The sequence below is a fragment of the Streptomyces sp. NPDC086766 genome (genome assembly GCF_044746005.1).
Classification (GTDB): Bacteria; Actinomycetota; Actinomycetes; order Streptomycetales; family Streptomycetaceae; genus Streptomyces.
In genome coordinates this window covers 1-113,596 of sequence record NZ_JBIVBI010000010.1, presented here as the reverse complement: position 1 = coordinate 113,596, position 113,596 = coordinate 1, and the positions used below count along the sequence as shown (strand labels likewise).

Annotated in this window: 82 protein-coding genes and 4 pseudogenes; 60 read left to right on the top strand and 26 right to left on the bottom strand. The window is 71.1% G+C overall.

Annotated features, from left to right (window positions below; translation table 11 throughout):
- The 22 genes and pseudogenes from ACIPM1_RS19860 to ACIPM1_RS19755 form a co-directional block, all read left to right on the top strand.
- Positions 1 to 675, top strand: a pseudogene (locus ACIPM1_RS19860) (OmpL47-type beta-barrel domain-containing protein); the annotation flags it as partial.
- A 413-nt stretch (positions 676 to 1,088) separates the two neighbouring features.
- Complete coding sequence (locus ACIPM1_RS19855; RefSeq protein ID WP_402436349.1) at positions 1,089 to 2,270, top strand: ROK family protein; 1,182 nt, start codon at positions 1,089 to 1,091, stop codon at positions 2,268 to 2,270.
- Positions 2,271 to 2,359: 89 nt separating this feature from the next.
- Entirely contained in the window at positions 2,360 to 3,616 is a 1,257-nt protein-coding gene (locus tag ACIPM1_RS19850; protein ID WP_402436346.1) for a Gfo/Idh/MocA family protein, read from the top strand.
- Between the two features lie 696 nt (positions 3,617 to 4,312).
- Positions 4,313 to 5,824 carry a sugar ABC transporter ATP-binding protein gene (locus ACIPM1_RS19845; RefSeq protein ID WP_402436343.1) on the top strand — a complete coding sequence of 504 codons (1,512 nt, stop codon included), beginning with the start codon at positions 4,313 to 4,315 and terminating at the stop codon, positions 5,822 to 5,824.
- Positions 5,821 to 6,885, top strand: coding sequence for an ABC transporter permease (locus tag ACIPM1_RS19840; protein ID WP_402436340.1), 1,065 nt, complete (start codon positions 5,821 to 5,823; stop codon positions 6,883 to 6,885). The genes ACIPM1_RS19845 and ACIPM1_RS19840 overlap by 4 nt, the downstream gene beginning before the upstream one ends.
- A gap of 132 nt (positions 6,886 to 7,017) precedes the next feature.
- Positions 7,018 to 8,082: a substrate-binding domain-containing protein gene (locus tag ACIPM1_RS19835; protein ID WP_402436337.1), complete on the top strand. Its 1,065-nt coding sequence runs from the start codon at positions 7,018 to 7,020 to the stop codon at positions 8,080 to 8,082.
- 41 nt (positions 8,083 to 8,123) lie between these two features.
- Complete coding sequence (locus ACIPM1_RS19830) at positions 8,124 to 8,927, top strand: ThuA domain-containing protein (protein WP_402436334.1); 804 nt, start codon at positions 8,124 to 8,126, stop codon at positions 8,925 to 8,927.
- A 178-nt stretch (positions 8,928 to 9,105) separates the two neighbouring features.
- The gene (locus ACIPM1_RS19825) at positions 9,106 to 10,272 is read left to right on the top strand and encodes an inositol-3-phosphate synthase (protein WP_402436331.1); all 1,167 of its coding nucleotides are present in this window, start codon (positions 9,106 to 9,108) and stop codon (positions 10,270 to 10,272) included.
- On the top strand, positions 10,272 to 11,282 hold the full coding sequence (locus ACIPM1_RS19820) for an SCO3242 family prenyltransferase (protein WP_402436672.1): 1,011 nt from the start codon (positions 10,272 to 10,274) through the stop codon (positions 11,280 to 11,282). Before ACIPM1_RS19825 ends, ACIPM1_RS19820 begins: the two co-directional genes overlap by 1 nt.
- Positions 11,279 to 12,178, top strand: a complete 900-nt coding sequence (locus tag ACIPM1_RS19815; protein WP_402436328.1) for a sugar phosphate isomerase/epimerase family protein — start codon at positions 11,279 to 11,281, stop codon at positions 12,176 to 12,178. The genes ACIPM1_RS19820 and ACIPM1_RS19815 overlap by 4 nt, the downstream gene beginning before the upstream one ends.
- On the top strand, positions 12,175 to 12,867 hold the full coding sequence (locus ACIPM1_RS19810; protein WP_402436325.1) for an EboA domain-containing protein: 693 nt from the start codon (positions 12,175 to 12,177) through the stop codon (positions 12,865 to 12,867). Before ACIPM1_RS19815 ends, ACIPM1_RS19810 begins: the two co-directional genes overlap by 4 nt.
- The gene (locus ACIPM1_RS19805; RefSeq protein ID WP_402436322.1) at positions 12,867 to 13,733 is read left to right on the top strand and encodes a TatD family hydrolase; all 867 of its coding nucleotides are present in this window, start codon (positions 12,867 to 12,869) and stop codon (positions 13,731 to 13,733) included. Before ACIPM1_RS19810 ends, ACIPM1_RS19805 begins: the two co-directional genes overlap by 1 nt.
- A gap of 2 nt (positions 13,734 to 13,735) precedes the next feature.
- Positions 13,736 to 14,938, top strand: coding sequence for a metabolite traffic protein EboE (gene eboE, locus ACIPM1_RS19800; protein ID WP_402436319.1), 1,203 nt, complete (start codon positions 13,736 to 13,738; stop codon positions 14,936 to 14,938).
- A gap of 59 nt (positions 14,939 to 14,997) precedes the next feature.
- Positions 14,998 to 16,332: an alkaline phosphatase family protein gene (locus ACIPM1_RS19795; RefSeq protein WP_402436669.1), complete on the top strand. Its 1,335-nt coding sequence runs from the start codon at positions 14,998 to 15,000 to the stop codon at positions 16,330 to 16,332.
- Positions 16,333 to 16,381: 49 nt separating this feature from the next.
- Entirely contained in the window at positions 16,382 to 17,389 is a 1,008-nt protein-coding gene (locus ACIPM1_RS19790; RefSeq protein WP_402436316.1) for a sugar phosphate isomerase/epimerase family protein, read from the top strand.
- Between the two features lie 254 nt (positions 17,390 to 17,643).
- Positions 17,644 to 18,216 carry a hypothetical protein gene (locus ACIPM1_RS19785; RefSeq protein ID WP_402436312.1) on the top strand — a complete coding sequence of 191 codons (573 nt, stop codon included), beginning with the start codon at positions 17,644 to 17,646 and terminating at the stop codon, positions 18,214 to 18,216.
- Positions 18,213 to 18,869 (top strand): DUF5987 family protein, encoded by a 657-nt coding sequence (locus ACIPM1_RS19780; RefSeq protein ID WP_402436309.1) that lies wholly within the window; start codon positions 18,213 to 18,215, stop codon positions 18,867 to 18,869. Before ACIPM1_RS19785 ends, ACIPM1_RS19780 begins: the two co-directional genes overlap by 4 nt.
- On the top strand, positions 18,866 to 20,512 hold the full coding sequence (locus tag ACIPM1_RS19775) for a GMC family oxidoreductase N-terminal domain-containing protein (RefSeq protein WP_402436306.1): 1,647 nt from the start codon (positions 18,866 to 18,868) through the stop codon (positions 20,510 to 20,512). The genes ACIPM1_RS19780 and ACIPM1_RS19775 overlap by 4 nt, the downstream gene beginning before the upstream one ends.
- Complete coding sequence (locus tag ACIPM1_RS19770; protein WP_402436303.1) at positions 20,509 to 21,483, top strand: hypothetical protein; 975 nt, start codon at positions 20,509 to 20,511, stop codon at positions 21,481 to 21,483. Before ACIPM1_RS19775 ends, ACIPM1_RS19770 begins: the two co-directional genes overlap by 4 nt.
- A 116-nt stretch (positions 21,484 to 21,599) precedes the next feature.
- Positions 21,600 to 22,781, top strand: a complete 1,182-nt coding sequence (locus ACIPM1_RS19765; RefSeq protein ID WP_402436300.1) for a trypsin-like peptidase domain-containing protein — start codon at positions 21,600 to 21,602, stop codon at positions 22,779 to 22,781.
- Between the two features lie 105 nt (positions 22,782 to 22,886).
- Positions 22,887 to 23,072 carry a hypothetical protein gene (locus ACIPM1_RS19760; protein ID WP_392192733.1) on the top strand — a complete coding sequence of 62 codons (186 nt, stop codon included), beginning with the start codon at positions 22,887 to 22,889 and terminating at the stop codon, positions 23,070 to 23,072.
- A gap of 37 nt (positions 23,073 to 23,109) precedes the next feature.
- A complete protein-coding gene (locus ACIPM1_RS19755) occupies positions 23,110 to 25,056 on the top strand; it encodes an HEXXH motif domain-containing protein (RefSeq protein ID WP_402436296.1) in 1,947 nt (648 codons plus the stop codon).
- A gap of 58 nt (positions 25,057 to 25,114) precedes the next feature.
- Here the strand turns inward: ACIPM1_RS19755 and fxsT are convergent, their stop codons facing one another.
- The 4 genes from fxsT to ACIPM1_RS19735 all read right to left on the bottom strand — a co-directional run bounded on the left by fxsT (position 25,115) and on the right by ACIPM1_RS19735 (position 31,486).
- Entirely contained in the window at positions 25,115 to 29,077 is a 3,963-nt protein-coding gene (fxsT, locus tag ACIPM1_RS19750; protein WP_402436293.1) for an FxSxx-COOH system tetratricopeptide repeat protein, read from the bottom strand.
- A gap of 8 nt (positions 29,078 to 29,085) precedes the next feature.
- Positions 29,086 to 29,289: a hypothetical protein gene (locus tag ACIPM1_RS19745; protein ID WP_402436290.1), complete on the bottom strand. Its 204-nt coding sequence runs from the start codon at positions 29,287 to 29,289 to the stop codon at positions 29,086 to 29,088.
- Between the two features lie 271 nt (positions 29,290 to 29,560).
- Positions 29,561 to 31,006, bottom strand: a complete 1,446-nt coding sequence (locus tag ACIPM1_RS19740) for a hypothetical protein (protein ID WP_402436287.1) — start codon at positions 31,004 to 31,006, stop codon at positions 29,561 to 29,563.
- 171 nt (positions 31,007 to 31,177) lie between these two features.
- Positions 31,178 to 31,486: a trypco2 family protein gene (locus tag ACIPM1_RS19735; RefSeq protein WP_402436284.1), complete on the bottom strand. Its 309-nt coding sequence runs from the start codon at positions 31,484 to 31,486 to the stop codon at positions 31,178 to 31,180.
- 209 nt (positions 31,487 to 31,695) lie between these two features.
- Here ACIPM1_RS19735 and ACIPM1_RS19730 point away from each other — a divergent pair, with 209 nt between their 5' ends.
- A complete protein-coding gene (locus tag ACIPM1_RS19730; protein ID WP_402436281.1) occupies positions 31,696 to 34,815 on the top strand; it encodes a SpoIIE family protein phosphatase in 3,120 nt (1,039 codons plus the stop codon).
- Positions 34,816 to 34,904: 89 nt separating this feature from the next.
- On the opposite strand, the gene ACIPM1_RS19725 is transcribed toward ACIPM1_RS19730, so the two are convergent.
- From ACIPM1_RS19725 to ACIPM1_RS19715, 3 genes are all read right to left on the bottom strand, one after another.
- On the bottom strand, positions 34,905 to 36,404 hold the full coding sequence (locus ACIPM1_RS19725; protein WP_402436278.1) for a serine/threonine-protein kinase: 1,500 nt from the start codon (positions 36,402 to 36,404) through the stop codon (positions 34,905 to 34,907).
- A gap of 645 nt (positions 36,405 to 37,049) precedes the next feature.
- Complete coding sequence (gene hutH / locus ACIPM1_RS19720) at positions 37,050 to 38,846, bottom strand: histidine ammonia-lyase (protein ID WP_402436275.1); 1,797 nt, start codon at positions 38,844 to 38,846, stop codon at positions 37,050 to 37,052.
- A gap of 1,057 nt (positions 38,847 to 39,903) precedes the next feature.
- Positions 39,904 to 40,848, bottom strand: a complete 945-nt coding sequence (locus ACIPM1_RS19715; protein WP_402436272.1) for a hypothetical protein — start codon at positions 40,846 to 40,848, stop codon at positions 39,904 to 39,906.
- A 528-nt stretch (positions 40,849 to 41,376) separates the two neighbouring features.
- On the opposite strand from ACIPM1_RS19715, the gene ACIPM1_RS19710 reads away from it, so the two are divergent.
- Both ACIPM1_RS19710 and ACIPM1_RS19705 read left to right on the top strand, forming a co-directional pair.
- On the top strand, positions 41,377 to 41,970 hold the full coding sequence (locus tag ACIPM1_RS19710; protein WP_402436269.1) for a GNAT family N-acetyltransferase: 594 nt from the start codon (positions 41,377 to 41,379) through the stop codon (positions 41,968 to 41,970).
- Between the two features lie 35 nt (positions 41,971 to 42,005).
- Positions 42,006 to 42,518 (top strand): transposase family protein, encoded by a 513-nt coding sequence (locus ACIPM1_RS19705; protein ID WP_402436266.1) that lies wholly within the window; start codon positions 42,006 to 42,008, stop codon positions 42,516 to 42,518.
- A gap of 468 nt (positions 42,519 to 42,986) precedes the next feature.
- Here ACIPM1_RS19705 and ACIPM1_RS19700 read toward each other — a convergent pair whose 3' ends face one another.
- On the bottom strand, positions 42,987 to 44,816 hold the full coding sequence (locus tag ACIPM1_RS19700; RefSeq protein ID WP_402436263.1) for a coagulation factor 5/8 type domain-containing protein: 1,830 nt from the start codon (positions 44,814 to 44,816) through the stop codon (positions 42,987 to 42,989).
- A gap of 506 nt (positions 44,817 to 45,322) precedes the next feature.
- Between ACIPM1_RS19700 and ACIPM1_RS19695 the strand changes: the two genes are divergently transcribed.
- The 4 genes from ACIPM1_RS19695 to ACIPM1_RS19680 all read left to right on the top strand — a co-directional run bounded on the left by ACIPM1_RS19695 (position 45,323) and on the right by ACIPM1_RS19680 (position 49,959).
- Positions 45,323 to 46,639: an ABC transporter substrate-binding protein gene (locus tag ACIPM1_RS19695; RefSeq protein ID WP_402436260.1), complete on the top strand. Its 1,317-nt coding sequence runs from the start codon at positions 45,323 to 45,325 to the stop codon at positions 46,637 to 46,639.
- A gap of 14 nt (positions 46,640 to 46,653) precedes the next feature.
- Positions 46,654 to 47,649: a carbohydrate ABC transporter permease gene (locus tag ACIPM1_RS19690; RefSeq protein WP_402436257.1), complete on the top strand. Its 996-nt coding sequence runs from the start codon at positions 46,654 to 46,656 to the stop codon at positions 47,647 to 47,649.
- Between the two features lie 76 nt (positions 47,650 to 47,725).
- Positions 47,726 to 48,565: a carbohydrate ABC transporter permease gene (locus tag ACIPM1_RS19685; protein WP_402436666.1), complete on the top strand. Its 840-nt coding sequence runs from the start codon at positions 47,726 to 47,728 to the stop codon at positions 48,563 to 48,565.
- A 29-nt stretch (positions 48,566 to 48,594) separates the two neighbouring features.
- Complete coding sequence (locus ACIPM1_RS19680) at positions 48,595 to 49,959, top strand: GH1 family beta-glucosidase (RefSeq protein WP_402436254.1); 1,365 nt, start codon at positions 48,595 to 48,597, stop codon at positions 49,957 to 49,959.
- A 91-nt stretch (positions 49,960 to 50,050) separates the two neighbouring features.
- On the opposite strand, the gene ACIPM1_RS19675 is transcribed toward ACIPM1_RS19680, so the two are convergent.
- On the bottom strand, positions 50,051 to 50,617 hold the full coding sequence (locus ACIPM1_RS19675; RefSeq protein WP_402436250.1) for a hypothetical protein: 567 nt from the start codon (positions 50,615 to 50,617) through the stop codon (positions 50,051 to 50,053).
- A 3-nt stretch (positions 50,618 to 50,620) separates the two neighbouring features.
- Entirely contained in the window at positions 50,621 to 52,240 is a 1,620-nt protein-coding gene (ctaD, locus tag ACIPM1_RS19670; protein ID WP_402436663.1) for a cytochrome c oxidase subunit I, read from the bottom strand.
- 582 nt (positions 52,241 to 52,822) lie between these two features.
- Here ctaD and ACIPM1_RS19665 point away from each other — a divergent pair.
- From ACIPM1_RS19665 to pglX, 5 genes are all read left to right on the top strand, one after another.
- Positions 52,823 to 54,709, top strand: coding sequence for a DNA/RNA helicase domain-containing protein (locus ACIPM1_RS19665; protein WP_402436247.1), 1,887 nt, complete (start codon positions 52,823 to 52,825; stop codon positions 54,707 to 54,709).
- 882 nt (positions 54,710 to 55,591) lie between these two features.
- Positions 55,592 to 56,047 (top strand): hypothetical protein, encoded by a 456-nt coding sequence (locus ACIPM1_RS19660; protein WP_402436245.1) that lies wholly within the window; start codon positions 55,592 to 55,594, stop codon positions 56,045 to 56,047.
- A gap of 66 nt (positions 56,048 to 56,113) precedes the next feature.
- A complete protein-coding gene (locus tag ACIPM1_RS19655) occupies positions 56,114 to 56,701 on the top strand; it encodes a hypothetical protein (RefSeq protein ID WP_402436242.1) in 588 nt (195 codons plus the stop codon).
- Positions 56,702 to 56,928: 227 nt separating this feature from the next.
- Positions 56,929 to 61,602, top strand: a complete 4,674-nt coding sequence (pglW, locus tag ACIPM1_RS19650; RefSeq protein ID WP_402436239.1) for a BREX system serine/threonine kinase PglW — start codon at positions 56,929 to 56,931, stop codon at positions 61,600 to 61,602.
- Positions 61,599 to 65,225, top strand: a complete 3,627-nt coding sequence (pglX, locus tag ACIPM1_RS19645) for a BREX-2 system adenine-specific DNA-methyltransferase PglX (RefSeq protein ID WP_402436236.1) — start codon at positions 61,599 to 61,601, stop codon at positions 65,223 to 65,225. Before pglW ends, pglX begins: the two co-directional genes overlap by 4 nt.
- Here the strand turns inward: pglX and ACIPM1_RS19640 are convergent.
- On the bottom strand, positions 65,152 to 65,700 hold the full coding sequence (locus ACIPM1_RS19640) for an ATP-binding protein (protein ID WP_402436233.1): 549 nt from the start codon (positions 65,698 to 65,700) through the stop codon (positions 65,152 to 65,154). The genes pglX and ACIPM1_RS19640 overlap by 74 nt on opposite strands.
- A 192-nt stretch (positions 65,701 to 65,892) precedes the next feature.
- On the opposite strand from ACIPM1_RS19640, the gene ACIPM1_RS19635 reads away from it, so the two are divergent.
- From ACIPM1_RS19635 to pglZ, 9 genes and pseudogenes are all read left to right on the top strand, one after another.
- Positions 65,893 to 66,723 (top strand): helix-turn-helix domain-containing protein, encoded by an 831-nt coding sequence (locus tag ACIPM1_RS19635; protein WP_402436230.1) that lies wholly within the window; start codon positions 65,893 to 65,895, stop codon positions 66,721 to 66,723.
- Positions 66,720 to 66,923, top strand: coding sequence for a DUF397 domain-containing protein (locus ACIPM1_RS19630; protein WP_402436227.1), 204 nt, complete (start codon positions 66,720 to 66,722; stop codon positions 66,921 to 66,923). The genes ACIPM1_RS19635 and ACIPM1_RS19630 overlap by 4 nt, the downstream gene beginning before the upstream one ends.
- Before the next feature lie 308 nt (positions 66,924 to 67,231).
- The gene (locus tag ACIPM1_RS19625; protein WP_402436224.1) at positions 67,232 to 68,107 is read left to right on the top strand and encodes a hypothetical protein; all 876 of its coding nucleotides are present in this window, start codon (positions 67,232 to 67,234) and stop codon (positions 68,105 to 68,107) included.
- A 74-nt stretch (positions 68,108 to 68,181) separates the two neighbouring features.
- Positions 68,182 to 68,406: pseudogene (locus ACIPM1_RS19620) on the top strand (class I SAM-dependent methyltransferase); the annotation flags it as partial.
- Between the two features lie 395 nt (positions 68,407 to 68,801).
- Entirely contained in the window at positions 68,802 to 69,326 is a 525-nt protein-coding gene (locus ACIPM1_RS19615) for a hypothetical protein (RefSeq protein ID WP_402436221.1), read from the top strand.
- Between the two features lie 120 nt (positions 69,327 to 69,446).
- Positions 69,447 to 69,905 carry a hypothetical protein gene (locus ACIPM1_RS19610; RefSeq protein ID WP_402436218.1) on the top strand — a complete coding sequence of 153 codons (459 nt, stop codon included), beginning with the start codon at positions 69,447 to 69,449 and terminating at the stop codon, positions 69,903 to 69,905.
- Between the two features lie 106 nt (positions 69,906 to 70,011).
- On the top strand, positions 70,012 to 70,779 hold the full coding sequence (locus ACIPM1_RS19605; RefSeq protein WP_402436215.1) for a hypothetical protein: 768 nt from the start codon (positions 70,012 to 70,014) through the stop codon (positions 70,777 to 70,779).
- A gap of 465 nt (positions 70,780 to 71,244) precedes the next feature.
- Positions 71,245 to 75,135: a phage resistance protein gene (locus tag ACIPM1_RS19600; protein ID WP_402436212.1), complete on the top strand. Its 3,891-nt coding sequence runs from the start codon at positions 71,245 to 71,247 to the stop codon at positions 75,133 to 75,135.
- A complete protein-coding gene (gene pglZ / locus ACIPM1_RS19595; RefSeq protein WP_402436209.1) occupies positions 75,132 to 78,053 on the top strand; it encodes a BREX-2 system phosphatase PglZ in 2,922 nt (973 codons plus the stop codon). The genes ACIPM1_RS19600 and pglZ overlap by 4 nt, the downstream gene beginning before the upstream one ends.
- A 253-nt stretch (positions 78,054 to 78,306) precedes the next feature.
- Here the strand turns inward: pglZ and ACIPM1_RS19590 are convergent, their stop codons facing one another.
- Positions 78,307 to 78,522, bottom strand: a complete 216-nt coding sequence (locus ACIPM1_RS19590; protein ID WP_402436206.1) for a hypothetical protein — start codon at positions 78,520 to 78,522, stop codon at positions 78,307 to 78,309.
- Positions 78,523 to 78,768: 246 nt separating this feature from the next.
- Here ACIPM1_RS19590 and ACIPM1_RS19585 point away from each other — a divergent pair, with 246 nt between their 5' ends.
- A complete protein-coding gene (locus ACIPM1_RS19585; protein ID WP_402436203.1) occupies positions 78,769 to 78,903 on the top strand; it encodes a hypothetical protein in 135 nt (44 codons plus the stop codon).
- Positions 78,904 to 78,952: 49 nt separating this feature from the next.
- On the opposite strand, the gene ACIPM1_RS19580 is transcribed toward ACIPM1_RS19585, so the two are convergent.
- The 3 genes from ACIPM1_RS19580 to ACIPM1_RS19570 form a co-directional block, all read right to left on the bottom strand.
- Positions 78,953 to 79,168, bottom strand: a complete 216-nt coding sequence (locus tag ACIPM1_RS19580) for a hypothetical protein (protein ID WP_402436200.1) — start codon at positions 79,166 to 79,168, stop codon at positions 78,953 to 78,955.
- Between the two features lie 392 nt (positions 79,169 to 79,560).
- Entirely contained in the window at positions 79,561 to 80,223 is a 663-nt protein-coding gene (locus tag ACIPM1_RS19575) for a hypothetical protein (protein WP_402436197.1), read from the bottom strand.
- A gap of 49 nt (positions 80,224 to 80,272) precedes the next feature.
- Positions 80,273 to 82,387, bottom strand: a complete 2,115-nt coding sequence (locus ACIPM1_RS19570) for a reverse transcriptase domain-containing protein (protein ID WP_402436194.1) — start codon at positions 82,385 to 82,387, stop codon at positions 80,273 to 80,275.
- A gap of 406 nt (positions 82,388 to 82,793) precedes the next feature.
- Here ACIPM1_RS19570 and brxD point away from each other — a divergent pair, with 406 nt between their 5' ends.
- Both brxD and ACIPM1_RS19560 read left to right on the top strand, forming a co-directional pair.
- Entirely contained in the window at positions 82,794 to 84,143 is a 1,350-nt protein-coding gene (gene brxD / locus ACIPM1_RS19565) for a BREX system ATP-binding protein BrxD (protein WP_402436191.1), read from the top strand.
- A complete protein-coding gene (locus ACIPM1_RS19560; RefSeq protein WP_402436188.1) occupies positions 84,143 to 86,350 on the top strand; it encodes a DEAD/DEAH box helicase in 2,208 nt (735 codons plus the stop codon). The genes brxD and ACIPM1_RS19560 overlap by 1 nt, the downstream gene beginning before the upstream one ends.
- Positions 86,351 to 86,419: 69 nt before the next feature.
- Here the strand turns inward: ACIPM1_RS19560 and ACIPM1_RS19555 are convergent, their stop codons facing one another.
- Positions 86,420 to 86,974, bottom strand: coding sequence for a hypothetical protein (locus tag ACIPM1_RS19555; RefSeq protein WP_402436185.1), 555 nt, complete (start codon positions 86,972 to 86,974; stop codon positions 86,420 to 86,422).
- Between the two features lie 575 nt (positions 86,975 to 87,549).
- Between ACIPM1_RS19555 and ACIPM1_RS19550 the strand changes: the two genes are divergently transcribed.
- Genes ACIPM1_RS19550 through ACIPM1_RS19540 form a run of 3 tightly spaced genes read left to right on the top strand, consistent with a single transcriptional unit; the run spans position 87,550 to position 92,188 of the window.
- On the top strand, positions 87,550 to 89,328 hold the full coding sequence (locus ACIPM1_RS19550) for a hypothetical protein (RefSeq protein WP_402436182.1): 1,779 nt from the start codon (positions 87,550 to 87,552) through the stop codon (positions 89,326 to 89,328).
- On the top strand, positions 89,328 to 90,131 hold the full coding sequence (locus tag ACIPM1_RS19545; protein ID WP_402436180.1) for a hypothetical protein: 804 nt from the start codon (positions 89,328 to 89,330) through the stop codon (positions 90,129 to 90,131). The genes ACIPM1_RS19550 and ACIPM1_RS19545 overlap by 1 nt, the downstream gene beginning before the upstream one ends.
- Positions 90,128 to 92,188 (top strand): Hsp70 family protein, encoded by a 2,061-nt coding sequence (locus tag ACIPM1_RS19540; protein WP_402436177.1) that lies wholly within the window; start codon positions 90,128 to 90,130, stop codon positions 92,186 to 92,188. Before ACIPM1_RS19545 ends, ACIPM1_RS19540 begins: the two co-directional genes overlap by 4 nt.
- 300 nt (positions 92,189 to 92,488) lie before the next feature.
- Here ACIPM1_RS19540 and ACIPM1_RS19535 read toward each other — a convergent pair whose 3' ends face one another.
- Positions 92,489 to 93,304 carry a CDP-alcohol phosphatidyltransferase family protein gene (locus ACIPM1_RS19535; protein WP_402436174.1) on the bottom strand — a complete coding sequence of 272 codons (816 nt, stop codon included), beginning with the start codon at positions 93,302 to 93,304 and terminating at the stop codon, positions 92,489 to 92,491.
- Positions 93,305 to 93,412: 108 nt separating this feature from the next.
- Between ACIPM1_RS19535 and ACIPM1_RS19530 the strand changes: the two genes are divergently transcribed.
- The 5 genes and pseudogenes from ACIPM1_RS19530 to ACIPM1_RS19510 all read left to right on the top strand — a co-directional run.
- On the top strand, positions 93,413 to 94,390 hold the full coding sequence (locus tag ACIPM1_RS19530) for a zinc-binding alcohol dehydrogenase (RefSeq protein ID WP_402436171.1): 978 nt from the start codon (positions 93,413 to 93,415) through the stop codon (positions 94,388 to 94,390).
- Between the two features lie 321 nt (positions 94,391 to 94,711).
- The gene (locus ACIPM1_RS19525; protein ID WP_356192650.1) at positions 94,712 to 95,110 is read left to right on the top strand and encodes a 6-carboxytetrahydropterin synthase; all 399 of its coding nucleotides are present in this window, start codon (positions 94,712 to 94,714) and stop codon (positions 95,108 to 95,110) included.
- Entirely contained in the window at positions 95,107 to 96,306 is a 1,200-nt protein-coding gene (locus tag ACIPM1_RS19520; RefSeq protein ID WP_402436168.1) for a glycosyltransferase family 4 protein, read from the top strand. Before ACIPM1_RS19525 ends, ACIPM1_RS19520 begins: the two co-directional genes overlap by 4 nt.
- A 278-nt stretch (positions 96,307 to 96,584) precedes the next feature.
- Complete coding sequence (locus ACIPM1_RS19515) at positions 96,585 to 97,553, top strand: SAM-dependent methyltransferase (protein WP_402436660.1); 969 nt, start codon at positions 96,585 to 96,587, stop codon at positions 97,551 to 97,553.
- A pseudogene (locus ACIPM1_RS19510) lies at positions 97,553 to 98,506 on the top strand (lysylphosphatidylglycerol synthase transmembrane domain-containing protein); the annotation flags it as partial. The gene ACIPM1_RS19515 and the pseudogene ACIPM1_RS19510, both read left to right, overlap by 1 nt.
- Before the next feature lie 365 nt (positions 98,507 to 98,871).
- Here the strand turns inward: ACIPM1_RS19510 and ACIPM1_RS19505 are convergent.
- Positions 98,872 to 99,714 (bottom strand): creatininase family protein, encoded by an 843-nt coding sequence (locus ACIPM1_RS19505; RefSeq protein ID WP_402436164.1) that lies wholly within the window; start codon positions 99,712 to 99,714, stop codon positions 98,872 to 98,874.
- 38 nt (positions 99,715 to 99,752) lie between these two features.
- Here ACIPM1_RS19505 and ribA point away from each other — a divergent pair, with 38 nt between their 5' ends.
- Positions 99,753 to 100,412, top strand: coding sequence for a GTP cyclohydrolase II (gene ribA / locus ACIPM1_RS19500; protein ID WP_402436161.1), 660 nt, complete (start codon positions 99,753 to 99,755; stop codon positions 100,410 to 100,412).
- Positions 100,413 to 100,518: 106 nt separating this feature from the next.
- Here the strand turns inward: ribA and ACIPM1_RS19495 are convergent, their stop codons facing one another.
- The 3 genes from ACIPM1_RS19495 to ACIPM1_RS19485 form a co-directional block, all read right to left on the bottom strand.
- Positions 100,519 to 101,748: a serine hydrolase domain-containing protein gene (locus ACIPM1_RS19495; RefSeq protein WP_402436158.1), complete on the bottom strand. Its 1,230-nt coding sequence runs from the start codon at positions 101,746 to 101,748 to the stop codon at positions 100,519 to 100,521.
- Between the two features lie 66 nt (positions 101,749 to 101,814).
- Complete coding sequence (locus ACIPM1_RS19490; protein ID WP_402436155.1) at positions 101,815 to 103,266, bottom strand: MFS transporter; 1,452 nt, start codon at positions 103,264 to 103,266, stop codon at positions 101,815 to 101,817.
- A complete protein-coding gene (locus ACIPM1_RS19485; protein WP_402436152.1) occupies positions 103,263 to 103,844 on the bottom strand; it encodes a TetR/AcrR family transcriptional regulator in 582 nt (193 codons plus the stop codon). Before ACIPM1_RS19485 ends, ACIPM1_RS19490 begins: the two co-directional genes overlap by 4 nt.
- 75 nt (positions 103,845 to 103,919) lie before the next feature.
- Between ACIPM1_RS19485 and ACIPM1_RS19480 the strand changes: the two genes are divergently transcribed.
- Positions 103,920 to 104,393 carry a PPOX class F420-dependent oxidoreductase gene (locus ACIPM1_RS19480; RefSeq protein ID WP_402436149.1) on the top strand — a complete coding sequence of 158 codons (474 nt, stop codon included), beginning with the start codon at positions 103,920 to 103,922 and terminating at the stop codon, positions 104,391 to 104,393.
- Positions 104,394 to 104,412: 19 nt separating this feature from the next.
- On the opposite strand, the gene ACIPM1_RS19475 is transcribed toward ACIPM1_RS19480, so the two are convergent.
- Positions 104,413 to 105,354 (bottom strand): NAD(P)-dependent oxidoreductase, encoded by a 942-nt coding sequence (locus tag ACIPM1_RS19475; protein ID WP_402436146.1) that lies wholly within the window; start codon positions 105,352 to 105,354, stop codon positions 104,413 to 104,415.
- 104 nt (positions 105,355 to 105,458) lie between these two features.
- On the opposite strand from ACIPM1_RS19475, the gene ACIPM1_RS19470 reads away from it, so the two are divergent.
- Together ACIPM1_RS19470 and ACIPM1_RS19465 are read left to right on the top strand one after the other, a co-directional pair.
- On the top strand, positions 105,459 to 106,064 hold the full coding sequence (locus tag ACIPM1_RS19470) for a TetR/AcrR family transcriptional regulator (RefSeq protein WP_402436143.1): 606 nt from the start codon (positions 105,459 to 105,461) through the stop codon (positions 106,062 to 106,064).
- 59 nt (positions 106,065 to 106,123) lie between these two features.
- Positions 106,124 to 106,534 (top strand): VOC family protein, encoded by a 411-nt coding sequence (locus ACIPM1_RS19465; protein ID WP_402436140.1) that lies wholly within the window; start codon positions 106,124 to 106,126, stop codon positions 106,532 to 106,534.
- Positions 106,535 to 106,677: 143 nt separating this feature from the next.
- On the opposite strand, the gene ACIPM1_RS19460 is transcribed toward ACIPM1_RS19465, so the two are convergent.
- Together ACIPM1_RS19460 and ACIPM1_RS19455 are read right to left on the bottom strand one after the other, a co-directional pair.
- Entirely contained in the window at positions 106,678 to 108,036 is a 1,359-nt protein-coding gene (locus tag ACIPM1_RS19460) for an MFS transporter (RefSeq protein WP_402436137.1), read from the bottom strand.
- Positions 108,037 to 108,261: 225 nt separating this feature from the next.
- Positions 108,262 to 108,927, bottom strand: coding sequence for a TetR/AcrR family transcriptional regulator (locus ACIPM1_RS19455; protein ID WP_356192614.1), 666 nt, complete (start codon positions 108,925 to 108,927; stop codon positions 108,262 to 108,264).
- 143 nt (positions 108,928 to 109,070) lie between these two features.
- Between ACIPM1_RS19455 and ACIPM1_RS19450 the strand changes: the two genes are divergently transcribed.
- Complete coding sequence (locus tag ACIPM1_RS19450; RefSeq protein WP_402436133.1) at positions 109,071 to 109,949, top strand: shikimate dehydrogenase; 879 nt, start codon at positions 109,071 to 109,073, stop codon at positions 109,947 to 109,949.
- Positions 109,950 to 109,999: 50 nt separating this feature from the next.
- Positions 110,000 to 111,829, top strand: a complete 1,830-nt coding sequence (locus ACIPM1_RS19445; RefSeq protein WP_402436130.1) for a TIM barrel protein — start codon at positions 110,000 to 110,002, stop codon at positions 111,827 to 111,829.
- A 69-nt stretch (positions 111,830 to 111,898) separates the two neighbouring features.
- On the opposite strand, the gene gnd is transcribed toward ACIPM1_RS19445, so the two are convergent.
- Both gnd and ACIPM1_RS19435 read right to left on the bottom strand, forming a co-directional pair.
- The gene (gene gnd, locus ACIPM1_RS19440) at positions 111,899 to 112,783 is read right to left on the bottom strand and encodes a phosphogluconate dehydrogenase (NAD(+)-dependent, decarboxylating) (protein ID WP_402436127.1); all 885 of its coding nucleotides are present in this window, start codon (positions 112,781 to 112,783) and stop codon (positions 111,899 to 111,901) included.
- 6 nt (positions 112,784 to 112,789) lie between these two features.
- Positions 112,790 to 113,596, bottom strand: a pseudogene (locus tag ACIPM1_RS19435) (glucose-6-phosphate isomerase); the annotation flags it as partial.

Below are 113,596 nucleotides of genomic sequence, written 5' to 3'. Positions count from 1 at the left end.
GCTTTTGCGGCTTATTCGGCGCCGGTGCAGGTGAGCGGTGTGGGTGATCACACGGTGTCGTACCGGGCGACGGACAAGGCGGGCAACACGTCGGCGGTGAAGTCGGTGTCGTTCGCGGTGGTGGCGGCTCCGCCGCAGGACACGACCGCGCCGGACACGTCGGCCTCCGTCTCGGGTACGAAGGACGCGTCCGGGAACTACGTCGGCAGTGCGACGGTGACGGTGACTGCCTCCGACTCCGGTTCGGGCGTGGCCACCATCGAGTACTCGCTCGACGGCGGCCCCTATCTGACGTACTCCACGCCGGTGGCCGTGAACAGAGCGGGGAGCCACACCTTCCTGTACCGGGCCACCGACAAGGCCGGCAACACGTCCACCGCGAAGTCGCTGTCCCTCACCGTCGTCGACAGTGAACCGCCGACCAACTGCCCTGAGCAGGACGACCGTTCCACGGTGTTCCTCGGCTCGGTCAACACCGGCGTCCCCGACCGCGTGACGACGAACGGCTGCACGATCAACGAGCTGATCGAGGACCACCGTGCCTGGAGCAGTCACGGCGCGTTCGTCTCCCACGTCGAGAAGGTCGTCGCGGCCCTCCGGCGCGAGGGCGTCGTCGACCAGCGGGAGGCGGGCCAGATCAAGAAGGCCGCCGGTCGCTGCGATGTGGGCGATCCGCACACCGCTCGTACGGAACAGTGAGGTGATGGCGGGGGCCGCGATCCCCGCCTGATCTCTGGGGGGTTCGGCGCCCGACGGAGCACTCGCCGAAGCGCCTCGCAGGCCTCGACCGTACGGCGGCAAGGCCCGATGGAGTGGAGCCGGCCGGCTCCACTCCATCGGGCCTGCCCGTTGTCACGGCCGCCAGGCCCCCTCCAGCGGGTCACGCCGCGGACTCCGGTCCGGCACGCGCTCGTCCGCCGGGGGACTTCAAACCGGCTTTGTCCATTGCGAGATGAAAGTACATCGGACTGCCGCACAAGTTCTTTCGTGTTCGGCACCACGGTGCTACGGTCCTTTTGAAAGTCGCGCCCCGAAGTGCCGGGTGTGCGTACGACTCCGGCGACGACGGGAGGGGCGGCGTGAGGCGTATGACGGCTCGACCGGCCAATGTCCATCAGGCCAGGCTGCTCCGTCTGCTGCGCGACCTCGGCCCGCAGTCCCGGGTCGCCCTGGGTGACCAGGTCGACCTCTCGCGCTCCAAGCTCGCGGTCGAGATCGACCGGCTGCTGGAGACGGGCCTCGTCGTCCAGGACGGTCTCGCCGCCTCCCGCGGCGGCCGCCGCTCGCACAACGTCCGGATCGCCCCCTCGCTGCGGTTCCTCGGCGTGGACATCGGTGCCACCTCCGTGGACGCCGCGGTCACCAACGCGGAGCTGGACGTCCTCGGCCACCTGTCCGAGCCGCTGGACGTACGTGAGGGCCCGGTCGCCGTGTTCGAGCGGGTGCTCGCCCTAGCCGCCAAGCTGCGCGAGGCCGGGCTGGCGGAGCACTTCGACGGCGCCGGGATCGGCGTGCCGGGGCCCGTCCGCTTCCCCGAGGGGGTCCCCGTCGCGCCGCCGATCATGCCCGGCTGGGACGGCTTCCCCGTCCGCGAGGCGCTGAGCCAGGAGCTCGGCTGCCCCGTCCTCGTCGACAACGACGTGAACCTGATGGCCCTCGGCGAGCAGCAGGCCGGAGTCGCCCGGTCCGTACGCGACTTCCTGTGCGTCAAGATCGGGACCGGCATCGGCTGCGGCATCGTGGTCGGCGGCGAGGTCCACCGCGGGGTTACCGGCAGCGCCGGCGACATCGGCCACATCCAGGTGGACCCGGAAGGGCCACCCTGCGCCTGCGGCAACATCGGTTGCCTGGAGGCGCACTTCGGCGGCAACGCTCTGGTGCGCGACGCGACCACGCTCGCCGAGGCGGGCCGTTCGGCGGAGTTGGCCGGGCGGCTCGAGGCGGCGGGACGGCTGACCCCCGAGGACGTGTCGGCGGCCGCCGGCGCCGGGGACGCCGCGGCCCTCGAATTGATCCGCATGGGCGGAAGCCGCACCGGTCAGGTCATCGCGGGCCTGGTCAGCTTCTTCAACCCCGGCCTTGTGGTCATCGGGGGAGGGCTCACCGGGCTGGGGCACACCCTCCTGGCCAGCATCCGCACCCAGGTCTACCGGCAGTCCCTGCCGTTGGCGACCGGCAACCTGCCGATCGTCCTCGGCGAGCTCGGCCAGATCGCCGGCGTCGTCGGCGCCACGCGACTGATCAGCGACCACATCTTCTCACCGGCCTGACGCGCCTGCGCGCGGCCGGAATCCGTTCCCGGTGAACGGACGCGTTCCCGCGTCCGTCGCCCGCGCCCACGAGCATCCCAGGAGCGCCTATGGACAGTCAGAACGGCTCGCCCGCCATCGGGGTGGGCATGGTCGGATACGCCTTCATGGGCCGCGCGCACTCACATGCCTGGCGTACCGCCGCCTGTGCCTTCGATCTGCCCATGCGCCCGGTCATGGCCGTCCTCGCCGGACGCGAGCGAACCGCCTTGGAAGAGGCCGCCCGGCGCCAGGTCTGGGCCGCGACGGAGACCGACTGGCGGGCCCTGATCGCCCGCCCCGACGTGCAGTTGGTGGACATCTGCACCCCCGGATCCAGCCACGCCGAGATCGCGATCGCGGCGCTGGAGGCCGGTAAGCACGTGTTGTGCGAGAAACCGCTTGCCAACACCGTCGAGGAGGCGGAGGCGATGGCCGCCGCCGCGGCCGCGGCATCACCTCGCGGGGTGCGCTCCATGGTGGGGTTCAGCTACCGGCGCACGCCGGCGCTCGCCCTCGCCCGGCGACTGATCGCCGACGGCCGCCTCGGCAGCCTGCGGCACGTACGGGCACAGTACCTCCAGGACTGGATCGTGGATCCGGAGTTCCCGCTGGTGTGGCGGCTTCAGCGCGAGCACGCCGGCTCCGGCGCGCTCGGCGACCTCGGCGCCCACATCGTCGACCTCGCCCAGTTCCTCGTCGGGGAGCGGCTGTCGGGGGTCTCCGCCTTGACCGAGACGTTCGTCCGCGAACGCCCCCTGCCCACGGCCTCGTCGGGCCTCGCGGCCGTCGCCGACGGGACGGCGCCGCGCGGACCCGTCACGGTGGACGACGCCGCGCTGTTCACCGGCCGGTTCCCTTCGGGCACGGTCGCGTCCTTCGAGGCCACGCGGGTCGCCGCCGGCCGGAAGAACGCCCTGCGCATCGAGATCAACGGCGACCGCGGCAGCATCGCCTTCGACCTGGAGCGCCTCAACGAACTGGACTTCCACGACCACACCGAGCCGGCCGCGACCGCCGGATTCCGGCGGATCCTGGTCACCGAACCCGACCACCCCTATCTCGACGGCTGGTGGCCGGCGGGTCACGGACTCGGCTACGACCACACCTTCGTGCACCAGGTGCGCGACCTGATCCACGCCATCGCCGAGGGCCGCGACCCGGAGCCGTCCTTCGCCGACGGTCTGCAGGTGCAACGGGTGCTGGCCGCTGTGGAGCACAGCGCCGCCAACGACAGCCTCTGGACCCCCGTCCTGCACAAGGGAGTTCCGCAGGGGAACCCGCCACTGCCGTCCGGGAACGGCACCCCCGTCGTGGTCGTGCCCTGACCGTACTCCGGGCCGCCGGCCACCCCCATGGCCCGGCTGGCGCCGCACATTTCACGTAGCCGGACATCCGCGACGAGGTACACACTCCGTTCGCCAAGGAGGATTTCAGGAAAACTCCGGGCGGGAATATCCGACCGGTCGAACAACTTTCCTTCGCCGGTCGGAAAGACGGCCGGTGTCAACCGCCGTACGCCAGCGCTGGTGAAATCCGGGGCGCGTCCGGCCATGCGTTCCGGAAATGCCCGTCTGCCTCCTCGGGGGATTCGCGCGCCCTTTCCCGTGCGGAGTTCCGCACGCCTACGGGGGTGCGGGGTGGCGGCCCTCATCGAACCACGGTTTCCCCAGGAAGGCGGGCGGTGGTCGGCGTGCGCGGCGTCCCGCCGCGCCGGCGAACGGTACGAAGTCCAGGCATTCCCGCCGTACGGCGATGCCGATTGCGCAATGCGTTAAACAGGAGTTGCCGCTTCTGGCCACGAAAGGCTCGGAAGCTTCGCGAACCCTTCTCAAACAACGCCGTGAGAACTACCTTCCTCTCATCCCGCCGGGCGACACGGAAAACGTCCGACCGTGCGTACCGGAGTCCCCTCAGGGGCCTCCCCGCAGAGGCCGCCACGTCGCGAACCAACCGGTCCGAATTCTCAATAAGTTGACGCTCCGTCATGTCACTCTGGCGGACATCGCATCAGAGGGAGACCCATGAGTACCCCGCTGCTCGAGATGCAAGGCGTCGTCAAGGAGTTCCCCGGCGTCCGGGCCCTCGACGGCGTCGACCTCGACGTGGTCGCCGGTGAAGTGCACTGCCTGCTCGGCCAGAACGGGGCCGGCAAATCCACGCTCATCAAGGTCCTCGCCGGAGCCCACCAGCCCGACGAGGGGCACATCGCCTGGGAGGGCGAACCGGTGACGCTCCCGACCCCGACGGCCGCCATGCGCCACGGGATCGCCACCATCTACCAGGAACTCGACCTGGCCGACGGCCTGTCCGTGGCGGAGAACATCTACCTGGGACACGAGCAGTCCCGGCTGGGGTTCGCCCAGCGCTCGCGGATGCACGACGCCGCCCGTCAACTCCTGTGCAGGCTCGGGCATCCGGAGATTCCCGTCTCCCGCGAGGTGGGTGAGCTGTCCGCGGCCGGCAAGCAGCTCGTGTCCATGGCGCGTGCTCTCTCGCACGAGGCGAGGCTCATCATCATGGATGAGCCGTCCGCCGTCCTCGCCCACGACGAGGTGGACAACCTCTTCCGCATCATCGGCGACCTCACCGCGGCCGGCGTGGCGGTCGTCTACATCTCGCATCGCATGGAGGAGATCCGCCGGATCGGGGACCGCGTCACCGTCCTCAAGGACGGCCGCACGGTCGCCCGGGGACTGCCGGCGCGAAGGACCCCCACCGCCGAGCTGGTCTCGCAGATGACCGGCCGCACCGTCGAGTACGCCTTCCCGCCGAGGCCCCGACGCCCCGACCCGGACGAGCGCCCGGTGCTTCTGGAGGTCGAACGCATCAGCCGCCCGGGGGAGTTCCACGACATCTCCTTCGACGTCCGGGCCGGCGAGATCGTCGGGCTGGCGGGCCTGGTCGGCTCCGGCCGCTCCGAGATCCTCGAAGCGGTCTACGGAGCCCGGCGTCCGGCCTCCGGGCGCATCCGCGTGGCCGGATCCGCCCTCCGGCCCGGCAGCATCACCGCCGCCGTCCGGGCCGGCCTCGGACTCGCCCCGGAGGAGCGCAAGAGCCAGGCACTGTTCATGCACTCCTCCATCGCCCACAACGTGTCCATGTCCTCGCTGCGACGGTTCGCCCGCGCCGGCTTCCTCGACGCCCGCACCGAGCTGAGCGCCACGACGGACGCGGTCCGCAGGCTCGACCTGCGGCCCCCCGACCCGACCCGGCCGGTGCGCACCCTCTCCGGCGGCAACCAGCAGAAGGCCGTCGTCGCCCGCTGGCTGCTCACCGACTGCCGGCTGCTGCTGCTCGACGAGCCCACCCGCGGAGTGGACGTCGGGGCGCGGGCGGAGCTCTACGCGCTCATCCGGCGGCTCGCCGATTCGGGAGTCGGCGTGCTCCTCGTCTCCAGCGAGGTGCCCGAGGTCCTCGGCCTCGCCGACCGCGTCCTCGTCATGCGCGAAGGCCGGGTGGTCCGCGAGGCAGTCGCCCTGGACCTCGACGAATCGAAAGTGCTCGACCTCGTCATGGAAGGGAGCTCCGTGTGAGCCAGCAGACCAGTCCCCCCGGCGGGAGCGGTCCGCTGCCCGCCACCGGCCAGGGATCCCCGGCCGGACCCGTCCGGCAGACCGGCTCGTCCCTCGGCAAGGGCAGCGGCAGACCCGCCTTCCTCGGGCACATGGGCCGGGTGCGCAACCTGGGCCTGTTCGTCGTCCTCGTCCTGCTGTGCGTCGTCGGCGCGCTGAGCTCGGACAACTTCGCGACCAGCCAGAACGCCCTGGTCATCCTCACCAGCGCGGCCGTCATCGGGGTCATCACGATCGGTCAGACCTTCGTCATCATCGGCGGCGGCATCGACCTGTCCGTCGGCGCGATCGTGGCACTCGGATCCGTGTGGTGCACCACCGTGGCCACCCAGTCCTTCGGGTTCGGCGGCATGGTCTTCTGCGCGCTCGCCGTGGGCGCGGTCGTCGGCCTCGTCAACGGCCTGATCATCGCCTACGGCAACATCGTAGCGTTCATCGTCACGATCGCCATGATGGCGAGCGCCCGCGGACTGGCCGAGCGGATCTCCGACCGGCAGTCCCAGGTGGTCACGGTCGAGTCGTTCAACTCCCTCGCCTCCACCCGGTTCCTCGGCATCCCGCTGCTCGTCTACATCCTGGCGGTCGCCGTGCTCATCGGCTGGGTGCTGCTCAACCGCACCACCTTCGGCCGCCGGACGTTCGCCATCGGCGGCAACCAGGAGGCCGCGCGCCTCGCCGGACTCGACGTACGCCGACACACCGTGGTGCTGTACGCCCTGTCCGGCCTGTGCTGCGGCATCGCCGCGATCATGCTGACCGCGCGGACCACCTCCGGGGCCAGCAACCTCGGCGACCTGTACGAACTGGACTCGATCGCCGCGGTGATCATCGGTGGCACCCTGCTGACCGGCGGCCGCGGCTCGCTCGTCGGCTCGATCCTGGGCGTCCTCGTCTTCACCACGATCACCAACATCTTCGTGCTGAACAACCTCACCACCGACATCCAGCAGATCGCCAAGGGCCTGATCATCGTCGCCGCCGTGCTGATCCAGCGGCGCGGCCGGAGAACCGCCACCCCGTAGCGGCGGCGCGGGCGGCGGACCGACCCCGCTGCCGCCGCCCGCGCCGCCCCCGGCCCAGCCGCGCGGCACGTCCGCATCGACCACGGCAGGCACGACGCAGGCAAGACCCCCGTGACTGGAAGGACTGACGAGATGGACAAGCGCGGACTCGGCGGACTGGACCGCAGAAGGCTCCTCCTCGGCGGCGCCGTACTCGGCGGCGGAGCCTTGATCGCCGGCTGCACCAGCAACCAGAGCGACGCCTCCACCAGCGATGTGAACGCGGCGGGCAAGGCCGGAACCGACAACGACAAGCCGGGCAAGCAGGTGTCGATCGGGTTCTCGGCCCCGGCGGCCGACCACGGCTGGATGGCCGCCATCACCAAGAACGCCATGGCGCAGGCCAAGCAGTACTCCGACGTGCACTTCGAGGCCGTCGAGGGGACCAACGACGTCAACGCGCAGATCAGCCAGGTCCAGACGCTGATCGGCAAGAAGGTGGACGTCCTGGTCATCCTGCCCTTCGACGGCAAGGCGCTGACCGCCGTGGCCCAGCAGGCCATGGACGCGGGCATCCCCGTCATCAACGTCGACCGGGTCTTCGAGACCCCCCTCGCGTACCGGGCGTGGGTCGGCGGCGACAACTTCGGCATGGGGCTCAACGCCGGCCTTTACATCGGCAGGACCCTCAAGGCCAAGGGTGTCTCCGCGCCCGTGATCGGCGAGATCGCCGGTATCGACAACCTCGAACTCACCAAGCAGCGCAGCGCCGGGTTCAAGCGGGGCCTGGCCAAGTACGGCTTCCACGTGGGGATCCGGCAGGCCGCCAACTTCACCGCGGACTCGGGTCAGCAGGTGATGAGCAACGTGCTCCAGGCACGCTCGCACCTGGACGCGGTGTGGAACCACGACGACGACCAGGGCATCGGCGTCGAGGCAGCCATCAAACAGGCGAACCGGAGCGAGTTCTTCATGGTCGGCGGCGCCGGCTCCAAGCACGCCATGCAGGAGATCAAGGCCGACAACTCCGTGCTCAAGGCCACGGTCGTCTACCCGTCCAACATGTCCGCCTCGGCGGTCAAGCTCGCCCGGCTCGTCGCCCAGCACAGGGGCATGAGCGACCTCGTCGGGCAGGACCTGCCGTCCTCACTCACCCTGTTCTCCGCCACCGTGACCAAGGAGAACGTCGACCAGTACCTTCCCGGCGCCTTCAGCTGAGCCGGCATCCACCGTCCCCGAGATCAGGTTACGAAAGGTTGATGATGTCCCGCAGAGGTATCGTCGCGCTGCTGTCGGCGGCCGCTCTGGCCCTGCCGCTCGCGGCCACCAGCACCACCACCGCGCACGCCGCCGCACCCGCCTTCAGAGTGCTGGTGTTCTCCAAGACCACCGGCTACCGGCACGCCTCCATCCCCGACGGGATCGCGGCGATCGAGAAGCTCGGCCAGGAGCACGGCTTCGCGGTCGACACGACCGAGGACGCCACCCGGTTCAACGACGCCGAACTGGCGCAGTACCAGTCGGTCGTCTTCCTCTCCACCACGGGCGACCCCCTGGACCAGCAGTCCGAGAAGGACGCCTTCCAGCGCTACATCGAGCACGGCGGCGGCTTCGTCGGCATCCACGCCGCCGCCGACTCCGGTTACACCTGGGCTTGGTACGGCGGCCTGGTCGGCGCGTACTTCAGGGACCACCCGGCGATCCAGCAGGCGACCGTGAACGTCGTGGGCCAGGGCACCGCGGCCACCAAGGACCTGCCCAACCGCTGGACCCGCACCGACGAGTGGTACAACTACCGCTCCAATCCCCGTCCGGACGTGCGTGTCCTGGCCACGCTGGACGAGAGGACGTACAACCCGATCGGGTACACCGGCGGCTCGATGGGCGCGGACCATCCCATCTCGTGGTGCCACCCGTACGACGGCGGCCGGTCCTTCTACACCGGCATGGGCCATACGTCGGAGAGCTACACCGACCCGCTGTTCCTGTCGCACCTCCTCGGCGGCATCGAGATGGCGGCCGGTACCGCGAGGTTCAACTGCGACCCGGAAAGCACCGGCTGACCGGCGGCCACGCACCCCGGCGCGCCCACCGTCCGAGGAGCGCGCAGGGCCCCGGTTCTCCTCCGTGCCCGGACGACGGGCCGGAGGGGACCGGAAGCAGCGGACAGGGGACAGCGACATCGACAGCGAGGAACGAGCAAGCGGGGCGCTACCGCGCCCGGCCGACGGAGGTGACGAGATGCCAGATCAGCGCAGTCGCACGGGTGTCTGGTTGGCGGGGGCACGTGGATCGGTGGCCACCACGGTCGTCGCGGGCACGGCCGCTCTGCGGGCAGGGCTGGCCGGGTCGGCCGGATGCGTCACCGAACAGCCGGGGTTCCCCGACGCCGGCCTGGCCGCCCTGTCCGACCTGGTCTTCGGCGGGCACGACGTGGCCTGCACGCCGCTGCCGAAGCGCGCCGAGCAGTTGGTCGCGGCCGGGGTGCTGCCCCACGGGCTGCCCGCCCTGGTCCACGACGACCTGGCCGCCGCCGACGCCGAGATTCGCCCGGCCCCGCTCCCGGACCGGGACATGAGCCAGTCGGACGCCGCCGAGGCGATACGCGCCGACATCGACGCCTTCCGCGAGCGGCACGGCCTGGCGCGGGTGGTCGTCGTCAACGTGTCGTCGACCGAACCGGTCGTCCCGGAGCACCCGGCGCACGTCTCGGCCCAAGCCCTGCGAGCCGCGCTCGCCGCCGGTGAGAACGTGCTGCCGCCCAGCTCCCTCTATGCCCTGGCAGCGATCGACGCCGGATGCGCGCACGTCGACTTCACGCCGTCCGCCGGCATGCGGATCCCGGCACTGGAGGAACTGGCCGGGGAAGCCTGCCTGCCGTACGCCGGGAACGACGGCAAGACCGGGGAGACCCTGCTCAAGGCGACCCTCGGGCCGATGTTCGCCGCCCGGGGCCTGCGGGTGCGGACCTGGTCCGGCACCAACCTGCTCGGCGGCGGCGACGGCGAGACGCTCGCCGATCCGGCCGCGATGGCCAGCAAGGCGGTCTCCAAGCAGCGGGTGCTCGCGGAGACGCTGGGGCACCCGGTCGAGGGTGAGGTCCACATCGACTACGTGCCCTCCCTCGGCGACTGGAAGACCGCCTGGGACCACGTGACGTTCGAGGGGTTCCTCGGCGTGCGGATGAATCTGCAGTTCACCTGGGCCGGTTGTGACTCGGCACTGGCCGCGCCGCTGGTGCTCGACCTCGCCCGGCTGACGGCCCGGGCTCATGAGCGGGGGATCTCCGGCCCTCTCGGCGAGCTGGCCTTCTTCTTCAAGGATCCCGTCGGCGGCGGTGAGCATGCCGTGATGGCCCAGTACGAGACCCTGCGGACCTTCGCCGCCGGGCTCGGAGGCCGGCGGTGATCCGCCCGTCCGCGCTCCGGTTCGGCCCACGCGCGGTCCGGCGGGCGGGCGGTGACGCCGGGTCCCACAACGGCCCGCCCGGGGCCCCGCGTCCGGGATCCGCGGTCCGCGCGTCCGCCAAGCCGTCGCCGGGCCGCCGCCTGCGGGACCTGGCCGACCTGGTGCGCGCCCCGGCCGCGTTCACCGTGCCGGGGGACGTCCTGGCCGGAGCGGCCGCCGCGGGCCGTCGCCCCGGTGCGTCCGTGGCCGGGCTGGCCGCCTCCTCAGTCTGCCTGTACTGGGCCGGGATGGCGCTCAACGACTGGGCCGACCGCGACTTGGACGCCGTCGAGCGCCCCGAGCGGCCGATCCCCTCGGGCCGCGTGTCCGCTCCCCTCGCCCTGGGCACCGCGGCCGCCCTGACCGCCGTCGCCCTCGGCGTGGCAGCGGCCGCCGAGGGCCGGCGCGCGCTGACGGTCGCCGTGCCCCTCGCTGCGACCGTCTGGGGCTACGACCTGTGGGCCGGGTCCCGCTCGGTGGGCCCCGCGGTGATGGCGGCCGCCCGGGGACTCGACGTGCTGCTCGGTGCCGGCGCGGACCGGCTGCGGCCCGCCCTCCCGGCGGCCGCGATCGTCGCCGGGCACACCCTCGCCGTCACCGCGCTCAGCCGCGCCGAGGTGACGGGAGCGGAACCGTGGCTGCCTCGGGGAACACTGGCCGCCACCGGAGCCGTCGCGGCCGCGACGGCGTTCCGCGACGGCCCGGCGCGCCAGGGCAGGGGCCGCGGGCGCCGGCTGGCCCTGGCGGGCGGCCTCGTCGCGTACGGCGCCACGGCGGGCCGTGCCCAGGCGCGGGCCGTCGCCGATCCCTCGCCGGGGAAGATCCGCGGGGCCGTCGGCGCGGGGATCCTCGGCCTGATCCCGCTCCAGGCCGCGCTCACCGCGGGCGCGGGCCAGGTCCGTTCCGCGCTTCCGCTCGCCGCGGTCTTTCCGCTGGCCCGAGCCCTGTCCAGGCGGGTGTCGCCGACATGACCGGACCCCGCCACCGCGACACCTCGTCCGCCGAGCCCGTCCTGCGGTACGGGTTCGGCACCAACGGCTTCGCCAACCACCGGCTGGAGGACGCGCTCACCGTCATCGCCGACCTGGGCTACGACGGCGTGGCGCTCACCCTCGACCACCACCACCTCGATCCGTTCGCGCCCGGCCTGGCCGCGCGGACGGTGGCCCTCGCCCGGCGGCTGGACGGTCTCGGGCTCGGCGTGGTGATCGAGACCGGAGCCCGCTACCTGCTCGACCCCTGGCACAAGCACGAGCCCACCCTGCTCGCGGCCGAAGGGCGGGAACGCAGGGTGGACTTCCTGCGCCGGGCCGTGGCCGTCGGCGCCGACCTCGGCGCCCAGGCCGTCTCCTTCTGGGCCGGCGTCAGACCCGCGGCCCTCGACCCGCGGGCGGCCTGGGACCGGCTGGTCGCCGGATGCGCCGAGGTCGTCGAGACGGCGGAGAAGGCGGGCGTCCTCCTCGGGTTCGAACCCGAACCGGGAATGCTCGTGGAGTCCGTCGACGAGTACACGAGGCTGGCCGCGGCGCTCGGCGACCCGGCCATGTTCGGCCTGACCCTCGACATCGGCCACTGCCGCTGCCTGGAGCCGTACCCGGTGCCCGAGTGCGTGCGCCGGGCCGGGAACCGGTTGGTCAACGTGCAGATCGACGACATGCGCCGCGGCACGCACGAGCACCTGGAGTTCGGCAGCGGCGAGATCGACTTCCCGCCCGTCCTCAGCGCCCTCGACGAGGTGGGCTACCGCGGGCTGGTCGCCGTCGAACTGCCCCGGCACAGCCATGACGCACCGGGCGTGGCCCGCCGCTCCCTGGACTTCCTGCGCTCGTGCGACCCAGCGGTCCGCCGTGAGGAGGAGATGGCATGACACCCGACCGCCTCAGAGACGCCCTGACCGACCGGATGACCGAGAAGGGCAGGAACTGGCTCGCCGGCGCGTGCGCCTCGGTCACCGCGGACCCCGGAGCCGTCCGCGGCCTGTTCCCCCTGGTCGGACGGCGATGCGGCCGTGGCCCGCTGGACCCCGCCGACCCGCACGGGTGGACGGTGGACGACGCGGCCCGGGCCCTGCTGCTCGCCGCGATCCCGTTGGCCGGCACCCCGTTGCTGGAGGAGCTCGGGGAGCTCTACCGGACCGGTGACGCGGCCGAACGGTGCGCCGTGCTGCGCGGCCTGCCGCTGCTGCCCGTCGGCGACGGCGCGCTGCCCCTGGTGCGCGACGCGCTGCGCACCAACGACACACGGCTGATCGCGGCGGCCCTCGGCGATTACGCGACCGGCCACCTGGACGCGGAGACCTACCGCCAAGGCGTGCTCAAGTGCGTCTTCACCGGCATCCCGCTGACCGCGCTGCCGGGCCTGCCCGGCCGGGCGGACGTCCAACTGGCCCGCATGATGGCCGCGTTCGCCCAGGAGCGGACCGCTGCGGGACGGGACGTACCCGCCGACCTCGGCCTGATCCTCGCGCTGTTTCCGGACGTACCGGCACCCGGTCACGGGGAACGCGCGGCCGTCCCCACCGCGACCACCAACCGTCCCAGCCCCCGGGAGGCGTGATGCGTATCTTCGATCCGCACATCCACATGACCTCGCGCACCACCGACGACTACGAGGCGATGCACGCGGCCGGCGTCCGCGCCCTGGTGGAACCCGCGTTCTGGCTCGGCCAGCCGCGCACCTCCGTGGGCAGCTTCCTGGACTACTTCGACTCCCTCATCGGCTGGGAGCCCTTCCGCGCCGCCCAGTTCGGTGTCCGCCACCACTGCACCATCGCCCTCAACCCCAAGGAGGCCAACGACCCGCGCTGCGCGGAGGTCCTCCAGCACCTGCCGCGCTACCTGCTCAAGGACGGCGTGGTCGCCGTCGGCGAGATCGGCTACGACTCGATGACGCCCGAGGAGGACAAGGCGTTCGCCGCCCAGTTGCAGCTCGCTCTCACCCACGACCTGCCGGCGCTGGTCCACACGCCGCACCGCGACAAGGCCGCGGGCGTGGAGCGCACCCTCGCCGTGGTGAAGGAATCGGGAATCGCCCCGGAGCGCGTGGTCGTCGACCACCTGAACGAAATGACGGTACGTCAGGTCGTCGACTCAGGCTGCTGGATGGGCTTCTCCATCTACCCCGACACCAAGATGGACGAGCGTCGCATGGTCGCCGTGCTGCGCGAGTACGGCACGGACCGGATGCTCGTCAACTCGGCCGCGGACTGGGGACGCAGCGACCCTCTGAAGACCCGGAAGACCGGGGACGCCATGCTCGCCGCCGGCTTCTCCACGGACGACGTGGACCGGATCCTGTGGCGCAATCCCGTCTCCTTCTACGGCCAGAGCGGCAAGCTGGAACTCGACGGCTCCGAAGCGCCCGGGGCCGGCACCACGTACGAGGGCAACTCCGTGGTGCGCGGCGCCCCGGCGGAGGTGTAGCCGTGCGGCTGCTCCACCCCGACGGCACCGTCGTCCACCTCGCGTACTGCACCAACGTCCACCCCGCCGAGGACCTCGACGGAGTGCTCGCTCAACTGGCCCGGCACGCCGAGCCGGTGCGCGAGCGGCTGGGTGTGCCCGTCCTCGGCCTGGGCCTGTGGCTGGCCCGCGACGCCGCGGCGGCCCTCGCCGCGGACGACGGCGCGGTCGCACGGCTCCGCCGGGAGCTGACCGCCCGCCGCCTGGAGGTCGTCACCCTCAACGGCTTCCCCTACCGCGGCTTCCACGACCCCGTCGTCAAGCACGCCGTCTACCGGCCGGACTGGACCACGCCCGAGAGGCTGCACTACACCCTCGACCTCGCCCGCGTGCTCGCGGCACTGCTTCCCGACGACGCCGCGCACGGCAGCGTCTCCACCGTGCCGCTGGGCTGGCGGACCCCGTGGACGGCCGGACAGGCGGACGAGGCCGCCCGTACGCTCGACTCGCTGGCCGGCGGCCTGGCCACCCTCGCCGCCGACACGGGCCGGACGATCAAGGTCGGTCTCGAACCTGAGCCGGGCTGCGTCGTCGAGACCACCGCTCAGGCCGCCCGGCACCTCGCCCGCGTGGACACCGACCGCATCGGCGTCTGCCTGGACGCCTGCCATCTGGCGGTCGGCTTCGAGGAGCCGGCCGCCGCACTCGCCCGTCTGGACGCGGCCGGGCTCCAGGTGGTCAAGACCCAGGCGTCCTGCGCCCTCCAGGCCGGCGACCCGGCCGATCCGGCGACACGAGCGGCACTGGCCGCCTTCACCGAGCCGCGCTTCCTGCACCAGGTCCGGGAGTCGGCTCCCCCACAGGCGACGTCTGCCGGAGCACCGGGCACCCCGCCCCTGGCCGTGGACGACCTGGACGCCGCCCTGGCCGGGGGGCTGCCCGGCCGCGCACCCTGGCGAGTCCACTTCCACGTGCCGCTGCACGCCGACCCGGAGCCCCCGTTGACCACGACGCGCCCCGAACTGGAGGCGACCCTCGCCGCCCTGCTCGGCGGCGACACCGCGCGCACCGCTCACGTCGAGGCCGAGACCTACACCTGGGGCGTGCTCCCCGAGGGCCGCCGGCCGCGGGGCCCCGGAGCTCTCGCCGACGGCATCGCCGCCGAACTGGCCTTCACCCGCGACCACCTGATCTCTCTCGGCCTGAAGGAGGTCGTCGCCCCGTGAGTCCCGTTCCCCTGCTCGTCCTCGATGTGGTGGGCCTCACCCCCCGGCTGCTCGCCCACATGCCCCGGCTCCGCGCCCTGGGCGAGGCGGGCTTCACCGCACGCCTCGACACCGCGTTCCCCGCCGTCACCTGCACCGTGCAGTCCACCCTGCTCACCGGGCAGCCCGCCACCGGCCACGGCATCGTCGGCAACGGCTGGTACTTCCGCGAGCTCGGCGAAGTGCTGCTGTGGCGCCAGCACAACGCGCTCGTCGGAGGGGAGAAGCTGTGGGACGCCGCGCGCCGCTCGCACCCCGGCTACCGCGTCGCCAACGTCTGCTGGTGGTACGCCATGGGCGCCGACGTCGACCTCACCGTCACCCCGCGGCCGATCTACTACTCCGATGGCCGCAAGGAGCCCGACTGCTACACCCACCCCCCGCAGCTGCACGACGAACTCAGCGCCAAACTCGGGACGTTCCCGCTGTTCACCTACTGGGGGCCGACCGCCTCCCTCACCTCCTCCCGATGGATCGTCGACGCCGCCCGGCACATCCTCGCCACCCAGGCCCCCGACCTCAGCCTTGTCTACGTCCCCCATCTCGACTACGACCTGCAGCGCTACGGGCCCGACGATCCCCGCGCCGCCGCGGCGGCGGCCGACGTCGACCGGGTCCTCGCCCCCCTGCTGGACGACGCCGCCGCCCGCGAGATCACCGTGGTCGCCCTCTCCGAGTACGGCATCACCAACGTCTCCAGGGCGGTGGACGTGAACCGGGTGCTGCGCCGGGCGGGGCTGCTGAACGTCCACACCCAGGACGGCATGGAATACCTCGACCCGTGGACGTCGGCCGCCTTCGCCGTCGCCGACCATCAGGTCGCCCACGTCTACGTGGCCGACCCGGCCGACACCGAACGCGTCCGCGAACTGCTGGCCGGCACCGACGGCGTGGCCGAGGTGCTCACCGAGGCCGGGAAGAAGGCGTACGGCGTCGACCACCCGCGTGCCGGGGACCTCGTCGCCGTCGCCGAGCCCGACGCGTGGTTCACCTACTACTACTGGCTCGACGACGACCGCGCCCCGGACTTCGCCCGTCTGGTCGAGATCCACCGCAAGCCGGGCTATGACCCGGCCGAGCTGTTCATGGACCCGAAGGACCCCAAGGTCAAACTGCGCGCCGCCGCCGCACTCGCCCGGAAGAAGCTCGGCCTGCGCTACCGCATGAGCGTGGTCCCCCTCGACCCGTCCCCGGTACGCGGCAGCCACGGCCGCCTGCCCGGCCACCCGGACGACGGCCCCGTGCTCCTGTGCTCCCAGCCGCGCGAGGCGCGGGAAAACTACGACGCGACCGAGGTCAAGGACCTGCTGCTGCGCCTGGCCGGGATCACGCCGAGCGCCTCCCCGGCCCCCTGACCGCTCGACCCCACGACCGCCCCGACCGACGAACCCACCGGAGGAACCGATGCCACGCCCGATCACCTTGTTCACCGGTCAGTGGGCCGACCTGCCGTTCGAGGAGGTGTGCCGGCTGGCGGCAAAGTGGGGGTACGACGGGTTGGAGATCGCCTGCTGGGGCGACCACTTCGAGGTCGACAGGGCCCTCACCGAAGAGGACTACATTCCGCGCCGCCGCGCCGTGCTGGAGAAGTACAACCTGCGCTGTTGGACACTCTCCTGCCACCTGACGGGCCAGGCCGTCTGCGACCACCCCATCGACGAGCGCCACCGCGGCATACTCCCCGCCCGCATCTGGGGCGACGGCGAGCCGGAAGGCGTCCGGCAGCGCGCCGCGCGGGAGATCCAGGACACCGCGCGCGCCGCCGCCGCGTTCGGGGTGAAGACCGTCGTCGGCTTCACGGGATCCTCGATCTGGCACACCGTGGCGATGTTCCCGCCGGTGCCGCCGGAGATGATCGAGCGCGGCTACGCGGACTTCGCCGAGCGCTGGAACCCCATCCTCGACGTCTTCGACGAGGTCGGCGTGCGCTTCGCCCACGAGGTCCACCCCTCCGAGATCGCCTACGACTACTGGACGACGGTGCGCACCCTGGAGGCCATCGGCCACCGGGAGGCGTTCGGGCTCAACTTCGACCCGTCCCACTTCGTCTGGCAGGACCTGGACCCGGTCGGCTTCCTGTGGGACTTCAAGGACCGCATCTATCACGTGGACTGCAAGGAGTCGGTCAAGCGGTTCAACGGGCGCAACGGCCGCCTCGGCTCCCATCTGCCGTGGGCGGACCCCCGTCGCGGCTGGGACTTCGTCTCCACCGGGCACGGGGACGTCCCCTGGGAGGCGTGCTTCCGGATGCTCAACTCCATCGGGTACGACGGGCCGATCTCGGTGGAGTGGGAGGACGCCGGCATGGACCGCATGGTCGGTGCCCCCGACGCCCTGCGGTTCATCCGGGCGCTCGGAGCGATCGAGCCGTCGGCCCAGTCCTTCGACTCGGCCTTCTCGTCCGGAGACTGACCTCTTCACGGCCCGGACCCGCCTTTCGCGGCCGGCCGACGGCCGGTGGGGGCCGCCGGCCGGCCGCGGCGGCCCGGACGCGCGATCGGCCCGCGAGGACGGTTCGCGGGGACAATCGTGCCGCCCTGTGAAGACATGAAGGACTTGGGGGTCGGGGTCTTGCTCTCGCGGATGACGCGAGATCAGGATGTGGCGCCAACTGACTGGTGAGTAACAAGCGCCTGTCGCAGCCGCCACCACAAGAGGGTCCTGCCATGGCTTCGTTCCCCCGTTCCATCGCCGCGGGGCTGGTCGCACTGATGACGCTGACGCTCGGTGCGACGCCCGCCGATGCCGCCGCGGGCCCCGTCACCGGCTACACCGCCCCGGGATTCGCCGCGGAGTGCACCTTCCATCGGTTCGGCGAGGGCGAGACACCCCCACTGGGCCTGATGGACAGCGATCCGCTGTGCGTGGAGTACGCCAAGCGGGACATCACCGTCAGCAACGGCGGCGCGGTGCGGTTCCTGCTGGCCGAGCCGGCGCGCTTCGCCGTCGCCGTCCCCGCCTGCCGCTACTGGCAACTGGACCACTGGAGCGTGCAGGCGCGACCGCACGGCACCGAACTGGTGGGCTGGGACGGCAGCTACTGGTTCGACAAGAGCACCGGAAGCGCCGGCGCGCGGCTGCGCCACCTGACCGTGGCCGGAGTGCCCGCCACCCCCGCGCACGCGGCCCGGGTGCTGCGGCCGTACGATCCGCGGCTCGCCGACGCCGTCGCGCGTGCGGCCCTCGGCACGACGGTGCACCTGCCCGCCGGCCTGCCGTGCCCCGGTGCGCGCCCGTGAGCGGCCTCCTGACGCGGCGGCGGCTGATCGCCGGTCTGGCCGGGGCGGTCGCCGCGGTGACCACCGGCGCGGTCGCGGCGCCGTCCGCCGCCGCGGCGGCGCCACTGAGCGGTGGCGTGGTCGCCACCCTGGAGGCGTTCGCCGACACCATGGTCCCGGGCCGGAAGCGGTACGCCGATGACCGGGCCATCGCCGGGGCGGCACCCGGCGCCGGCGCGGTACAGGCCGGCGCGATCGCCCTGCTGCGGTTGCCCGAACTCGGGCTGGGCCCGCTCCTGCCCGAACTGGCGGCACTGCTGAACACGCGAGCCACGGCCTACGCGCTCGCCGAGGGGCGCGTGCTGCCGCCCACCCGGCCCGCCTTCACCGCACTGGACTTCGCCGACCGCACCGAACTGGCCGCCACGCTGCTGCGTCCCACCGAGGCGGACCAGAAGGTCTGGGTGCTGCTGGCCCTGTTCAGCGCCGCCGCCTTCGACACGGCGGCCCACCTGCACACCACGGAGGCGATCGGCGAGCGCCACCCCGGCCTGGCCTGGCTGCGCTTCCCGGCGCCGGACCCGGACGGCCTCTGGCGCTTCCCGCAGTACTCGTACGGCCGACGGCTCGCGCGGGAACATCCGCGAACCACCATGGGAGGCAGCCCGGCATGACCGTCACCGAACGTACCGACGTGCTGGTCGTCGGCAGCGGATTCGGCGGTTCCATCCCCGCCTACCACCTGGCCGCCGGCGGAGCGCGGGTCGTCGTCCTCGAACGCGGACCACACCTGCGGTCCGCGGACTTCGCCCACGATCTGCGCATCGGGAGCTACACCCGCACGGTCGACTTGGTGCAGGGCGACGGCATCACCGTGGTCGCCGGCAACTGCGTCGGCGGCTCCAGCGTGGTGTACTTCGCCGCCTCACTGCGCGCTCCCGGCTTCGTCTTCGACCGCCGGGGCAGCCTCGGCCACCGGCTGTGGCCCGCTTCGCTCACCCGGGCGTCGCTGGATCCCTGGTACGACCGGGTCGAGGAGACCCTCCCGGTCGCCCTGCCGCGGTGGGACCAAGTCCCGTATCCAGGGGGCCTGTTCGCCGCCGCATGCACCCGCGCCGGACGCACCTGCAATCCGGTCCCGGTCGCCGTGGACCTGGACCGCTGCACCAACTGCAACTGGATGCTGAGCGGCTGCCACTTCGACGCCAAGCGCTCGATGCTGCTCAACTACCTCCCGGCCGCCACCGCGGCGGGCGCCGAGATCCGGGCCCTGCACGAGGTGCAGACGATCGCCCCGGCCACCACGCCCGGCTACCGCTACCGGGTCGCCTACACCGTCCTCGACGCGGACGACTACCGCGTGCCGGTGGGCGCGGGAACCATCGAGACCAAAGTGCTGGTGCTCGCCGGCGGCGCCCTGGGCACGCCCGTGCTGCTGCGGCGCTCGGCCGCGCTGCTCGGCGGGGTGCCGGGCGCGGTCGGCCGGTACTTCTCCGGAAACGGCGACCGGGTCTCCATCGCCGACGTCGACGAGTCCAAGGTGCGCGATCTGCTGGGTCTGGAACGGGCACCGGGCACACCGTACGAGGCCTTTCCCGTGGGCAAGCCGATCGGGTCGATGTCCTTCGACCGACTCGACCCGCGGGCACCGGAGTTCACCCGCTTCTCCCTGCAGCAGATCTACTTCCCCGGCATCACCAACATCCTGGCGCAGGCCACCGACCGTCCGGACTCCAGCTGGTTCGGGGTGGAGAAGAAGGAGCTGCGGGCCCGGTGGCGGTCCTGGCTGTCGGTGCTGGCCATGACCGAGGACGACAACGAGGGCGTCTTCGGGGCGCCCCCCGCCACCGGAGGCTTCACCCGCGTCGCGTCCTCTGTGGGCCTGTCCAGCCTGCGCTACCGGCCCACCGCCAACACCCTGCGCGGCTGGGCCGCCGCCGACGCCGAGGCGCGAGCGGTACTGGAGCGGGACCGGCTCGCCCGGGTACGCCCGTGGAACGAGGTGGTCGGCTCCCTCACCGCCCACCCACTGTCCTCCTGCCGGATGGGCGACGACCCCGCGAGCTCGGCGCTGGACGAGCACAACGAACTGCGCGGCCATCCCGGCCTGTTCGTCACCGACGCGGCCGCGGTGCCCACCTCGCTGTGCGTCAACCCGTCCCTGACCGTCGCCGCGCTGGCCGAACGTGCCTGCCCGCACATCGTGGCCCGCGCGGCCGAGGCGGGCGTGGCGGTGCGCTACGGGGCTCCGGCACCGGACGGGTCGACCGCCGGCCGCCGGGGCGTCCTGAAGAACGCGCTGAGAGAGAGCCGATGAAACGGAAGCAGGACGACGTCGCCCGCCTCTACCCACCGCGGCTGCGGGGCCGGCCGGGCCGGCTGGAGGTCTGGTACGCGACGTTGACCGACCCACGGACCGGCACCGGGGTGTGGATCCACCACGAGGTCGTCACGCCGCCGGACGGCAGACCGGGCCCGGCCCGGGCCCACGGCTGGATCTCGGTCTTCCCACCCGGCGGGCCTCCCGTGACCGAGCGGTTCACGGCCGACGCCGAGCCGGCGCCCGAGCAGACCGACCCCGGCGCGGTCTACTTCGCGTCCGCCGACGTGCACGCCGCGCGGGCCCGCCTGTCGGGACGCGCGGGACGGATCCGATGGCGACTGGACGTCCACGAGGCCGGCACCCCCCTGTACACGTTCCCTCGCTGGGCCTGGGAACGGGCGGTCCTGCCGGCGGCGCAGATCGTGCCCGCACCGGACGCGGGCTTCGACGGCTTCATCGAAGTCGGGTCGGAACGAATGGAGTTGGCCGGAGCCACGGGCGCGGTCGCCCGTATCGCGGGTCATGGCAACGCCCGGCGCTGGGCCTGGCTGCACGCCGGGCTCGGCGGCGGAGACGTCCTGGAGGTGGTCGCCGCCGTCGCGCGCCGACCCGGAATGCGCCTGCTGCCACCGCTGCCCCTGCTCCAGCTGCGCGTCGGCGGAAGGGACTGGCCGACCGATCCGCTGCTCGCCGCGCCGCTGTTCAAGGCCCGGATCGGCCTGCCGGAGTGGTCGGTGCGCGGCCGGGTCGGACGGCGCAGGCTGTCGGTCGAGGTACGCCAGGAGCCGGGCGACTGCGTGACGCTCGGCTACACCGACCCGGACGGAGCGACGGCCACCTGCACCAACAGCGAAAGGGCCTCGGCGGAGGTGGTCGTCGAACGACGCACCGGTTCACGCTTCGAGATCGAGCACCGGTGGACACTCGACCACACCGCACACGCCGAAGTCGGAACGCGCCCCTGACCCGTGCGCCGTCCCCCCCCCTCGTCGGCGGTGGACGGTACGTTCGGCGCCGTGAACCCCTCCCACGACGTCACGGGTCTCGCGTACGCCCGGGGCGGGAGGGGTAGGGGACCCGCGTGAGCGGCTCGGGGGGACGGGGACTGGAGGCGGCGCGTGTCGCCGAGATACTGGTCGGGCGGCACGGCGGACTGCCCGGCCGGCGCGGTTCCGGCTACCGGGTGGGCGCTTCCTTCGTGCTGACGGCGGCGCACGTCGTGGCCGGCCCGGTGGCGGCGCTGCGGGTGCGCTTCGACGCCGACCAGCCGGGGGGGTGGAGCGCCGACGCCCACGTCGTACTGCTGGCCGAGACCGCGGACGTGGCCCTGCTGGAGCTCGCGCGCGTGCCGTCCGGGGCCCCCGCCGCCGACCCGCCGCGCTGGGCCGCGGTGCCCGGCACCGACGTGGTGCTGCCCTTCACCGCGATGGGCTTCCCCCGCTTCAAACTCCGCCAGGACACCGCGCGGCCGCTCGACGACGGCTCGGCCGGCCAGTACCGGGACTCCTGCCATGTCTCCGGCACGGTCTCCGTGCTGTCCAACCGCCGCGAGGGCACCCTCGAACTGGCCGTGGCCGTACCGCCCGCCGACGTCGAACCGGAACGCTCCCCCTGGGAGGGGATGTCGGGCGCGGCCGTCTGGTGCGACGGAGCCGTGATCGGTGTGCTGAGCGCCCATCACCGCGCCGACGGCCTGGGAAGGCTCGCGGCCCGCCGGGTGGAACGCTGGTACGACTGGCTGTCCCCGGACGAACTGGAACTGTTCCAGCAGCACGCCGGACTTCCCGCACGCGACGCCCTCGCCCGCGCCGACGGCGCGCACACGCCGCACGACCCGAACAGCCGGCACGCCCCGAACAGCTCGCACGGCCCGAACAGCTCGCACGGCTCATACGGCCCGCTTGATCCCCGCAGCCCTCACGACCTTCGCCGTCCGGTCCCCGTCCCCGTCCTCGCATCGCTGCCTCCCGACGTCCCCCTGCGCGAACTGGCGCCTCTCGTGGACGCGTTGACCGCACTCCCGATCCTGCGCAGCCCGAACGGCACGGCCCTCCTCCTGGAGAGCATCAGCGACCGGATCGCGGCGAACAGCCCCCGCGACCCCCGGCTGCGGATGGACGTCTACGGCATCGTGCGCACCTGTCTGCGCTACCCCGGCACCCTCGACCAACTCCTCGAAGCGGTGCGCCTGCTGGAGGGAGCATCGGCGGAGGCGGACCGCGTGGACGAGGCCGCCGCCCAACTGGCCCGGCGCTACAGCTGACTTGATCTCGCGGCGCGGCCGGGAAACGGGGTTTCGACTTGTGCCGCGCTGGGTCATCATGGATGAGGGCACCGACGGTGACGACTCGCGTGTACGGGAGGGGACTTGGCAGCCGTGGAACAGACGATGCCTGCCGTGGAGTCCGATCTCGTCGATCTCTCGGGGATCTCACTGGAAGCGCTGCGGTCCATGGACGGCCCGGCCTTCACCGAGTCGCTGGAGCAGTTGCTGCACCACATCGACGGCCCGCAGGCCATCACGCTGTCGTACAACCCGTCCCGCTTCGACTGACGCGATGAGGTGATCGGAACGGTGCAGTGGGGAATCCGTGGCTGCTGAGGCCACGCAACGGGGGGACCACGCACAGGGGCACCGCGTACGGGACGACGGCGTACGGCGGGAGCACCTGCCGTTCCACAGGCTCTCGGAAGCCGGCGTCCTCGCGCTCGCCCGCGGTGACGGCGGCGGCGATGTGGTCGCGGAACTGCTGAACGCCGAGCGCAGCCGCCGCCTCCTGCTGCTGCGCGCCCTGGACGACGAACTGTCCCGCGGCGCCCCGCCCGCGCGGCGGGCGGAACCGGTCGGAGAGCGCCCGGTCCGGTACGCGGAGGCCTGGACCCTGCTGACCCGCGCCCAGCACCGCTCGCCCGAGGCGTTCGAGGACGTCCTGATGTCCCCGAACACCGGGATGTGGGTGTCGCTCGCGGTGCGCCGGGCCAGGGGACGGGCCTACGAGGAGGCGCCGCGGTGGGTGGTCGTCGGGCATCTCGCGGCCCTGGCCGCCGCCGCGGCGGCGCGGGCCGGACTCGACTTCTCGATCACCGTTCCCGTGCGGGGCGGACTGGTGCCGCTGCCGACCCTGGGATGCGCGGTCCTGCCGGACGGGAAGGCGTGGAGCACCGCCCGCGTCACGGGACACGGAGGCCGCCTGCGGATCAGCGGCTCGGGCGGCGAGGTGGAGGTCGCGCCGCCGTGGGACGTCCGCGTCCCCGGCTGGCACCCGAGACGCCTGCTGACGCTGGGCTCGGGCGAGGGTGCGAAGACCCTGGTGCTGGAGGACCTCGACCCCTACCGGACGTTCCCCCGCCCCAGTGAGCCGCGTCCGCTGCCGGAGCCGGAGGCGGAGCTGTGGCGGTCGCTCCTCGCCGGCGCGTGGGACACGGTCCTGCGCGACGACCCGGAGAGCGCCGAGGCCATGCGGCGCGGGCTGATGTCGCTCACCCCCACCGAGTCGAGAGAACGTTTTCGGCCGCACAGCAGCACCGCCGGCGACGCCTTCGGCGCCCTCACGGCATCCCGGCCGGACGACGTCGCGCAGCTCGCCGCGACCCTCGTCCACGAGTTCCAGCACACCAAGCTGGGCGGTCTGATGCACCTGGAGGCACTGACCGTGCCGCCGCCGCAGCCGTCGTCCCCGGAGCACCTGCTGTACGCCCCCTGGCGCGACGACCCCCGCCCCCTGGGCGGCCTGCTCCAGGGCATCTACGCCTTCCTCGGCGTCACCCGGTTCTGGCGGGCACACCGTCAGGCCGCCACCCCGGCGGACGCCCCGACGGCCCACTTCGAGTTCGCGCTGTGGCGCACCCAGGTGTGGTCCACCCTGAACGCGGTCCGCGGACACGAGCAGCTGACCCCGCTCGGGCGCCGCGTCGTCGAGAGCCTGCACGCACGGTGCGCCGAGTGGATGGCCGACGAGGTCCCGGCGGCCGAACTGCGCCTGGCCCAGGAGGCCGCCGAGGACCACCTGGCCCGCTGGCGGGCGCACCACCTGCGGCCGCCGGCCGCCGCCGTCGACGAGGCGGTGCGCGCCTGGCGGCACGGTGCCGCCAGGCCTCCGGCGTCCCTGGCCGCCGAACCGATGCTTGTGCCGGACACCGAGGCGCGCTTCCTGGACGGCGCGGCCGTCCTCGCCCGCCACCACCTCGGCGACCCCGACGGAACCTGGCGGCACACCGCCGCCCACGACGACGGCGACGCCGGGGGAGTCGACGGCGCCGGCCCGGCCGACGTCCTGCTGGCCCGCGGCGACAGCGCCGGAGCCCGCGCCGCCTACGTCGACCGGCTGGCCCGCAAGGGCGCGCCCGTGTCCGCCTGGGCGGGCCTGGGCCGGGCGCTGGCCGACGACCCCGCCCACCGGGCCGCCTCCTGGCTGCTGCTCCGCCACCCGGAGCGGGCCCGCGCCCTCCAGGACGCCCTGGAGGCCGCGACGGGCCGCCGCGCGGACCCCGTGGACCTGGCGGCCTGGCTGGCGTCCGGCGGGACGGCGGAGAGCTAGGGGTTGTCGCGCCCTTCGGATGTCGCGCGGCCGCCCGGCGGGGCGGCCGCGCGGCCGGTCACAGCGGCAGCGGGTCGATGTCGCAGTTGGCCCGCTCACGGTTCCTGAACTGCACGGTGGCCGCGTGCCGGGTGCCCGACTCGCTCTGCAGCCGGGGCAGGTCGAGCACCCGCTCCATGCGCTCCAGGGTGTCCTCCCGCAGGGTGGCGGCCTGGGCCTCGGCCCCGACGGAGATGAGGTCGAGCGACAGATTGGCCGCACACGCAAGCGTGGTGGGGTGGTCCTGCCCGAAGGTGACCCGGCACAGGGCCAGTGAGTCCTCGCTCCGGCGCCGCGCCTCCTCGTGCTCCCCGAGCGCGGCCAGGTCACTGGCCAGGTTGATGGCGCAGACGAGGGCGAGCGGGTGGCCCGCGCCGAGTCGGTCGGTGAGCGAGGCGAGCGCCGCCTCGTCGAGGCGCCGCGCCTCGTCGGGCCGGCCGAGCAGACGCAGGGTCACGGCGAGGTCGACGTCCGCGGACAGCGCGTGCGGGTGGTGCGGGTCGTAGATCTGACGGTAGCCCTCGCACACCTTGACGCCCCGTGTCCGGGCCGCCTCCAGATCGCCGTTCTGGCGCAGCGCCACCGACAGGGTCAGGGCCGCGGCCAGCGACTGGGGGTGGGTTTCGCCGTAGCGGCGGGTGAACTGCGCGTGCGCCTCGGTGGCCAGCTCCAGCGCGCGCACGTGGTCGCCCTCCTTGCGGCAGGCCTCACTGAGCTGGCGCATCGCCTCCACCGTCGCCGGGTTGCCCCGGCCGAACACGGTCCGGTAGCCGCTGAGCACCGACTCCTGCAGGGCGCGGGCTCCGATGTAGTCCCCCGTCTCCCGCACGTCGATCGCGACGTGCGTCTCCGAGTGCAGGGTCGTGCGGCCCTCGCGGCCGTACAGGCGCAGTTTCAGGGCGAGAGTCCGCCTGTCGAGCTCCAGGGCCTGCTGGAACTCGCCGATCAGACGCAGGCTCACGCTGAGGTTGTGGGCGGTGTTGAGGGTGGTGGGGTCGTCCTCGCCGAACGCCCGGTGCGCGCGCTCGTAGGCGATCCGGTCGAGTTCCGCTCCGGTGGCGAACCTGCCCTCCACCCGGCGCACGGCGGCTTCGAGCTGGAGGGCGTCGAGCGCGTCCTCCCGGGTGTCCTCGTGGTCCGCGGGGGCGGTGCGCTCGTAGACCTCTCTGAGGTGGCTCACCAGACGGGCCGCGTCGTCGAAGCGTCCGACCACCCAGTACAGGAAGCACAGCTTCTGCCCCATGAGCAGCGTCTGCTGGTCCTCCTCGCCGAAGATCTCCAGCCAGGACTCCCACGCCTGCTCGGAGAAGTCGAGCGACACCTCGTGGTCGCCCCACCAGTAGAGGTACTCGCCGACGTTCCTGACCAGCTGGCGCACCCAGGGCTGGTCGGACTTGATCGCCTCGGAGGCGATGACGTGGCTGTAGAGCTCGGAGTACCGGGGCCAACTCGCCGGGTCCTGAGGGGTCCTGGGGTCGGCGGCGGCCAGCAGGGTGTGCGCCCCGTGGCGCATGCGGGCCTGTTCCTCCAGGCTCATCCGGTTGTTGAGCACGAGCTGCACCAGCCGGTGCATCTCGATGGAGTTCGTACGGTGGTCGATGCGGGCGAGCGAGTAGCGGTTCACCTCCCTTATCGCCCGGGCCAGCCTCATCGGGTCGTTCAGCGCCGCGTCCAGCTCGGGGAAGATGCTGCTGTTGCCGAGGCCGGAGAAGATGGACCGGGAGATCGGGTCCGGGGCGAAGTAGGAGCACAGCTGCAACAGCCGCAGCGCGGCCGGGCTGCGGGTCTCCAGGTGGTCGAGGGAGACGTTCCAGGCCGCGGCGACGGGGAGTTGGTAGTCCGGCGGCGGGGCCACCTCCAGCAGCTCCATGCGCTTGTTCTCGAACAGCCGCAGGTACTCGGAGGCGGGCATCCCGGTCTCGGCCCGCCAGGCCGCGGCCTGTTCCAGCGCCAGCGGCAGGTCGCCCAGAGCCTCGGCCAGCCGGTCCGCCTCGGCGTCGCTCAGCGGGGGCCCGGAGCGGCGCAGCAGCTCCTTGCTCTCCTCGCGGGTGAACACGTCCACCTCGAGGGACCCGCCGACCTGCCCCCACCGCCGGTTGCGGGAGGTGACGAGGATCGTGCCGTTGCCCCCCTGCGGGAAGTAGTGGCGGACCTGCTCGGGGTTGTCGGCGTTGTCGAAGATGAGGAGCCACCGCGCGTACGGCCGTCCCTCGCGCAGCGCCTCGCGTACGGCGGGGCCCGCGATGTTCGCCTCCGTGGTGGTCACCAGGCCCAGCCGCTGGGCCAGTTCCACCAGGGCCTGGCCGATCTGCCCGGGCCGCTCCGAGGGGATCCACCACACCACGTCGTACTCGGCCTGGTGCCGGTAGGCGTACTCGATCGCCAGCTGCGTCTTGCCGACGCCGCCCATGCCGTGGATCGCTTCCGGCAGCACCGTCGTCGTGCCTTCGCGCAGCCGCTGGGCGAGCAGTTCGAGCAGCTCGCTGCGGCCGGTGAAGTTCGGATTCCGGGGCGGCAGATTCCCCCAGACGCGCGGTTGTGTGGTGCGGTCCCCCTCCGCTGTCCGCTGGGGTGTCGTCGACATCTGAGAGGCTCCTTCGGAAGCGGTCCGGGGTTCAGTCGTAGCACCGTGTTCGACCACCGCCGGGGCCGAATCGGACTGCGCGTGTCCCGATGCGGTACGGGGTGATTTCTCCAGGCTCACGGCGTATCGCCGATCGTGCCAGCTCAGCACCTTCGCCAACATCGCGGCACGCTGGTCGTAGCGTCCGGACAGGGCCCGCAGAGCGGTCAGCTCCACCCGGAGGAAGGCGATGTTGCGCTGGTCGACGCGTGGCATCGCCAGGGTGTCGAGGGGTTCGGCGGGGGGCGGCAGCAGCGAGTCGGCCGGCGTGTCCCTGGCCAGGACCGCGCGTACGTCGTGCAGGACCCGTGCGGTGGCGCTGCGGCGTCCCAGCGCCAGCAGCTCCTCCCGGACGTCGGGGGCGAAGGTGAACGCCACGTCCGCCGAGCCCTCCCCGCTCGTCCCGGTGGGCCGGACCAGACCGCTCATCAGGAGTTCGGAGACGTGCACCGGGCCCGCGTCCGGGGTCGTCGCGACGATCCGGTGGATGACGGGCAGGCTCAGCGGCGCGGCGGCGAGCCGGGTGGCGAGCGCGAAACCAGTGGGGCTGGCCGCCGCCCGGAAGTCGGAGACCCGGACCGCGGCGGGCACCGTGCTGTGCGGGTCGGGCACGTCCTCGGCCCAGGGGAGGGCCCGCGCCGCGTCGGGCCGGCTCTTCCACGCCCGCGCCCGGATGGCGGACAGATCCAGCCACTGGTGCTCCGGCCCGGCGACCAGCCGGGTCAGCGCACCGGCCCAGCGGCCGGTCAGGGCGAGCACGGGGACGACGACCGCATCCCCCTCGGCCCCCTCGGTCCCGCCCTCGGAGTCGTCGGCGCCGGGTAACCCGGCCGGGACCTCGCGCTCCTCCCATTCCCAGGCGCGGTTGGCCGCCCAGGCCCGGGCGGCGCGGATGCGCACGCGGCTCACGTTCAGTCCGGTGCGGAACCACAGGTGCGGGGGCAGCAGGTGCAGCACGGCGACCGGGTCCGTGCGCCCCCAGGCGCGCAGCAACGGCTGCACCGCGCCGAGTCGCCAGCCGGCCGCCAGACCGTCGGTGACCACCAGGACCACCCGACGGGTGCCCGCCGGGGCCGCGCCCAGCGGCTCCTGGAGCCCCACCCGCGCCGGGTCCGTCTCGTCGGTCCCGAGCAGGGGCAGCACCCGCACCCGGGTGAGGTTCTCCGTCCGCTCCAGCTGGTCGACCAGGTCGCTGCGGACCGCCCGGTCCCACACCCGCATCGTCGGATGGGCGTCGACGACGAGAACCGCCTCCGCGGGGTGCGGTCCGTCCGGCCGTCCGAGCCGGCTCAGAACCTGAGCGGCCTCACGGCGCGTCCGCGCGGCCTGTGCCGGCCGTAGCCCGTCGTCATCGTGCATGGGTGCTCTCAAGGCGTCGGAGTGACGGCAGGCGTCGGGCCGGCGGCGAGCATCGTGGTGACGTGAGGCGTGGGGCCGGCGGCGAGCATCGGGGAGACGGCGTACGGCGAGGCGATGGCGAGGAGTGCGGTGACGGCGGACGCGGTGACGGCGGACGTCGTAGGGACGGCAGACGTCGTACGGACGGCAGGCGTCGTAGTGACGGCGAGCATCGTAGTTGCGGCAGGCGTCGAAGTGACGGCGGGAGTGTCGCGGAGTCGCGCGGACTCCAGGCAGGCGTGACAGCCACGGGGAAAGCCTCGCAGCGCGTCCACCCCCCGAGCAAGTACGCACGACGGTCCGCGCGAGGCATGGGCAAGGGCATGCCGGAAGCAGGGGGGCCGGCGCGGCGCGGAAGCGGGCCGGCGGAGGCACGCTGGTTCATTCCGGGCACCTCCCCGCGCAGGCGGACGGTCCGTGCGCCCGTGGCCCCGGCCGCCCCGGTCACGGGCGCACCGGCGCATGGTGGGGGGCCGGCGGGCCGGGCCTGCGCTCCGGGTCGTCGAGCAGGATCGCCAGATGGCGTCCCACGTGGTTGTCCCACCCCTCCGGCCCCATGGCCAGCGCGTCCTTGCGCCATCTTCCGGCCCGCTCCAGCAGTCCGCCCAGGCCCCGGTCCTGCACGATGTCCGCCACCGCCTCCTTGAAGGCCGGATCGGAGCAGTCGCCGCGATGCCAGATCATGGCCGGCACCCCGGCTCTGAGCCCCGCGAGGTACTCCTGGCGGCCGGTGGCGGAATCCGTGCCGGGCGGCTCGCTGAGAACCAGGCATACGGCGTTCTCGTCCTCCTTCAGCTCCCGCTCCAGGTGGAAGTGCGAGTGGCCGGGCCGGTTCCAGTACGAGTGCGTGTCCGCCGGCCTGTCCTTGTACTGGCGCCACTTGTTGTGCCAGGGCCGGTGCCAGGCTGCCTTGCGCAGCCGCTCGAAACTGCGGACGAGAACCGTGTAGTCCATCACCAGGGGAGTGGGTGAGCCGGAGTCCGACTCCTTGTGCCACCACTCGACCGGTTCCCCCAGCAGCTCCCACGGCAGGATGAACTCGAGCACCACGGGCTGCCGCAGGTCGGACCAGCGCTCCTCGGTCTGCTCGATCAACGTCTCGACCTCGGTGGGCAGTTGGCTGCGGTGCAGGTGCAGCGTCTCGCCCGGGACCGGGTGCCAGCCCTCCGAGTCCGACTGCCGCCAGTGGGAGAGGTAGTACCGGTCGGGGTCCACACCGTCCGGCTCGAACTGGATCATCAGATACGCCGGCATCAGCGAGACGGCCGGCTCGCTGACACTGCCGCGCTGCCACTGGGCGAGCTGGTCCTCCAGCCGCCAGGCACGGGACTGCCGGCGGTTCCAGCGGCGCAGCAGTTCGGCCGCCTCCATCTGGCCGTCCTCGACGAACTGGTCGGCGGCCAGGGACAGGAACGCCATGCTCACGGGCAGTTCCTTCGCCGCCGCGTTGTCCCCGGCCAGCCGCAGGAAGACGGCCCACCCCGTGTCGCACCACGAGGGCAGTTCCTGGGTGCGCGACCGGCTGGCCCGGCGCGCCATCGCCGCCAGGGCCGACGCCGAGCGCAGCTCCAGCAGGACCGGTCGCAGGGGGTGCAGATCGGCGCCCTCGAAGAAGTCGACCGCCTCCCACTCGTCCACCAGGCGCCGCAGCGCCGTCACCCCGGCGGACCGCTGCTCCACGTATCCGAGGCAACGCACCAGGCAGGACAGCCCGTCGGGAATCCGCGCGCAGCTCTCGACGAGGTGCAGCAGCCACGGACGCAGCGTCTCACCCCGTAACGGCTCCACCGGCGCGTCCAGTTCCTGGCCCAGCATGGTCACCAGCAAGTCGGCGCTGGTCGTGTGCCGCATCGTGGCCGACTCCTGGAGCACGTCGACGACGCCGGCCACCAGCTCATTGCGAACCCGCGCAGGACTGCGCCCTTCCACGCTTGTGACCTCCCCCGTCGTCACCAGCCGTCACCCAGTTCCCACTGTCCGTGCCGACCAGGGTACGGCCCCTCGTCCGCACACGTCAGGGGGTCGAGAAGCCGGAACCGCCGCGCTGGCGGCCGCGCCACCTCAGCGCTCCCCGTCGGTCTCGTCTCCCGAGATCAGGACCCCGCGCCGCGCTCCGTCCGGGGCGACCAGCCTCGGCTGCAGGGTGAGGCTGATCCGATGGGTGCGCGACGCCTCGAACTGCCCGTCCCCGCCGGCCTCCACGACCCAGAACCGCACCTTGCCGCCGGCCCCGCCCTTCCGCCCCACGGCGACGGTGGCCTCGATCTCCACCGGCCCGAGCTCGAACCGCACCGGACCGGCCGGGCCGCCCGTCAGCGCCTCGTTCAGCTCATGCCTCAAGTCCCTGATGAGTTCGGCGAGTTCGACCACACCGTGGATCCTATCGGCGCCGCCCGTGATTGGTCCAAAGGGATGGTGGCCACCTGCTCGCCCTCGGCCGTCGAGAGGCGAACCCGCGGGAGCGTAAGGTGATGAAACAAGATAAACATGTTGAATGTCGTAATTGTTAAAGATGAGTAATAAATGTCGGGATAATCCTGCATACTGGTTGCCATCTCGTACGCCTGTGCGGGGAGGGAGTGATCCAGTTGGCGGTCGGCTGGGATGACAGTGGCGGTCTCGCCGATGTCTACGAACGGTTCCTCGCGGGAGAGCGGATCGAGGACACGGGGGGAATCGTCAGGACCCCGATCCTGACCTCCTGGCAGCGCTGCAGGTCGCTGGGGCTCGTCCCCGACCAGCTCGTCCTGACCTGCGAGCAGGACCTGGACCTGGACGGGCGGCTGCTGAGCGCCGCGGCCCCGGTCCTCGACCGGCTCGAGGCCGCGCTGGACGGACCACCGGTGAGCGTGATCCTCACGGACGCCTGCGCGCGCGTGCTGTCGCGCCGGGGCGGCGACGCCGAGCTGAACAGGCACCTGGACGCGGCCCACGTCTTCCAGGGCTTCGGCTTCCCCGAGTCCAGCGCGGGCACCAACGCCCTCGGCACCGCGCTCGCCGAACGCCGCCCCGTCTACGTCCTGGGCCGCGAGCACTTCGCCGACTGCATGCGCCTGCTGGCCTGCGCCGGCGCGCCCATCCGTGATCCGCTCAGCGGCCGCGTCGAAGGGGTACTGGATCTCACCTGCTTCCGGCGCCATTCGGATCCGACGATGCTGCCCCTCGTGCAACAGGCCGCCGGGGAGATCGAGCAACGGCTGCTCGAACAGTCCTCCCGGCGCGAGCGCGAACTGCTCGCAGCGTTCCTCCGCACCCGGCGGGCCGCCGGAGGGTCCACCGGACCACTCGGGGAGCCTCTGCCCGGCCCGGCCCCGGCCGAGGCCCTGATCGGCCCCGCCGACCAGGCCGCGCTCCGGGAGAGAGCGCAGGAGCTGATCGCCTCCCCGCACGAGGTCGCCACCGAGGTGACCCTGTCCGACGGCCGGACCGCGGTGCTCCTCTGCCGCGAGGTGTGCGCGGCCTCCGGCGAGGCCGGAATCGTCGTGGAAGCCGCCATCGCCGCCGGCCCTCAGTGGCGCATCCCGGCGCCCGCGGGACCCGAGCCGTGCCACGCCCGCACGCCGGTGACCGAGGCGTCGACACCGTCACCGACGGTCGCGGCACCCCGGCGTCCCACCGCGGCGGTCGCGGCCGCGGGCCCGACGGCGCTGCTCGAGGAGGACCGGACCGGGACGGGGGGCCAGGTCCGGGGCAGGCCTCGGCCATCGGCGCCCCCGCCCGAGCGGGCGCCCGGCAGGGGGTCTGGCCCTGGCCGGGGGCCCGGCCAGAGGCCCGCGGCGGATCAGGGCCGGGGCGTTCCCTCGGCGGAACACGGCCGGACCGTGCCCGCGGCGGATCACGGCCGGACCGTCCCTCCGGCCGGGAGGGGCGCCTTTCCCCCCGCGGATCGGAGCGGGACCGTCACCCCGCCGCCCGCCGAGCCCACCGACCCCGACACCGCCACCGCACCGGCGACCCCGGGGGACGAGATCCCCCACACCCACGTGGGGCTGCTGCTCCTGGGTGAGCCGGGGGTCGGCCGGCTCGCCCTGCTCGCCCGTAAACGACTGGAACTGCTGTACGACGCCAGCGTGGGCATCGGCCGGACCCTCGACGTGACCCGCACCGCGGAGGAACTGGTCGAGACGGCGGTGCCGCAATTCGCCGACTTCGTCACCGTCGACCTGCCCGACTCGGTCCTGAACGGCGAGGAACCCGTCGCCATCGGCGAGAGCCTGCGGCGGGTGGCGCTCGGGGCGGCCCGCGCGGGCTCGCCGCTCTGCGCTGTCGGCGAGGCGGTCAGCTGGCTCCCGGCCTCCCCACAGGAACGCTGCCTGCAGACCGGGAACCCCGTGCTCGAACCCGATCTGAACCGGGCCGTGGACTGGGCGGCCAACGACCAGGAGTGCAGCCGGAAGCTCCTCGCGTCCGGAATGCACTCCCTGATCACCGTGCCCATGCGGGCCCGCGGAGTCACCCTCGGGGTGGTCAGCTTCTTCCGTGCCGAGCGGTCCGGCCCGTTCGAGGACGACGACCTGTGGCTGGCGGGCGAGCTGGTCGGCCGGGCCGCGGTCTGCATCGACAACGCCCGCCGCTTCACCCGCGAGCACACCATGGCCCTGGCGGTGCAGCGCAGCCTCCTCCCGCAGGGCATGCCGGTCCAGGACGCCGTCGAGGTCGCCCACCGCTACCTGCCCGCGCAGGCCGGGGTGGGCGGCGACTGGTTCGACATCATCCCGCTGTCCGGCTCCCGGGTGGCTCTCGTCGTGGGCGACGTCGTCGGGCACGGGGTGCACGCCGCCACCACCATGGGCCGGCTGCGCACCGCCGTGCACAACTTCTCCGCCCTCGACCTGCCGCCCGAGGAACTCCTCACCCACCTCGACGACCTGGTCGGCCGCCTGGACGCCGACAGCGGCGGAAACGACGGGATCATCGGCGCCACCTGCCTGTACGCGGTGTACGACCCGGTGTCCCGGCGCTGCGCGTTCGCCCGGGCCGGCCACCCCCCGCCCGCCCTCGTGCTGCCCGACGGCACCGTCGACTTCGTGGACGTGCCCACGGGGCCGCCGCTGGGGCTGGGCGGCCTGCCCTTCGAGCACTGCGAGATCGAGGTGCCCGAGGGCAGCCGGATCGTCCTCTACACCGACGGGCTCATCGAGCAGCGCGGACAGGACCTCGACATCGGGCTCGGTCTGCTGCGCCGCACCCTGGGTGCCACCCGGCCGCTCGCCGATTCGCCGGAGGAGACCTGCCGGGCCGTCCTGGACGCCCTGCTGCCCGACCGCCCCGGCGACGACATCGCCCTGCTCGTGGCCCGCACCCGTGCCCTGGACGCGGAACGCACCGTGCACTGGGACGTGTCGGCCGACCCGGCCGAGGTCCCGAGGATCCGCGCGGCGGTGACCGAACATCTCAAGAAGTGGGGCCTGGTCGAGCAGGTGCCCACCACCGAGCTGATCGTCAGCGAGCTGGTCACCAACGCCGTCCGGTACGGCGGCGCCCCGATCCGGCTGCAGTTGATCCGCGATCACCGGCTGATCTGCGAGGTGACGGACGGCAGCAGCACATCCCCGCGTCTGCGGCGGGCCCGCACGACGGACGAGGGCGGACGCGGCCTCTTCCTCGTGGCTCAGCTCGCCGAACGCTGGGGCACGCGCTACACGGCCGAGGGCAAGGTCATCTGGACCGAGCAGCCCCTGCCCGCGGAGGGCGCGTAGAGCTGCTACGACGGCTGAGACCGATCCGCCGTCACTGCCTCACCGCGGTCCCGCTGCGGCTCACTGCCCCACCGCGGCCCCGCTGCGGCTCACTGCCGTCCCTGGCCGAGGAAGCGCTCGACCACGAGGGTCAACTGCTCGATCCAGTCGTCCAGTTCGTCCTCGTCGCGGGTGGTGATACGGCAGGAGCGCGTGGCTCCGTCGTGAAAGTGGAGGGTGACGGTGAGGGAGAGCCCGCGCCCCGACTCGCTGTGGGTGACGGCGCGGACGGCGGACCAGGGGAAGTCGACGGGGTGACCGTTGATCCCGAGCGAGATGCCGTGCGCGTCGGCGACGACGGCGTTCTTGTGGTCCATCGCCAGGAACTCCTGTCCCCCGGGCGCCGCCTCGCCCGCCGCGCCCCCGGCGGCCGGCGGCCCGAACCCCTGCGGCCCGAACCCCTGCGGCGCGGGCGGAGGCGACGAGGCCGGGTACGGCGGATAGGGCGAAGGCGCGGACACGGTGGGGAGGGAGGCCGCGGCTGCCTGCGGTGGGGGTGTCGAGTGACCGGGCGGAGGTGGGGTTGAGGCGTAGCCGGCCTGCGGTGGGGGTGTCGGATGGCGCTGAGGTGAGGCGGTCGCGTAACCGGGCTGCGGTGGGGGTGAGGCGTGGCCGGGTTGCGGTGGAGTCGCGGGAGTCGCGGGGGTGGGGGAGGGCGCGGTCCCGGGCGGCGGGGGAGTGGCCACGCCGTGCGGCGGTGGGGTCGGCAGAGCGGCCGGTGGCGCGTACGCGGTCGGCGTGTACGAGGGCGGAGTGTGCGCTGGCGGTGTGCCGCCCTGCGGAGGGGCGAGCAGGTCCAACAGCTCCCCGGCGCTGGGCCGTTGCCCGGGATCCTTGGCCATGCACAGGGCCACGGTCGCCCGCAGCCCCGCCGGCACGGCCGACATGTCGGCGTCCTGGTGCACCGACCGGTACATCAGCATCATCGGCGTACCCTCGCCGAAGGCGCTGCCGCCGGCCGCCGCGACGAGCACGGCGCCCAGCGCGAAGACGTCCGCGGCGGCGGTGACGGGCAGTCCCTCCGCCTGCTCCGGCGCGAGGAATCCGGGGGTGCCGAGCGCGGCGCCGGTGACGGTGAGCCGCGACGCCTCGACGGCCCGGGCGATACCGAAGTCGACGACCCGGGGGCCGTCGTCCGCCATGATGATGTTGCCGGGCTTCAGATCGCGGTGCACCAGGCCGCAGGCGTGGATGGCCTGCAGCGCCTCGGCGAGCGCGAGGCCCAGTTGCCGCAGCGCGGCCGCGTCCATCGGCCCCCGGGCGGTGAGCAGATCGGCGAGGGTGGGCCCGGGAACGTAGGCGGTGGCGAGCCAGGGGGACTCGGCGTCCGGATCCGCGTCCACGACCGGGGCGGTGTGGAACCCGCCCACCGCACGCGCCGCGGTGATCTCGGCCCGGAACCGCTCACGGAACCCGGGGTCGCGCGCCAACTCCGGCTTGGCGACCTTCACGGCCACACTCCGCCCCCCGCGCGACCGCCCCAGATAGACGGTGCCCATCCCACCCTCACCAAGCACCCGCTCGATCGTGTAGGCGCCGATCTGCTGCACGCCGAAACCTCCCCCTGTGCGTCGTCCGCGCCACCTTAGAGCAGGCCGGGGGCGGAGGGGGCAACAGGCGGAGCCCCGGCCGCCGATCGAGCCTCGATGAAGCGAAGGCGCAGTGCCGTCCGTGGCTTCAACCGCGAACCCAACCCCGGGGCACGTTCAACTCCATGACGACCGGGGGCAAGAGTTACTGGCAGAACCCGTACCTCTAGGCCGAGGGCGATCCGTCAACCGCATCGCCCCCAACGGGCTGTGGAGTTGGTCGGTGGGTGGATCCGTGCTTCTGGGTCTGCCGCAGAGCGGTCGCCTTCGTGAGCATGCACGGGAGTGGTGCCCAGCCGCTCCCGCGCCCCAACCATGGAAACAGGAGGCACTCGCGTGCAGAGACTTCTCCAACTGGCCAATGACCGGCCCCAGGTGCCTTCCTGGCCCCCGTATCTGGCCGTCGGCATGTGCGTTCTTTTCGGGCTCGTCGCGCTCGGCCTCTACACCCGAGACCGGCGACGGCGACGGGGCAAGTAGAGAAGCACTCTGCGGGGCCCTTCGTCGGTCAGGGCGGTGACGAGCAGGAGGCCGCGGCGCCGTACGGAGATCTGCTGTACACGACGGACAGCGCCCTTACATCCCGCGTCCGTGACCGCCGGGTGCTCACGCCGCCTGGCGAAGGGCCGCCGGTTCGGCCCCGTGGACGGTGTCCAGAAGTGCCTGGCCCTTCACCAACCGGATCATCTCGTTCAGGTCGGGGGACATCCAGCGGTCGTCCCCGAGGGGAGGGATGTGACGGCGGATCTCCTGGCGGATGACCGACGTGCCGGAACCCAGGGCGAGTCCGTGCATGCGGGCGCGGATCAGGTCGATGCCCTGGGCGGACATCAGCATCTGCACCGCGAGGACGGTGTCCATGCGGTCGAGGTTCTCGTGGAGGTCGCGGGCGGAGGCCATGGCCATGGTGTTGTGGTCCTCCTGTCCTGCCTTCGCCGGCCTCGACAGCACACTCGGCGGGTAGGCCCGCACCTGCATCTCCGGTACGAGGGCGGTGGCGACGGTCTGCACCTGCACCATGCCGGAGTTCAGGCCCACGCGGCCCCCTGCGAGGTTGGCCGGAAGGCCGTAGCTCCACGCCGGCGACATGAGCCGGGCCGACAGTTGCTCGAACAGGACGCCCATGTCGGCGATGTTGCCGTTCAGCCTGTCGATCTCGTGCGCCAGCAGGTCGGCGTCGTAGTTCCCGCCCATGACGAACTCGTCCCCGCCACCGGGCCGCGGGAACACCAGGGGATTGCTCGTGGAGGAGTTCGCCTCGCGTTCGAGGACTCGGCGCTCGTCGTCGAGCGTCTCGCGCAGCGCGCCGAGGATGTGCGGTGCGGCACGCACCGAGACGGCGTCCTGTACGCGGTCGTGGGTCTCCCCGAGCCGGCGGCGCCCCGCGTCGGTCATCCATCCGCTGCCTGCGACCAGCGCACGCAGCCGGGCCGCCACGTCGATCTCACCGGCAATGCGGCGCTCGTCGTGGGTGCGGGCGTCCAGAGCCCCCTTCTCGGCACGGGTGGCGTCCATGAACAGGGCGAGGCCGCCCTCGGAGAGGTCCGCCAGCCGCTCCGTGCGCTCGACCGCGTAGACGAAGGAGGCGGTGACGACCGGGCTTCCGCTGAGCAGCGGAAGGGCCTCTCCCTGCTCCAGCGTGAAGGAGGGCGCCAGACCCGCCCGGAGCAGCAGCCGCGACGCCGGGGCCACCTCGCCCCGGAACCGGGCCGGAGCGGCTTCGCCGAGGGCGACCAGACCGGCTTCCGCCATCGGCTGGAGGTCGCCGATACCCAGTGACCCGATCTGCGGCATCTCGGGAGTGACACCGGCGTTGACCAGGTCGAGCATTCTCTCGGCGAGTTGCGGACGCACCCCCATCCGGGCGCGGGCCATCTGGTTCGCGCGGATGACCAGCGCGAGCCGGGCCACCTCCGGCGGGAAAGTGGGCCCGACCCCCGCCGCGTTGGACAGCAGGATGTTGCGCTGGAACCGGAGTTGCTCGTCCGGGGTGAGCGCACGGTCCTTCAGGGGGCCCAGTGCCTGGTTCCATCCGTAGACGCGCTGACCGGAACGCAGCGCGTCGAGCGCTTCCCGGCGGTTCTGCCGCATCCGCTCCCGGGCCTGTGGCGCCAGGTGCACCGAGACCGAGGAAGCGTCGAGGACGGCGAACATCTGCTGGAGGGTCAGGGAGTTCCCGTCGAGGACCACGCTCACCGTCGCGGGCCCGCCCGCGGCGGCCGTGGTCCATGCGGGCGGCGCGGCCCCGCAGGTGCCGAGGGAGAGAACGAGCGTGGCCACGAGCGGCAGGACCAGCCGGGTACGACGGCGCATCACCGACCGCTGTCCGCGGCGGCGGCGCGGCGGCCGTCCGGCGCGCCGGGCCGCGCCGATCCTCTCCTCGTCTATGTCGGCTTTCTCCATGCCGTCCCTCCACGAGAACTGGGGGTAGGGGGCCGTCGCGTGCCTCGCACACACTCGATCGGGGAGTGGGGCGGAGGAAGCGGGACCGTGCAGCTCCCTGCTTCCTGCGTGCTCCCCGCTGAGCGTCCGGACGCGCCGACGCGCCGACGCACCGACCGTCGGCCGCCGCGGAGGGCGGGGGCGGGCTACGGGCCCGGATCGACGCGTGGTGCCGGCGCCCGCAAGGCTGTTGTCGCCGGGCCGACGGTGTCGCCCCACCCCTACACCGTCGCACTGCGTACAAGGCCCCACAACGCAGCGCAGCCATTCGGGGGACCGCGGCCCCCTGAGCGCCGATGAGACGGCGCCGACTCACCGGCGTCGTCTCATCGATGTCACGTCCACGGGTCCCGGTGCCGTGCGCCCGGGCCGCGGAACTCGTCCGCCGGCCTGAACCTGGCGGCCCGGCTGACCGATACGTCGCCTGGTTCCTGGTCGGCCGCCACGGCGCCGGCGGTGCCCGTGGTGACGACCAAGTCGGCCTGACCTCTTCCTGGTTCACCCCATTTTTCTCAGCAGATCGCTACCGGCCGCTGGACTCCGCCCGAGGACCGTGCAACCTGAGTTCCGCTTCTCATAGCCACGGTCGGCGCTCCGATAAGAGAAGCGCCGACCGTCGCAGTGCTGTGCGCAGCCCGGAATCCTGCCGGCGGGAAAAGCCGTGCGGACGGGCGTGGGGGGGGGCGGGGGGGGGGGTGGGCCCCCCCCCCCCCCCCCCCCCCCCCCCCCCCCGCCCCCCCCCCCCCCCCCCCGGCCCCACCCCCCCCCCCCCCCCCCCCCCCCCCCCCCCCCCCCCCCCCCCCCCCCCCACCGCGCCCCCGGGGGGGGGGGGGGCCCCCCCCCCCGGGGGGGGGGGGGGGGTCGGGGGGGGGGGGGGGGGGGGGGGGGGGGGGGGGGGGGGGCCCCCCCCCCCCCCCCCCCACGCCCCTCCGCCCCGGGCGAACGGCCCCGACGACTGTCCCAGCCACTCGCCCCGCCCGCGGCAGCAGGAGCCTGAACGCACCCCTGTCCGGAGACGTCAGCCGGTCGACCAGCCGATGATCACCTGGCCGGCGTGGCCCTGCGTCCCGGTCGACGAGAGCTCATAGCTCGTATCGGTTCCCGACCGGACGAAGCTGCTGCCCCCGCCGCCTCCAGCCCCACCCGCGAAACCGGCCCTGCCCATCGGGATGCCCGCAGCCCCGCCGCCACCGCCGGCGAAGTCTCCGCCCCCGCCGCCTCCACCAGGTCCCGCACCGTCGGGGCAGTCGCCGGCGGGGCTGCGGACCGAGCCTCCAACGCCGCCCGTGCCGACGTTGACACCCGCGTAGCGTTCCCCTCTTCGGCCGTCGGTGCTGTTACAGCCCGTGCCGGCCTCACCACCGGCACCGACGCGGGACGCGGTGGTCGATCCTCCGCCGCCCCCTTGCCCCGGAGAGCCGTTGCCGGCCGCGCGCCCCGCACCGCCGGCCGTCGCGTTCGGCAGCCCGCCGTTGCCGCCGTTTCCGCCGCGTACCGAGATACTGCCCTGGTGATAGGCGGCGCCGCCACCCCCGCCGCCGCCTGCGACGACCAGGAGCCTTCCGGTCACACCGACACTCGAAGCCCCGCCCCCGCCGGCTCCGGCGTCGATCGTCCCGCCGGCGGGACGCCTGCCGCCGTCACCGCCGCCGTTCCAGCCGCCGTCACCGCCACGGCCGTTGGGCGTCGCGCACCCCGTCCGACCCGCTCCGCCCACCTCGACCCGGTACGTGGTCGGGTTCGTGGTCGGCCGCAACGTGGTGGTCACCCGCGCCCCCACTCCACCCCGAGAAACGTCGCAGGCACCGCCACCGGCCCCGTCCGCGATGACCGTCACGGTCACCCCGGCAGGAATCCTGACGGTCTCCACCCTTCCGGTGTAACCGAAGACGAGGTGCACGTCCCGTTTCTGCCCCGCCGCACCGCCGGCATTCGGCACGGCGGTCGCCGGCAGCAGCAGCATGCCGGACAGCACCGTGCACGCCGCGGCCAGGGTCGTCAGGCGCCGCCGACCGCGTACTCCGGCCGACAGGTGGGGGGACGGACCGGAGCCCTGCCCATGAACATGAGGGATCATCGAGCACACCACTTCCCTACGAAGTCCCGCCGGTCCCCCGACACGGGGACAGCGGGAAAGTCGAAACTGGCCCAAGTCGGGCTAATGCGATTAGAAGCGGGGAAAGGTGTTCGAGGCCACTTCGGAACCGCCCACGTGCCGCCAGATGGATGAGCGCGGCCCGTGGTGAGGGCGTGGCGGCGCGGAAGGCCCGTGTCCTCCTGCTAACGGTCTCGGGGGGATTTGAGTTTCAGTCGTGCTGACCTGCCGGCTCGGCTGGTGGGGGATTGGCGAGCGGTGCCGCGGATGAGGACGAGTTCGGGCACGGCATTCGTGCGGCCCTGCTCACGTCACGGACCGACCGGGTGATCATTACGTCCGCCGAGGCCGTAAAGCGATGGACAGCCCTGCGGTGCTGGGGCGAACATCTCCGCGATGAATCACGAACCTCTCTCCATCTCCAAACGCGTCCGTTTCGTCGAGCTCAGCGCGAAGGCTCTGCGGGCGCTTGCCGACGGTGACCTCGTCGGCGGCAGTGCCGAGGCCGGGGTCGCCCTTGACGAATACTTCGTCTGCGACCGGGCCCGCTGGACCTTCGGCTATCGCGCTGACCAGCTCGCCAAGGATCCGTCTGCCGCGCCCTGGATCACGCGGGCCGCGGTGTCCGAGCCGGACGGGGCCGTTGTCGGCGACGCCGGGTTCCACGGGCCACCGGACGAGGCCGGCATGGTCGAGGTCGGCTACACCGTCGTGCCCGGATATCGCCGCCAGGGCTATGCCCGCGCCATGCTGAGGGCGCTGCTCGTCAGGGCCGCCGCCGAACCCGGTGTCAGGACCGTGCGGGCCAGGATCGGCTCCGACAACACCGCCTCCCTGGCCACCATCGCGGGCTTCGGTTTCACGCGCGTCGGCGAGCAGGGGAACGAGCGCGACGGGCTCGCGATCGTCTTCGAGGTCCCGGCAGACGCGATCCAGGCCAAGCGGCGTACGGCCTCGGCGGACATGGCGGGTGACCCGGTCGGCCCGTGACATGAAAGGGGCAGGGGCCCCACGGGTTGGTGATTGTGAAGCTGACCTGGGCCCGTGCGGCCTGTTCCCATCCTGCCCTGTCCGGTGTCTCACGCGCGCATTTCGGCGAGTTGTTGGCCGAGCTCGCCAGTGCGTGGGAGGCCGCACGGCAGTCCGCGCTCCGCGAGGCCCGGGGCGGGGAGCGTCGGCGGGAGGAGGGTGCCGGCCGAAAGCCCAAGCTGGTCTTCCTCGATCGGCTGCTGGTCACCCTGGTCCATCTGCGCCATCAGTTGCCGCACGTGGTGCTCGCCGAGCTCTTCGAGGTGGATCGCTCCACCGTCTCCGCGGCCATCCGTCACGGCGCCAGTCCTCGGCGCGGATCTGTGTCGAGCACACCAACGCCGAACTCCGCCAGTGGGCACCTCTGCGGCGATTTACCGGACGCCGCGAGACCTACGCCGAAAACCCATCTCGCGATCGCCTCACTCGTCTCCGACCGATCCGCGCATCGGGCCACCCACCGCCGGACGAGCACCGACCTCGTCCTCGTCCGCGACACCGCCTGCTGATCCCCCACCAGCCGAGCCGGCAGGTCAGCACGACCTAAAACTCAATTTCCCCCGAGACCGTAAGGCCCCTTCGGCCGATCATGCCGCGGGCGTACGGGCTGGCACGTACACCCGCAAGCTGCTTCGAGCAGGGGGTACCCCCAAGCGGCCCAGCCGCGTTGTGGTCACCCGCTCGAAGGGCTCCGCGCAGCCGGCGTTCCGCACAGCGGGGCGGCTCTGCCGCCGCGAGGCTCTGCACGAGGGCGTCGTGCAGCCTCCGGAACCGGTCGCCGCGTTGACGGGGGATGGGTTCCGGAGGCTGCTGTGGGCGGCGTCCCGGTGTCCTGGCGAGCGGTTCGACGCCGGCCGGTCCGGCACAGCCGACGTCATGCCGCCGGCCGACGACACGGCCCGTCCGGCCGGCCCTTTACACCGAGCGCGCGGGGAGCCGGCCGGCTCGGACCGCCGACGGCACCGGGGACGACGTCGTCACGGATACGACACCACCGTCGACGGCACGGTCGAACTCCCCGAAGTAGCCGCCCCCGTCTCGTTGATGACGTGCTCGTACTGTCCCTGGCCGCCGAGGGAGATCACCAGCAGGTCGTGGAAGCGCACGCCGGGACGGTCCGGGGCCGAGAAGCCGTTGTGCTGCACGATGGTGGGGTCGACGTTGTAGTAGCAGTAGCTGCCCAGGCCCCAGGCCTCGTGGGTGGTGACGTCGTCGCCGACCTTGTAGGCCGCGTAGCCCTTCACCGGCCCGTTCTGGATCGCCGCCTGGTTCGGGGCGTCGTACGCCTTCTCGTTCTGGAAGAAGAGGGTGCGGCCGCGCTGGCCGTACCACTGGACGTCGTACTTGTTGAAGTGCTCGACGAACAGGCCCGTGGCCAGGACGTCGTCGCCGTTGACGACCAGGCCGTAGTCGGCCCGGTTGGTCTCCCAGCCGACGCCGGTCCCGTGGTCGGCGCGCCAGATCCAGGTGTGGTCGACGATCGTGTGGCGGCTGTTGATCACCATGCTGGTGGTGGCCAGGCCGGCGCCCGCCCCGCCGATCCGCACGAACACGTCCTGCACCGTCGTCGGGTTGGCCGAGTGGTCCTTCGACGCGCCCCGCGGGCCGACCTCCAGCAGGGTGGGTGAGTTCACGGGCCCCGCGTCGATCAGGAAACCGGCGAGCCGTACGCCGTCCACGTCGGCGACCTTCATCGCCGTGACGCCGTTGTCCGGGACGAGGGTCGCGTAACCCAGGCCGAGGACGACGGTGTTGGGCCGGTTCACCTCGATCGGCCGGTCCAGGTGGTAGATGCCCGGGGTCAGCAGCAGGTGGAGTCCCTGCTCCAGGGCCTGGTTGAGGGTCGTGGCGCTCACGCCCGGCCTGGCGACGTAGAACCGCGTGAGCGGCAGCGAGGTGCCCCGCGGTGTGCCGTTGCCCCAGGTGACGCCGCGGGCGTTCGTCCGCTTCGCCGGGAGGAAGACCCGGAAGCGGTCGCCGTCGAGGTGGAGGAAGGGCTTCTCGCGGGAGACGGGGGTCGTGTCGAGGGTGGTGTACGGCGGGCTGGGGAAGCTCTGCACCGGGGCGCCCACGACGCCGGAGAACACCATGTTCCACACGCCGTTGAGCCAGCTGCCGATCACGCTGTCGCGGGTGTACCACTGCTGCTGGGAGTACGGGCCGACCTGGCCGTCGATCCGGCTGTCGGCGATGTAGCCGCCGCTGGCCCAACCGTAGCCGGACGGGGCGAGGTTGAGGCCGCCGCGCACGTGCATACGGCGGAAGGGGGCCGCCTGCGCGACCGCCCAGCGATTGGTGCCGTTCGCGGGGACGAGGGCGAGGTTCTCCGCCGAACGCCAGAAGTTCTGCGTCGCGTTGCCGTTGAACCAGCCCGCGTCGACCGTCACGTCCCCGTTGATGGTCGTGTCGTCGGGGGACAGGCCCAGGCCGGCGATGGAGGTGTAGAAGCCGAGCTGCGCGTTGAGGCCGTGATAGGTGCCGGGCTTGAACAGCAGCGCGTAGCGGCCGGTGCCGAACTGGGCCGACTCCTGCTGCCGGAAGACCTCGTCCAGCTTCGCCTGGATGTCCGGCGTGGACGGGTCGAAGACCAGGACGTTGGGTCCGAGGTCGCCGCCGCCGGGCAGGGCGCACCGCTTCCGGCGCGAGGCGGGCGGCCGCCCGGCCGCCCCGTCGGGGGTCGAGGCCGCGGCGGGCGCCGCGGCCAATCCGGCCAGGACGGGAGCGGACGCCGCGGCGGCGCCGAGGACGGTTCTGCGGCCGACGGAGCGCGGCTGCCGGTCGGGGGTGTCCGGGGAGACAGGGGGCATGGGGCGGCTCTCCTGGTTCAGGAAGTGAACGAAGTGGGGTGTGAGAGCGCTCTCTCGGTGCTGAATGCTTCATCCGTGTGAACGAAGCGTCAAGGGGGGCGACCGCAATTTCGTTCAACTCGCGATGACAGGCCGTCAACTGGCTGCCAGTGATGCACAGGTGGGTCCGCCGGGTGGGGGCAGGCCCTTCGCGGGTGTCGAGACCCAACCGTTGCCGAGGGGTGTGCGTCCGCGCGACGGCGTCCCGTCGCAGGTCACCCGGGCACCCGCGGCGGTGCGGCGGCGACCGTGTCGCCGCGGCCCGCGCCACTTCCCGAACCGTCCTTGCCGCATCCCTTGACGAGTCCCCTCCGCGCGGTTTAACTCACGTCCTAAATTAAGTCATGAGGACTTCGGGGACCCGAACGAGGCAGTGCCCACTTCGGGGACCCGAACGAGGCGATGTCCGGGATCCCTCGAAGCGTTCCCGACTCGTTCTCGACTCCCGGAAGGGGACACCAGGAGCCATGCGCAGCATCCGAGCCGCGGCCGTAGGCGCCGTCACCCTGTCTCTCGCCCTCGCCGCCTCGGCCTGCGGAGGCGGTTCTCCCACGGGCGGCGGCTCCGGCGACTCGCCGAAGGCCCTCACCTACTGGGCGTCCAACCAGGGCGCGAGCATCGAGATCGACAAGAAGGTCCTGCGGCCGGAGCTCGACAAGTTCGAGAAGCAGACGGGCATCAAGGTGAAGCTGGAGGTCGTCCCCTGGTCGGACCTGCTGAACCGGATCCTCACCGCGACCACCTCCGGCCAGGGCCCCGACGTCCTCAACATCGGCAACACCTGGAGCGCCTCCCTGCAGTCCACGGGCGCGCTGCTGCCGTGGGACGCGAAGAACTTCGACCGGATCGGCGGGAAGGACCGCTTCGTCGACTCCGCGCTCGGCTCGACCGGCGCCCAGGGCAAGGACCCGGCCGCGGTGCCGCTGTACTCGATGGCGTACGCGCTCTACTACAACAAGCGGATCCTCGCCGACGCGGGCATAGCCAAGCCCCCGGCCACCTGGGACGAACTGGTCGCCGACGGCAGGAAGATCCGTGCCAAGGGCAAGCAGGTCCTCGGCGCGGAGGGCTCGAACGTCTCGGAGAACATCCACCACGTCTTCGTCTTCGCCAAGCAGCACGGCGCCGGCTTCTTCACCCCCGACGGCAGACCGGACTTCACCAGTCCGGACGCCGTCGCCGCGGTCAAGGGTTACGTCGACCTGATGGCCAAGGACAAGGTCGTCCCGCAGGGCAACGCCGAGTACGCGCAGAACCAGTCGGTGAGCGACTTCGCCAAGGGCAGGACGGCGATGCTGCTGTGGCAGTCGGCCTCCGCCAACCTGAAGTCGCAGGGCATGAGCGAGGACGCCTACGGCATCGCCCCGGTGCCCGTCCGCTCCGGCACTCCCGGCACCGGCACCCAGGTCAACTCCATGGTCGCCGGCATCAACATGGCCGTCTTCAAGAACACCCACAACCTCGACGGCGCCACACAGTTCGTGAAGTTCATGACCAGCGACGCCGAGCAGAAGATCCTCAACAAGGCCTACAGCTCCATCCCGCCGGTCAGGAACGCCCAGTCGGACCCCGCGTTCACCACCCCGGCCAACGCCGTCCTGAAGAACACCCTGGCCACCAGCGCCGCCGCGCTGCCGCAGGTCGCCGACGAGTCCCAGTTCGAGACGACGGTCGGCACGGCCGTCAAGGAGCTGTTCGCCGACGCCGCCGCCGGGCGCCCGGTGACCACCCAATCGGTGAAGGCCAAGCTCGAGAAGGCCCAGCAGCAGATGCCGGCGCAGTGAGCACGGACACCGTCATGACGACCACCGCCCCCACCGAGGCGGGCGCGGCGGCCGTGCGCGAGAGTTCCCCCGGTGCGGCGCGCGGCCCACGCCGCACCGGGCGGATCCACCGCGCAGCGCTGCCGTACCTGCTGCTCCTGCCCGCCCTGCTCCTCGAACTCCTGGTCCATCTGCTGCCGATGGTGATCGGCATCGTGATGAGCTTCAAGGAACTCACCCAGTTCTACATCCGCGACTGGGCCTCCGCCCCCTGGTCCGGCCTCGGCAACTACCGCGTCTCGGTGGACTTCGACGCCCCCGTCGGCCAGGCGCTGCTGCACTCCTTCCTCGTCACCGTCGGCTTCACCCTGCTCTCGGTCGGCCTGTGCTGGCTGATCGGCACCGCTGCCGCGCTCTGCACGCAGGACACCTTCCGCGGCCGGGGCCTGCTGCGCGCGCTGTTCCTGGTGCCGTACGCGCTGCCCGTCTACGCGGCCGTGATCACCTGGGTGTTCATGTTCCAGCACGACAACGGACTGGTGAACCACGTCCTGCACGACCAGCTGCACCTCACCGGCGAGCCGTCCTTCTGGCTCATCGGCGACAACAGCTTCGTCGCCCTGCTGACCGTGTCGGTGTGGAAGGGCTGGCCGTTCGCCTTCCTCATCGTCATGGCCGGCCTGCAGAACATCCCCACGGAGCTCTACGAGGCCGCCGCCCTCGACGGCGCCGGAATGTGGCGGCAGATCCGCCACATCACCCTGCCCTCGCTGCGGCCCGTCAACCAGGTGCTGGTCCTGGTGCTGTTCCTGTGGACGTTCAACGACTTCAACACGCCGTACGTCCTGTTCGGCAGGGCCGCCCCGCAGGCCGCGGAGCTCATCTCGGTCCACATCTACCAGGCGTCCTTCGTCACCTGGAACTTCGGCACCGGCTCCGCCATGTCCGTCCTGCTGCTGCTCTTCCTGCTCGTCGTGACGGGCGGCTACCTGCTGCTGACCTCCCGGGGAAGGAGGACGGCCGATGTCTAGCACGTCGCGCGCACCCCGCCTGCCGGGCACCGCGCGGGCGGCCTCGCGCTCGCGCACGGCCCCGCCCCGCTCGCCGATGGCGCCCCCGCCCTCCTTCCTCTGGACCCGGCGCGTCCTCCTCACCCTGCTCGCCGGTTTCGTGCTGGTTCCGGTGTACGTGATGGTCTCCAGCTCGCTGAAGCCGCTGCCGGACGTCACGGGCAAGTTCCGCTGGCTGCCGAGCGGGTTGACGATCCGTCCGTACATCGACATCTGGTCCACGGTCCCGCTGGCCCGGTACTTCGCCAACTCGCTGATCGTCGCGGGCGCGGCGACCGTCTGCTCGGTGGTCGTCGCGGTCTTCTCCGCGTACGCCGTCAGCCGCTACGCCTTCCACGGCAAACGCGTGTTCACGGTCACCGTCCTGTCCACGCAGATGTTCCCCGGCATCCTCTTCCTGCTGCCGCTGTTCCTGCTCTACGTCAACATCGGCAACGCCACCGGGATCGCGCTGTTCGGCTCGCGCGGCGGGCTCATCCTGACGTACCTCACCTTCTCGCTGCCGTTCTCGATCTGGATGCTGATCGGGTACTTCGACTCGGTGCCGCGCGACCTGGACGAGGCGGCGCTGGTGGACGGCTGCGGCCCGCTGGGCGCCCTGTTCCGGGTGGTGGTGCCGGCCGCGATCCCCGGCATCGTGGCCGTCGCCGTCTACGCCTTCATGACCGCCTGGGGCGAGGTGCTCTTCGCCTCCGTCATGACCAACGACACCACCCGCACTCTCGCCGTCGGCCTGCAGGGCTACTCCACGCAGAACGACGTGTACTGGAACCAGATCATGGCCGCCTCGCTCGTCGTCAGCGTTCCCGTGGTCGCCGGCTTCCTGCTGCTGCAGCGCTATCTCGTCGCCGGGCTCACCGCCGGAGCGGTGAAGTGAACAACACCCGCCCTTCTGAGAGGACTTCCGTGTCCGACGCCATCGACCTCGCCGCGCTCCCGCACGACTTCCTCTGGGGCACGGCCACATCGGCGTACCAGATCGAGGGCGCCGTCGCCGAGGACGGCCGCGCACCCTCGATCTGGGACACGTTCTCCCACACCCCCGGAAAGATCGACAACGACGACCACGGCGACATCGCCTGCGACCACTACCACCGCTGGCGTGAGGACATCGACCTGATGCGGCAACTGGGCACGAACGCCTACCGGTTGTCGATCGCCTGGCCTCGCGTCATGCCGCGAGGCGACGGCCCGGTCAACCCCAAGGGCCTCGCCTTCTACGACGCGCTGGTCGACGGGCTGCTGGAGGCGGGCATCACCCCGTCCGTCACCCTCTACCACTGGGACCTCCCGCAGGGGCTCCAGGACCGGGGCGGCTGGCCGGAGCGGGCGACCGCCGAGCACTTCGCCGCGTACGCCTCAGCCGTCGCCGAACGCCTCGGCGACCGCGTCTCCCACTGGGCCACCCTCAACGAACCCTCCTGCTCGGCCTGGATCGGCCACCTGGAGGGCAAGATGGCCCCGGGCCTCACCGACCTGACCGCCGCCGTCCGCGCCTCCTACCACCTGCTCCTCGGCCACGGCCTCGCCACCCAGGCCATCCGCGCCGCCGCGCCCGGCGCCGAGATCGGCATCGTCAACAATCTCTCCACCGTCTTCGCCGCCACAGACCGCCCCGAGGACGTGGCGGCCGCCCGCCGCCACGACGGCCACATCAACCGCTGGTGGCTGGACCCGGTGCACGGCCGCGGCTTCCCCGCCGACATGCGGGAGGTGTACGGCGTCGAACTACCCGAGCGATCAAGAGACTTGGAGACGATCGCGGCCCCCTTGGACTGGCTGGGCCTGAACTACTACTTCCCGGCCACCGTCGCCGACGACCCCTCCGGACCCGCCCCCCGGGTCCGCGGTGTGCGCCGCCTCGGCGTGCCGCGCACCGGCATGGACTGGGAGATCGACGCGAGCGGCATCGAGACCCTGCTGCTGCGCCTGACCCACGAGTACGGCGCCCGCAGGATCCACGTCACCGAGAACGGCTCCGCCTTCCCGGACGTCGTACGCCCCGACGGCACGATCGACGACGTAGAGCGCCAGGAGTACCTGGTGCGGCACCTGGCCGCCTGCGCCTCCGCGGCGCGCAAGGGCGCACCTCTGGCCGGGTACTTCGCCTGGTCGCTGCTGGACAACTTCGAGTGGGCGTACGGCTACGACAAGCGGTTCGGGCTCGTCCACGTCGACTACCGCACCCAGGCCCGCACCATCAAGGGCAGCGGCCACCGGTACGCGGCGATCGTGCGGACGCACCGGGAAAGGGGCCGCGAGGCGGCTTGAAAGGCCTACCCCGCGTCGTCCGGCGTGCGGTCGCTCATCACCGACCGCGCGCCGGACAGGGATCGAATCCGCGGACGAGTATCCGCAAGCGCTACCGCTGTGGGCGTGCCCGGCCGTTCGCAGGCGCTGTGCGACGGGTCGCATGGGTGGCGTGCGTGGCCGCCAGGATGAGGAACAACCCCAGGGCTGCGGTCGGAGCGATGGACGCCACCCAGCCCACGCCCTGGATCGGGCCCGCCACCGCGCGCATCCCCGCGACGGCCGCGGCGGCGGCGACGCCGCAGCCCAGGACGGCGGCGACGACGTACCGGGAACGGCCCGGTCCGGCGGGGCCGGGCACGTGCCCCAGCCCCGCCCACTGGTGGGCGGTCTCCCGCGCCTCCCGCCTGCGCTGGACGGCGGCCCGCAGGCGGAGGGCGGTGCTGGTGACGGCCCCGAGGAGGGCGGCGACGCCCGGCACCCACCACCCCTCGGCGACGAGCAGCAGCACGGCGAGGGCGGCGACGCCGGCCCAGCCCGTCACACAGGCCGCCGCGGCGCTGCGCCGGGAGTCGGGACGGTCGGCGCCGGCCCGCAGGTCGGCGAGGGCGGGCAGGTACCAGACGCATCCGGCGGCGGTCAGTGCCGCGGCTCCGAGCGCGGCGACGGCGTGCGACACGGCCTACCTCGCCGCCGCTTCCAGGCCGGGGCCCTGCGTGATCCCGGCTGCTCCGGCGATCTCCGGGTGATGCAGGTCGAAGGCCGGGGACTCGCTGCGGATCCGGGGCAGGGAGACGAAGTTGTGCCGGGGCGGCGGGCAGGAGGTGGCCCACTCCAGCGAACGGCCGTATCCCCAGGGGTCGTCGACCTCGATCTTCTTGCCGTACTTGGCCGTCTTCCAGACGTTGTAGAAGAACGGCAGGATCGACAGGCCCAGCAGGAACGCGCCGATCGTGGAAAGGGTGTTGAGGGCGGTGAAGCCGTCGGCGGCGAGGTAGTCGGCATACCGGCGCGGCATGCCCTCGGCGCCCAGCCAGTGCTGCACGAGGAAGGTCAGGTGGAAGCCGACGGTGAGCGTCCAGAAGGTGATCTTGCCGAGCCGCTCGTCGAGCATCTTGCCGGTCATCTTCGGCCACCAGAAGTGGAACCCGGCGAACATCGCGTACACGACCGTGCCGAACACCGTGTAGTGGAAGTGCGCCACCACGAAGTAGGAGTCGGAGAGGTGGAAGTCCATCGGCGGGGACGCGAGGATCACACCGGTCAGGCCGCCGAAGAGGAAGGTGATGAGGAAGCCCGTCGTCCACAGCATCGGGGTCTCGAAGGACAGGCTGCCCTTCCACATGGTGCCGATCCAGTTGAAGAACTTCACCCCGGTCGGCACCGCGATGAGGAACGTCATGAAGGAGAAGAAGGGCAGCAGAACGCCACCCGTGACGTACATGTGGTGCGCCCACACCGTCACCGACAGACCCGCGATGGCGATCGTCGCGCCGATCAGTCCCATGTAGCCGAACATCGGCTTGCGGGAGAAGACGGGGATGACCTCCGAGACGATCCCGAAGAACGGCAGGGCCAGGATGTACACCTCGGGATGGCCGAAGAACCAGAACAGGTGCTGCCACAGCAGCGCCCCGCCGTTGGCCGCGTCGAAGACGTGGGCGCCGAACTTGCGGTCGCACTCCAGGGCGAACAGCGCCGCCGCCAGCACGGGGAACACGATCAGGACGAGGACCGCGGTCAGCAGCACGTTCCAGGTGAAGATCGGCATGCGGAACATGGTCATGCCGGGCGCGCGCATACAGACGATCGTGGTGATGAAGTTGACCGCGCCGAGGATGCTGCCGAAGCCGGAGAGGGCCACTCCCATGATCCACAGGTCGGCGCCGAGCCCCGGCGAGTGGACCGCGTCCGACAGCGGCGCGTACAGGAACCAGCCGAAGTCGGCGGCCCCGCCCGGGGTGAGGAAACCGAACGCGGCGATCGAGGAGCCGAACAGGAACAGCCAGTACGCCAGCATGTTCAGCCGCGGGAAGGCGACGTCGGGGGCGCCGATCTGCAACGGCATGATCCAGTTCGCGAAGCCGGTGAACAGCGGCATCGCGAACATCAGCAGCATGATCGAGCCGTGCATCGTGAACGCCTGGTTGAACTGCTCGTTCGACATGATCTGCAGCCCGGGCCGGGCGAGCTCGGCCCGCATCAGCAGCGCCATCACACCGCCGACGATGAAGAACACGAAGGCCGAGACGAGATAGAGCGTCCCGATCCTCTTGTGATCGGTGGTGGTGAGCCACTCCACCCAGGTGGGCCGCACGGCCCTGCGCTCCACCTGGCCGCGCGCCTCGCCGGCGGCGGCCTCGACCTCGACTTCGGCCTTGTCCTCGACCTTGTCCTCCGGGTCTTCCGGCCGCCCCGCCGGACCCTGCTGTATCCGCACCTCGTCCACCGGACGGTGCCCTCCCCATCTGCTCGTTTCATCGATTTGTCGATGCGTCGACGAGCCTGGAAGCGCACAGGTTGAGAATACGGACCCGGCCCCTTCCGGCCGCCGCCCCATGATCGCCGGGGTGGTACGGGGTGCCGATAGGGTCGAACGGTCCCCGAGCGGGACCGCCGGTAGGGCCCAGCGGCCGGGACCTCTGTCCCGGGGGTCGGGTGACGGGCGTGCCTGACGGCCGGCATGTGAGCAGGCGGACGCGCGGTCCGGCCGGAATGTGTGCCTGTGCCGGGGCACCGCAGCCCCTGGGGTCCTTGTCGGTTCCGCCAGGTAGTCTCTGACCCGTCGTCACTGCGGCCCGACGGGCTTCCGCTCCACCTCGGTGGAGTCTCGAAGGACATGCCCCCACCCGCACGAGTCACTTCGTGCTGCCTGGGGGAGTCCTTGCTGTTCCGCGAATCCGCGAAAACGATCGCCGCGAGGGCACTCGACACGTCGCTCTACCTCCACCTCACCGAGCAGTTCGTCCATATGCACGGCCACAGGCCCAATGCCGCCGAAGCCCGCTCATGGCAGCGGAGCATCCCCGCACTGGCCGCAGCGCTCAACGACGCGGGCCTCGGCGAGGTCGAGGTCATGCTGGAGTACGCGCTCCCGCTGAACAGCAAGCGCGCCGACGCCGTCCTCGCCGGAGTGCATCCCGCTACGGGCGAGCCTTCGTACGTCGTCGTGGAGCTGAAGCAGTGGAGTCAGGCCGAGCCGGACGAGGACGACCCGGCGCTGTGCCGGATCGACGCCTACGCGCACCCGGTCCTCAATCCCATCGAACAGGTGCGCCGCTACTGCGAGTACCTCGTCAACTTCAACGGCGCGGTGGCCGAGCACCCGGACCGGGTCAGCGGTGTGGCGTACCTGCACAACGCCACGGAGTTCGGCGTGGGCGGTCTACGAGCGATCGAACTGGACAACCGCGGGCAGATGTTCACGGGCGAGCGGCGCGGCGAGTTCATCGACCACCTCCGGGCCAGGCTCAGCGACAAGGTGCCCGGCGCCCGTGCCGCCGACGAACTGCAGGCGGGCCGGACGGTCCCGTCGAAGCAGTTGATGTCCGTCGCGGCCCAGGAGGTGCGCGAGCGGGAGCAGTTCGTGCTCCTGGACGAGCAGCAGGTCGCGTACCGCATGGTTCTCAACGCGGTGCGCAAGGCCAAGCGGTCCAACCACAAGGAGGTCGTCGTCGTCACCGGCGGCCCCGGCACCGGCAAGAGCGTCATCGCGCTCTCCCTGCTCGGGGAGCTGTACCGGCAGGGGATACCGGCGCTGCACGCCACCGGCTCCCAGTCGTTCACCAAGACGATGCGGAAGGTCGCCGGCACCCGCAAGCGCGAGGTGCAGGACCTCTTCAAGTACTTCAACAGCTTCATGACCGCCGAGCAGAACTCCCTCGACGTCCTGATCTGCGACGAGGCCCACCGCATCCGCGAGACCTCCGCCAACCGCTATACCCCGGCGGCCCAGCGCACGGGCAAGCGGCAGATCGACGAACTCATCGACGTCGCCCGCGTGCCCGTCTTCCTCCTCGACGAGCACCAGGTGGTGCGCCCCGGCGAGATGGGCACGGTGGAGGACATCAAGGCGGCTGCGGCGGCTCAGGGCCTCGACTGTCACGTGGTGGCGCTGGAGAGCCAGTTCCGCTGCGGCGGCAGCGACGCGTACCTGCGCTGGGTCGTGCGCCTGCTCGGCCTGCAGCCCGGGGGGCCGGTGGTCTGGGAGCCCGACGACCGTATGCAGCTTCTGGTCGCCGACAGCCCGGAGGAGATGGAGGCGTTTCTTGAGGCCCGCAGGGCCCATGGCTACGGCGCCCGTATGTCCGCCGGCTACTGCTGGCTTTGGTCCCCGGAGCCCAAGCCCGGTGATCCGCTTCCGGCCGACGTGGTCATAGGCGACTGGGCCCGCCCCTGGAACCTCCGCGGCGAACGCTCCGTCTCCGGCGCCCCGCCGTCCGCCCTGTGGGCCACGGACCCGGCAGGCTTCGGCCAGGTCGGCTGCGTCTACACCGCCCAGGGCTTCGAGTACGACTGGTCCGGCGTGATCATCGGCCCCGACCTGGTCTGGCGCGGCGACCGCTGGATCACGGACCGCACGCAGTCCAAGGACCCGGTCTTCAGGAAGTCGACCTCCGACGACGACGTCGACCGCCTCATCCGGAACACCTACAAGGTGCTGCTGACTCGGGGCATGGTCGGCACGATCGTGTACTCGACGGACCGGGAGACGCGGGAGAAGCTGCGGAAGCTGGTGGGCGGCGTGGCGAGGGAATCGGTGGTCGCATGACGGCCGGCCGGTTCTGAACCGGTCCGCGGCTGATGACGGCTGAGCTGTGAGTGTCGGTCACTGTGGTCTGCGGCGCTTCGTGCTCCGAGGAGCGGGTTGGCGTGAGCACGAGGCGATCAGTGGCCGCGCTAGGTTTAGACACCACCCAAGCGTTGTATCGCTGCCTTAATCGCACCGAGTTCGTTCATCAGCCGGTCGATGGCGCTGTCCAGGACGAGCACCGGGTCGTGGGCGTACCAGAAGCCTGCGAACTCCCAGCTTCGGAACGGCCTCGGGGGCCATGACTTGGTGAGCGGGGGCCCGCAGACAGCGGCAACGTCAAGGCACCTCGTATCCCGGAAGCGGACCACCGAATAGGGCGTTGCTGAATCTTCTCAGCGCCCGTCACTGGCTGATAGGTGCCAGGTACCTGTTAATCCGCCTGATCCCATGCCCGAGCCGCCCTTCAACCGTCAGACTGGACTGGCGCGTTGATGGAGGTGCGGGTGACAGGTCGGACATGTGACGGATGGGTTCACAGCCTGAAGGCACAAACTGTGTGTTTCACCGGCAAGATCGTCGTAGACGGCGAGTGGATGGTTCGCACGGAGTGTGCCCGCAGGTCCAAGCAGCGCGGTGCAACGACAAGAACCGACTTCTCCAGCGGGATCAGCCTGGTCGTCCACGGCGATCTCGCAGGCAAGCAGGTCTCCGACACCCGGCGGAACTACAGCGGCACGTTGGTCGCGGCCGAGCGTGAGCGTGGACAGGGTCGTCACGTGCATGTGGTGGATGGACGAGGCTTCGGCGATCTCATTCACGGCTTCTCCGCACCGTGCTTGAAGCTGCGGCGCCCGCCGCGGGGCGGCGGCCCCGTGGTGGTTCCTGCGCACGCTGCGTACGGTGTACTCGGCGCTTGTACTCGGCGCTCCCCTTCAGATTCGCAAGAGCGGTCGGCACCAGCCGACCGAGCTCACCGTGGACCTCAGTTCACTGGACGAGGGAACCGCGGCCCATGAGTCCACCGTCGAAGCGCTCATTCGGCACCTGGCCCGTAGAGGTGTCGAGGTGCACTCTTTCGCGCGCAACAGCCCGAGGTTCGACGCAGGCTGGGCGATCGGGAACGACATTTTCATCAGCGAGGTGAAGAGCCTGACCGGTACGAGTCAGGATCAGCAGATCCGCTTGGGCATCGGTCAGGTGCTCGACTACGCGCATCAGCTTCGCCTCGCTGTCTCGGGGCGGTCCATACGGCCAGTCCTCGTACTGGAGAAGGCACCGGCGGATGACAGGTGGACCTCATTGGCTCAGGAGGTGGGCATCCAGTTGACCTGGGCGCCGACCTTCTGCGGAGTCTGAGCCACTCCGAGTGCACCGGCATCCGATTGCCGACAGAGAGTCCACGCGACACATGAGGGGGGACCCATGAAGCTCACCTATTTCTGCTTCGAAGGCACACCGGAGGAGCTGGACGCATCCGAGCTGGTTCACAAGCTCGTCCACCAGCAGTCCGCTACGGTCGACGCGCCTCGGCAGACGCCCGAGGTGGCTGCTGATCCCGACAACGATGGCGAGGTGGACTTCGGGGGGCTCATCGAGGGCGAGGTGCCGGGAGTCGCGGCGGAGGGGCAGGATGCCGTGAAGGCGCAGCTCGCCTTCAACCCCGCCGCTCAGCAGTTCATCGACTTCATGGCGGTAGCCGGCTCCTGGGAGAGCGTCGGAGTTCACGGCATCAAGCGCCAGACGTCGCAGGAGGGTGATCCGCTCGACTACACCGGCTATCTCCGACTCCGCCGCAAGGGCAGCCAGTACGGCGGTTTCGCCTACGTCTTCCCGTCGACAGGCTTGATCAACTTTCGTCTGAAGCACGGCGACGAGATCGCAGAGCTGGCATCGGACGCCTACGCACTCACCACAGGCCACCATCAGTACAGAGTGAGCATTCAGATCCGCGACGAAGAAACGCTGAGGCAGGCGCTCGCCCTGGCCGAGCTCGCGTACAGCGCCACATGACGGTCGACTGGCCGGCCGTGCTAAGTCGGCTGCCTTCTAGGGCAACATGCCGCTTCATGGCGATATGTCCCCATGGTGTGGAGTTCTGAGTCCGGTCGTGCAGAGGTATGTCCTACAGTCCGCTCCTTCACGAAGTCTTCCCATGTAGCAGGCAACCATTAGGATCTCTGGCAGGTCCGGATCTGGGGAACGACGGGCCTCGAGGGAACGAATGAGTGGGGACAGGCATGCGGGAAGGCCGGTGGGTCACGGTCACCGAGTCCGAGTTCGAACACGAACGCCGCGGCCTGGAGGCGATCCGGGAGAAGCTGCCGGACGGCGACCCCTGGCGGGCCTGGTCGAACTTCACCTTCACCGCCAACACAGGTCACGTCCGCGAGGTCGACCTGCTGGTCGTCGCCCCCGGCGGCCTGTGCATGATCGAGTTGAAGGACTGGCACGGCTCGGTCGCCTCCGAGAACGGGACCTGGGTACAGACCACGCCTGGTGGCTACCGCCGCACGCACGGCAACCCGCTGCACCTGGTCAACCGCAAGGCCAAGGAACTGGCCGGCCTGCTCGCCCAGACCGGCGCCAAGCGGGTCTGGGTCGCCGAGGCCGTCTGCTTCACCGACAACAGCCTCCGCGTCCGGCTGCCCGCCTACGACCAGAACGGCGTGTACACCGTCGACGAGCTGATCGACATGCTCAAGCAGCCTCCGGCCGACGAGCGGCGCCGCGTCACCGCGATCAGCTCGCGCGAAGTCGCGGCGGCCCTGAAGGGCATCGGCATCCGTAAGAGCGACGCGCAGTACAAGGTCGGCCCGTACGAGCTGGAGCGGAAGTCCTTGGACTCCGGGCCCACCTGGGCGGACTACCTCGCCCGCCACAGTGACCTGCCCGAGGCCGCACGCGTGCGGATCTACCTCAGCGAGCGCGGCTCCGACGCCTCCCTGCGGCAGTCCGTCGAGAACGCCGCCCGGCGCGAGGCCGCGGTGCTGGGCCGGTTCAAGCACCCGGGCGTCGTCCAGCTCAAGCAGTACTTCCCCTCCGGGCACGCCGCCGGCCCCGCGCTGATCTTCGACTACCACCCGGACACCCTGAAGCTGGACGAGTACCTGGTCCAGTACGGCGAGAAGCTGGACATCCTCGGCCGGATGGCACTGGTGCGCCAGCTCGCCGAGACGATGCGCTCGGCGCACGCCAGCCGCATCCACCACCGCGCGCTCGCCGCCCGCTCCGTCCACGTCGTCCCCCGGCCGCGCGGCCGGAAGGGGCAGGCCGTCGGGGAGGAGGCCGCCTGGCTCACCCCGCAGCTGCAGATCTCCGACTGGCAGATCGCCACCCAGCGCAGCGGCGACTCCTCCCAGGGGCAGGGCATGACCCGGTTCGCGCCGACCGCCCTGTCCGCCATGCACCTGAGCGACGACGCCGACGCCTACCTCGCGCCGGAACTCACCGCCCTCAACCCCGACCCCGTGTACCTCGACGTCTACGGCCTCGGCGTCCTCACCTATCTGCTGGTCACCGGCAAGGCCCCGGCCGCCAGCCAGGCCGAGCTGCTGGCCCGCCTGGAGGCGGGCGAGGGCCTGCGGCCCAGCTCCCTGGTCGACGGCCTGTCCGAGGACGTGGACGAGCTGGTGCAGGCCGCCACCGCCTACCGGCCCGGTCAGCGACTCTCCAGCGTCGACGAGTTCCTGGAGCTGCTGGAGGTCGTCGAGGACTCGCTCACGGCCCCCGCCGCGGCTCTTGACGCGCAGGCCGAGGGGGAGACCGGGGCTACCGCCGACAAGGACCCGCTGGAGGCCGTCGCCGGCGACGTGCTCGCCGGCCGGTGGGAAATCCGCCGCCGCCTCGGCACCGGCTCCACCAGCCGCGCCTTCCTCGTCCGCGACCTGGAGGCGGAGGCCCGCAGGACGCGCCCGCTCGCCGTGCTGAAGGTCGCCCTGTCCGACAGTCGGGGCGAGATCCTCATCCGCGAGGCCGAGGTCATGGGCCGCCTGCGCCCCGACTCCCGCGTCATCCGCCTCGTCGAGCCCGAGCCGCTGCACATCGGCGGCCGCACCGTCCTGGCGCTGGAGTACGTCGGCGACGAGCGCGACGACGCCGGCCAGGGCGCCGAGGGCACGGCCCGCCCGCGCCGCCGCGAGGAGACCGTCGCCCGCCAGCTCCGCGAGAACGGCCGCCTCCAGGTCGACCAGCTGGAGGCGTACGGCGACTACCTCTTCGGCGCCGTCGACTTCCTCGAGGGCGAGGGCGTCTGGCACCGCGACATCAAGCCCGACAACATCGCCGTCCGCATCCGCCCCAACCGCACCCGCGAGCTCGTCCTCATCGACTTCTCGCTGGCCGGCTACCCGGCGAAGAACACCGACGCGGGCACCGACGGCTACCTCGACCCCTTCGTCGACGTCATCACGCGCGGCTCCTACGACTCGCACGCCGAGCGGTACGCCGTCGCCGTCACCCTGCACCAGATGGCCTCCGGCGAGCTGCCGAAGTGGGGCGACGGCAGCGTCCTGCCGCGCATGACCGACCAGAAGGAGTGGCCGTACCCGACCATCGCGGCCGAGGCCTTCGACCCGGCCGTGCGCGATGGGCTCGTCGCCTTCTTCCAGAAGGCCCTGCACCGCGACGCGGGCAAGCGGTTCCCCGAGCTGAAACCGATGCGGGACGCCTGGCGCAAGGTCTTCCTCGACGCCTCGCAGACCGTCCCCTCCAGCCACCGCACCCGCCCCGCGCCCCCCGCCGAGGGAACCGCGCCCGCCGAGGGCACCGCCGCGGGGATCGCGGAGGCCGAGCCGGAGACCGCCGAGCAGCAGCGCGACCGGCTCGCCGCCGAGGTCACCCGCGACACCCCGCTGACCGTCTCCGGCCTCACGCCCGCCGCCCAGTCCTTCCTCTACGGTCTGGGCATCACGACGGTCGGCGAACTCCTCGACTACAGCCGCCGCAAGCTCGTCAACGCCCCCGGCCTCGGCGCCAAGACCCGCAACGAGGTCCAGCAGCGGCAGCGCGAGTGGGGTGTACGGCTGAGCGAGGTCCCCGTCTCGCCGCTCACACCGAAGGGACGGGCGGAGGCGAAGGAGGAGCTGGAGCAGCTCACCGCCGCCGAGTCGGCCCTCGTCGGCCGGCTCGCGACGGGCGAGTCGGCGGGGGCGCTGTCCGCCCGCACCCTGCGCTCCGTCAGCCTCGACACCCTCGCCACCCTCTTCGTACCGGCCGTCAACAACAACGGCTCCAACCGCAGCAAGGCGGAGATGGTGCGGCTGCTGCTGCGCCTGCCCGACGAGCACGGCGTCCTGCCCGGCATCGGCGTCTGGCCGAAGCAGAAGGACGTCGCGGACGCGCTCGGCCTCAGCCACGGACGCATCCCGCAGATGCTCAAGGAGGAGCGCAAGCGCTGGAAGGCGGAGCCCGCCGTCCAGGCACTGCGGGACGAGATCATCGACCTGTTGGAGGGCATGGGGCGCGTCGCCTCCGCCGTGGAGATCGCCGACGCCCTCGCCGTCCGCCGCGGCACGCACCTCGCCGGACGTGAGCAGCGGCGCGCGATGGCCCTGGCGGCGGTGCGGGCCGTCGTCGAGGCCGAGCAGCTGGTGCCGCAGGAGGCCGAGTTCCAGCACCAGCCGAACCGCAAGGCGACCGACGAGTCCCTGGGCGCCGGCCTCCTCGCCCTCGACGTCCGCGAGAACGACGCCCCGGACACTCCGACCGCGCCCGGCCTGCTCGACTACGCGACCCGCCTCGGCAAGACGGCCGGTCGGCTGGCCGAGCTGGACACCCTACCGACGGCCGCGACCGTCCTGGCCGAACTCGGCGCGCTGACGGTCCCGCCCGGAGCCGTCGATTGGGACGAGCGGCGCATGGTGGAACTGGCCGCCGCCGCGTCCGTCAACGCCGCCGCCACCCCGCGCCTGGAGATCTACCCGCGCGACCTGCCGCTCATCAGGGCGCTGCGCCTCACGCAGGCCGGGCTCGTCCGCTGGATCCCGGGCGTTCCGGAGGGCCGGCAGCCCGGCCTGACCGGCGAGGACGTGCACGAGCGGGTCCGCGCCCGCTTCCCCGAGCTGGTCGTCCCGGACGGGCGCGGCGGCACGACCCACGAACTGCCCACCGGCGGCCCACTCACCAAGGCACTGCGCGACGCGGGCTTCGAGCTGTCGCTGAGCATGCGCGAGGACACGGGCACGCTGCGCTACCTGCCGACGCGGGTGGAGGACGCCTCCAGCTACCTCACGACGGGCGCGTGGCGGCAGTCGACGCGTACGGGCGCGGTGACGCGGTACGCGGACGACCCGCAGCTCGCGGGCGCGGTACGCGCGGAGGAACGGCTGCTCGCCTCGGCCCGCCGGGACGGGTACCGGGTGCTGACCGTGCGGCAGCAGCTCGTGCGGGACGCGGTGCGGGAACTGGGCGCCGAACGGCTGGGCGCGCAGGCCCTGTCGGTGACCGAGCTGTTTCTGGAGGCCCTACACGGGCAGGTCACGCCGGGGATCAAGCCGACCTGGGAGACCCTGCTCAAGGCGGACGCCGCCGAGCCGGGGTCGAAGGGCGCGGTGCGGTTCGCTGAGTACGCGCGGACGGCGTGGGGCTCCGTCGAGCCCCGGATCGTGGAGCTGCTGGGCAACGGTGGCGGCGGTGCGGGTCCGGTCCTGCTGACGGAGGCCGGGGTGTTCGCCCGGTACGACGCGATGGGCGTCCTGCACCGGCTGGCGTCGGCGGCCCGGCGGGGCGGGCGGGGGCTGTGGCTCCTGGTCCCGCAGAGCGACTCGTCGCGCGAGCCCCGGCTCGGGCAGGTGGCCGTGCCGTACCAGGCCGGCCTGGGGGAGTGGATCCAGCTTCCGGACACGTGGGTGGGCAACGCCCACCGTGGGTCCGGTCAGGTTGTGGCGAGTGGTGTCGAGGGAGACGCGAAGTGATCGACCGCAAGGCTCTGTTGGACGACCTGAAGCAGCAGGTCAAGGCGGTCGAGGCCGACCTGGGCAAGCAGGTGAAGGCGCTCGGTGAGGTCGGCGCGCGACTGCGGGCCGAGTACGACCAGGCGCGCAAGCTCGGACGGACGGCGGCGACCTGGAACTCGTGGCTGGACGAGCGGGTCACGCAGGTCGCGGTGGCGTGGGTGCTGGGCACGGTCTTCGTGCGGTTCTGCGAGGACAACCGGCTCATCCCCGAGCCGTACCTGACGGGGCCGGACGGTGACCGGCGCGAGCTGGCGGAGTCGCGGTACGACGCGTACGTGGAGTCGGACGACAACCCGACGTACCGGGGGTGGCTGGAGAAGGCGTTCGACGAGCTGGGCCAGGGCCAGGCGGGTCGGCTCCTCTTCGGCAAGCGGCACAACCCGCTGTACCAGATCCCGCTCTCGCACGACGGTGCGCGCGAGCTGGTCGAGTTCTGGCGTCAGCGGGACGAGGCGGGCGTCCTCGTCCACGACTTCACCGACCCGCTGAACGAGGATGGCACCGAGGGCTGGGACACGCGGTTCCTGGGCGACCTGTACCAGGACCTGAGCGAGGCCGCGCGGAAGACGTACGCGCTGCTCCAGACGCCGGAGTTCGTGGAGGAGTTCATCCTCGACCGGACGATGAACCCGGCGGTGCGGGAGTTCGGGTACGAGGAACTTAAGATGATCGACCCTACGTGCGGGTCTGGGCACTTTGTGCTGGGGGCGTTTCGGCGGCTGGTTCGGCTGTGGGCGGAAGGACAGCCGGGCAAGGATGTGCATGAGCGAGTATCGGCCGCGCTGAATTCGGTGCATGGTGTCGACGTCAATCCGTTTGCGGTAGCTATTGCTCGGTTCCGGTTGCTGGTTGCGGCGATGGCAGCGGGTGGGGTACGGACGCTGGATGAGGCAGCGAAGTATGACTGGCCGGTGCATTTGGCGGTGGGGGATTCGCTGATCAAGTCCCGCCGTTCCCAGCAGGGCAATCTGTTTGGTGGGGTTGCGCAAGGCTTCGTGGATGAGTTGGCTGAGTTCAACTACGCCACGGAAGACGTACACGAGTACCCGGACATCCTGAGGCCCGGGCGGTATCACGTGGTAGTGGGGAACCCGCCGTACATCACGGTAAAAGATAAGACCCTCAATTCTCTCTACCGGGAGCTGTACTCGGCGTGCGCGGGTAAGTATGCGCTGTCGGTGCCGTTCGCCCAGCGATTCTTCGAGCTGGCCAAGCGCGGAGACTCTGATGGGCACGAATACGGCTTGGTTGGGCAGATCACTGCCAACTCGTTCATGAAGCGGGAGTTCGGAACGAAGCTAATCGAGGGGTACTTCGGGCACGCGGTGGAGTTGACTGAGGTCATCGACACATCGGGTGCTTACATCCCGGGGCATGGAACACCGACGGTCATTCTGGTGGGCAGGCAGAGGGGTGGCCAGGGACGATCGCCGTTCATCCGGACTGTTCGCAGTGTGCAGAGTGAGCCATCCGCACCAGATAACGCCGAGGAGGGGGTGGTCTGGCAGGCAATTGTGGAGCAGATCGACAAGCCCGGTTCGGTGAGTCAATGGGTCTCTGTGGATGACTTGGAGCGCACTCGGTACTTCAGTAAGCAGCCTTGGATTCTTGCTGATGGCGGTCTAGAGATCAACGAATCGATCGAAAGGGGTGGGATTAAAAAACTACAGTCCATGCTTGGGCGAGATATCGGCTTCGCCAGTTTTCCCGGACAGGACGATGCCTTTATAAGTTCTCCTGATGCGCTTTCACGGCAGGGTGTCCCTGAAAGTGTTGCGAAACCGCTAATCGTGGGCGAAGTAGTTCGCGACTGGGGCGTGCACTGCGTCGAGAGCGCCATCGCGCCATATGGTGACGACCTCAATCCGCTATCCTTCGATATTAATAGCGCCTGGGGTCGGCTACTGTGGATCGCTCGCAGCCACCTCAGGTCTACCACGGATTTCGATGGTCGGACGCAGGAGAGTCAAGGAAAGCCTTGGTGGGCTTGGTATCGATGGGTGGCTGATCGTTATCAGACTCCCCTTTCGATCACTTTTGCGGAAGTGGCGACGCACAACCACTTCTCGCTTTACCGGGGCGGTGGCGTATTTAAGCAGACCGCTCCGGTGATTAAGCTTGACAAGGGGGCAACTGAGGAGTGTCATTTGCAACTCCTTGGGCTGCTGAACAGTTCGGTAGCGGGAATTTGGCTCAAGTTGGCCTGTCATAACAAAGGTCGTCCGGGGGCGGAGCAGGCGGGTGCTGATGAACCGTGGGAGCATCGCAGTCAATACAATGGTACGAACGTTGCAGATTTTCCCCTTCCTGGTGAATTTCCCATTGAGTTGGGGCCTGCGATTGATAGGCTAGCGAAGGAGCTAGCGGAAACTGCGCCTCAGGCTATCGTTTCCTCAAGCGTTCCGACTGTGGCCGCTCTTCGCGGCGGGCGGGAAAAGTGGGAGTCCATTCGTGGACGCATGATCGCTCTCCAGGAGGAACTTGACTGGCAAGTTTATTCTCTTTACCGCCTTCTCGAAGGGGATTTCACTGTCTCGGGCTGCGAGAATATTCCCGAAATCTCTCCTGCTGAGCGAGCGTTCTCTATCGTGTTGGCGCGCAAGGTTGAAAAGGGTGAAGTCAGTACCTCATGGTTCAAGCATCATAATCACAATTTCACGCCCGTAACCGAAATCCCCGCCCATTGGCCCGCTCCCTATCGTGAGATCGTTCAGAAGCGCATCGACGTCATTGAGTCGAACCGCGCCATCAGCATGGTCGAGCGCCCCGAGTACAAGCGCCGTTGGGCCACTGAGGGCTGGGACGCAATCCAGGAGAAGGCACTCCGCTCCTGGCTGCTGGAGCGCATGGAGAACCGCGACCTCTGGCTCGACGAGAACGGCCAGCCCACCGTCCTCACCCTGGCCCGCCTCACCGACGCGCTCTCGCGCGACGAAGACTTTGTCTCCGTTGCCAAGCTCTATGCGCCCCGTAAGGAATTTGCGAAGGTCGTCGCCGAGCTGATCACCGACGAGCACGTGCCGTTCCTCTCCGCCCTGCGCTACAAGCCTTCCGGTCTGAAGAAGCGCGTCGACTGGGAAGAGGTGTGGGACCTTCAGCGCAAGGAGGACGCCGCGCCCGACGAGCAGGCCAAGCGGAAGGTCCGGGAGTCCATCCCCGTGCCGCCGAAGTACACCTCGGCCGACTTCCTCCGCCCCTCCTACTGGAAGGCACGCGGCAAGCTCGACGTGCCCAAGGAGAGGTTCATCTCCTATGGGCAGACCAACGCCGCCACTCCCGAGCTGTACGGGTGGGCCGGCTGGGACCACAAGGAGCAGGCGCAGGCGTTGGCGACGTACTTCACCAACACCGCGCTGTCCACAGAGGAGATCACGCCGTTCCTCGCCGGGCTGCTGGAACTCCAGCCGTGGCTGTCCCAGTGGCACAACGAGTTCGACATGCTCTACAGCGGCTCCCCGGCGGACTTCTTCGCCGGTTACCGCCAGCAGAAGCAGGGCGAGCATGGACTCACTGACGACGACCTCCGTGGCTGGCGTCCTCCGGCCGCGACCCGAGGTCGTCGCGCAGCAGTGAAGCAGTAGTCAGGAGTAGATCGACGTCGGTCAGATCAGGGGTCACCCGGTGCGTGCGCGGGTGGCCCTTTCTCCGCACGTGCAGCTCCGCCACACGGTCTTGCCCGGGGCGGCCCGGCGAGGGCTGACGCCCCAGTCGTCCGCCAGGGTGGCGACCAGAAGCATGCCCCGGCCGGATTCGGAAAGTGAGTCGGTCGCCGGGGGGCCGCTTCTCGGCACGGGTGTCGGTCACCTCGATGCGGAAGGTGCCCTTGGCCAGGGTGAGTTGGACATGGAAGTCCCTGCCGGGGACGTGGCCGTGGCGTACGGCGTTGGCGGTGAGTTCCGCCGTGATGAGGGTGAGCGTCTCGTTGACCAGGGTCGTGTACGGGTGGCCCCAGTCGTTCAGGTGGCGCGAGACGAGTCGGCGGGCGAGGCGGGCGCCGCGCGGCGTTGAGGTGAAGCGCATGGTGACCTCGCGTTCCGGTGCGGGGTGATGCGGCATGTGCCCCGTTCGGGGGAGTTGCTGACTTCATACGGTCAACGGTGTCGGACTCTGCGTAGCGTTGATCAGGAGTGATGCGCTGACGGGTACGGGCTGTACACGCGGTCGGTGCGCTTGTAGTGGTGTTGGGCGTGACCGGTTCCTGGGCCCCGAAGTTGGCTGACTGGGCGGTTGTACGAGAGGAGCTGCGGCGTGGGCGATGAGGTTCAGCAGCCGGAGTACGAGGTCGGGAGGGGCATGCTGTCCGTGTTCGGACGGCAGTTGAAGCTGTTCCGGGAGCGGGCGGGCCTGGACCGCGCGAGGCTCGGGTCGCTGACCGGGTACTCGGCATCGACAATCGCGTCGTTCGAGCAGGCGAGACGTATTCCGCCGCCGAAGTTCATCGACCAGGTGGATGAAGTGTTGCAAGCGGGTGGGGTGTTGAGCGCGAGCAAGGAGGAGGTGGCTCGGGCTCAGTATCCGGTGTTCTTCCGAGAAGCGGCCAGGTTGGAGGCCAAGGCTGCAGCCCTGCATGTATACGCGACGAAGGCAGTACCAGGGCTGTTGCAGACGGAAGATTACGCGCGAGCGGTGTTCTCCATGTGGCGTCCGCTGCTGGACGAGGAGACCATCAACCAGCGGGTCGTGGCTCGCCTGGCACGCCAGGAGGTCTTCTTTCAAGTTTTGATGCCCACTATCAGCTTTGTCATCGAGGAGTTCGTCCTGCGACGACCACTCGGTGGGCGGGCTGTGATGCAGGGTCAGTTGGAGCAAATTCTGCTGTTTGGGCACCGGCGCAACGTGGAAATCCAGGTGATGCCGATCGAGCGGGACGAGCATGCTGGGCTCGAAGGTCCCTTCACCTTGATCGAGACGCATGAAAGGCAGAGCATCGCCTACGTGGAGGCGTACAAGGACAGTCGTCTCTACACGGAGCGGAGGCTAGTACGGGAGATCGAGGAGCAGTACGGCATCCTTCGGGCCCAGGCGCTCACTCCGCGCGAGTCGCTGGCCGTCGTCGAGAAGTTGCTTGGAGAGAGATGAAAGCCCAACAGCTCATAAAGCCGATACCTGAGTCGGTCTGGTTCAAGAGCAGTTACAGCACGGGTTCGGGTGGCGAATGCGTCGAGGTCGCCGTCCGCCCCGCCACGGTCCACGTCCGCGACTCGAAGGACACGACCCGCGCCTCACTCGCCGTAGAACCCACGGCGTGGGCCGCCTTCGTGGAGTTCGCGGCACGCTGACAGACGTGGTGCTGATCGCAGGGCCTTCCGGTGGGCGTGTGCGTGCCGAGGGCCCTGCGCATCCCGCCTCCACGGCACACCTTCAGCAGCCCCGGCGCCTTGCTCGCCGGTTGCCCGCGCCGGCGTAGGCTGCCACAGGAGTCTCGTCCGCCCACAGGTGCTCGGTTCGCGACGGCGGTCGCCCTCCCAGGTGGCGATCGGCATCGTGGTGGAGCCAGCCCTCACGCAGCCATCACCCACATGACGAGGTCGCAACGGAGTCAATACATAAGGGTCCTTGCAGCCCGCAGCTACTGTAAGTTCCTGCCATGAAGCAGGGTAAAGAGGTCGAGAACCCCGAGTCGCGTTTCTTCGCGGTACTGCTGGCGGCGGCGAAGCTTCCGGGTGTGCGTATCCACAGGGAGGCGTACCTCCGAAGTGCGCTGGCTCGCCACTGCTCCGAGGACGAGATCCGACGAGCGATACAAGAGACTCCCGCTGCGGCGGGCATCACTGTCGAGCTCCTCGACAAGGTCGCCAACGACTCCATCCGCTACGAAACCGCCAAAGTCAGCGCCCTCTCGGCCGCCGCCGGGATACCCGGCATCCTCGCCCTTCCCGCCACGGTGCCCGCCGATGTGGCCCAGTACGTCGGCCACATGCTGCGCATCGCGCAGAAGCTCGCCTATCTATACAGCTGGCCCGATCTGTTTTCCGACGACGGCGATGACGTCGATGACGCCACCATGGGGGTGCTCACGCTGTTCTTCGGCGTGATGTTCGGCACCCAGTCGGCGAACGCCGCTGTGGGGAAGGTCGCGGGGATGATGTCGGAGCAGGTCGCCAAGAAGCTGCCTCAGAAGGCGCTCACCCAGGGCGTCGTCTATCCCATAGTGAAGAAGGTCGCGGCCTACATCGGTGTCAAGATGACGAAGGAGTCGTTCGCGAAGGCCGTCTCGAAGGCCATCCCTCTCGTCGGGGCTGCCGTCTCCGGCGGGCTCACCTTTGCGACCTACCTTCCGATGGCCAAGAGGCTCAAGAAGCACCTCGCCGGCCTGCCACTGGCGGAGCCGTCGCACCGAGTGACGGAGGGGGACGTCGTGGACGGTGAAGTCGTGGAAGAGCACGAGTCTTTCGCCACAGCACACGCTGAACTGCACGGCGCGGACACCGCTGCCGTCAGGCTGGAGGAACCCAGGTCCTGACGCCACGAGTGCCCCCTGGCTGCCCAAGGTTCCGGCCTTCCGTCGTCGACGGAGGTGCGGGCCGGGGTTCGCAGCTGTGGGACACCTTCGCCGCCTCCGCGTTCGAGGACGACGCGGAGCCGGGCTTCTGCTGGACCCAGTACGCCGGTCACGGGCCCGGCCCAGAGTTGTCGGGTGACCCGCGCTCCGTGCTGGAGATCGGCTGCGGCACCGGCCGCGCTCTCGTCCATCTAGCTCAGCGAGGCATCGCCGCTCGGGGTGTTGACCTGTCTCCCGTCATGGTCGAGAGAACCGCCATGGGCCGAGTTCGCCTCGGCCGACGCGTGGGTCCTCGACGCGCCTTACCCCGGGCACATCGGGACCCTCCTCGTCCGTGCGGTCGCGCCATGACGGACCCGGCACCGGGGGCGGCGCACGGTAGGTCGAAGCCCCGTCCCCCCGCCCGCCGGGCCCACCCCCGAAGTAGTTCACTTTTCATGAACATGTAAGTTCACATAGCATCCATGTGCTCCACTACTTCTTCACGTCTCTCGGGGGGACGATCTTCGTGCTTCACCGGAAACACTTCGGCGCGCTGGGCGCTGTCGCCCTGTCCGTGGCGCTTGCCGCCTGCGGCAACACCGCCACGCCCACGGCTGCGAAGCCTGCCACGTCGAACAGCTCCGCCGCGGCCGGCCCGGCATCCTCCTCTCCTGTGCCACAAGCAGCGCTCCTCACCAAGGCCCAGCTCACGTCCGCTCTGCTGTCGCTGTCGCAGATGCCCGCCGGCTGGTCGGCCGTAGGCGACTCCAGCTCGGGCGACAAGACGTTCTGCGACTACCGTCAGCCGCACAAGGCCCGGATTCAGGTCTCCCGCAGCTTCCAGAAGGGCGGAGGGCTGACCGCCACGGTCGCGACCGTGGGCATGCGGCAGTACGCGAGCGCGAGCGATGCCGCCGAGTCGTTCACCGCGATGGAGAAGGCACTCGAGACCTGCCACCAGGAGACGTATCAGGGGTCAGTGCTGAAGTACTCGCCGATGAGCGTGGACAAGCTCGGCGACCAGTCCTTGGGTGTACGCATCGACAGCGACGGCACCACGCTGCTCCAGCAGTTCACCCTCGACGGGCCCACCCTGATCAACGTCGGCACCGGCGGCCTCACGAACGCGGAAGCCGACACGGCCACCAAGCTCCTGCGCGACCAGGTCGACCGGTACGAGGCCGCGGCCCGCAAGTAGGCCGGGCTGCGAGAGCCGCCTGGCCTGAGAGGCAGTGGCTCGGCCGACCGGCGTTCACCAAGGAAGTCCTCCGCTCGGTCGGCACTCGTGAGCGGCGGCACGTTCGTAACAAGAGGAGCCATGACTAGTTCTGCCAACCGTGATGAAGCGACGCAGGGATGCCTTGTACTGGTCGCCATCTCTGCCGTTGTGGTGGTCGGCTGGCTGGTGTGGACCGCCGTGATGTGGACTGTGGCCGAGTGGCGGTGGGCATGGTTCGTCGGATGCGCGGCTGCGGCTCCCGCTGCCGCGTTCGCGCTCGTGTTCGCGTGGGGTGAGGAGCGTCCGTTCGTGCCGTCCCACCGGCGGGAGGCTTGGATGACGGCAGTCGTCACCGCCGTGGCGGCGGAGGCACCGGTCGCCGTCCTCGCGAAGGGCTGGGGCACCGGGGCGGTTGCGCTGCTTCTCGCCCTTGGAGCCGGGTCTGCCGGTGTGCTCGGTCCGTTCGACCGGCGTGGCGTCCGTCAGGCCGGCAAGTCCGCCCCTGTGGACGTCGACGAGAAGCAGAGGTCTGTCGACGCTTCGGCGGCGACGGAGTGAGGGAGAGCCAGTAGACCTCGGGTGCCTGCTGCGCGCCTCGTCGGAACCCCTTTCTGAGTCAGCGAACCAGACCCATCCCGGTCGGTCTGTACTTGTTGGAGCCCCCGTGATCCCCCCGTCCTTCTTGTCGAGGCAGCGTGTTCGTCGCCTGGGAACCCTGCTGGCCGTCCTCTGCGTGAGCGCAGGGGCCATCGCCATCGGTGAGGCATCCAGCGGAGAGGATGCGGCGCCGCAGGCCGACCATCGCCGCGTTGTTCCTTCCATGAGCCCCTCTGTCGAGCCTGCTCCGACGAAGGCCGCGCTCAAGACCTCAGCCCGTCCGGCCCCGCAGGTGATGTCCGCCCGTTGTACGGGACAGGCCAAAAACATGTTCTTCACGGCGGCGGGGGGTTCGGTCACGGAGTCGTCTTCGCGGCCGCCGGCGTACCTGCGGATCAAGAAAGCCCATGTGGTTCGTGACAGCAAAGGCGTGACCGTGAGCTACACGCTCGCCGGTGACGCTCCCGAGCCCGGTTCGGACGCGGACGCCACCTACTGGACGTGGCTGGGCGATGGTCTAAACGACATGGACGAACCTGCTGTGAGCATGCAGTACCTCGACTCGCGCTGGTTCGTGCACGTATCCGGAACGAACGACGTGGTCGGAGGAGACGTGGAAGCCCGGCCCGAGATACACGGCCACACTGTCTCCGTCCGGCTTCCGCTTCGCGTCTCCACGTCGTCGGGTTACGTGGCGGACCTGTCGGAGTTCACGCATGCCGGCTGGTCCACGGAAGGCAAGGACCCCTCGGGATTCGGCACCTGGATGGATGGTTGCCCGATCAATGGTGAGGAAGCCGGCAATCCGGGATCGTGGGAAGTGGCACTGCGCTGAGCCCGCACAGAGGGCATGCTCTCGTCGGCATCGCGCGGTCGGCGCCGGCCGGGTCCCGCTTCACCGTCGTGAGCCGTCGGTGTTCCGGCTGTCGTGGTGCCCGCGCGGCAGCGGACGCTGAGGCATCAGGGGCGAGGGCCGCCGGGGTACCGATGTAGGGTGCTATGCGCAGGCCGTGCGAGTGGTCGTTCAGTGCGAGGGGGAGATGAAGCGCAAGCGACACGAGTCCGCCTCCTTCGACCCGAACGATGCCGTGCACGTCGTTCCCGCCCAGCGGCACGCGACCGATCTCCCCGCCACGGGCCAGGTCCATTGGCGCGCCGCACCGCCCGTCGGCAATCCGTGTTCTCGGGTCCTGCCGTACGACCTGGACAGGTGACCGGCAGCGGACCCGGGCCGCGGACCCACACCACATCGAGTACGAGCAGTAGCACCTAACACCGTCAGGGAGAGCGAGAACCCGCGATGGCCCAGCCGCCCCTCCTCCGCGATGTCATCGACATCAAGGAGTCCATCTCCACCTCGGACTTCGTGCTGTCCCTCGCGGAGGCGACGACACCCGAGGGCGCCCAGCACGCGCTCAAGGACTACGTCGTCACCGAGCGGCTGCTGGAGAACTTCGACGAGGCGCTGGACCTCATCAAGTCCGCGCTGGACGGGCACCGCTCCAAGGCGGCGTATCTCCACGGCTCGTTCGGTTCCGGTAAGTCGCACTTCATGGCCGTGTTGTACGCGCTCCTCAGCGGCAATCTGGCCGCCCGCGCCCGCACCGAGTTCGACCCAGTGCTGACCAGGCACGAGTGGCTGACCACCGACGGCAAGAAGTTCCTGCTCGTGCCGTACCACATGCTCGGTGCGAAGGCCCTGGAACAGCGGGTGCTCGGCGGGTACGTGCACCACGTCAAGAAGCTGCACCCGGAGGCGCCGACCCCGCAGGTCTATCGGACCGACTCCCTCTTCGCCGACATCCGCGCCATGCGCGCCAACATGGGCGACGAGGCTGTCATCCGCGGCCTGGGCACCACCGGCGCGGACGACGGTGAGGAGGACGAGTGGGGCGAGGGCTTCGCCTGGACCCCGCAGCTCCTGGACACCGCGCTTGCCGCCGAGGAGAACCACGAGGCGGGCGTCCCGCTCAACCTCACCAACCCCTCCACCCCGGTCGAGCTGCGGGCGAAGCTGGTCAACGACGCCGGCACCAACCTCCTCCCCGGCTTCACCAAGAACGCCGCCGAGGACGAGCACGGCTTCATCTCCCTGGACGCCGGCCTGTCCGTCATCGCCGAGCACGCCAAGTCGCTCGGCTACGACGGCCTGATCCTGTTCATGGACGAGCTGATCCTGTGGCTGGCCACCCTCATCCACGACCAGAAGTTCGTGGCGCGTGAGGCCAGCAAGATCACGAACTTCGTGGAGGGCGGCGACGCCCGCCGTGCCATCCCCGTCGTGTCGTTCATCGCCCGCCAGCGCGACCTGCGCGAGCTGGTCGGCGAGGAGGTGTCCGGCGCGGCGGAGTCGTCCATCCAGGACACCCTGAACCTGGCCTCCGGCCGGTTCGACAAGATCACGCTGGAGGACCGCAACCTCCCGCAGATCGCCCACGCCCGCCTCCTCAAGCCCAAGGACGCCGAGGCGGCCAAGCTGGTCGACGCGGCCTTCGAGCAGACCAAGCGGGTCGGCCCGCAGGTGTGGGACACCCTGCTCGGCTCGGAGAAGGGCACGACCGGCGCGGACGCGGAGTCGTTCCGGCTGACGTACCCGTTCTCGCCGGCGTTCATGGACACCCTCGTTCACATCTCGTCCGCGCTGCAGCGCTCCCGCACGGGTCTGAAGCTGATGGGTCAGCTCCTCGCCGACCACCGCAACGAGATCCGCCTCGGTCAGCTCATCCCCGTCGGTGACCTCTACCCGGTGATCACGGCGGGCGGCGACAAGCCGTTCACCGACAGCCTGAAGGTCGTCTTCGAGGCCGCCGACAAGCTCTACAAGACCAAACTGCGGCCCTACCTGCTCAGCTCGTACGACATCACCGAGGACGACGTCGAGCAGTACCGCAACCGGCCCGAGTCCCTCACCGATCCGAAGCGGCTCAACGGCTGCCGGATGTTCGTCGGCGACAACCGGCTCGTGTGCACGCTGCTGCTGTCCGCGCTCGCGCCCAGCGTCCCCGCGCTGTCCGAGCTGACCATCCGGCGGCTCGGCGCGCTCAACCACGGGTCGGTCCTCGCGCCCATCCCGGGCGCCGAGGTCGGCATCATCAAGAACAAGGTCGCCGAGTGGGCGGCCAGGTTCCCCGAGATCAAGGAGACCGGCACCGACGCCAACCCCGGAGTCCGCCTCGAACTCTCAGGCGTCGACGTCGACTCCGTCATCGCCAACGCCCAGGTCAACGACAACCCTGGTAACCGGGTCGCGCTCGCCCGCCGCCTGCTGTCCGAGGAACTGGGCGTGGAACACGGCCAGATGAGCGACCAGCTCAGCTTCACCTGGCGCGGCACCGCCCGCACCGCCGAGATCGTCTTCGGGAACGTCGCCGACGAGGACGAGCTGCCCGACCACGACCTGATGCCGCAGGAGGAGGGCCGCTGGCGCATCGCCATAGACCTCCCCTTCGACGAGGGAGAGTGGGGCCCGGTCGAGGACGTCAACCGCATCCAGCGGCTGCGTGAGCGCCAGCAGGGCGAGCGGTCGCGTACCGTCGCCTGGCTGCCCGCGCACCTGTCCGCGCAGCGCTTCGCCGACTTCCGGCGCCTCGTCGTCATCGACAAGGCCCTCGCCGACGAGCACCGCTTCGACACCCAGTACGCCGGCCACCTCAACGCCGACAACCGCAGCCGCGCCAAGGGCCTACTCGAAACCCAGCGCGAGGCTCTGCTGAAGCAGGTCAAGGGCGCCTTCAAGCAGGCCTACGGCCTCGCCCAGAAGCAGCCCGCCGACGTCGTGCCCGACTTCGACGACCATCTCGTCGCACTGCCCGACGTCGACGGCCTCACCCTGTCCTTCGGGCAGAGCCTGCACGACGGCATCCGGCACGTCGCGGGCAGGCTGCTCGCCCACCAGTACCCGGCCCACCCCGACCTCGACCCCGACGCCACCGGCACCGCCGTCAAGCCCGCCGACACCAAGAAGGTCTTCACCCACGTCCGCGCCGCCGCCGAGGCGCGCGACGGGCGGGTGGAGGTCCCTGCCGCCGACCGCAAGCTGATGCAGCGGATCGCCGGACCGCTGCGTCTCGGACAGCAGAAGGAGGCGTACTTCGAGCTGTCCCGCTACTGGGCGGACCACTTCCGGCAGCTCGCCCGCTCCCAGGGCGTCACCGGGGACCTGTCCTTGATCACGCTCACCGACTGGACCGACAAGCCCGACCCGCGCGGCCTGCCCGACTTCCTCGCTCGGCTCGTCGTGGCCGCCTTCGCCGAGATGGACGACCGGGTGTGGGTGCGCGGCGGCACCGTCCTCGACCCCGCGCCGGAACTGTCCGCGATCAAGGACCACGACGCGCTGCGTAGCCAGCCGCTGCCCGCCGAGTCCGACTGGGACACCGCGCGTCAGCGCTTCGAGACGATCTTCGGGGTGAAGCCGCCCGCGCTGCGGCGCGGCCGGATGGTCAACCAGTTCGCCCGCCAGATCATCGAGGCCGCCCGTGCCCACCGGGATCACGCGGCCGATCTGGTGCACCAGTTGGAGAACCACGCCACCTTCCTCGGCCTCGACCAGACCGCCGACACCGGGCGGCTCGCCCTCGCCCGTCGCTCCCTGCAACTGCTGGACGCCCTCACGGCGGAGGCCGGCAAGGGCGCGGCCGGGGCGAAGAAGACCGTGGAGGCCCTCGCCTCCTTCGACCTGGGCGAGACCAGCGCCGACCGGTACGGCACCTCCATCAAGAAGGCCCGCACCGTCGCGGAGGCCGTCGCCTCCGCCCCCTGGAGCACCCTGGAACTCGCCGCCGGGCTCGGCCCCGAGGGCGAGGCGCTGCTCGACTCGCTGCGCAACGTCGCCCGCGACGACCAGCGCACTGCCGACCTGCGCGACGCTCTCGCCCGCACCCAGCGCGAGGTCGTCGCCCTGATCAAGCGCACCCAGGCCGCGGCCACCCCGCCGCCCGCGTCCATCGCACCCCAGCCCGCCTCGGCCGGTGACCTGTCACTGGACACGCCGACCAGCGACCCGCGTATCCCGTACACCCCGTCGCAGGAGACGCCCTCCCCGGCGAGTGGCGGCGGTACGGCGCGGAAGTCCGGACGCCGCAGCACGACCGTGTCCCGGGCCGCCGCCGACCTCCAGGCGGAGCTGGCCGAACTGGCCGCCCGCCACCCGAACGCGACCATCGAGATCACCTGGCAGGTCATCGAATGACGGACACCGCCACCGCCGCTCCGGGTGCGGTGCGGCTGAACACCGCGACCGTCACCCAGTACCTGTCCTCCCAGACGCACCTCGCCGCCTCCCTGACGGGGGAGGAGCAGGGACGGCGCCGGGTCGTGCTGCTGCGGTCGGCGCCGCAGTGGGACGGCCCCGCCGAACCCGTCTGGGGCGAGGGCCTGGCGGCCGGTGTCGCGGTGGCGCCGTCCCCGCTCGCCGTCCACGAACTCGTCCTCGACCACCTGGCGGGCCGCCGCCCCGGCCCCGCCGTCCTGGTCGTCCTCACCGACCGCGAGCAGCACGAACTGGACCCGGCGATCCTCGCCCGCGTCCACAAGCTGCGCATCGACACGGTCGACAGCTGGGACGTCGTCCGCGAGGCGTTCGGCGCCCGGCAGATAGACCCCCGGCTCAAGGACGTCAACTGGGCCGCCGAGGCCCTGCTCGACGCCACCCCGCCCGGCGGCTGGTCGGCCGTGCCCGGCGGCTGGCTGTCCCGCCAGTACGCCCTCACCTCACTCGCCCAGCGCCGCCTGCGCCTGGGCCGCTACGACACCGAGGGCGGCACACGCCGCCCCGGCGACGATCGGCTCGACGCCCAGGCCCTGCTGCACTGGTCGACCCGGCCCGGGGCTCCTGAGCGGTTCCTGGGCCTGCGTGGCCCCGAACGCGCCGGACTGGCCGCCTTCCTCGGCGAGGAGGACCAGGCGGGCCTCGCCGGCCGCGCGCTGCTCGCCCTCGTCGACGGCGAACGCGGCGCGGACGCCGCCGCCTTCGGCCTGGTGTGCGCGGCGCTGTGGCAGCATGCCGAGCCAGCCCCCGGGACGTACCGGGCGCGGGGCCGCGCCGAACGCTACTTCGGTGACCAGCCCCCGGCGACCGGCGAGCAGCTCGACGCCCTGGTGACCGTCTTCGGCCGGGCCGCCGAGGAGTACGTGACCACGCTGCTGGCGACCGGACACCGCGCCGGTGGCCCCGACGCCGAGCAGGCACGCGAGGCACGCCGCACCACCGGCATCGTGCTCGACAGGGCGTCCGCGCTGGCCCGCCAGTTCGGCGGGGAGGGGGCCGTGGCGGCGAGCCCCGTCCTGCGCGGTGGACTCGATGCCCGGTTCACCGCCGTCGGCCGAGCCCTGGCGGCGGGTGACACGGCCGCGGTGGCGGACGCCGTCCGCGCCCTGGAGGCCCACCGGCTGGCCGCCGAGCCGGAGGAGTCCGCCCGCATCGAACGCGCCCGCATGGGCCGGCGCCTCGCCCGCTGGCTGGCCACCGACCCGCCCGCCGATGCCCCCACCGTCGCCGACGCCCTACAGCGGCACGTCGCCGAGACCGGCTGGGCGGACCTCGCCCTTGAGCACATCGAGGCCGGCGGCGACCCGGACCCCGTCCTCAAGGCCGCCTACGACACCCTCGGCACCCGCGTCAGGGACCGGCGCCGGCAGATCGACGCGTCCTTCGCCCGTTCCCTGGCCGCCTGGACGGAGGCCGGAACCCAGCCCGGCAGCATGCTCACCGTCGAGACCTTCCTCGACCGCGTGGTCGGCCCGGTCGTGCGGCGCGGGGAGGAGCGACGGATGCTGCTGCTCGTGCTCGACGGCATGAGCGCCGCCATCGCCAACGAACTCGGCGAGGAACTGCGCCGCTCATGGGCCGAGTTCGACCCGCTGCCCGAGGGCGACACCCCGCACCGGCGGGCGATGGCCGCCGCCCTGCCCACCGTGACGGCCGTATCCCGCACCTCCCTCTTCTCGGGCTCCCTGATGAAGGGCACCCAGACCGACGAGAAGCGGCTCTTCCCTGCACTGAAGTTGTGGGGCGGGGCCCCGGCCGCCGTGTTCCACAAGGACGACCTGCGCACCGAGACCGCGGGCGACACCTTCGGCCCGGCTCTCACTGAGGCGCTCGGCGACGACAGGATCCAGGTCGCCGTCGTCCTCAACGCCATCGACGACCGGCTCGCCAAGGAGCAGAAGCTCGGTGACGGCGCCTGGCGGATCGACGACGTGCCCGGCCTGCGCGACCTGCTGCGGGTGGCGGCCAATCAGGGCATGGCGGTCGTCCTCACCAGCGACCACGGCCACGTCGTCGACCGGCACGGCACGAAAGTCGACACCGCCGCCGATCCCGCGTCCGCCCGCCACCGCCTGCCCGGCGACGGCCCGCTCGCCGAACGCGAGATCGCCCTGTCCGGACCGCGGGTGGTCTGGCCAGGGCCCGGCGCGTCCGTCGTCGCCCTGTGGGACGCCGACTCCCGCTACACCGCCCTCAAGGCCGGCTACCACGGCGGGGCCTCCCTCGCCGAGGTCACCATTCCGGTGCTCGCCTTCCTGCCGTTTGGCGCGGAGCCCCCCAAGGGGTGGCGGGAACTGGGCGACCAGCGGCCGGACTGGTGGGCTCCGGAGGAAGCCCAGAAGGCACCACAGCCGGACGAGCATGCCGCTCGACCGGTGACCGGAACAGCTCCCGCTCCCAAGAAGCCGACGGGGAAGGCCAAGAAGGAACAGGCGGAAGTCGCTCGGACCCATGACACGCTCTTCGACGTGGCGCTGACCGCCGGGGGAGACGACGCACTGCTCACCCCGGCCGTCGTCTCCCGGGCCGAGACACTGGTGACGGCACTGCTCGACTCGGAGACGTACCAGGCGCAGCTCGGCGGCCTGGCCCGCAAGCCGCAGCAGGAGCAGGTCCACAAGGCGCTCGCCGCTCTGCTGGATGCGGGCGGCACCCTGCCGGTGACCGCGCTCGCCCAGCGTGCCGGCATGCCCGTCACCCGGGGCGACGGCTTCGCCGCCGTCCTGCGGCAGCTCCTCAACTATGACGGCGTACAGGTACTGGAGACTCTGCCGGACGGCCGAACCCTGCGTCTCCACGAGGCGCTGCTGCGGGAGCAGTTCGCTCTCGGAGCGGGCTGACGACGCGCTCGCGGTGTCTCCGGCCCCTGCTCTGAAACGCCCCGAGCTGCGTCTCCGTCACCTGCGGTCCTCTGCTGCCGGGCTGAAGCCTCACAGACGTAAGCGGTGAACACGGCCCACTGTTCCCAGTGAGAGGTCGGCACCGCTCCGGCTGCTTTTTCGAGGTGTCTGCAGCAGGTCCACGCGGACATGCTGGTGCGACTCGCGGACATAAACGCAGGGGGCGGCCCGGTGGAGGCCGCCCCCGGGCGCGTCATGCGTTCTGCTTGGTGTGGTCCAGCACCTTCATCCCGGCGCCGAAGACGCCGATGAGGACCAGGCCGCTGCTTCTGAGGATGCCGAGAGGGGTGTCACGGAGAGCCATCGTGACAAGGGCGGCACCAAGGGAGGCCACAAGGGAGACGAGGATGACGATGGTGATGCTGTACACCGAGCGGTTGGGCACCTGCGGAGCAGGGTTGGTCGACAATCTTCCTCCATTGACTCATGGCATGCATCGCCGGATGCGGGCATGACTCGCCGATGCGAGAGCTTCCCAGTGACATGGGGCAGGCCGAAGGTCTGCAGTCGACTGGCCGCGATCAGATCGCGTGAGGCGCGAACGCCAATGGAGTGCCTGAATCAACAGGACTTGCCGAACTGTTAAGATCTTACTTGCCTATCAACTGATGTGCAAGAGAGGGGCGTTCGCGGGAACCGCAGTCCACTGGTGCGCGTGAGGAAGATCGTCTGGCGCAGGGGAGTGCCGGGACTCGCGGGCACCAGGCCGCGCCGCGCCGACGTGATGTCGCCGAGCAACAGCCGCCGGCGGCACGACGTCGACGGCACGACGCAGACCGCATACGGCTAAATACCGCAGCCAGGGGCGGCCCGCTTTCAGCCGACCGCCCGTGAAGGCGCTACACGTCGCGCTTCACGTGGTTGAGCACGTTCAGCCCCGCGCTGAGGACGGCGATGAACGCGCCGCCGCTGGTCGTGAAAGTCGCCAGCAGGCTGACATTGAACGCCATCGTCGTGATGGCGGTACCAAGAGAGGCCACACCGGAGACGAGAGCGACGATGGTGATGTCACGCGCAGGGTGGTGGCACGTCTGATGAGTCGAGTTGGTCGGCACCGATCCTCCATTGCCTTATTGGCTCGCTCGCAAAAGGAGGGCACGACCCACCGAGGTGAGCAGCCGCTCCCAGCGATGCGCGTACAAGCTCTACGGAGCCCGCAACCAGCAGGGTGCTGGTAAGTGCGCGCATGAAGAGCGAGTCAATGAGTCCCCCGGCGAAATGGGTGTCGGCCTGCGAAGCCATTGTGCCGCCCGCCGCGTTGCTGCACGGGCAGCCCTGGGAACATGGCCGAATAGCATCGGTGCGTTGTCCCGACCGGGATCCTGGCTCGAGTAGGGCCCAGCCGCAGAGTGCTCGTGGGACTGCCCTTGCCACCGTACGGCAGCGCTCAAGGCATGGCTTCGGCGTACCGACCGCGCGTGTAGACAGACGGTGCTGAGGACTCGGCCTACTCCGGGTCGTGAATGCGGTCGACCGTGATGCGAAAGGGCGGTGGCGTGGAGTAGTCCATCTTGCCCACGGCTTGGGCGTTCAGTTCGGACCCGCGGAGCTCGATGATGAAAATGCCCCCGGTCACTCGAATCCAGTATGCGGGCGGGTCCAGTTCGGTGAGAACCTCGACCTCGGGAAGGCGTAGGTAGCTGGGTGCGCCGCGATCGTACCGGCAGATCAAGGCGTGCAGGTTTTGCTGAAGGCCGACGACGACCTCAACGGGGACGTGTTGCTTGATCTCGGGCTCCAGAATGCGGGTGAGGTGGTAGTGGCCGCGTTCCTGAGCAATGTCGAGTGGCCGCTTCCCATCGCGGTTCCTAAGAGTGCGCCATGCTCCGCAGCTGAGGAGAGCCTCCACGGTGTCGATGGAGGCACCGTGCCACGCGGCCTGATGGAGTGGGGCATATTGGCGATGGCCGTCAAGACGAACTGCGTTGATCCAGCCGCGGTTCAGGCCTTGGGACTTTGCGGCGCGGGTAACGATGGAGAGGACACGCGTCCAGTTGCCGACGCGGGCGGCGTCAGCCAACTCGTCCCGCCTGGCTGCTTCCTGAGGGTTGACGGTTTCCCGGCGTACGCGGCCTTCCCACTGAGCGATCCGCCCGAGCTCGTAGATCATGCGAAGGAGCTTACGGCGGGCCACCTGGATCCGCCGTGGCTTACCCGGATCACTTCGTGGACATCTGGAGCTTGGCGGCGGGGATGCGCTGCTTTCCCATCTCGATGATCCGGCCGGCAGCTTTGAACGCGAGGTTGAGGGCGACGGTCTCGGGAACCTGCTGAGCGGGGCCGAGGTGTTCGGTGACGTAGTCACCCATCTGGACATCCGGGTCCAGACGCTTGAGGACCATGTAGGCGATGGACTCCGCCTCGACCTCGTTGCGGGCATGGACCTTCACGGCCTCCTCGTCTGAGAGAGGCCGCAGGTACCGGTCGGGCCAAGTTCCTCCGGGGCCTGCGCCGAGATGTCCGCAGAACAGGTGGCCGAGCTCGTGCGCAAGCGTGGCGTACCGGTCCAGCAGCGGCAGGTTCCGGTTGACCTCGATCTCGAACAACGTCGGGTACGTCTCCGGTCGGTCCCCAGGCCTGCTGCCGGGACGCTCGACGTAACTACCGGACCAGCTGTGGTACGTGCGCCCGCATGAGGAGGTCCCGTGGTTGACCAGGCTGAGCCGGATTCCCAGGGGCGCGAGGTTCGTCTCGGTGTGGTGCCAGACCTCAGTGACTTCCTTCTCATCGGCTCGAGACGCCACCGATACCGGGGCGGTGATCGCTTTGGGCAGAGGCCGGGCCCCAGGCAGAGCCTCGGTGTCCCCGACGTCGTACACGAGCATGTAGGGCCCGCGGGGCTGGAAGATCAGCATTGGTTGGGCAGCGGGCTTGAGCACCCGGCGGTACGTCGATTCCCACTCCGAGGAGGACAGAACGTAGCGTGCCCCCGGCTTTTGGATGTGAACCACCATCGCGTTGAACGGTGCGTACCGCTTGAACCGGCCGACGAACTCGAGCATCTCCAGGTAGTCCGAGGACGAGCGATAGCGTTGGGCGCCGCGAACGAGGTCGTCGATCGAAGCCTTGGCCAGGGCTGCCTGGGAGAGTTCAACCTCTTCGTCCCAGGGCAGATCGGGCCCGTGCTGCACGCTCACCGGCTCCTCGTACTCGAGAGGGATCTCGCGCAGCCGCTTCCAATCTGTGAGTTGTTTCCCGGCCCAGCCGGGCTCGACCATGTGCGCGAACGACAGCAGCCCGGTCACGTGGGCGTCCAGCTCGGCCAGGTCCTTGAAGCCCTGGTGACGGCGATGCTGCTCGATGCCGAACGACGCGGCCCCTCGCACATGCTTGGTGATGCGGCGCTTGTACTCGCGCGTCAGACGAGGAGCGGGACCGTCGACGAGGATGCCCAGCACGCTGCGGCGCGCACCAGGACGGGCCACATAGGTCTTCTTCGCGTTGAGCCTCATACCCAGCGGCTCCAAGGCCCTCTTCACGCCGGCTATGAGACGGTCGACGTCGTCGTGACGGACGAGTCGGCGGCTCGAAAAGTACATGTCATCGCTATAGCGGGTATAGCGCAGCCCCAAGGACTCGGCCTGGTAGGTGACGACCTCGTCGACGTCGCGCATGACGATGTTCGACAGGTACCCGCTTGTAGGAGCACCCTGGGGCAAGAACCCCTCGCGGGTGTGCCGGTAGACCGGGCCGGGCCAGCGAACGGAGGACTTCTGTCCGGCGGCCTCCAGGCTCATGCTGCGACGCCCGGTGCCGCGATTCGTCCAGGTTTGGGTCGCTCTAGGAGGCGATACGGTGACCAGTCGGGCCGTGATGTACGTAGCCAGGGTACGGACGGTATAGCGCAGGGCGATCTTCCGCCGGTCGTCGTCCTGCACTAGGCCGATCCGGTACTCGCGCTCCGTCGGGCCTGTCCAAGCATCTTTGAGAGCGGCGTAGACGTGCCGTTCCCTGATACTTCCGAAGAAGTCGGCGATGTCCAAGCGGATCACGGTGTGGGCTCGCAGATGGACGGCGGCGCAGTCCACGACCGAGCGACCGCGCCGGTAGGCGAACGCTGCCGGGTGCGGCTGGAACCTGGCTGGAAAAGTCTCCAACCGGGCCAGAACTTCTTGCTGGATCCGGGACAATTGTGGAACCGGGGCGTGCAAGGTCCGCAACCCGCCGCGGTGCTTGCGGATTTGGTGCTCGGTGTACGGGTAGATCGAGCCGCTGACCACCGCTTTGAGGAACTGATCCGCGGTGAGGTCCGTGAAGTCGTCTGCCGCCGTCACCCAACCGCCCCGTCCCTGAGTGTGAGATGCAGTCGGCGAGCCTCACCTTGAGCGCCGTCAGGCAAGCCGCCGGCGGTCCGCTGTATCCCTCCGCCACCCTGTGCAAGCACAGGGACCGGTCTTCGGCACCCGGTGTGATCAGCACCGAGATGCTCCCGACCTGGGGCCCATCGCAAGGGATGGGTTCCTGAGACCCGCCGACTGCGTTGAGCCGGATCGTAGCTTCCCTGCGAATCGAACTCATAGCGAGGTCGCTTGATGGCACACCGAACCACGGTGTCCCTCCCGCCCCTGGCAGAACGATGACGGCTGTACGGCGATGCTCTGGGACTCACATGACCACAAACCGGGCATCATGAACCTTCGCCGAGGCACTGGTGCATAAGGAGATGGAACACTGGTCCCCGTGAGCACCACCGGATCCAAACGCCCCGCACAGGTCAGCGCGGCCCGCCGCCGTACCGTTATCGACGCCCTTCGCCGCGGGGCCGTGCCCGAGAGCGGGCTCGACCTGCTCGCCACCGGTCTCGACCGGTTCGAGGCGGCCCTCGAGGCGGAACTGGATGCCGTCGCGTCCGGCGGATCCGTGTTCAAGGCGGTGCGCGGTGAGTACGGGTCCGGCAAGACGTTCTTCACCCGGTGGCTGGGGGAGCGGGCCAAGCGGCGAAACTTCGCCGTGGCCGAGATTCAGATCTCGGAGAACGAGACCCCGCTGCACAAGCTGGAGACCGTCTACCGGCGGCTCACCGAACGGCTCACCACGTCCAGCTTCCCGCCCAGCGCGCTGCGGCCGGTCGTGGACGCCTGGTTCTACGCCCTGGAGGAGGACGCTCTCGCGGCCGGCGCGACCGAGGACGAGCTGCCCGGCGAGGTGGAGAAGCTGCTCGTGGCGCGGCTCGCCGAGGTCTCCCGGCACGCTCCCTCCTTCGCCACCGCCCTGCGCGGCTACCGGGCCGCTCTCGCCGACGGCGACGAGGCGACAGCCGCGGCCGTGCTGGCGTGGCTCGGCGGCCAGCCGCACGTCGCGGCCTCCGCCCGCAGGTCCGCCGGGGTGCGAGGCGACCTCGACCACTTCGGGGCACTCGGCTTTCTGCAGGGTCTGCTCACCGTGCTGCGCGACTCCGGGCACACCGGGCTCTTCGTCGTCCTCGACGAGGTGGAGACGCTCCAACGGGTCCGCTCCGACGCCCGCGACAAGGCGCTCAACGCGCTGCGGCAGCTCATCGACGAGGTGTACTCCGGCCGCTTCCCCGGCCTGTACCTGGTGATTACCGGTACACCGGCCTTCTACGACGGCCAGCAGGGCGTCCAGCGCCTCGCCCCGCTCGCCCAGCGGCTCGCCACCGACTTCACCACCGACCCGCGCTTCGACAACCCCCGCGCCGTCCAGATCCGGCTGCCCGGCTTCACCCAGGAGTCCCTCGTGGGTCTGGGCTTCATCATCCGGGACCTGTACGCGGACGCCGCCACGGCACCCGAGCGCGTGCGGACGGTCGTCGAGGACGCCTACGTCGCGGACCTCGCGCGGGCCGTCGGCGGAGCGCTGGGCGGGAAGGTCGGGGTGGCGCCCCGGCTGTTTCTGAAGAAGCTCGTCGGGGACGTCCTCGACCGCGTGGACCAGTTCGACGACTTCGATCCTCGCCGACACTACAAGCTGACCGTCGCGAGCAGCGAGCTCACAGACGTGGAGCGGAACCTGGCCGCCACGGTCACCGGCGGTTCCGCGTCCGCCGACGACATCGACCTGGAGCTGTAATGGCGGAGGCCGACAGTCCGAAGCGGGCAGGGCCGACGGGCGGAGGGGCCGACGTGCTCGATCGGCTCGACCCTGTCGTCCTGCACCACATCGTCAACACCTTGGGCTGGCCCGACCTTCGCCCCCTCCAGCGGGCGGCGATCACTCCGCTCATTGACGGCGAGGACGCCGTTCTGCTGGCGCCGACGGCCGGCGGCAAGACGGAGGCGGCCTGCTTCCCGTTGCTGTCGGCGATGGTCGAACAGCGCTGGACCGGCACCTCGGTGCTGTACCTGTGCCCCCTCAAGGCGCTCCTCAACAACCTGGTCGGCCGCGTCGACACCTACGCCCAGTGGGTGGGACGGCGCGCGGCGCTGTGGCACGGCGACACCAAGGAGTCGCAGCGGCAGCGCATCCGTACCGAGGCGCCCGACATCCTCCTCACCACCCCCGAGTCGCTCGAAGCGATGCTGATCGGCGTCAAAACCGACCACGCTCGGCTGCTGGGCGGCGTACGGGCGGTGGTCGTCGACGAGGTGCACGCCTTCGCGGGTGACGACCGCGGCTGGCACCTGCTGGCCGTGCTGGAACGACTCGAACGGGTAACCGGGCGGCCCATTCAGCGGATCGGGTTGTCGGCGACCGTCGGCAACCCGAAGCAATTGCTGCACTGGCTGCAGGGCGCCGAGACACAGAACCGGACCGGGCAGGTCGTGGCCCCAGGAGTCCGGCTGCCCGCGTCAGACCGGGCGGGTGACGACGGGGAGGCCACCGAGGAACGGCTTCCACGCCCGGCGGGCGAGGTCGAACTCGACTACGTGGGCTCCCTCGACAACGCCGCCAAGCTCATCGCGGCCCTGCACCGGGGGGAGAAACGGCTCGTCTTCTGCGACTCGCGGGCTCAGGTCGAACAACTGGGTGCCGCGCTCCGGGCCCGCGAGGTGACCGTCTTCCTGTCCCACGCCTCCCTCTCCGTCGACGAACGAGCCCGGTCCGAGCAGGCCTTCGCCGAGGCCCGCGACTGCGTCATCGTCTCCACCTCCACCCTGGAACTCGGCATCGACGTCGGTGACCTGGACCGTGTCATCCAGGTCGACTCACCGGCCTCCGTCGCATCGTTCCTGCAGCGCATCGGCCGCACTGGCCGGCGCTCCGGCACCGTACGCAACTGCCTGTTCCTCACCACCCGCAAGGACACGCTGCTGCAGGCGGCCGGGCTGTTGCTGCTGTGGTCGCGCGGCTGGGTCGAACCGGTCCTCCCGCCGCCCGAGCCACGCCACCTCGTCGCTCAGCAGCTCCTCGCCATCACGCTGCAACAGCACAAGCTCGGTGACCAGTTGTGGGACCGCCAGTGGAACGGACTCGCCCCCTTCGACCGGTCCGCCGCCCCCATCCTGCGCCACCTCACCGATGAGGGCTACCTCGACAACGACGGCGGCCTGCTGTTCGTCGGACCCGAGGCAGAACGCCGCTTCGGTAAGCGGCACTTCATCGAACTCACGGCGTCCTTCACAGCGCCGCCTCAGTTCACCGTCCTGTCCGGGCGCACCGAGATCGGCCGGACCGACCCGAGCTTGCTCACCCAGGAACGCCCCGGGCCCCGACGGCTCCTGCTCGGCGGACGCAGCTGGCAAGTCACGTACATCGACTGGCTGCGCAAACGAGTCTTCGTCGAACCAGCCGACGGCGGCGGCATCGCCAAGTGGATGAACGGCGGCATCGCCGGACTCTCTTACGCCATCACGCGGGCCATGCGCGAGGTGCTGCTCGGTCAGGACCCGCCCGTCTCCCTCACCCGGCGCGCCGAGGCGTGCCTGGCCGAACAGCGCGAGAGCGACGCACCCGACACTGTGCACCCGGGCGGCACACTGATCACACGTGTCGGCAGCGACGTGCGCTGGTGGACCTGGGCCGGCTACCGCGCCAACGCCACCCTCGGGGCTACCCTCCAGTCGGTCACCGACCCCTTGCAGCGCCCTACCGACTGCTGGTTGCGCCTGCGCGAGGACCTCACCCCGGCCGACTGGCGCACGGCCCGCGAGAACGTTGGCGACAACCTCGTCCTCCCCGACGTGGATCGCAGAGCGGTCCGCGGCCTCAAGTTCTCGGCCGCCCTCCCGGAACGTCTCGCCGTCGCCACGGTCGCGGCGCGGCTGGCCGACTTCGAGGGCGCCCGCGCAGTGTTGTCGGAGCACGTACGTCTGATTGCTCTCAACGATTCCGCATGAGACCTCGGGTGCCGTTCGCAATTTGGAACGGAAGGGCCGAACCGCTGCAGCGGGCTCGGCCTTGCCCGCTCACCTGTTCGGTGCCTCCACGCGTGCGGTGACGCCAAGGTCACGGCGCATCTCGTCACGCAGGTCGGTGAGCCGGCCCCAGAGGACGTCCATCCGCCGGCTCAGTTCCTGGAGACCTTCATCCCGTTCCGTCCGCTCCGCGTCCAGACGCTTGACCAGGCCGTAGATCTGCCGCAGTGAGCCGTTAGCGGCTCCCAGAACGGGCAGCACGGCATCGGACACGATCATGTGAGACTCCGCGTGTTGGACGACGTAGGCACTCCAGCGTTCCTCCAGTTCCGCTCGTTGCGGCTCGTCAAGAGTGCCGACCTGGCGAAGACCGTGCATGCATCCCGCCAGAGCGTCCCGAGCGGCTCGCGCCGTAGCGTTCAAACGCGTGTACGCGGCACGCCGTTCGTCGAGCAACCGGCTATCCCACTCACGGATCCGGTCCTCCTCGCGATGCCTCTCTATTCGCTCGTGCTCACGAACCCATCCACGTTCCGTGCCGCGCTGCGCAAGGAAAACCGAAGCCAGGGATACCCCGCCCCCGATCACCGCAGCCGCGAGCGTCACCAAAGCTCCCCCCATCACTCGTCCCCCTAACCCACCGACTTCACAGCATTCTTGCCGACATCCCCCGCCACCCCTGCGGACTTCACTGTCATGGGCGGGTAGCAGTCGTCCCAGAAGCCCATGGAGCGTTGAGGCGTCACCCGATGGCTTCCTCAACCGGCACGAGTCCCGACGAACCCTGACTACGAGCCCGAACGCAATCAGCTCCTCGACGTCCGCTTCGAACGCGGCCCGGTTGTCCGGTCCCAGGCGCAGCACCCGAAGAACCGGACTGTCTCTCTGGCCAGTTCTTCGCGGCGCATGCCTGGTGATCCCGACAGAATGCCCAGCAGAGCAACATGACGCTCCACCGGAAGCGGAACCTGGGTGACCTTCTTGCGATAAGTCCGGGCTCGGCGTACGGGCCACCGTCACGCCCCGTTCGGGCACGTCCCAGACAGTTCCGGACGGAACCGCTGGTGGATGACCTGCTTGACTTCAGCGGTGGTGGTTGCCTGTTCTACCATCGACAGGATCCGTGACCCGGCCCATGGGGAGTGAGCAGGGACTGCACGGAATGAGGGGGGAACTCTTCGATGACGACAGAGCTGCCTGCCGTGGACCATGTGGAGGATCTGCGGCGCGCGGAAATGGAACGCAGGGAGCAACGGCGTCAGGCTCGGGAGGACGGCGCCGTCGCACCTCTGCGCGCCCGGCGCCGGGTCCTCGCGAGTGGTGTTGCGTCCGAGGCAGCCGACGTTCATGCCATGGATGAGCCCGCGCCTCCCGAGTCGCTTGTGCTGCCTCCGCGCCTAACCCATGTTCTTGGACGGGTGGTAGACGAACTGGGCGAGTCCCGGGCGTTTGTCGACCAATTGGTGTTGCGGGCGGCTTCGACGGATGACCCGCTACGGGCCGTGGCAGCCGAAGCGATCGAGTTGTTGAGCCGGATGGCTGCCCTGCCCGCCCTGGGATACCTGCTCGACCTGGCGGCTGGAGGTCTGCCCGTCCTTGCGGAGGGCGAGCGGGTACGTGCCGAGGCGCTTCGCTCCGGTCGCGTGCCCGCTCCGGAGATCGCTCCGGACATCGTCGATTCCTGGCAGTTGCACCTGGAGGCCGTCGAGGCACGGGGCCGCGCAGTGCTCTCGGCCGCATCCTGGCAGCGGCTCGTCGAACGCCTCCCGCTGCCCGTCGTCGACGATCTGATCGACCAAGGCTGCCTCCGCGCGAACGACGCGCCGCACACCTGGCCGGAGCAGACCGAACATGTCCGGTACGTGCGAGCCCGCCTCGATCCCGGACGTCTCGACGACGCCGACATCGAGGCACTCGACTGGCAGGACGAGGAGTGCCGGCGCATCCTGGCGGCTGGCGGCACGATCGAACCTGTCGACGGGCGCCACGACGAGTGGAGCTTGCGCTCGGCACTGTTGAGCGGTCAGGTCCCCGTACTGGACGCCGTCCGGTCGTCCGAGTACGAGGAACTGCCCCGCGACCTTGCCGATCTGGTGGCGTCCCTCCGGCGCATCCGGGAGGGCGGAGGTGTGGACACCCGCCTTGGCCACGATCGCTCGCTGTTCGGGCTGTTGGAGGACTGCCTTCCCGACGGGCGACTCGTCTCCGGCAGGACGCCCTTTCACTTTTGGGCTGGCACCCGTCGCCTGTACCGTCTCCTGGACGACGTGCACTGGGTCATGGCCTGCGAGCCGCAGGACACGGACCGCGTGGTGCGGGCAACCTTGCAGCAGGCCGCGGTCCTGCGGAATCCGGAATCCCGGGGAGCCGCTGGTTCCGCGGACCGGGAGGCGCGGGCTGTGCAGGCTTACCTGACCTACCTCTACGCGCGTCCGGGCGAACGCGATCGCCTCGACCAGGGAGTCGGCCTCCTCGAAGACGTCCTGAAGCGTGGGGGCAGGCGACGCGGGGGAGTAGGCGGGGAGCAGCGGCGCCGGATGAACACGCTCAGCGAACTGCTCCAGGCCCTGCGCTTCAAGAGCAAGCCGCAAGACGTCCTCAACCCCTACTTCGCCCTCTGTGTCGAACATGGCTCCAGCGAATGGGGGCAGGGCTGGCGTGATCTGCGTCGGCAAGTACCCCCGGAGCAACTCGAGTACATCAACGGTGCCAAGGACCGCATCCGACGCATCGAGACGACGCGACGCCTCGGTGGCGAGAGTGAGGCGCTCTGTGAACTGCCCCTGGATGAGCAGTTCTTGTGGGTCCCCGATGTCCGAGGCGAACTGCTGAGCCCCGGCCCACAGCCGCTGGAGCGCCGCACCCCGCCCAGCAGCGAGCAGGAGAAGTCGTGGACCGCCGACCAGGCGGCACGGGAGATCATCGGCCGCTGTGCCGCGAGACTGAGGAACGAGCACTGATGCCCGCGAACAAGAAGCCACGTCCACCCGCCGCCGAGCCCCGGCGCATTCAGGAGTTCGAGGGGGTGCGCACCAAGCCTGTGAGGGGTGGTGCGCGGCGCGCCCGGCCGTACGACGGGGAGAAGCGGGCCGCCCGCAACGAGGCCACCCCTTCGGAGCCGAAGCCGGCGAATCACGGCCGAGGCAGGGCCGACGACGAACGCGCCCAAGACCGGTCGGTCGCGACCAGGGACGCCGCGCGGCTGGTGGATCCCCGTTCGGACCCCGAGGCGATGTTTCGTGTCCTCAGTGACAAGATCGCCGCGAAGGTGGACCGGGCGGCGATGAAGGCGGGCGCCAGCGCCGCTCAGGAGGTCGGCCGCAGGCTCACGGCCGAGCTCGACGCCGCGATCGCCGGAGCACAGTCGACTGCTGGAAAGATGGGCACCCTGGTGCAGCAGGCGGTGCAGGCCGCGGTGGACGAGGCACTGCGCACGGCGGTACTCAACGCCACCCGGGTGCACGAGGAGCACCTGGCACAACTGGCGTTGATCGACCGCACGGCCCAGACGTCGGGACACATCAGCGCCGTCAGGCTCCGTGTGGAGGAGGAGATGCGCCGTTCCGGCCTGACCCGCGTCACCGAGCCGGACCCCGACTGCTTCAACCTGGCCAATCCGACGGAGCACGTGGGCAGTACCCGCTACGAGGTTGTGGCCCCCGCCTACACGGACAGCGGCTCTGGTCGCGTGATTCAGCGGGGTGAGATGCGACGCATGCCCGCTGACACTGCCACCGACTCCGAGGGGAGAGAGCAGAAATGACCTTCGGCATCGACTTCGGGACGAGCAATTCTGTTGTCGCGCGGTGGACCGGCAGCGGCACAGAGGTCATCCGGGTGGACTCCGCGGCCTTGCCCGCGGAATGGAACCGGCCCGGCTTCGACGAACTGTTCCCGTCGGTGGTCTCCCTGCGGGACATCCAGCGCACGCTGTGCTTCGGCTGGTCCGCCAAGTGCGAGACAGCCGAACCTCAGGACGCGGTGAAACGCATGCTGGCCTCCCGGCCACGGGCCATGGACGACGGCGACCTGGCCCCCGCGGGCACGGTTCCCGAGGAGCACGAGGTGTGGCTCGGCGATGAACCGTTCCGCAGCACCGCAGTGGCGGCTGCTCTCTTCGACCAGATGAGGGCGGGAGTGCGCCGCAACCTGCGGGAGATGGAGGAAGCGGTCGTCACGGTACCGGCGAACGCCACCGGAGCCGCGCGCTACCGAACGCGGGCCGCGGCCCGGCTAGCAGGTATCAAGGTCAAGGCGCTCATCAACGAACCGACTGCCGCTGCCATCAGTTACGCCCACGACTTCCCCGGCGAAGGCAGGTTCCTGGTCTTCGACTGGGGTGGCGGCACGATCGACGTCACCGTGCTCGAGCATTACGACGGCATCTTCGACGAGATGGCGTCGCGCGGCATCACCGCCCTCGGCGGCCTGGAGTTCGACGAGGAGCTCGTGAGGCTGGTCCTGTCCAAGCTGGACAGCCATCCGGGCAGACTGACCCGGCAGGAAGCCCGCCGCTGGAGACGGCACGTCGAACTGACGAAGATCCTGCTGTCCCAGCCAGGGACGGACCAAGTGCTCTTCGAGCCGCTGGGCGGATTCGAACCGGTGGTGCTTCGTCGGGACGAGTTCGAGGACGCCGTGCAGCCTCTGGTGCGCCGCGCGCTGATCCCACTGGAGGAGTGCCTGCAGGACGTGGGCCTTACCGCACACGACCTCGACGCCGTGCTGATGATCGGCGGCACGTCGCAGATCCCGCTTGTGCGGCGCGAAGTCGAGCGAGCCCTGGGGAGAGACGTGGTCGATCCCCGGCTGTGCAAGCCGATGACGGCGGTGGCCAGAGGAGCGGCCATCACGGCGGCCGAGATCGACGGTCTCATCCCGGAGACGACGGTCTCGGTCGCCACGAGCCACGACCTCGGTCTGTCCTTCGAAGCGGGCGGGCGGCGCGGCTTCGCCACGCTGATCCCCAGGTATTCGACCCTGCCTGCACGAGGCACCCGCAGCGCCATGCCCTCTCTCCGCGGAGCCTCGAAGGTGATCCTGGAGATCGTCGAGGGTGACGGGCAACGCGCCGCGGATGACGAACGCACGTTTCCGCTGGCCAGACTTGAACTGCCGGTTCCCCAGCCGAATGCCGAGCCGTCGAGCAATGTGTTCGACGTCGATTACCACTATGACCGCAGCGGCATCCTCAAAATCCATGCCAAATCCCGTCACGCGGGCACGGTCATCCTCGATGAGGAACTGGACTGCTTCGGGCCGGACGGCACCCCCATCGCACAGGGGCTGGACAGGGAATTGGAGCGGCTGTTGCGGCGCGTCAAGGAGCCGGCGGTGCCACCGACTGCCGCGATTTCCGCACCTCACGCGGAGACGCCGCCGCTCCGTGCGGAGAGCGAACGGGAAGAGAGCCGAGGCAGTGACATCCCGGTTCTGGTCGTCGACGGCCGCGGCATCATGACCGCCGGGCGCACTCCCGCCTCGCCACGTCCGCCGAGCATGCGGTTGCTCGGTTCGGCCCTGGCGGAGATCAGGCGCCGCTTCCGAGACCGGCATGTGGTGACCGTCATCGGCACCGACCTGGTCGACGCCGTCGAGTATGACGAGCAATCCGTGCTGGACAAGGCGATCGAGGAGGGACTGGTCGTGACCGTTCCGACCTCCTCGCCCCAGGCCGTTCTCACCGTGGCGCAACAGCTCGACGCCTTGGTCGTTTCCATGGACGATCTGACGCGGCTGCGCACCCCGCATCCATGGGTGACGGAGAAGGGGCGATTCGTGAAACTCGCTCAGGTCGGACGCAACTGGGTCTTCGTGTAGGCGTCGGTGATCGGGGTTCGTGCGGCGTCACGCGATCGGGTGAAGTCTCCCGGCCGGGGCACACGCGGCGCGGGCGACTCGTTCGGCGGTGTGACGGGATGTTCCCGCTCATGGAATCGAAGGAGGCGCGCATGGGACTGTCCTTCCGCCACAACCCCGATGGCACGACCACTGGTCGGAACGAGGAGACGGGCTTCACCGTGACGCTCGCCGACGAGGAAGAAGTCAAGCGGCGGCTGTATGAGGACGCGGGGTGGGAGTACGGTCCGGGCCCTCCCACCTGCGCCGGGCGTAGCGGCGTCACGCCGCCCGCGCCGTCTCCACCAGGATCTCCTCCGTCGGGGGCTCCAGCACCTCGTCCATTCCGTCGTCCTCGCGGGTCGCCGTCTCCACCACCCGCAGCCGTGACGACCGCCGCCGCAGCCACAGCACGTCCCGTCCGAAGGACCACACCAGCAGGGTCAGGGACAGCAGTGCCACGGCGAAGTTCGCCGCCTTCGGCAGGAGGTCCGCGCCGGCCAGGAGCAGGAGGATGCCCTGGAGGGCGGCCACGGTCTTGCGGGCGGTGCTCGGGGGGAGGGGGGTGTTCAGCCAGGGCAGGAGACGGGCGGCGGCGACGAAGGCGTAGCGCATGGCGCCGATCAGCAGCACCCACGGGCCGAGGCTCATGGAGACGTAGACGCTGAGGACCAGGATCAGGAAGGCGTCGACCTCCATGTCGAAGCGGGCGCCCAGTGCGCTCGTGGTGCCGGTGCGGCGGGCCACCTTGCCGTCCACGCCGTCGAGTATCAGGGCCACCGCGGTCAGGCCGACCAGCAGCGACACCGGCGGTGAGCTCTCGAAGGAGTCCGCGACCAGCGCCGTCACACCGCCGACGAGAGTGGCCCGGCCCAGGGTGACCCGGTTGGCCGCGCCGAAGGAGCGCAGCCGCGACCGGTGCAGCGCCCGTGAGAGCACCGCCCAGGTGGCGATCGCGAAGACCAGACCGGTCAGCCAGCCGGCCGGGCCCATCCCGATCGCCGTGCCGAGCAGGGCCAGCAACAGGATCTGCACGCCCGCTCCCACAGCGGTCTCCTGCTGGACCAGCCTCGCGTCGTAAGTGTTGTTCAGGGCCACCGCACACCCTCCGGCCGAGTGACAGAGTCGATCAACGCCGCGTACCTTGTGCGCGGCCTGTGCACACTCCGTACGTGAACAACTTCCCGATCGTTCAGGAGGACGACGATGAACCGTTCCGCCCGTGCCTTCTGGCTCCGCTCGCCCGGCCACGGCGAGATACGTGACCTGCGGCTTCCCGATCCCGCCGATGGCGAGGTGGTGGTGCGCACCCTGTTCTCCGGGGTGAGCCGCGGCACGGAGACGCTGGTCTTCCGGGGCGGGGTGCCGGCCAGTCAGCACGGCGTGATGCGGGCGCCCTTCCAGGAGGGCGACTTCCCGGGACCGGTGAAGTACGGCTACCTCAACGTGGGCGTGGTCGAGGAGGGCCCGGCGGAGCTGGCCGGCCGTACCGTCTTCTGCCTCTATCCGCACCAGAGCCGCTACGTCGTCCCCGCGAGCGCCGTGACGCCGGTGCCCGACACCGTGCCCGCCGAGCGGGCCGTCCTCGCCGGCACCGTCGAGACCGCGGTGAACGCCCTGTGGGACGCTGCGCCCCTGGTCGGTGACCGTATCGCCGTGGTCGGCGGCGGCATGGTCGGCTGCTCGGTGGCCGCCCTGCTGGCCCGGTTCCCCGGCGCGCGGGTCCAGCTGGTGGACGCCGACCCCGGCCGCGCGAAGATCGCCGAAGCCCTCGGCGTCGGCTTCGCCGCGCCCGAGGACGCCCTCGGCGACTGCGACCTCGTCGTGCACGCCAGCGCCACCGAACAGGGCCTGGCCCGCTCCCTGGAACTGCTCACCGCCGAGGGCACCGTCCTCGAACTGAGCTGGTACGGCGACCGGCGCGTCGCGCTCCCGCTCGGCGAGGCCTTCCACTCCCGCCGGCTGACCATCCGCAGCAGCCAGGTCGGCACCGTCTCCCCGGCCCGCCGCTCCAGCCGCGGCTACGCCGGCCGGCTCGCCCTCGCCCTCGACCTGCTCGCCGATCCGGCCCTGGACGCGCTCGTCACGGGGGAGAGCGCCTTCGAGGAACTGCCGGAGGTCATGCCGAGGCTCGCCTCGGGGGACATTCCCGCGCTGTGCCACCGCATCGCGTACGGCGGCTGACGTCCCGTCACACGCCCACGGTCCGGCGGACACCGTTCGACGGACACAGTGCGACACGGTTGACGGAAACGGTGCGACGGACACCGTTCGACGGACATGTGCTGAAAAACGTGGTCGGATGGGGAGGGCCGACTCGGAGTGGCAGGAGCGCCGTGGAAAACCGACCCGACCCATGCGGAACAAGAGCGTCTGACCTGAGAAAAAGGGTGAGACACGGCTGAACAAGGGGAAGCGGAGAGCCGTACTACACGGCATCCCCCCGGCAGGGATCAACAGGGATCAGCCGGGGGACCAGACGCGCCGCACCTGGAGGGTCGTCCGTTGTTCAGCATCACCGTCCGCGATCACATCATGATCGCCCACAGCTTCCGCGGCGAGGTGTTCGGGCCCGCGCAGCGGCTGCACGGAGCCACGTTCCTCGTGGACGCCACGTTCCGGCGCGAACAGCTGGACGACGACAACATCGTCGTCGACATCGGACTGGCCACCCAGGAACTGGGCGCGGTCGTGAGCGAACTGAACTACCGCAACCTCGACAACGAGCCCGACTTCGCCGGCGTCAACACCTCCACGGAGTTCCTGGCCAAGGTCATCGCCGACCGGCTCGCCGAGCGGATCCACAAGGGCGCCCTGGGCGAGGGCGCCAAGGGACTCGCGGGCCTCACCGTCACGCTCCACGAGTCGCACGTCGCCTGGGCGAGTTACGAGCGTGCCCTGTGACCGACGCGACCATCGACCGGGCGCCCGCCGGAGGCGCGTCGCCCCTCGCCTTCGTGCCCGCCCAGCGCGCGGGCCTCGACCACGTCGGGATCATCCCCATGTCCCTGCGCACCGTGCACTTCATCCTGCCGGGCGGCGTCGACGATCCGGCCACACCGAGCGGCGGCAACGCCTACGACCGCCGGGTCAGCCTGGACCTGCCCGGCTTCGGCTGGCAGGTGCTGGGGCACCCGGTGGACGGCGGCTGGCCCCGGCCGAACGCCACCGCCCGTGCGGAACTCGCGCGTGTCCTGCGGGAGTTGCCGGACGGCTCGGTCGTGCTGCTCGACGGAATCGTGGCCTGCGGGGTTCCCGAGGTCGTCGTCCCGGAGGCCGAGCGGCTGCGCCTGGCCGTCCTGGTGCACCTCCCGCTCGGCGACGAGACCGGGCTCGAACCGGCCGTCGCCGCCGAACTGGACGCCCGTGAACGCACCGTCCTGCGGGCGGTCCCGGCGGTGGTCGCCACCAGCGACTGGGCGGTCCGCCGTCTCGTCTCCCACCACGGACTCGCCCCCGAGCGGGTGCATGTCGCCGCCCCCGGCGCCGACATCGCGCCCCTCGCCCCCGGGACCGACGGCGTCTCGCAGTTGCTGTGCGTCGCCGCCGTGACGCCGCGCAAGGGCCAGCACCGGCTCGTGGAGGCGCTCGCCACGGTGACCGACCTCCCGTGGAACTGCGTGTGCGTCGGCGGACTGACCCACGACCCCGAGTACGTCACCCATCTGCGCGGCCTGATCGGGAAGTACGGCCTGCAGGACCGTTTCCACCTGGCCGGGCCGAAGGCGGGCGCCGCACTCGACGCCGCGTACGCCTCCGCCGACCTGATGGTCCTCGCCTCCTACGCGGAGACCTACGGCATGGCGGTCACCGAGGCCCTCGCACGCGGCGTTCCGGTGCTGGCCACCGACGTCGGCGGGGTCGGCGAGGCGGTCGGCCGCGCACCCGACGGCGGGGTGCCCGGCATCCTCGTCCCGCCGGAGGACCCCGCGGCCCTCGCCGCCGAACTGCGGGGCTGGTTCGGCGAGGCCGATGTGCGGCGCCGTCTGAAGGCCGCCGCACGCGGCCGTCGCGCCGCGCTCGGCGGCTGGGCGGCGACCGCCCGCGCCCTGGCCGGCGTGCTGGGCCGGCTGCCCGACGAGCCCCGGAGGGCGGCATGAAGGAGACCATGAGGAACACGACGACCACGCCGGCCGGCACCGCCGGCCCGCGGGGCGGGGGCGCACCGGCCCAGCCCGGTCTCTTCGGCGACACGTCCTCCGTGCATGCCCTGGATGCCGTGGATGCCGTGGATGTCGTGGGTGGCGTGGGCGCCGCGCATGGCGTGGACGTCGTGAGCAGTGGTAGGGGTGTGGACCTGGCGGCGGCCGGCCTCGGCAGCGACGAGACCGCGCCGGGGCCGGTGTCGGGGTCCGATGCGATGTCCGGGTCGGATGCGATGCCCGGGCCGGATTCGATGTCCGAGCCGGATTCGGTGCCGGGAGAGGACGCCGTGATCCCCGGTGCCGGTCCCGCGCCGCGTCCCGGTGAGCGGGCCACCGTCCGCCTTCGCGCGGCCGGGCCGGACGAGCCGGAGGAGCCGGCCCGGTACGCGCCCGAGTGGCTGCAACTGCGGGAGGTGGCGGACGCGGCCGCGCGTGCCACGGAACTGCTGGACCCGCTGCGGAGCCGGCTGGCCGATCCGCCCGGGCGGGACGGCGGGATCGTCGTGCACGACCTCGGCTGCGGCACCGGCTCGATGGGCCGCTGGCTCGCGCCCCGGATCGACGGCGCCCAGCACTGGATCCTCCACGACCGTGACCCCTACCTGCTGCACTTCGCCGCCGTCGCCTCTCCGCACGCGGCCGCCGACGGCAGCCGGGTCACCGTGGAGACGCGGCGCGGCGACGTGGCCCGGCTGACCCCGGACGCCCTCGTCGGCGCGTCGCTGGTGACGGCGTCCGCCCTGCTGGACGTCCTCACCGAGGACGAGATCGACACCCTCGCCGCCGCCTGCGCCGGGGCCGGCTGCCCGGCCCTGCTGACGCTGTCGGTGGTCGGACGTGTCGACCTCACCCCCGCCGACCCGCTGGACGCCGAGATCGCCGAGGCGTTCAACGCCCATCAGCGCCGCACCGGCCTGCTCGGCCCGGACGCGCTCGCCGTGGCGTGCGAGTCCTTCACCCGGCACGGCGCGGCCGTACGGGTGCACCCGAGCCCCTGGCGGCTCGGCGCCGACCAGCGCGAGTTGACCGCGCAGTGGCTGCGCGGCTGGGTCGGCGCGGCCGTCGAACAGCGTCCCGAGCTGAAGCCGCGCGCCGACCGCTACCTCGCCGAGCGCCTCGAGGCCTGCGCGGCGGGGGAGTTGACGGTCGTCGTCCACCACAGCGACCTGCTGGCGCTGTCGCAGCCGGCGGGCGGTGCCTGATGAGCGTGGAGACGGTGGACGTTCGGGCGGTGCGTTCCGGTGCGGGTGCCGGCGCCGGTCGGTCCGGAGGCGCAGACGTACGACCGGAGGCGCGCCCCGAACCGGGACCGCGCGGCGCGGTACGCGCCCGCCTCCTCACCTCACCCGCGCTGCGCACCCACCTCGGTACCGTCGCCGGCGCCGCCATCCTCGTCGTCCTGCTGTGGCGCCTGGGCACCGGCGTCTTCCTGGACGGGCTGCGCCGGATCGACACGCCCACGCTGGCGGCCGCTCTCGCGATCGGGGTCGTCACCACCGTATGCAGCGCCTGGCGCTGGCAACTGGTGGCCCGGGGCCTGCGCATCCGCCTGCCGCTCGGGCCGGCCGTCGCCGACTACTACCGCGCGCTCTTCCTGAACGCGGCCCTCCCCGGCGGCGTCCTGGGAGACGTGCACCGGGCGGTGCGGCACGGCCGGAACGCCGGCGACCTCGGCCGCGGTGTGCGGACCGTGGTCTGGGAGCGGGTGGCCGGGCAGATCGCTCTCGCCGTCACCGGCGTCACGGTGCTGCTGACCCTTCCCTCGCCGGTCCGGTCCCAGGCCCGGCACCTGGCGGCGCCCGCGGCGCTCGCGGTCGTGGGAGCGCTCGCCGTGCTCCTCGCCCTGCGCCTGAACCGGGCGCCCTCCGCGCGGGGACGGGCCCTGCGCCGGACCCTGGACGAGGCGCGCGAGGCGCTGCTGTCCCGCCGCAACGGGCCCGGGGTCGCGCTCTCTTCCGCCGTCGTCCTGGCCGGGCACCTCGCGATGTTCGTCGTGGCCGCCCGGGTCGCCGGCTCCGCCGCCTCCGTCGCCGTCCTGCTGCCGCTGGCGATCCTCGCGCTGCTCGCCATGGGACTGCCCCTGAACGTCGGCGGCTTCGGACCGCGCGAGGGCGTCACCGCCTGGGCGTTCGGCGCCGCCGGACTCGGCGCCAGCACCGGACTGGCCGTCGCCGTGGTCTACGGGGTGCTGAGCTTCGTGGCCAGTCTGCCGGGCGCGCTCGTCCTTCTCGCCCGCTGGTACACCGGCCTGCGCTCCGGGTCGCACGACGGCGGGGTGGAATCCTTGTACGCCGGGCCGGACTTCGCGGTAGCGGAACCCCTGAACGCCGGGCTGAGCCTCGCCGTTGCGGAACCCCCGCACGCCGGGCCGGGGTTCGCCGTCGCGGAACCCCTGAACGCCGGACGCGGCCCGGCCGTAGCGGAAGCCCTGCGCGCCGGGACCCGTGTCGCCGGGACCCGTGTCGCCGGGACCCGTGCCGCCGGGACGGAGCCGGGCCCCGGCGGCACGGCCGAGGGCGGCTATCCGCGCCGGACCTCGCGCTCGCCTTCGCCGTCCTCCTCGCGCCCGCTTCCCGTACCCGCCGCGGAAATCGGTGAGTCCACGGGCGCATCCGCGGACGTGAGCAGCGAGAAATACGGTCCGAAGGAGGCGCCGAGGCTCGCCAGCAGTTCCTTCCCCTTTTCCGCGGATCCCAGGGAAGGACGGCCGATGACGCCCGACGCGGTATAGGCGGACATTCCGACGGTGAGCAGATGACGCCGGTCGTCCGCGGTGAAATCGGCCGACTCGTAACCGGCCCGGACCATTTCGGGGTGAGCGTGCAGAAGAATGGAGGTCTCGATTTCTCCCGCGTGCATGTCGGTGAGCAGCGAGGTGCGTACCCCGGCCCGTTCCAGGGCCGTCTCCCAGTCCTCGGCGGCCGGGAAGAGCGCCATCCGTTCGCCCCGGGCGTTGGACTCCTGCACCACATTGCCCAGTACGTAGTTTCCGCCGTGCCCGTTGACCAGCACCAGCACGTCGACGCCCGACCGGCGGAGCGACGCCGCGACGTCCCGTACCACCGCATGAAGGGTCACGGAGGAAATGCTGACGGTCCCCGGCCAGGCCGCGTGCTCGTGCGAGCAGGAGATCGTCACGGGTGGAAGGAGGTGCACCGGGTACGCGTCGGCGATCTCCCGCGCGATGGCGCAGGCGACCAGCGTGTCGGTGGCCAACGGAAGGAACGGGCCGTGCTGTTCGAAGCTCCCCACCGGGAGGACCGCGATCTGCCGTGAGAGGTCCGCCCCCCGCGTCCGTACGTCTTGCGTGGTGTCCGCCGGCAACAGACCATATGCCGTCGGCCGCGTTCCCGAACCACTCATTGTTTTCCGGCCTTTCGTCTCTGCTTAGGATCCAGATCATGACAGAAAACCTCGGCGTACTCGGCAAGAAGACCCCACGGCGCTCGGGCGTGGAACGCGTCGTGAATGCCCCGCTGCCCACCGTGTACGGCAAATTCGAGGCGGTCGGCTACATGGACCACGACCGCGGTGACGAGCAAGTGGCCCTGGTCTACGGCGACGTCGGCACCGAGGGCGTACTCACCCGGCTGCACTCGGAATGCCTGACCGGCGACGCCTTCGGCTCCCAGCACTGCGAGTGCGGCGACCAGCTCGACTCCGCGCTGCGCGCCGTCGTCGCCGAAGGCAGCGGCATCGTCGTCTACTTGAGAGGGCACGAGGGCCGGGGGATCGGCCTGCTCGCCAAGCTGCGGGCGATGGCCCTCCAGGCGGAGGGCCTGGACACCGTGGAGGCCAACCTCGCCCTCGGCCTGCCGGTGGACGCCCGCGACTACCGGGTCGCCGCGGAGATGCTGCGCGACCTGGGGGTGCGTTCGGTGCGCCTGATGTCCAACAACCCGCGCAAACGCGAGGCGTTGGAGCAGCACGGCGTCCAAGTGGCCGAGCAGGTGCCCCTGCTGATCCCGCCGTGCGAGAACAACATCACCTATCTGCGCACCAAGCGCGAGCGGCTGGACCACCACCTGCCGCACCTGGACGCGGTGGCCCACCTGTCCTGACCGGGAACCCGACCGGAAACCCGAGCGAAGGCCGGGAGCGAAGGTCGAGAGGGGGCCCGGACCGTGGCCGGGGCCGAAGCCGAGCCCCGGCCGGACCGGCACGGACTCAGTCCACGACCGCCTCGTGCACGAGCCGCTTCAACTCCGGGAAGATCCTCAAGGACCGCTTCGGGCGCACCTGGGTCATGAACTGGAGCGTCAGATCGCGACCGGGATCGACCCAGAACGTCGTCGTCGCCACCCCGCTCCAGCCGAACGTGCCCGGCCCCGAGGGCGCCTGGGTGCGCTCCGGGTCGATCACGACGGAGACCCCGAGCCCGAAGCCGACACCATCGTTGCCGGGTTCGTCATGGGCGGGGCGGCTGCCGAAGGAACGCAGGTCGGCGTTGCCCGGCAGGTGATTGCTCGTCATCAGGTCCACGGTGCCGGGGCTCAGGAGCCGGGTGCCGTCGAGTTCGCCCCGGCGGCGCAGCAGTTCCATGAAGCGGTGCACGTCGTGCGCGCTCGCCACCAGGCCGCCGCTGCCGGAGAGGAACCGGGGACGGCCGTGCAGCGGAAGCCCCGTGATGGGCTCGATGCCGCCGTCGTCGGTCTGGCCGTACAACTCGGCCAGCCGCCCGGCCTGTTCGTCGCTCACGCAGAACCCGGCGTCGGTCATCCCGAGCGGCCGGAAGATCCGCTCGGCGAAGAACGTGTCGAGCGGCTGCCCGGACGCCACCTCGACGACCCGGCCCAGTACGTTGCTGGCGACCGAGTAGTTCCACTGCGTTCCCGGGTCGAACTGGAGCGGCAGGCTCGCGTAGACCTCCATCGTCCGGGTGAGGTCGGCGCCCGCGGGCACGGACGACTCCAGGCCGGCCGCCCGGTAGAGGGCGTCGACCGGGTGGGAGTGGTAGAAGGCGAAGGTCAGGCCCGCGGTGTGGGTGAGCAGGTGCCGGATCCGGATGGGGCCGGCGGCCGGGCGGGTGCGTACGTCGTCGCCGGAGCCGCTCTCGTACACCCGGGGCCCGGCGAAGACCGGGAGATGGCGTTCCAGCGGGTCGTCCAGCGACAGCCGGCCCTCCTCGACGAGCATCAGCACGGCCACCGCGGTGACCGGCTTGGTCATCGAGTAGATCCGCCACACGGTGTCCGTGCCGACCGGCAGCCCGGCCGCCACGTCCCGCAGGCCGTACGTGGTGAGGTGGGCGATCCGGCCGCCCCGCGCGACGGACACGAGGAACCCGGGCAGCCGCCCCGCGTCGACGAGGTGGGCGAGGTACCCGTCGAGGCGGTCCAGAGCCTTCGCGTCGAGCCCCACACCGCCCGGGTCGACATCCTGCCGCAACTGAGCCATCGCTCTCCTCCGGTTCGTCTCGCACGAGGACCCTCCCGGCCCTCCCGGCCCGGACCTGCCCAGACCTCATGGTCGCGCAGGAACACGGGTACGGTCCCTCGGTTCGGGCCGATCGGCGATCACCGTGCCGGAACGTTTCGGCAGAGTTCCGCCCAGCGCCGCCCCCGCCACGGCCACCCCCGCGAGCACCACCAGGGGCAGCGCGTCGCCGCGGCCCAGCCCCCGCAGCGTGGTGGCCGCCGCGACGCCCAGCGCCGGGCCGACGTTCATCGCCGTCTGCTGGAGCCCGCCCGCCACCCCGGCCCGTTCCACGGGGCTCTCCCGGACGACGACCTGTGTCGCCGCGACCATCACGGTGCCGAAGCCGGCCCCGAGCAGCGCGAAGCCGGTACCCAGGGTGAGTGGTCCCGACGCCCGGGCGAGCACCAAGATGCCCAGCGCGAGCAGTGCCATCGCTCCCACGGTCGTACGACGGGCCCCGACCCGGCGCAGCAACAGCGGGCAGACGGGGGCGGCCGCCACCATGAGCACGGCGAGCGGCAGGCTGAGCAGGGCGCTGTGGAACGGGTCCCGTCCGAGGGTGTCCTGCAGGAGGTACGTGCCGAGGAAGAGCGTGCCGAACAGGGCCGAGGACGCGGCCACCAGGACCGTCAGGGCCGAGCCGACGGCCGCCGAGCCGATCACGTCCGGCGGCAGCAGCGGACTTGGGGTGCGGCGCTCGTGCCGGACGAAGGCGGTGCCGGCGACGACGGCCACGAGCGGCCCGGCCCATCCGGGCTCCGGAAGCGCGGCCAGCGTGTGCACCGCGCAGCCGAGGGCAACGGCCGGCAGCAGAGCCCCGGGCACGTCCAGGCGGGCCGCGGAACCACCGGGCCCGGCCGGGGGCCCTGCCGGCCGGCCCGTCGACGCGGCCGCTCGGATGCCGGGCTCGTCCGGCTCGGCGGCGGGGGCGGCGCCGGACCGCTCCGGTCCGCGCGTCGCGAGAGCCAGGACGCCGAAGAGGGCTGCCGGAAGGACGTTGACGTAGAACACGGACCGCCAGCCCAGTGTGGTCACCAGCGCTCCGCCCACCAATGGACCGGCGGCGGCCGCCAGTCCGATGGCGCTCGTTCGGACGGCGATGGGCATGGCGAGACGGTCGGGCGGGAACGCGGCGCGCACCATCCCCAGCGTGGCGGGCTGCAGCAGCGCCCCGCACACCCCCTGCGCCACGCGCAGCCCGATCACCCAGCCGATTCCGGGGGCCACGGCGATGCCCGCCGACGCGGCGCCGAACCCGAGCATTCCGGCCGCGAACAGGCGCCGGTGACCGTAACGGTCGCCCAGCCGTCCGGCGAACACCAACAGGGCCGCCACCGCGACGAGATAGCCGGTGCTGGTCCACTGGACCTGGGCGACCGACGCGTCCAGGTCGCGTTGCAGCGTGGGTTGCGCGACGGTGAGGACGGTGCCGTCCACGGCGACGATCACGGCCCCGGCCACACTGCTCGCGAGCGTGGTCGCCCGGTACGGGGTCACCGGCCGCCCTCCGGCCCGAGGTGCGCGTCGAGCGCCGTGCGCAGGAGGGGGGCGAAGTCCGTAAGATCGGTGGCGAGTTGGAGGCTGCCCCAGCCCCACAGTTGGGCGATGCCGTGCAGGTTCGCCCACAGGGCTCCCGCGACGGCGCGCGCGTCCGCCTCGGGGCGGGCCTCGGCCACCAGCCCCACCAGGGCTCCGAACAGCGGCAGGCTGGTGTCCCGCAGGCCCAGATGGCCGCTTTCCAAAAGGTCGTGACGGAACATCAGCTCGTACATGCCGTGGTTGCCCAGCGCGAATTCCAGGTAGACGCCGCCGAGCGCGCTCAGCCGGGTGCGGGGATCCGCCGCGGTGCCGTCGAGCACGGCCGCCGCCCGGTCGGCGAGTTGTGCGAAGCCGCGGCGCGCGATGGCGGACAGCAGTTCCAGGTGAGTGGGGAAGTAGCGGCGCGGCGCCCCGTGGGACACGCCCGCTCGACGCGCGATCTCGCGCAGCGTCAGTGCCTGGGCCCCCTCCTCGGCCACCAGGTCCACCCCGACCTCGACCAGCCGGTCCCTCAGGCTCTTCTCGGAGTCAGCCATAGACACTGTCTACCAGTCGCGAGTAGACACTGTCTACGAGGAATGTCCGGCGTTGCCCCGGGAGTTGTTCCTGATATGAGCCGAGACACGAGCGAGGGCGCCGCGCAGGATCCGGCGCGGGAGCGGCTGCTGCGGCTGCTCTCCGAAGGGCACGGCGGGGTGCTGGTCACGCTCAAGCGTGACGGGCGGCCCCAGCTGTCGAACGTCAGTCATGCCTACGACCCGGAGGAGCGGATCATCCGGGTCTCCGTCACCGACGACCGCGCCAAGACGCGCAACCTGCGGCGCGACCCGCGGGCGTCGTACCACGTCACGAGCCCGGACCGGTGGGCCTACACGGTCGCCGAGGGTGCCGCCGACCTCTCACCCGTCGCGCGGGACCCGCACGACGACACCGTCGAGGAACTGGTACGGCTCTACCGTGCCGTCCTCGGCGAGCACCCCGACTGGGACGACTTCCGCGCCTCGATGGTCCGCGACCGCCGTCTGGTGCTGCGGCTGAGGGTGGAGCGGGTCTACGGCATTCCGCGGGCCGCCGACGGCGACTGACCAGGGGCGGCCCGGCCGATCATGTCGCGGACGCGGACGCGGATGCGGACGTGGACGGGGAGGCCGGGTCCTGGGGCCGGTCCCGTGGTGCCGTCGTCGTGCGGGCCTCGATCGCGCGCAGGACCGCCACCATGTCCTCGGCACCGTGTCCCAGGGCCACCGTCTCCTCGAAGAGGGTGTGGCACACGTCCAGCAGGGGGGAGGCGATGCCGGACGCTCGGGCGGCCTCGGCGATGAGCCGGTTGTTCTTCAGGACGTCGAGGGCCGCCGCCTGCACCGAGAAGTCCCCGGCCAGCAGCTTGGGCGCCTTCATCCCGGAGACCGCGCTGGCCATCGGGCCCGCGCTCAGGACGTCGAGGAACAGGCCCGGGTCGAGCTTCTGCCGCTCGGCGAAGTGGAACGCCTCCGTCAGGCCCGTCACCAGTGTGATCAGGAACAGGTTCACGGACAGTTTCATCAGCAGCGCGCCGGGCGTCGGCCCGCAGCGGAAGCTCTGGTGGCACAGGGGCGCGAGCAGCGGCCGTACGACCTGCACCGCCGACTCGTCCCCGGCCAGCATCGCCACCAGCCGCCCGTTCTCCGCCGGGACACGGGACCCGGAGACGGGCGCCTCGACGTAACGGCCGCCCGCCGCGCGGACGTCGGCCTCCAGGCCCTGCGAGTACGCGGGCGAGGTCGTGCCCATGTGGACCACCACCCGTCCGGCGACACGCGCGGTGAAGGCGGGGGTGCCCCGGCCGAGGACGGCATCGGTCGCGGTGTCGTCGGCCAGCATCAGCAGGACCACGTCCGCGCGGGCGAACACCTCGCCGGGGTCCGCCGCCACCTCGGCGCCGGCCGCGCGCAGCGGAGCGGTACGGGCCTGCGTGCGGTTCCAGACGATCAGGGGAGTACCGGCGCGGGCCAGCCGGAGCGCCATGGGCCGTCCCATGACTCCGAGGCCGAGGAAACCGACGTTCACGGGGGACCGCCCTCCGGACGCGACCGTTATGACACCGGTCATAGTAGCGGCCTTTATGACGGCGGTCATAGGCTGGAGCAGGGCAACGAGCAGGGAGGTCGGATATGGCCGAGTCGCAGCGGGGACCGCGCGAGCGGATGGTCTTCAGCGCGGCCCAGCTCATCCGGCGCGAGGGGGTCGGCGCCACGGGGATGCGGGACGTCGCCGCCCACGCGCGGGCCCCGCGCGGATCGCTGCAGCACTACTTCCCCGGCGGCAAGGAGCAACTGGTCGGCGAGGCGGTCGCCTGGGCCGGGCGGTACGCCGGGAAGCGCGTCGCCCGGTTCCTGGCCGGCCTGGACGAGCCGACCCCGAGCGGCCTGTTCGCCGCGATGGTGCGGCAGTGGACCGACGAGTGCGAGGCCGAGGGCTTCGCCGCCGGCTGCCCGGTCGCCGCGGCGACGGTGGACTGTGCCGCCACCGGCGCCTCCACCCGGGCGGCCACGGCCGCGGCCTTCGCGGCCTGGCGGGAGGCGGTGGCCGAGGCTCTGGCGGGCATGGGGGTGCCGGCCGGCCGGGCCGGGGCGGTCGCCACCCTGATGATCAGCGCGCTGGAGGGCGCGCTCCTCATGGCCCGCGCGGAGCGGGACGTGCGCCCCCTGACGACCGTGGCCCGCGAACTGGGCCCCCTCCTCGACGCGGCGGCGGTCCCCCCGCCTTCCGGCCGCTGAACCGAAGGACGGGACAGCCGGGACGGCACGGCCCAGGACGACTTGGAGAAGAGGTACCCATGCCCGTGGACGGCCGCAGTCACCTCCGCATCGCCCGCCCCTCCCGGGACCTGGCCGCGGCCGAGCGGTTCTGGGCCGGAGGGCTCGGCCTGGACGTGCTCTGGCGGGCCGAGGGAGGCGCCCGGCCCGGTGAGCACGACCTGCTGATGGTCGGCTGGCCCGACGCCGGATGGCACCTGGAGCTCGTCCACGAACCCGCCCGGCCCGTCGAGCCCCGCCCCACCGAGGAGGACCTCCTCGTGGTCTACGTCGACGGTCCCGTGCCGGACGAACTGGTCGCCCGCCTCGAGGAGCACGGCGGCAGGCGGGTGGCGGCGCCCAACCCGTACTGGAACGAGTGGGGGGTCACCGTCGAGGATCCCGACGGCTACCGGCTGGTGCTCTGCCGGCGGTCGTGGTCCAACGGCTGAGCACCGGCAACGGACCACGGACGACGGGCGACGGGCGACGGGCACGTAGCCCGGCGCCCACGGGCGAGGAGGCGTCTCCTGCCCGTGGGCGCCGAGCTTCGCCGTATGTGTCCTGCGTGCCGTACGCGCCGCGTGGCGGCGGCTCAGGCCGACACGGTCTCCGGCTGGGACGCCGGCCGGTCGGTCCGTTCGCCGAGCAGTTCGGTCGGGACCCGGTGGGTCTCGCGAGCCGACAGCGCGGCGATCACCGGCGGGACGCACAGGGCCGCCGTGAACAGGGCCACCGACGACCAGTCGGTGCCGTCCGGCCCGGCGATCTCGGCGGCGAAGGTGACCGCGAACCCGGCGACCGCGAAGCCGATCTGCGTGCCGATCGCCATGCCCGACAGGCGGACCCGGGTGGAGAACATCTCGCCGTAGAAGGAGGGCCACACGCCGTTCGCGGCGCTGTAGACGACACCGAAGGCGACGATGCCGAGGACGAGGATCAGCGGGTAGGAGCCGGTGGAGATCGCCCACAGGTAGAGGAACATCGTCACCGCGCTGCCCGCCGCGCCGATCAGGTACACGGGGCGCCGGCCGATCCGGTCCGACAGCGTGGCCCACAGCGGGATGGCGCCGAGCGCGACGACGTTGGCGAGGGCGCCCACCCACAGCATCGACGAGCGGGACATGCCGACCGCGTCGCTGGTGGCGTAGGCCAGCGCCCACACCGTGAAGATGGTGCTCACCGAGGCGACGAGCGCGCCCGCGACCACCCGCAGCACGTCCGCCCAGTGCTCGCGCAGCAGCACCGCCAGCGGCAGCCGGGCCACGCCCCGGACGGCGGCCTGCTGGGCGAAGGCGGGGGTCTCCGCCAGCCTGCGGCGGATCAGGTAGCCGACGAGGGCGACCGCGATGCTCAGCCAGAAGGGCAGCCGCCAGCCCCAGCTCAGCAGCTGGTCCTCGGGCAGCGAGGCGACCGGGATGAACACGAGCGTGGCGATGAGCTGGCCGCCCTGGGTGCCGCTGAGAGTGAAACTGGTGAAGAAGCCGCGCCGGTCCGGCGGCGCGTGCTCCAGGCTCATGGAACTGGCGCTGGCCTGCTCGCCCGCCGCCGAGATGCCCTGCAGCACCCGGCACAGCACCAGCAGCACCGGGGCCGCGCCGCCGACCTGCGCCCGGGTGGGCAGACAGCCGATCAGGAACGTCGACACGCCCATCAGGATCAGCGTGAAGACCATGATCTTCTTGCGGCCCAGCCGGTCGCCGAAGTGGCCGAGGAAGAACGCGCCGACCGGGCGGGCGGCGTAGGCGACGCCGAAGGTGGCGAGCGACAGCAGGGTCGCGGTGGCCGGGTCGGAGGCGTCGAAGAAGACCTTCGGGAAGATCAGCGCGGCCGCGCTGCCGTAGATGAAGAAGTCGTAGTACTCCAGCGCGCTGCCGATCCAGGCGGCGGCCGCGGCCTTCTTCGGCTGGCCGGGCGGGGCGGTTGCGTCGTGGGGTGCGGCGGGGACGGACACGGCGGGCTCCTTCGGGGGGCTCCAACGTATGCGGAGAGGGCGGACGTCGAGAAGTGCCGGATCCCTGGGGTGACGGGCCGGCCGCACCGGGTGCGCGTCCCGGTTAATTAACCCACTGGGTAGTTAGTAGCGGTTGGCCAGTGATGTTGCGCCCGCGTTTCCCGGGTGTCAAGGGGTAGTGCCGCGGCCGTGCGGAGACGCCGGCCGCGGACGGCCGCCGCGGGCTCAGTCCGCGGCGCGGTCCGCCGTCAGATAGGCGATCACCATGTCGCCCAGCATGGTCCGGTAGTGCTCGCGCCGTGCCGGGTCGACGAGGTCGCGCCCGAACAGGGCGCCGAACGTACGGCGGTTGGCGACCCGGAAGAAGCAGAACGAGCTGATCATCGCGTGCAGGTCGACCGCGTCCACGTCCGCCGTGAACAGGCCCGACTCCTGGCCCGAGGTGAGGATCCGCCGGATCACGTCCAGCGCCGGCGAACCGATCCGGCCGAGCTTCTCCGAGGCGGCGATGTGCTCCGCCTCGTGGATGTTCTCGATGCTGACCAGGCGGATGAAGTCGGGGTGCTGCTCGTGGTGGTCGAAGGTCAGCTCGGCCAGCCGCCGGATGGCCGCGACCGGGTCCAGGTGGTCGACGTCGAGCTGCTGCTCGGCCTCGCGGATCACGCCGTAGGCCCGTTCCAGCACGGCCGTGAAGAGCTGCTCCTTGCCGCCGAAATAGTAGTAGATCATCCGCTTCGTGGTGCGGGTGCGGGCGGCGATCTCGTCCACGCGGGCGCCGTCGTAGCCTGCCCGGGCGAACTCCTGCGTGGCCACGTCGAGGATCTCGGCCTGGGTGCGGGCGGCGTCGCGGATGCGCCCGTTCGGTCGTGCCGGTTCGTCGACGCTGGTCATCACGTTCCTTCGGCGTAGGTCCAGTGCCGGTGATTCTAGAAGCAGCGGGTGTCCCGGCCCCGAGGGTCTTCCCGCGGGAGCCGGCGTGCTGATATAGCTAACGTACTAGTTCGTACATTAGGTGTCTGCTCAGGAGGTCAGCGGTGGCCAAGGACTCGTATCTCGTCGGTCTGGTCGGTTCCGGCATCGGCCCATCGCTCAGCCCGGCGCTGCACGAGCGGGAGGCGGACCGCCAGGGCCTGCGGCTGCTGTACCGGCTCCTCGACATCGACACCCTGGGCCTGCCGCCGCAGGCGGTGGGCGACCTGGTGCGCTCCGCCCGCACCCTGGGCTTCGACGGGCTCAACGTCACCCATCCGTGCAAGCAGCTCGTCATCGAGCACCTGGACGCCCTCGCCCCGCAGGCCGAGGCGCTGGGCGCGGTCAACACCGTCGTCTTCGAGGACGGCCGCGCCGTCGGGCACAACACCGACGTCACCGGCTTCGCCGCGTCCTTCGCCCGCGGGCTGCCCGACGCGCCGCTGGAGCGGGTGGTCCAGCTCGGCGCGGGCGGGGCCGGCGCCGCCGTCGCCCACGCCACCCTGACGCTCGGCGCCGAGCGGGTCACCGTCGTCGACGCCCTGCCCGAGCGGGCCGCCGCCCTCGCCGAATCCCTCGCCCGCCACTTCGGCGCCGGACGGGCCGCCGCCGCGGCTCCCGACGCCCTCGCGGACCTGCTGACGCGCGCCGACGGCATCGTGCACGCCACCCCCACCGGTATGGCCGCCCACCCCGGCCTGCCCTTCCCGGCCGAGCTGCTCCACCCCGGCCTGTGGGTCGCCGAAGTGGTCTACCGCCCGCTGGAGACCGCGCTGCTGCGCACCGCCCGCGCCCGCGGCTGCGCCACGCTCGACGGCGGCGGCATGGCCGTCTTCCAGGCCGTCGACGCCTTCCGCCTGTTCACCGGGCGGGAACCGGACAGCGCGCGGATGCTGGCGGACATCGCCGAACTGGCGGGCGGCGCGGTGGGGGCGGGGAAGTGACGGGCGGCCGGAACACGGAAAGCACGGAAGCCCAGGGAGAGGTACTCAGGGTGCGTACGTCCATCGCCACCGTCTCGCTCAGCGGATCGCTCACCGAGAAGCTCACGGCCGCGTCCCGGGCCGGCTTCGACGGGGTCGAGATCTTCGAGAACGATCTGCTCGCCAGCCCCCTCGCCCCCGAGGAGATCCGCATACGCTGCGCCGACCTCGGGCTGCGCATCGAGCTCTACCAGCCGATGCGCGACATCGAGGCCGTCCCCGCCGCGGAGTTCGCGCGCAACCTGCGCCGCGCCCGGCACAAGTTCGAGCTGATGCGCCGGCTCGGCGCCGACACCGTCCTCGTCTGCTCCAGCGTCTGTCCGTCGGCCGTCGACGACGACGCCCTCGCCGCCGCGCAGCTGAGCGAAGTCGCCGATCTGGCACAGGACTTCGGCATCCGGGTCGCCTACGAGGCACTGGCCTGGGGCCGGCACGTCAGCACCTACGACCACGCCTGGCGGATCGTCGAGACGGCGGGTCACCCGGCGCTCGGCACCTGCCTGGACAGCTTCCACATCCTCTCCCGCGGCGGCGACCCCGAGGGCATCGAGGACATCCCGGGGGAGAAGATCTTCTTCCTCCAGCTGGCGGACGCCCCGCAGCTCGCGATGGACGTGCTGCAGTGGAGCCGTCACTACCGCTGCTTTCCCGGGCAGGGCGGCTTCGACGTCGCCGGCCTCGTGCGGCACGTGCTGCGTACCGGATACGACGGCCCGCTCTCCCTGGAGGTCTTCAACGACGTCTTCCGGCAGGCCGAGGCGGGCCCCACCGCCGTCGACGCGCACCGCTCGCTGCTCCTGCTCCAGGAGGCCGTGGGCGTCGCGGACCTGCCCGCGCCCGTCGTCCCCACCGGCATCGCCTTCGCCGAACTCCTCACCCCGGACGCCGAGCCGGTCGCCGCGGTCCTGGACGCCCTGGGCTTCGCCCGCACGGCCCTCCCCCAAGCTCTCGACTCCGCTCGAGCAGGGCGGTACCCCCATCACGGCAAGCCCGTCGACCTCTGGCAGCAGGGCGAGGCCCGCATCCTCGTCAACACGGCGGGAGCGGCACGCCGCGACGGCACGCAGCTCGCCGCGATCGGGCTGGAGTCCCCGGACCCGGCGGCCGCGGCCCGCCGCGCGGAGGCCCTGCTCGCCCCGGTGCTGCCGCGCCGCCGCGGCCCGCACGACGCACCGCTGGACGCGGTGGCCGCACCCGACGGCACCGAACTCTTCTTCTGCGCCACCGGACACCCCGAACTACCCGGCTGGCGAGCCGACTTCGACTCCCTCGGCACCGGCCGGCCGCAGACGGGCGTGACGTCCGTCGACCACCTCGCGCTCACCCAGCCCTGGCACCACTTCGACGAGGCGGCGCTCTTCCACCGCAGTGTGCTCGGGCTCGACGCCCGGGAGAGCGTCGACGTGGCCGACCCCTACGGACTGCTGCGCAGCCGGGCCGTCGGCAACACCGACGGCAGCGTCCGCATCGCCCTCTCCGTCGGCGCGGCGCCCACCGACGACACCGTCCACGCCCAGCACATCGCGCTGGCCACCGACGACGTGGTCGCGGCCGCCGGCCGCTTCCGCGCGGCGGGCGGCCGCCTGCTGCGCATCCCGGCCAACTACTACGACGACCTGGCGGCCCGGTTCGAGCTGCCCGAGGAGGAACTGGCGGCCTACCGCGACCTCGGCATCCTCTACGACCGGGACGCCGGCGGCGCCTTCCGGCACTGCTACACCGAGACCGTCGGCCGGGTCTTCTTCGAACTCGTCCAGCGGGACCCCGGCCACCGCGGCTACGGCGCCCCGAACGCGTCCGTGCGGCTGGCCGCCCAGCACGCGCAGCGCCCGGCGCGGTGAGGCGTCACCGCCTCGCCGCGCCGGGCGCCCACCCGGCCGTCGCGGCCGGTCCTTCCCCGACCGCCCCGGTCAGTCCTTCTTCGACGACTCCACCGCGTGACCGCCGAACTGGTTGCGCAGCGCGGCGATCATCTTCATCTGCGGGGAGTCCTCCTGGCGGGAGGCGAACCGCGCGAACAGGGACGCGGTGATCGCCGGCAGCGGCACCGCGTTGTCGATGGCGGCCTCGACGGTCCACCGGCCCTCGCCGGAGTCCTCGGCGTAACCGCGCAGCTTGTCCAGGTGCTCGTCCTCGTCGAGGGCGTTGACCGCCAGGTCCAGCAGCCAGGAGCGGATGACGGTGCCCTCCTGCCAGGAGCGGAAGACCTCGCGGACGTCCGTGACGGAGTCGACCTTCTCCAGCAGCTCCCAGCCCTCGGCGTAGGCCTGCATCATGGCGTACTCGATGCCGTTGTGGACCATCTTCGCGAAGTGGCCCGCGCCGACCCGGCCGGCGTGGACGTAGCCGTAGGGGCCCTCCGGCTTGAGCGCGTCGAAGATCGGCTGGAGTCGGTCGACGTGCTCCTTGTCGCCGCCGACCATCAGCGCGTAGCCGTTCTCCAGGCCCCAGACGCCGCCGGAGACGCCGGCGTCGACGAAGCCGATCCGCTTGACGCCGAGTTCGGCGGCGTGCTTCTCGTCGTCGGTCCAGCGGGAGTTGCCGCCGTCGACGACGGTGTCGCCCGGCTGGAGCAGGTCCTTGAGCTCGTCGACGACGGTCTGGGTGGCGGTGCCCGCCGGGACCATCACCCACACCACGCGCGGGGTCTCGAGCTTGTCGACCAGCTCGGCGAGGCTGCTGACGTCGGAGAGTTCGGGATTGCGGTCGTAGCCGACGACGGTGTGGCCGGCGTTGCGGAGACGCTCCCGCATGTTGCCGCCCATCTTGCCGAGGCCGATCAAACCCAGCTGCATGTCAGTTCACTTCCTAAGCGTGCGGTACGCGGCCACGAGGGCGGCGGTGGACGGGTCGAGACCGGGGACCTCGGCGCCCTCGGTCAGGGCGGGCTCGACGCGCTTGGCGAGGACCTTGCCGAGCTCGACGCCCCACTGGTCGAAGGAGTCGATGTTCCACACGGCCCCCTGGACGAACACCTTGTGCTCGTACAGCGCCACGAGCTGGCCGAGGACCGACGGGGTCAGTTCGGGGGCCAGGATCGTGGTGGTGGGCCGGCTGCCCCTGAAGACGCGGTGCGGCACCTGCTCCTCGGGGACTCCCTCGGCGCGCACCTCCTCGGCGGTCTTGCCGAAGGCGAGTGCCTGCGTCTGGGCGAAGAAGTTGGCCATCAGCAGGTCGTGCTGCGCCTCGAGTCCACCGCTCAGTTCGCCGACCGGGTCGGCGAAGCCGATGAAGTCCGCCGGGATGAGCTTGGTGCCCTGGTGGATGAGCTGGTAGTAGGCGTGCTGCCCGTTGGTGCCGGGCGTACCCCACACGACCGGGCCGGTCTGCCACTCCACGGGTTCCCCGTCGCGCTGCACCGACTTGCCGTTGGACTCCATGTCCAGTTGCTGGAGGTAGGCGGTGAACTTGGACAGGTAGTGCGAGTACGGCAGGACGGCGTGCGTCTGCGCGTCGAAGAAGTCGTTGTACCAGATGCCGAGCAGGCCCATCAGGAGCGGGGCGTTGGCCTCGGCGGGGGCGGTGCGGAAGTGCTCGTCGACGAGGTGGAAGCCGTCGAGCATCTCCCGGAAGCGGTCCGGGCCGATGGCGATCATCAGCGACAGGCC

Bases quoted from the DNA above. Each gene is read 5' to 3' on its own strand.
- ACIPM1_RS19495 (WP_402436158.1), bottom strand. From the start codon at position 101,748: ATGGCTCAGTTGCGGCAGGATGTCGACCCGGGCGGTGTGGGGCTCGAC.
- ACIPM1_RS19795 (WP_402436669.1), top strand. From the start codon at position 14,998: ATGCCCCGGCTCCGCGCCCTGGGCGAGGCGGGCTTCACCGCACGCCTC.
- ACIPM1_RS19825 (WP_402436331.1), top strand. From the start codon at position 9,106: ATGCCAGATCAGCGCAGTCGCACGGGTGTCTGGTTGGCGGGGGCACGT.
- ACIPM1_RS19810 (WP_402436325.1), top strand. From the start codon at position 12,175: ATGACACCCGACCGCCTCAGAGACGCCCTGACCGACCGGATGACCGAG.
- ACIPM1_RS19515 (WP_402436660.1), top strand. From the start codon at position 96,585: ATGCCCGGGCCGGATTCGATGTCCGAGCCGGATTCGGTGCCGGGAGAG.
- ACIPM1_RS19775 (WP_402436306.1), top strand. From the start codon at position 18,866: ATGACCGTCACCGAACGTACCGACGTGCTGGTCGTCGGCAGCGGATTC.
- ACIPM1_RS19770 (WP_402436303.1), top strand. From the start codon at position 20,509: ATGAAACGGAAGCAGGACGACGTCGCCCGCCTCTACCCACCGCGGCTG.
- ACIPM1_RS19550 (WP_402436182.1), top strand. From the start codon at position 87,550: ATGACGACAGAGCTGCCTGCCGTGGACCATGTGGAGGATCTGCGGCGC.
- ribA (WP_402436161.1), top strand. From the start codon at position 99,753: ATGACAGAAAACCTCGGCGTACTCGGCAAGAAGACCCCACGGCGCTCG.
- ACIPM1_RS19655 (WP_402436242.1), top strand. From the start codon at position 56,114: ATGAAGCTCACCTATTTCTGCTTCGAAGGCACACCGGAGGAGCTGGAC.
- ACIPM1_RS19575 (WP_402436197.1), bottom strand. From the start codon at position 80,223: ATGATCTACGAGCTCGGGCGGATCGCTCAGTGGGAAGGCCGCGTACGC.
- ACIPM1_RS19545 (WP_402436180.1), top strand. From the start codon at position 89,328: ATGCCCGCGAACAAGAAGCCACGTCCACCCGCCGCCGAGCCCCGGCGC.
- ACIPM1_RS19480 (WP_402436149.1), top strand. From the start codon at position 103,920: ATGAGCCGAGACACGAGCGAGGGCGCCGCGCAGGATCCGGCGCGGGAG.
- ACIPM1_RS19465 (WP_402436140.1), top strand. From the start codon at position 106,124: ATGCCCGTGGACGGCCGCAGTCACCTCCGCATCGCCCGCCCCTCCCGG.
- ACIPM1_RS19850 (WP_402436346.1), top strand. From the start codon at position 2,360: ATGGACAGTCAGAACGGCTCGCCCGCCATCGGGGTGGGCATGGTCGGA.
- ACIPM1_RS19700 (WP_402436263.1), bottom strand. From the start codon at position 44,816: ATGCCCCCTGTCTCCCCGGACACCCCCGACCGGCAGCCGCGCTCCGTC.
- ACIPM1_RS19610 (WP_402436218.1), top strand. From the start codon at position 69,447: ATGACTAGTTCTGCCAACCGTGATGAAGCGACGCAGGGATGCCTTGTA.
- pglZ (WP_402436209.1), top strand. From the start codon at position 75,132: ATGACGGACACCGCCACCGCCGCTCCGGGTGCGGTGCGGCTGAACACC.
- ACIPM1_RS19455 (WP_356192614.1), bottom strand. From the start codon at position 108,927: ATGACCAGCGTCGACGAACCGGCACGACCGAACGGGCGCATCCGCGAC.
- gnd (WP_402436127.1), bottom strand. From the start codon at position 112,783: ATGCAGCTGGGTTTGATCGGCCTCGGCAAGATGGGCGGCAACATGCGG.
- ACIPM1_RS19695 (WP_402436260.1), top strand. From the start codon at position 45,323: ATGCGCAGCATCCGAGCCGCGGCCGTAGGCGCCGTCACCCTGTCTCTC.
- ACIPM1_RS19690 (WP_402436257.1), top strand. From the start codon at position 46,654: ATGACGACCACCGCCCCCACCGAGGCGGGCGCGGCGGCCGTGCGCGAG.
- ACIPM1_RS19830 (WP_402436334.1), top strand. From the start codon at position 8,124: ATGATGTCCCGCAGAGGTATCGTCGCGCTGCTGTCGGCGGCCGCTCTG.
- ACIPM1_RS19745 (WP_402436290.1), bottom strand. From the start codon at position 29,289: ATGCTCGCCGTCACTACGACGCCTGCCGTCCGTACGACGTCTGCCGTC.
- ACIPM1_RS19855 (WP_402436349.1), top strand. From the start codon at position 1,089: ATGACGGCTCGACCGGCCAATGTCCATCAGGCCAGGCTGCTCCGTCTG.
- ACIPM1_RS19560 (WP_402436188.1), top strand. From the start codon at position 84,143: ATGGCGGAGGCCGACAGTCCGAAGCGGGCAGGGCCGACGGGCGGAGGG.
- ACIPM1_RS19785 (WP_402436312.1), top strand. From the start codon at position 17,644: ATGGCTTCGTTCCCCCGTTCCATCGCCGCGGGGCTGGTCGCACTGATG.
- ACIPM1_RS19485 (WP_402436152.1), bottom strand. From the start codon at position 103,844: ATGGCTGACTCCGAGAAGAGCCTGAGGGACCGGCTGGTCGAGGTCGGG.
- hutH (WP_402436275.1), bottom strand. From the start codon at position 38,846: ATGGAGAAAGCCGACATAGACGAGGAGAGGATCGGCGCGGCCCGGCGC.
- ACIPM1_RS19470 (WP_402436143.1), top strand. From the start codon at position 105,459: ATGGCCGAGTCGCAGCGGGGACCGCGCGAGCGGATGGTCTTCAGCGCG.
- ACIPM1_RS19715 (WP_402436272.1), bottom strand. From the start codon at position 40,848: ATGCTGCTGCTGCCGGCGACCGCCGTGCCGAATGCCGGCGGTGCGGCG.
- ACIPM1_RS19640 (WP_402436233.1), bottom strand. From the start codon at position 65,700: ATGCCGCATCACCCCGCACCGGAACGCGAGGTCACCATGCGCTTCACC.
- ACIPM1_RS19505 (WP_402436164.1), bottom strand. From the start codon at position 99,714: ATGAGTGGTTCGGGAACGCGGCCGACGGCATATGGTCTGTTGCCGGCG.
- ACIPM1_RS19530 (WP_402436171.1), top strand. From the start codon at position 93,413: ATGAACCGTTCCGCCCGTGCCTTCTGGCTCCGCTCGCCCGGCCACGGC.
- ACIPM1_RS19790 (WP_402436316.1), top strand. From the start codon at position 16,382: ATGCCACGCCCGATCACCTTGTTCACCGGTCAGTGGGCCGACCTGCCG.
- ACIPM1_RS19710 (WP_402436269.1), top strand. From the start codon at position 41,377: ATGAATCACGAACCTCTCTCCATCTCCAAACGCGTCCGTTTCGTCGAG.
- fxsT (WP_402436293.1), bottom strand. From the start codon at position 29,077: ATGCACGATGACGACGGGCTACGGCCGGCACAGGCCGCGCGGACGCGC.
- ACIPM1_RS19685 (WP_402436666.1), top strand. From the start codon at position 47,726: ATGGCGCCCCCGCCCTCCTTCCTCTGGACCCGGCGCGTCCTCCTCACC.
- ACIPM1_RS19625 (WP_402436224.1), top strand. From the start codon at position 67,232: ATGAAGCAGGGTAAAGAGGTCGAGAACCCCGAGTCGCGTTTCTTCGCG.
- ACIPM1_RS19815 (WP_402436328.1), top strand. From the start codon at position 11,279: ATGACCGGACCCCGCCACCGCGACACCTCGTCCGCCGAGCCCGTCCTG.
- ACIPM1_RS19630 (WP_402436227.1), top strand. From the start codon at position 66,720: ATGAAAGCCCAACAGCTCATAAAGCCGATACCTGAGTCGGTCTGGTTC.
- ACIPM1_RS19600 (WP_402436212.1), top strand. From the start codon at position 71,245: ATGGCCCAGCCGCCCCTCCTCCGCGATGTCATCGACATCAAGGAGTCC.
- ACIPM1_RS19835 (WP_402436337.1), top strand. From the start codon at position 7,018: ATGGACAAGCGCGGACTCGGCGGACTGGACCGCAGAAGGCTCCTCCTC.
- pglW (WP_402436239.1), top strand. From the start codon at position 56,929: ATGCGGGAAGGCCGGTGGGTCACGGTCACCGAGTCCGAGTTCGAACAC.
- ACIPM1_RS19845 (WP_402436343.1), top strand. From the start codon at position 4,313: ATGAGTACCCCGCTGCTCGAGATGCAAGGCGTCGTCAAGGAGTTCCCC.
- ACIPM1_RS19805 (WP_402436322.1), top strand. From the start codon at position 12,867: ATGCGTATCTTCGATCCGCACATCCACATGACCTCGCGCACCACCGAC.
- ACIPM1_RS19540 (WP_402436177.1), top strand. From the start codon at position 90,128: ATGACCTTCGGCATCGACTTCGGGACGAGCAATTCTGTTGTCGCGCGG.